The organism is Streptomyces sp. NPDC003635 (assembly GCF_053587635.1).
In genome coordinates this window covers 1-113424 of sequence record NZ_JBSFOK010000019.1, presented here as the reverse complement: position 1 = coordinate 113424, position 113424 = coordinate 1, and the positions used below count along the sequence as shown (strand labels likewise).

At 71.2% G+C, this 113424-nt stretch carries 103 protein-coding genes and 1 tRNA gene (1 of these 104 only partly in view); 48 read left to right on the top strand and 56 right to left on the bottom strand.

Annotated elements, in window-relative coordinates; translation table 11 throughout:
• The 3 genes in view from zwf to pgl are tightly spaced (each overlapping or abutting the next) and all read left to right on the top strand, a layout consistent with a single transcriptional unit that may run on beyond the window.
• A protein-coding gene (gene zwf, locus ACWDRW_RS19820) for a glucose-6-phosphate dehydrogenase (RefSeq protein ID WP_451724837.1) crosses the window boundary here: on the top strand, positions 1-589 show its 3' portion. It extends 935 nt beyond the left edge of the window; 589 of the gene's 1524 nt are visible here — the last part of the coding sequence; the start codon falls outside the window, past its left edge; its stop codon occupies positions 587-589.
• Positions 586-1635, top strand: a complete 1050-nt coding sequence (gene opcA / locus ACWDRW_RS19815) for a glucose-6-phosphate dehydrogenase assembly protein OpcA (protein ID WP_451724836.1) — start codon at positions 586-588, stop codon at positions 1633-1635. The genes zwf and opcA overlap by 4 nt, the downstream gene beginning before the upstream one ends.
• On the top strand, positions 1632-2414 hold the full coding sequence (gene pgl, locus ACWDRW_RS19810) for a 6-phosphogluconolactonase (protein ID WP_451724834.1): 783 nt from the start codon (positions 1632-1634) through the stop codon (positions 2412-2414). Before opcA ends, pgl begins: the two co-directional genes overlap by 4 nt.
• Positions 2415-2475: 61 nt before the next feature.
• Here pgl and ACWDRW_RS19805 read toward each other — a convergent pair whose 3' ends face one another.
• The 5 genes from ACWDRW_RS19805 to ACWDRW_RS19785 all read right to left on the bottom strand — a co-directional run bounded on the left by ACWDRW_RS19805 (position 2476) and on the right by ACWDRW_RS19785 (position 9029).
• Complete coding sequence (locus ACWDRW_RS19805) at positions 2476-3315, bottom strand: carbohydrate ABC transporter permease (protein WP_451724832.1); 840 nt, start codon at positions 3313-3315, stop codon at positions 2476-2478.
• Entirely contained in the window at positions 3312-4673 is a 1362-nt protein-coding gene (locus tag ACWDRW_RS19800) for a carbohydrate ABC transporter permease (protein ID WP_451724831.1), read from the bottom strand. Before ACWDRW_RS19800 ends, ACWDRW_RS19805 begins: the two co-directional genes overlap by 4 nt.
• A gap of 6 nt (positions 4674-4679) precedes the next feature.
• Entirely contained in the window at positions 4680-6005 is a 1326-nt protein-coding gene (locus ACWDRW_RS19795) for an ABC transporter substrate-binding protein (protein ID WP_451724828.1), read from the bottom strand.
• A 38-nt stretch (positions 6006-6043) separates the two neighbouring features.
• Positions 6044-7645 carry a glycoside hydrolase family 13 protein gene (locus tag ACWDRW_RS19790; protein ID WP_451724827.1) on the bottom strand — a complete coding sequence of 534 codons (1602 nt, stop codon included), beginning with the start codon at positions 7643-7645 and terminating at the stop codon, positions 6044-6046.
• Between the two features lie 118 nt (positions 7646-7763).
• Entirely contained in the window at positions 7764-9029 is a 1266-nt protein-coding gene (locus ACWDRW_RS19785) for an ABC transporter substrate-binding protein (protein ID WP_451724825.1), read from the bottom strand.
• Positions 9030-9167: 138 nt separating this feature from the next.
• Between ACWDRW_RS19785 and ACWDRW_RS19780 the strand changes: the two genes are divergently transcribed.
• The 3 genes from ACWDRW_RS19780 (at position 9168) to ACWDRW_RS19770 (ending at position 12808) form a co-directional block, all read left to right on the top strand.
• Positions 9168-9683, top strand: coding sequence for a PadR family transcriptional regulator (locus ACWDRW_RS19780; protein ID WP_451724824.1), 516 nt, complete (start codon positions 9168-9170; stop codon positions 9681-9683).
• Entirely contained in the window at positions 9680-10432 is a 753-nt protein-coding gene (locus ACWDRW_RS19775; RefSeq protein WP_451724822.1) for an ABC transporter ATP-binding protein, read from the top strand. Before ACWDRW_RS19780 ends, ACWDRW_RS19775 begins: the two co-directional genes overlap by 4 nt.
• Positions 10433-10507: 75 nt before the next feature.
• The gene (locus tag ACWDRW_RS19770) at positions 10508-12808 is read left to right on the top strand and encodes an FtsX-like permease family protein (RefSeq protein ID WP_451724820.1); all 2301 of its coding nucleotides are present in this window, start codon (positions 10508-10510) and stop codon (positions 12806-12808) included.
• A gap of 7 nt (positions 12809-12815) precedes the next feature.
• Here the strand turns inward: ACWDRW_RS19770 and ACWDRW_RS19765 are convergent, their stop codons facing one another.
• The 13 genes from ACWDRW_RS19765 to uvrC form a co-directional block, all read right to left on the bottom strand.
• On the bottom strand, positions 12816-13628 hold the full coding sequence (locus tag ACWDRW_RS19765) for a hypothetical protein (protein ID WP_451724819.1): 813 nt from the start codon (positions 13626-13628) through the stop codon (positions 12816-12818).
• Between the two features lie 70 nt (positions 13629-13698).
• Positions 13699-15351 (bottom strand): glucose-6-phosphate isomerase, encoded by a 1653-nt coding sequence (gene pgi, locus ACWDRW_RS19760; RefSeq protein ID WP_451724817.1) that lies wholly within the window; start codon positions 15349-15351, stop codon positions 13699-13701.
• A gap of 53 nt (positions 15352-15404) precedes the next feature.
• Positions 15405-16673, bottom strand: a complete 1269-nt coding sequence (locus ACWDRW_RS19755; RefSeq protein ID WP_451724815.1) for an MFS transporter — start codon at positions 16671-16673, stop codon at positions 15405-15407.
• Positions 16674-16833: 160 nt separating this feature from the next.
• Positions 16834-17169 (bottom strand): RNA polymerase-binding protein RbpA, encoded by a 336-nt coding sequence (locus ACWDRW_RS19750; RefSeq protein ID WP_003957010.1) that lies wholly within the window; start codon positions 17167-17169, stop codon positions 16834-16836.
• A gap of 199 nt (positions 17170-17368) precedes the next feature.
• Positions 17369-17599, bottom strand: coding sequence for a preprotein translocase subunit SecG (gene secG / locus ACWDRW_RS19745; protein WP_015661252.1), 231 nt, complete (start codon positions 17597-17599; stop codon positions 17369-17371).
• Positions 17600-17702: 103 nt separating this feature from the next.
• Positions 17703-18479, bottom strand: a complete 777-nt coding sequence (tpiA, locus tag ACWDRW_RS19740; protein ID WP_451724813.1) for a triose-phosphate isomerase — start codon at positions 18477-18479, stop codon at positions 17703-17705.
• Between the two features lie 6 nt (positions 18480-18485).
• Positions 18486-19697: a phosphoglycerate kinase gene (locus tag ACWDRW_RS19735; RefSeq protein WP_451724812.1), complete on the bottom strand. Its 1212-nt coding sequence runs from the start codon at positions 19695-19697 to the stop codon at positions 18486-18488.
• 134 nt (positions 19698-19831) lie between these two features.
• Positions 19832-20839 carry a type I glyceraldehyde-3-phosphate dehydrogenase gene (gene gap, locus ACWDRW_RS19730; protein ID WP_451724810.1) on the bottom strand — a complete coding sequence of 336 codons (1008 nt, stop codon included), beginning with the start codon at positions 20837-20839 and terminating at the stop codon, positions 19832-19834.
• A gap of 217 nt (positions 20840-21056) precedes the next feature.
• The gene (locus tag ACWDRW_RS19725) at positions 21057-24011 is read right to left on the bottom strand and encodes a M14 family zinc carboxypeptidase (protein WP_451724807.1); all 2955 of its coding nucleotides are present in this window, start codon (positions 24009-24011) and stop codon (positions 21057-21059) included.
• A 146-nt stretch (positions 24012-24157) separates the two neighbouring features.
• Complete coding sequence (whiA, locus tag ACWDRW_RS19720; protein ID WP_451724806.1) at positions 24158-25147, bottom strand: DNA-binding protein WhiA; 990 nt, start codon at positions 25145-25147, stop codon at positions 24158-24160.
• Positions 25138-26205, bottom strand: coding sequence for a gluconeogenesis factor YvcK family protein (locus ACWDRW_RS19715; protein ID WP_451724805.1), 1068 nt, complete (start codon positions 26203-26205; stop codon positions 25138-25140). The genes whiA and ACWDRW_RS19715 overlap by 10 nt, the downstream gene beginning before the upstream one ends.
• Positions 26202-27206: an RNase adapter RapZ gene (rapZ, locus tag ACWDRW_RS19710; protein WP_451724803.1), complete on the bottom strand. Its 1005-nt coding sequence runs from the start codon at positions 27204-27206 to the stop codon at positions 26202-26204. The genes ACWDRW_RS19715 and rapZ overlap by 4 nt, the downstream gene beginning before the upstream one ends.
• Positions 27203-29362, bottom strand: a complete 2160-nt coding sequence (uvrC, locus tag ACWDRW_RS19705; protein WP_451724801.1) for an excinuclease ABC subunit UvrC — start codon at positions 29360-29362, stop codon at positions 27203-27205. Before uvrC ends, rapZ begins: the two co-directional genes overlap by 4 nt.
• A 246-nt stretch (positions 29363-29608) precedes the next feature.
• Here uvrC and ACWDRW_RS19700 point away from each other — a divergent pair, with 246 nt between their 5' ends.
• The gene (locus tag ACWDRW_RS19700) at positions 29609-30676 is read left to right on the top strand and encodes a hypothetical protein (RefSeq protein WP_451724799.1); all 1068 of its coding nucleotides are present in this window, start codon (positions 29609-29611) and stop codon (positions 30674-30676) included.
• A 22-nt stretch (positions 30677-30698) separates the two neighbouring features.
• Here ACWDRW_RS19700 and ACWDRW_RS19695 read toward each other — a convergent pair whose 3' ends face one another.
• On the bottom strand, positions 30699-31127 hold the full coding sequence (locus ACWDRW_RS19695; protein WP_451724797.1) for a Rieske (2Fe-2S) protein: 429 nt from the start codon (positions 31125-31127) through the stop codon (positions 30699-30701).
• A 209-nt stretch (positions 31128-31336) separates the two neighbouring features.
• Between ACWDRW_RS19695 and ACWDRW_RS19690 the strand changes: the two genes are divergently transcribed.
• Both ACWDRW_RS19690 and ACWDRW_RS19685 read left to right on the top strand, forming a co-directional pair.
• Positions 31337-32380 (top strand): LacI family DNA-binding transcriptional regulator, encoded by a 1044-nt coding sequence (locus ACWDRW_RS19690; RefSeq protein WP_451724794.1) that lies wholly within the window; start codon positions 31337-31339, stop codon positions 32378-32380.
• On the top strand, positions 32377-33300 hold the full coding sequence (locus ACWDRW_RS19685) for a carbohydrate kinase family protein (protein WP_451724792.1): 924 nt from the start codon (positions 32377-32379) through the stop codon (positions 33298-33300). The genes ACWDRW_RS19690 and ACWDRW_RS19685 overlap by 4 nt, the downstream gene beginning before the upstream one ends.
• On the opposite strand, the gene ACWDRW_RS19680 is transcribed toward ACWDRW_RS19685, so the two are convergent.
• Positions 33290-34144 (bottom strand): helix-turn-helix domain-containing protein, encoded by an 855-nt coding sequence (locus ACWDRW_RS19680; protein WP_451724790.1) that lies wholly within the window; start codon positions 34142-34144, stop codon positions 33290-33292. The two genes, ACWDRW_RS19685 and ACWDRW_RS19680, sit on opposite strands and share 11 nt — an antisense overlap.
• A 101-nt stretch (positions 34145-34245) precedes the next feature.
• Here ACWDRW_RS19680 and ACWDRW_RS19675 point away from each other — a divergent pair, with 101 nt between their 5' ends.
• Positions 34246-34806, top strand: a complete 561-nt coding sequence (locus ACWDRW_RS19675) for a YceI family protein (protein ID WP_451724789.1) — start codon at positions 34246-34248, stop codon at positions 34804-34806.
• Between the two features lie 96 nt (positions 34807-34902).
• Here the strand turns inward: ACWDRW_RS19675 and uvrA are convergent, their stop codons facing one another.
• Entirely contained in the window at positions 34903-37968 is a 3066-nt protein-coding gene (uvrA, locus tag ACWDRW_RS19670) for an excinuclease ABC subunit UvrA (RefSeq protein ID WP_451724787.1), read from the bottom strand.
• Positions 37969-38191: 223 nt separating this feature from the next.
• Here uvrA and ACWDRW_RS19665 point away from each other — a divergent pair, with 223 nt between their 5' ends.
• Positions 38192-38878 carry a maleylpyruvate isomerase family mycothiol-dependent enzyme gene (locus ACWDRW_RS19665; RefSeq protein WP_451724785.1) on the top strand — a complete coding sequence of 229 codons (687 nt, stop codon included), beginning with the start codon at positions 38192-38194 and terminating at the stop codon, positions 38876-38878.
• A gap of 9 nt (positions 38879-38887) precedes the next feature.
• Entirely contained in the window at positions 38888-39544 is a 657-nt protein-coding gene (locus ACWDRW_RS19660) for an MBL fold metallo-hydrolase (RefSeq protein ID WP_451724783.1), read from the top strand.
• Between the two features lie 188 nt (positions 39545-39732).
• Here the strand turns inward: ACWDRW_RS19660 and aroQ are convergent, their stop codons facing one another.
• Positions 39733-40206, bottom strand: coding sequence for a type II 3-dehydroquinate dehydratase (gene aroQ / locus ACWDRW_RS19655; protein ID WP_451724782.1), 474 nt, complete (start codon positions 40204-40206; stop codon positions 39733-39735).
• Between the two features lie 103 nt (positions 40207-40309).
• Here aroQ and ACWDRW_RS19650 point away from each other — a divergent pair, with 103 nt between their 5' ends.
• Together ACWDRW_RS19650 and ACWDRW_RS19645 are read left to right on the top strand one after the other, a co-directional pair.
• Positions 40310-41356, top strand: coding sequence for a S66 family peptidase (locus tag ACWDRW_RS19650; protein WP_451724779.1), 1047 nt, complete (start codon positions 40310-40312; stop codon positions 41354-41356).
• Between the two features lie 85 nt (positions 41357-41441).
• Positions 41442-42722 (top strand): MFS transporter, encoded by a 1281-nt coding sequence (locus tag ACWDRW_RS19645; RefSeq protein ID WP_451724777.1) that lies wholly within the window; start codon positions 41442-41444, stop codon positions 42720-42722.
• On the opposite strand, the gene ACWDRW_RS19640 is transcribed toward ACWDRW_RS19645, so the two are convergent.
• The 7 genes from ACWDRW_RS19640 to ACWDRW_RS19610 all read right to left on the bottom strand — a co-directional run bounded on the left by ACWDRW_RS19640 (position 42712) and on the right by ACWDRW_RS19610 (position 51388).
• Positions 42712-43812, bottom strand: coding sequence for a calcium:proton antiporter (locus ACWDRW_RS19640; protein WP_451724775.1), 1101 nt, complete (start codon positions 43810-43812; stop codon positions 42712-42714). The two genes, ACWDRW_RS19645 and ACWDRW_RS19640, sit on opposite strands and share 11 nt — an antisense overlap.
• A gap of 69 nt (positions 43813-43881) precedes the next feature.
• Positions 43882-44184, bottom strand: coding sequence for a hypothetical protein (locus tag ACWDRW_RS19635; RefSeq protein WP_451724773.1), 303 nt, complete (start codon positions 44182-44184; stop codon positions 43882-43884).
• Between the two features lie 129 nt (positions 44185-44313).
• Positions 44314-45315, bottom strand: a complete 1002-nt coding sequence (locus ACWDRW_RS19630; protein ID WP_451724772.1) for a TerC/Alx family metal homeostasis membrane protein — start codon at positions 45313-45315, stop codon at positions 44314-44316.
• 256 nt (positions 45316-45571) lie between these two features.
• Positions 45572-47557 (bottom strand): TerD family protein, encoded by a 1986-nt coding sequence (locus tag ACWDRW_RS19625; RefSeq protein WP_451724770.1) that lies wholly within the window; start codon positions 47555-47557, stop codon positions 45572-45574.
• Between the two features lie 61 nt (positions 47558-47618).
• On the bottom strand, positions 47619-48197 hold the full coding sequence (locus ACWDRW_RS19620; RefSeq protein WP_451724768.1) for a TerD family protein: 579 nt from the start codon (positions 48195-48197) through the stop codon (positions 47619-47621).
• A 152-nt stretch (positions 48198-48349) separates the two neighbouring features.
• Entirely contained in the window at positions 48350-50482 is a 2133-nt protein-coding gene (gene uvrB, locus ACWDRW_RS19615) for an excinuclease ABC subunit UvrB (RefSeq protein ID WP_451724766.1), read from the bottom strand.
• 39 nt (positions 50483-50521) lie between these two features.
• Positions 50522-51388 (bottom strand): MHYT domain-containing protein, encoded by an 867-nt coding sequence (locus ACWDRW_RS19610; RefSeq protein ID WP_451724765.1) that lies wholly within the window; start codon positions 51386-51388, stop codon positions 50522-50524.
• 276 nt (positions 51389-51664) lie between these two features.
• Between ACWDRW_RS19610 and ACWDRW_RS19605 the strand changes: the two genes are divergently transcribed.
• Together ACWDRW_RS19605 and ACWDRW_RS19600 are read left to right on the top strand one after the other, a co-directional pair.
• Positions 51665-52537: a glycerophosphodiester phosphodiesterase gene (locus ACWDRW_RS19605; RefSeq protein WP_451724764.1), complete on the top strand. Its 873-nt coding sequence runs from the start codon at positions 51665-51667 to the stop codon at positions 52535-52537.
• Between the two features lie 50 nt (positions 52538-52587).
• Complete coding sequence (locus ACWDRW_RS19600) at positions 52588-53142, top strand: methylated-DNA--[protein]-cysteine S-methyltransferase (protein ID WP_451724762.1); 555 nt, start codon at positions 52588-52590, stop codon at positions 53140-53142.
• Positions 53143-53158: 16 nt separating this feature from the next.
• Here ACWDRW_RS19600 and ACWDRW_RS19595 read toward each other — a convergent pair whose 3' ends face one another.
• On the bottom strand, positions 53159-53587 hold the full coding sequence (locus tag ACWDRW_RS19595; protein WP_451724759.1) for a VOC family protein: 429 nt from the start codon (positions 53585-53587) through the stop codon (positions 53159-53161).
• Between the two features lie 100 nt (positions 53588-53687).
• Between ACWDRW_RS19595 and ACWDRW_RS19590 the strand changes: the two genes are divergently transcribed.
• Together ACWDRW_RS19590 and ACWDRW_RS19585 are read left to right on the top strand one after the other, a co-directional pair.
• Positions 53688-54596 carry a pseudouridine-5'-phosphate glycosidase gene (locus tag ACWDRW_RS19590; protein ID WP_451724757.1) on the top strand — a complete coding sequence of 303 codons (909 nt, stop codon included), beginning with the start codon at positions 53688-53690 and terminating at the stop codon, positions 54594-54596.
• On the top strand, positions 54581-55510 hold the full coding sequence (locus ACWDRW_RS19585; RefSeq protein WP_451724895.1) for a carbohydrate kinase family protein: 930 nt from the start codon (positions 54581-54583) through the stop codon (positions 55508-55510). Before ACWDRW_RS19590 ends, ACWDRW_RS19585 begins: the two co-directional genes overlap by 16 nt.
• A gap of 241 nt (positions 55511-55751) precedes the next feature.
• Here ACWDRW_RS19585 and ACWDRW_RS19580 read toward each other — a convergent pair whose 3' ends face one another.
• A complete protein-coding gene (locus tag ACWDRW_RS19580) occupies positions 55752-56549 on the bottom strand; it encodes a methyltransferase domain-containing protein (RefSeq protein WP_451724756.1) in 798 nt (265 codons plus the stop codon).
• A gap of 225 nt (positions 56550-56774) precedes the next feature.
• Between ACWDRW_RS19580 and ACWDRW_RS19575 the strand changes: the two genes are divergently transcribed.
• The gene (locus ACWDRW_RS19575; protein WP_451724755.1) at positions 56775-57902 is read left to right on the top strand and encodes a magnesium and cobalt transport protein CorA; all 1128 of its coding nucleotides are present in this window, start codon (positions 56775-56777) and stop codon (positions 57900-57902) included.
• A 96-nt stretch (positions 57903-57998) separates the two neighbouring features.
• On the opposite strand, the gene ACWDRW_RS19570 is transcribed toward ACWDRW_RS19575, so the two are convergent.
• The 3 genes from ACWDRW_RS19570 to ACWDRW_RS19560 form a co-directional block, all read right to left on the bottom strand.
• On the bottom strand, positions 57999-58427 hold the full coding sequence (locus ACWDRW_RS19570) for a CBS domain-containing protein (protein ID WP_451724753.1): 429 nt from the start codon (positions 58425-58427) through the stop codon (positions 57999-58001).
• Between the two features lie 150 nt (positions 58428-58577).
• On the bottom strand, positions 58578-59024 hold the full coding sequence (locus tag ACWDRW_RS19565; protein WP_451724751.1) for a PPOX class F420-dependent oxidoreductase: 447 nt from the start codon (positions 59022-59024) through the stop codon (positions 58578-58580).
• Between the two features lie 55 nt (positions 59025-59079).
• Complete coding sequence (locus ACWDRW_RS19560) at positions 59080-59721, bottom strand: uridine kinase (protein ID WP_451724749.1); 642 nt, start codon at positions 59719-59721, stop codon at positions 59080-59082.
• A gap of 148 nt (positions 59722-59869) precedes the next feature.
• On the opposite strand from ACWDRW_RS19560, the gene ACWDRW_RS19555 reads away from it, so the two are divergent.
• From ACWDRW_RS19555 to ACWDRW_RS19545, 3 genes are all read left to right on the top strand, one after another.
• Complete coding sequence (locus tag ACWDRW_RS19555) at positions 59870-60565, top strand: DUF2293 domain-containing protein (protein ID WP_451724748.1); 696 nt, start codon at positions 59870-59872, stop codon at positions 60563-60565.
• Positions 60566-61300: 735 nt separating this feature from the next.
• Complete coding sequence (locus ACWDRW_RS19550) at positions 61301-61780, top strand: anthrone oxygenase family protein (protein WP_451724746.1); 480 nt, start codon at positions 61301-61303, stop codon at positions 61778-61780.
• Positions 61781-61872: 92 nt separating this feature from the next.
• Entirely contained in the window at positions 61873-63360 is a 1488-nt protein-coding gene (locus ACWDRW_RS19545) for a glutamate synthase subunit beta (RefSeq protein WP_451724744.1), read from the top strand.
• A gap of 110 nt (positions 63361-63470) precedes the next feature.
• Here the strand turns inward: ACWDRW_RS19545 and ACWDRW_RS19540 are convergent, their stop codons facing one another.
• A complete protein-coding gene (locus tag ACWDRW_RS19540) occupies positions 63471-63947 on the bottom strand; it encodes a carboxymuconolactone decarboxylase family protein (protein WP_451724743.1) in 477 nt (158 codons plus the stop codon).
• 47 nt (positions 63948-63994) lie between these two features.
• Here ACWDRW_RS19540 and pdxR point away from each other — a divergent pair, with 47 nt between their 5' ends.
• The 4 genes from pdxR to ACWDRW_RS19520 all read left to right on the top strand — a co-directional run bounded on the left by pdxR (position 63995) and on the right by ACWDRW_RS19520 (position 69724).
• Positions 63995-65416, top strand: coding sequence for a MocR-like pyridoxine biosynthesis transcription factor PdxR (gene pdxR, locus ACWDRW_RS19535; protein WP_451724742.1), 1422 nt, complete (start codon positions 63995-63997; stop codon positions 65414-65416).
• 198 nt (positions 65417-65614) lie between these two features.
• A complete protein-coding gene (locus ACWDRW_RS19530) occupies positions 65615-67921 on the top strand; it encodes a PEP/pyruvate-binding domain-containing protein (protein ID WP_451724741.1) in 2307 nt (768 codons plus the stop codon).
• On the top strand, positions 67918-68835 hold the full coding sequence (locus ACWDRW_RS19525) for a hypothetical protein (RefSeq protein ID WP_451724740.1): 918 nt from the start codon (positions 67918-67920) through the stop codon (positions 68833-68835). Before ACWDRW_RS19530 ends, ACWDRW_RS19525 begins: the two co-directional genes overlap by 4 nt.
• A gap of 184 nt (positions 68836-69019) precedes the next feature.
• Entirely contained in the window at positions 69020-69724 is a 705-nt protein-coding gene (locus ACWDRW_RS19520) for a fused DSP-PTPase phosphatase/NAD kinase-like protein (protein WP_451724739.1), read from the top strand.
• 50 nt (positions 69725-69774) lie between these two features.
• Here ACWDRW_RS19520 and ACWDRW_RS19515 read toward each other — a convergent pair whose 3' ends face one another.
• Both ACWDRW_RS19515 and ACWDRW_RS19510 read right to left on the bottom strand, forming a co-directional pair.
• Entirely contained in the window at positions 69775-70029 is a 255-nt protein-coding gene (locus ACWDRW_RS19515) for a DUF397 domain-containing protein (RefSeq protein WP_451724737.1), read from the bottom strand.
• Positions 70030-70890, bottom strand: coding sequence for a helix-turn-helix domain-containing protein (locus ACWDRW_RS19510; RefSeq protein WP_451724735.1), 861 nt, complete (start codon positions 70888-70890; stop codon positions 70030-70032). It lies immediately after the preceding gene.
• 202 nt (positions 70891-71092) lie between these two features.
• Between ACWDRW_RS19510 and ACWDRW_RS19505 the strand changes: the two genes are divergently transcribed.
• The 3 genes from ACWDRW_RS19505 (at position 71093) to ACWDRW_RS19495 (ending at position 74234) form a co-directional block, all read left to right on the top strand.
• Positions 71093-71686: an ATP-binding protein gene (locus tag ACWDRW_RS19505; protein WP_451724733.1), complete on the top strand. Its 594-nt coding sequence runs from the start codon at positions 71093-71095 to the stop codon at positions 71684-71686.
• Between the two features lie 32 nt (positions 71687-71718).
• Positions 71719-72111 (top strand): hypothetical protein, encoded by a 393-nt coding sequence (locus ACWDRW_RS19500; RefSeq protein WP_451724730.1) that lies wholly within the window; start codon positions 71719-71721, stop codon positions 72109-72111.
• Between the two features lie 182 nt (positions 72112-72293).
• Positions 72294-74234 carry an ABC transporter ATP-binding protein gene (locus ACWDRW_RS19495; protein ID WP_451724729.1) on the top strand — a complete coding sequence of 647 codons (1941 nt, stop codon included), beginning with the start codon at positions 72294-72296 and terminating at the stop codon, positions 74232-74234.
• 18 nt (positions 74235-74252) lie between these two features.
• On the opposite strand, the gene ACWDRW_RS19490 is transcribed toward ACWDRW_RS19495, so the two are convergent.
• The 5 genes from ACWDRW_RS19490 to ACWDRW_RS19470 form a co-directional block, all read right to left on the bottom strand.
• Complete coding sequence (locus ACWDRW_RS19490; protein WP_451724728.1) at positions 74253-74435, bottom strand: hypothetical protein; 183 nt, start codon at positions 74433-74435, stop codon at positions 74253-74255.
• Positions 74436-74579: 144 nt separating this feature from the next.
• Positions 74580-75269, bottom strand: coding sequence for a DUF899 domain-containing protein (locus tag ACWDRW_RS19485; RefSeq protein WP_451724726.1), 690 nt, complete (start codon positions 75267-75269; stop codon positions 74580-74582).
• A 108-nt stretch (positions 75270-75377) separates the two neighbouring features.
• On the bottom strand, positions 75378-76730 hold the full coding sequence (locus ACWDRW_RS19480; RefSeq protein ID WP_451724723.1) for an amidohydrolase: 1353 nt from the start codon (positions 76728-76730) through the stop codon (positions 75378-75380).
• Positions 76731-76889: 159 nt separating this feature from the next.
• A complete protein-coding gene (locus ACWDRW_RS19475) occupies positions 76890-77660 on the bottom strand; it encodes a nucleotidyltransferase domain-containing protein (protein WP_451724722.1) in 771 nt (256 codons plus the stop codon).
• 4 nt (positions 77661-77664) lie between these two features.
• Positions 77665-78048 (bottom strand): hypothetical protein, encoded by a 384-nt coding sequence (locus ACWDRW_RS19470; protein ID WP_451724720.1) that lies wholly within the window; start codon positions 78046-78048, stop codon positions 77665-77667.
• Between the two features lie 198 nt (positions 78049-78246).
• On the opposite strand from ACWDRW_RS19470, the gene ACWDRW_RS19465 reads away from it, so the two are divergent.
• From ACWDRW_RS19465 to ACWDRW_RS19455, 3 genes are all read left to right on the top strand, one after another.
• Positions 78247-78789: a GNAT family N-acetyltransferase gene (locus ACWDRW_RS19465; protein WP_451724719.1), complete on the top strand. Its 543-nt coding sequence runs from the start codon at positions 78247-78249 to the stop codon at positions 78787-78789.
• A 90-nt stretch (positions 78790-78879) separates the two neighbouring features.
• A complete protein-coding gene (locus ACWDRW_RS19460) occupies positions 78880-79290 on the top strand; it encodes a RidA family protein (RefSeq protein ID WP_451724718.1) in 411 nt (136 codons plus the stop codon).
• Positions 79287-79787 (top strand): N-acetyltransferase family protein, encoded by a 501-nt coding sequence (locus ACWDRW_RS19455; protein ID WP_451724716.1) that lies wholly within the window; start codon positions 79287-79289, stop codon positions 79785-79787. The genes ACWDRW_RS19460 and ACWDRW_RS19455 overlap by 4 nt, the downstream gene beginning before the upstream one ends.
• Here ACWDRW_RS19455 and ACWDRW_RS19450 read toward each other — a convergent pair.
• Positions 79726-80412 carry a uracil-DNA glycosylase gene (locus ACWDRW_RS19450; protein WP_451724713.1) on the bottom strand — a complete coding sequence of 229 codons (687 nt, stop codon included), beginning with the start codon at positions 80410-80412 and terminating at the stop codon, positions 79726-79728. The genes ACWDRW_RS19455 and ACWDRW_RS19450 overlap by 62 nt on opposite strands.
• 73 nt (positions 80413-80485) lie before the next feature.
• On the opposite strand from ACWDRW_RS19450, the gene ACWDRW_RS19445 reads away from it, so the two are divergent.
• Positions 80486-80956, top strand: coding sequence for an RNA-binding S4 domain-containing protein (locus ACWDRW_RS19445; protein ID WP_451724711.1), 471 nt, complete (start codon positions 80486-80488; stop codon positions 80954-80956).
• Positions 80957-81039: 83 nt separating this feature from the next.
• On the opposite strand, the gene ACWDRW_RS19440 is transcribed toward ACWDRW_RS19445, so the two are convergent.
• Both ACWDRW_RS19440 and ACWDRW_RS19435 read right to left on the bottom strand, forming a co-directional pair.
• The gene (locus ACWDRW_RS19440) at positions 81040-81489 is read right to left on the bottom strand and encodes a DoxX family protein (RefSeq protein WP_451724709.1); all 450 of its coding nucleotides are present in this window, start codon (positions 81487-81489) and stop codon (positions 81040-81042) included.
• 159 nt (positions 81490-81648) lie between these two features.
• Positions 81649-82548 (bottom strand): acyltransferase domain-containing protein, encoded by a 900-nt coding sequence (locus tag ACWDRW_RS19435; RefSeq protein WP_451724707.1) that lies wholly within the window; start codon positions 82546-82548, stop codon positions 81649-81651.
• 67 nt (positions 82549-82615) lie between these two features.
• Between ACWDRW_RS19435 and ACWDRW_RS19430 the strand changes: the two genes are divergently transcribed.
• Positions 82616-82876 (top strand): DUF6343 family protein, encoded by a 261-nt coding sequence (locus ACWDRW_RS19430; protein WP_451724706.1) that lies wholly within the window; start codon positions 82616-82618, stop codon positions 82874-82876.
• On the opposite strand, the gene ACWDRW_RS19425 is transcribed toward ACWDRW_RS19430, so the two are convergent.
• The 4 genes from ACWDRW_RS19425 to rpsA all read right to left on the bottom strand — a co-directional run bounded on the left by ACWDRW_RS19425 (position 82873) and on the right by rpsA (position 86603).
• Positions 82873-83253 (bottom strand): tetratricopeptide repeat protein, encoded by a 381-nt coding sequence (locus ACWDRW_RS19425; protein ID WP_451724705.1) that lies wholly within the window; start codon positions 83251-83253, stop codon positions 82873-82875. The genes ACWDRW_RS19430 and ACWDRW_RS19425 overlap by 4 nt on opposite strands.
• 50 nt (positions 83254-83303) lie before the next feature.
• Positions 83304-83912 carry a dephospho-CoA kinase gene (gene coaE, locus ACWDRW_RS19420; RefSeq protein WP_451724704.1) on the bottom strand — a complete coding sequence of 203 codons (609 nt, stop codon included), beginning with the start codon at positions 83910-83912 and terminating at the stop codon, positions 83304-83306.
• Between the two features lie 30 nt (positions 83913-83942).
• Positions 83943-84881, bottom strand: coding sequence for a PAC2 family protein (locus ACWDRW_RS19415; protein WP_451724701.1), 939 nt, complete (start codon positions 84879-84881; stop codon positions 83943-83945).
• Between the two features lie 222 nt (positions 84882-85103).
• On the bottom strand, positions 85104-86603 hold the full coding sequence (gene rpsA, locus ACWDRW_RS19410; protein WP_451724699.1) for a 30S ribosomal protein S1: 1500 nt from the start codon (positions 86601-86603) through the stop codon (positions 85104-85106).
• 368 nt (positions 86604-86971) lie between these two features.
• On the opposite strand from rpsA, the gene ACWDRW_RS19405 reads away from it, so the two are divergent.
• Entirely contained in the window at positions 86972-87796 is an 825-nt protein-coding gene (locus ACWDRW_RS19405) for a class I SAM-dependent methyltransferase (protein WP_451724893.1), read from the top strand.
• A 49-nt stretch (positions 87797-87845) separates the two neighbouring features.
• Positions 87846-90449: an ATP-dependent helicase HrpB gene (gene hrpB, locus ACWDRW_RS19400; RefSeq protein ID WP_451724698.1), complete on the top strand. Its 2604-nt coding sequence runs from the start codon at positions 87846-87848 to the stop codon at positions 90447-90449.
• Positions 90450-90462: 13 nt separating this feature from the next.
• Here the strand turns inward: hrpB and ACWDRW_RS19395 are convergent, their stop codons facing one another.
• The 3 genes from ACWDRW_RS19395 to ACWDRW_RS19385 all read right to left on the bottom strand — a co-directional run bounded on the left by ACWDRW_RS19395 (position 90463) and on the right by ACWDRW_RS19385 (position 93463).
• A complete protein-coding gene (locus ACWDRW_RS19395) occupies positions 90463-91455 on the bottom strand; it encodes a DUF3068 domain-containing protein (protein ID WP_451724696.1) in 993 nt (330 codons plus the stop codon).
• Between the two features lie 21 nt (positions 91456-91476).
• Entirely contained in the window at positions 91477-91611 is a 135-nt protein-coding gene (locus tag ACWDRW_RS19390; protein WP_451724694.1) for an SPW_0924 family protein, read from the bottom strand.
• A 142-nt stretch (positions 91612-91753) separates the two neighbouring features.
• On the bottom strand, positions 91754-93463 hold the full coding sequence (locus ACWDRW_RS19385; RefSeq protein WP_451724693.1) for a lytic transglycosylase domain-containing protein: 1710 nt from the start codon (positions 93461-93463) through the stop codon (positions 91754-91756).
• Positions 93464-93785: 322 nt separating this feature from the next.
• Here ACWDRW_RS19385 and ACWDRW_RS19380 point away from each other — a divergent pair, with 322 nt between their 5' ends.
• On the top strand, positions 93786-94610 hold the full coding sequence (locus ACWDRW_RS19380; protein ID WP_451724691.1) for a DUF4184 family protein: 825 nt from the start codon (positions 93786-93788) through the stop codon (positions 94608-94610).
• Positions 94611-94863: 253 nt separating this feature from the next.
• Here the strand turns inward: ACWDRW_RS19380 and polA are convergent, their stop codons facing one another.
• Entirely contained in the window at positions 94864-97590 is a 2727-nt protein-coding gene (gene polA / locus ACWDRW_RS19375; RefSeq protein ID WP_451724689.1) for a DNA polymerase I, read from the bottom strand.
• Between the two features lie 178 nt (positions 97591-97768).
• Here polA and ACWDRW_RS19370 point away from each other — a divergent pair, with 178 nt between their 5' ends.
• The 8 genes from ACWDRW_RS19370 to ACWDRW_RS19335 all read left to right on the top strand — a co-directional run bounded on the left by ACWDRW_RS19370 (position 97769) and on the right by ACWDRW_RS19335 (position 107266).
• On the top strand, positions 97769-100048 hold the full coding sequence (locus tag ACWDRW_RS19370) for an FdhF/YdeP family oxidoreductase (RefSeq protein ID WP_451724688.1): 2280 nt from the start codon (positions 97769-97771) through the stop codon (positions 100046-100048).
• A 66-nt stretch (positions 100049-100114) separates the two neighbouring features.
• Complete coding sequence (locus ACWDRW_RS19365) at positions 100115-100597, top strand: hotdog fold thioesterase (RefSeq protein ID WP_451724686.1); 483 nt, start codon at positions 100115-100117, stop codon at positions 100595-100597.
• Positions 100598-100680: 83 nt separating this feature from the next.
• Positions 100681-101334 (top strand): hypothetical protein, encoded by a 654-nt coding sequence (locus ACWDRW_RS19360; RefSeq protein WP_451724685.1) that lies wholly within the window; start codon positions 100681-100683, stop codon positions 101332-101334.
• 227 nt (positions 101335-101561) lie between these two features.
• Entirely contained in the window at positions 101562-102794 is a 1233-nt protein-coding gene (locus ACWDRW_RS19355; protein ID WP_451724684.1) for a branched-chain amino acid ABC transporter substrate-binding protein, read from the top strand.
• Between the two features lie 149 nt (positions 102795-102943).
• On the top strand, positions 102944-103873 hold the full coding sequence (locus ACWDRW_RS19350; RefSeq protein ID WP_451724683.1) for a branched-chain amino acid ABC transporter permease: 930 nt from the start codon (positions 102944-102946) through the stop codon (positions 103871-103873).
• A gap of 4 nt (positions 103874-103877) precedes the next feature.
• On the top strand, positions 103878-105686 hold the full coding sequence (locus tag ACWDRW_RS19345; RefSeq protein WP_451724682.1) for a branched-chain amino acid ABC transporter permease: 1809 nt from the start codon (positions 103878-103880) through the stop codon (positions 105684-105686).
• Between the two features lie 6 nt (positions 105687-105692).
• Complete coding sequence (locus tag ACWDRW_RS19340) at positions 105693-106553, top strand: ABC transporter ATP-binding protein (protein WP_451724680.1); 861 nt, start codon at positions 105693-105695, stop codon at positions 106551-106553.
• Positions 106550-107266, top strand: a complete 717-nt coding sequence (locus ACWDRW_RS19335) for an ABC transporter ATP-binding protein (RefSeq protein ID WP_451724679.1) — start codon at positions 106550-106552, stop codon at positions 107264-107266. The genes ACWDRW_RS19340 and ACWDRW_RS19335 overlap by 4 nt, the downstream gene beginning before the upstream one ends.
• Before the next feature lie 66 nt (positions 107267-107332).
• On the opposite strand, the gene ACWDRW_RS19330 is transcribed toward ACWDRW_RS19335, so the two are convergent.
• Positions 107333-107989: an ANTAR domain-containing response regulator gene (locus ACWDRW_RS19330; protein WP_451724677.1), complete on the bottom strand. Its 657-nt coding sequence runs from the start codon at positions 107987-107989 to the stop codon at positions 107333-107335.
• A gap of 101 nt (positions 107990-108090) precedes the next feature.
• Between ACWDRW_RS19330 and ACWDRW_RS19325 the strand changes: the two genes are divergently transcribed.
• Positions 108091-108165: transfer RNA gene (locus ACWDRW_RS19325), tRNA-Leu, on the top strand.
• Between the two features lie 106 nt (positions 108166-108271).
• Complete coding sequence (locus tag ACWDRW_RS19320; RefSeq protein WP_451724675.1) at positions 108272-109018, top strand: helix-turn-helix domain-containing protein; 747 nt, start codon at positions 108272-108274, stop codon at positions 109016-109018.
• Between the two features lie 9 nt (positions 109019-109027).
• On the opposite strand, the gene pyk is transcribed toward ACWDRW_RS19320, so the two are convergent.
• Both pyk and ACWDRW_RS19310 read right to left on the bottom strand, forming a co-directional pair.
• Positions 109028-110464, bottom strand: coding sequence for a pyruvate kinase (pyk, locus tag ACWDRW_RS19315; protein ID WP_451724674.1), 1437 nt, complete (start codon positions 110462-110464; stop codon positions 109028-109030).
• Positions 110465-110624: 160 nt separating this feature from the next.
• The gene (locus ACWDRW_RS19310; RefSeq protein WP_451724671.1) at positions 110625-111329 is read right to left on the bottom strand and encodes an SIMPL domain-containing protein; all 705 of its coding nucleotides are present in this window, start codon (positions 111327-111329) and stop codon (positions 110625-110627) included.
• Between the two features lie 181 nt (positions 111330-111510).
• Here ACWDRW_RS19310 and ACWDRW_RS19305 point away from each other — a divergent pair, with 181 nt between their 5' ends.
• Entirely contained in the window at positions 111511-113316 is a 1806-nt protein-coding gene (locus ACWDRW_RS19305; RefSeq protein ID WP_451724670.1) for a bifunctional metallophosphatase/5'-nucleotidase, read from the top strand.
• Positions 113317-113424 lie beyond the last annotated feature (108 nt).

Sequence of the window (113424 nt, the reverse complement as noted above, 5' to 3'; positions counted from 1 at the left end):
GCAGGGCGGCGAGAAGGCGGTCGGCTACCTCCAGGAGGAGGGCATCGACCCCAAGTCGAAGACCGACACCTACGCCGCGATCAAGCTGTCGGTGGACAACCGCCGCTGGGCGGGCGTCCCCTTCTACCTGCGTACCGGAAAGCGCCTCGGCCGCCGGGTCACCGAGATCGCGGTGGTCCTGCAGCGGGCGCCGCACTCCCCCTTCGACCACACGGCGACGGAGGAGCTCGGCAAGAACGCGATCGTGATCCGCGTCCAGCCCGACGAGGGCGTCACGGTCCGCTTCGGCTCCAAGGTGCCCGGCACCTCCATGGAGATCCGGGACGTGTCCATGGACTTCGCCTACGGCGAGTCCTTCACGGAGTCCAGCCCGGAGGCGTACGAGCGCCTCATCCTGGACGTCCTGCTCGGCGACTCGAACCTCTTCCCGCGCACCGAGGAGGTCGAGCTGTCCTGGAAGATCCTCGACCCGATCGAGGAGTACTGGGACAAGCACGGCACACCGGCGCAGTACCCGGCCGGTACCTGGGGTCCCGTCGAGGCGGACGACATGCTCGAGCGAGACGGACGGAGCTGGCGCCGGCCATGAAGACAGACCTCACGGACACCACGGCCAGCAAGATAAACAAGGCCCTCGTCCAGGGGCGCCGGGCGATCGGCACCCCTGCCGTGGGCATGGTGCTCACGCTGGTCATCGTGACGGACGAGGAGAACGCGTACGACGCGCTCAAGGCCGCGAACGACGCCTCGCGCGAGCACCCCTCGCGCACCCTCGTGGTCATCAAGCGCGTCTCGCGCTCGCCCCGCGACCGCACGAAGTCCCGCCTCGACGCCGAGGTGCGGGTGGGCGCGGACGCGGGGACGGGCGAGACGATCGTGCTGCGGCTGTACGGCGATGTCGTCGACCACGCCCAGTCGGTCGTCCTCCCGCTGCTGCTGCCGGACGCCCCGGTCGTGGTCTGGTGGCCGGTGAACGCGCCGCTGGACCCGGCGAGCGACCCGCTGGGCGCCCTCGCCCAGCGCCGGGTGACGGACACCTACGCCGCCGAGCAGCCGGTACGGGAGCTGTCGGCCCGCGCCGACACCTACACCCCCGGCGACACGGACCTGTCCTGGACCCGGATCACGCCGTGGCGCTCGATGCTGGCGGCCGCTCTGGACCAGGTGGTCTGCGAGGTGCGGGACGTCGAGGTGGAGGGCGAGGAGTTCAATCCGAGTTGTGAGCTGCTGGCGATGTGGCTCGCGGACCGGCTGGACGTCCCCGTGAAGCGGTCGCTGTCGTCGGGCCCCGGCCTGACGGCGGTCCGTATGTCCACCGACTGCGGCCCGATCGTCCTGGACCGGGCGGACGGCTCGCTGGCGACCCTGTCCATCGAGGGCCAGCCCGACCGCGCGGTGGCGCTCAAGCGCCGCGAGACGGCCGAGCTGATCGCGGAGGAACTGCGCCGCCTCGACCCGGACGACACCTACGCCTCCGCGCTGCGGTTCGGCGTGGAGCGGCTGAACCCGGTCGTCGCGGAGGCGGCGGTCGAAGAGGAGGCCGTCGCCGTGGAGACGCCGGTCGAGGAGGCCGCCAAGGCTCCCGCGAAGAAGGCGGCAAAGAAGGCCCCGGCGAAGAAGGCGGCGGCCAAGTGAGCACTCCGCAGCTGGTCGTGCACCGCGACAAGGAGCTGATGGCGCAGGCGGCGGCGGCCCGGCTGATCACGAAGATCGTGGACGCGCAGGCCTCCCGGGGCGCCGCGTCCGTGGTCCTCACCGGCGGCCGCAACGGCAACGGCCTGCTGGCCGCGCTGGCCGCCGCACCGGCCCGGGACGCCGTCGACTGGGGGCGCCTGGACCTGTGGTGGGGCGACGAGCGGTTCCTGCCCGAGGGTGACCCGGAGCGCAATGTCACGCAGGCCCGCGAGGCCCTGCTGGACGCGGTGCCTCTGGACCCCAAGCGGGTGCACGCCATGCCCGCGTCGGACGGCCCGCTCGGCACCGACGCGGACGCGGCCGCGGCGGCCTACGCCGAGGAGCTGGCCCTCGCGGCCGGCCCCGAGAACCACGGCGCGGTGCCGACGTTCGACGTGCTGATGCTGGGCGTCGGCCCGGACACCCATGTGGCGTCCCTGTTCCCGGAGTTGCCCGCGGTCCGCGAGACGGAACGGACGGTGGTGGGCGTCCACGGCGCCCCCAAGCCCCCGCCCACCCGGATCACCCTGACCCTCCCGGCGATCCGGGCGGCCAGGGAGGTCTGGCTCCTGGCCGCCGGCGAGGACAAGGCCCAGGCGGCGGCCATCGCCCTGTCGGGCGCGGGCGAGATCCAGGCCCCGGCGGCGGGCGCCCGGGGCAGGCAGCGCACCCTGTGGCTCCTGGACACGGCGGCGGCCTCCCAGCTGCCGCGCTCGCTGTACCCGCCGGCGTCGGCGTAACGCCTTCGGGGCTTCACTGGATCCCCCGTGGACCCAGTGAAGCCCCGCGCTCGTTCCGTCCCTACTTGACCGACCCCGCCATCACCCCCTGCACGAAGTGCCGCTGGAAGGCGAAGAAGACGGCCACCGGCACGATGAGGGAGACGAAGGCGCCGGGGGCCAGGACGTCGATGTTGCTGCCGAACTGCCGTATTTGGGACTGGAGTTCCACGGTCAGGGGCTGGGACGCGCTGTCCGCGAAGAGGAGGGCGACCAGCATGTCGTTCCAGACCCAGAGGAACTGGAAGATGGCCAGCGACGCGATCGCGGGACGGCCCACCGGCAGGATGAGCCGGGTGAAGATCCGCCACTCCCCGCCGCCGTCCATGCGCGCCGCCTCCAGCATCTCCTTCGGCAGCTCGGCGAAGTAGTTCCGCAGCAGGAACACCGCGAACGGCAGTCCGTACGCGACATGGAACAGCACCACACCCGGGATGGTGCCGAACAGCCCCAGCTGGCCGAAGAGTTTGGCCACCGGGAGCAGGCCGACCTGGATCGGGACCACCAGCAGCGCCACCACGACCAGGAAGATCGCGTCCCGGCCGGGGAACTCCAGCCAGGCGAAGGCATATCCGGCCAGCGCCGCGAGGACCACGACCAGCACGGTCGTCGGCACCGAGATCAGCACCGTGTTCCAGAACGCCTGGGTGATCCCCGCGTTCTCCAGCAGCGCCGAGTAGTTGTCGAATGACAGCTGGCCGGGGCTGGTGAACACCGTCCACCAGCCGCCCCGCGCGGTGTCCTCGGCCGACCGCAGGGAGGACATCAGCAGTCCGGCCAGCGGCGTCACCCACACCAGGCCGACGACGACGAGGAACGCCTGCACGAACCCGTTGCCCAGATGGCGCCTCACGGCCTTCATCGCTGACTCCTCTTGAAACGCCGGACGTTGAAGACCATCGCCGGGATGACCAGCAGCAGGAGCAGGACCCCGAGCGCGCTGCCGAGCCCCTGGTTGTTGCCGCCGCCGAACGACACGAGCCACATCTGGGTCGCGAGCACGGTGGCGTCCTCCTGCACCGGGCCCGGCGCGATGATGTAGACGAGGTCGAACACCTTCATCACATTGATCACGAGCGTCACGAACACCACCGTCAGCACCGGCGCCAGCAGCGGCACCGTGATCTTCCGGAAGATCTGCCACTCGTTCGCGCCGTCCATCCGCGCCGCCTCCAGCGCGTCCCGCGGCAGGGTGGCGAGCCCGGCGCCGATCAGCACCATCGCGAACCCGGTCCAGATCCACAGGTACGCCCCGATGATCGCCGGCGTCACCAGCACCGGCCCGAGCCACGAGATCCCCTCGTAGGGCGCGGCGAAGTTCGACGCGGGCAGCCGTAGGCCGTAGGCGCCTTCGTCCAGGTCCCGGAAGCTGAAGGAGCCGTCGGCGGCCGTGGTCGTGGTGGCCGCCGTACGCCCGTCGCGCACCGCCTCCACCGTGATCTCCGGCAGCCCGCTCTCGCGCCGGTCGACCCGGCCCTGTTCCCCTCCCCCACCGGGTGTGAAGTCCAGGTAGACCACTCCGCGCAGTTCACCGGGGGCGGCCTCGCGGGCGGCGGCCGGGTAGGCCGGTCCGGCCTCCGCGGGCAGTTCCCTGGGCGGGACGCCGACCAGGCCGAGGGCCAGGGAGTCACCCGGCGAGGCGCTGGCGCTGGTCCGGTACGAGCCGTCCGGCTCCTTGCTGAGCCCCTGGCCGTCGCGGGCCCGGGCCGTGGGGTAGGCCGAGGTGCCCTGCACGGCGTCGTGCACCGCGACCGCGGCCGCGTTCAGGACGCCCTTGTCGGGGTCCTCGTCGTAGGCGAGCCGGAAGATGATGCCCGCGGCGAGGAAGGACACCGCCATCGGCATGAACAGCAGCAGCTTGAACGCGGTGGCCCAGCGGACCTTCTCCACCAGCACGGCCAGGATCAGGCCGAGCCCGGTCAGCAGGGCCGGGGCGACCACCACCCAGATCGCGGTGTTGCGGACGGCCTTGAGGGTGGCCGGGTCGCGGAACATCTCGGAGTAGTTCTCGCCGCCGACGAACCGGGTGCCGGACGCGTCGAAGAAGCTGCGGCCGACGGAGAACAGCACCGGGTAGACGACGAGCGCGCCGAGCAGCAGCAGCGCGGGGAGGACGAAGAGGAGGGCGACGAGCCGCCCGCGCCGCCGCAGGCGCCGGGCCCGCTGGGGCAGCGGCACGGGCGGCGGGGGGCTCGTCTCCTGCACGAGGGTCGCGGTCATGGCGCGTCAGCCCTTGTACGCCTTGGCCGCGGCGGCCTCCAGCTTCGCCGCGGTCGCCTTCGGGTCGGCGGGGTCGCGCAGGAAGTCCTGGAGGATCTTCCACTCGCCGGTGCCCTTGGTGCCGCCGAAGGCCGCGGGCGCCTGGTCGGACATGTCGAAGCGGACCGAGTCCCCGGCGGCGATCAGGGACTTGGCGGTCGCGCGGGTGACGCCGTCGCTGTAGGCGGCGGGGTCGACCTTCTTGTTCGGCGACAGGAACCCGCCCGCCTCGGCCCACACCGCGGCGGCCTCCGGGGTCGCCAGGAACTCCACGAGCGCCTGCGCGGCCTTCTGGTTCTTCCCGTCCTTCAGTACGACGGCGGCGTCACCGCCGCTGACGACGGGCGCGGTGCCGCCGTCGACCGCCGGGAAGGGGAAGAAGTTGGCGTCGTCGCCGATCGACCGGCCGAACTGGTCCTTGGCGACCCCGGCCACGAAGTCCCCCTCGTAGACCATGCCGGCCTCCGCCTCGGGCCCGAAGACCTTCTCCACCGAGCCGGGGAAGTCGGTGTTCAGGGCGCCGTCCCGGCCGCCCGCTATGAGCTGCTCGTCCTTGAAGAGCGTGCCGAGCGTGGTGAGCGCCTCGACGACGCTGGCGTCGGTCCACTTCAGCTCGTGCGCGGCGAGGGCGTCGTACTTCTCGGGTCCGGCCTGGGAGAGATAGACGTTCTCGAACCAGTCGGTGAGCGTCCAGCCGTCCTGTCCGGCCACCGAGAAGGCGGCGAGCCCGGAGTCGGAGACCGTGCGCCCGGCCTTCAGCATCGCGTCGAAGGTGCGCGGCGGCTCCACCCCGGCCTGGTCGAGGGCCTCGGGGCTGTACCAGACGGTCGACTTGTGGGCGGCCTTGAAGTAGAGGCCGTAGAAGGTGCCGTCGACGCTGCCGTACGACTTCCAGACCTCGGCGAAGTTGGCGTCGACGGACTCCTCGGTGGTCTTGGACAGCGGCTTGAGCCAGCCCTGTTCGGCGAACTGCTTGAGCACGCCGACCTGCGGGACCATGACGACGTCGGGGGCGTTGCCGCCCTCGATCTTGCTGCCGACGACGGTGGAGACGTTGTCGCCGGTGGAGACGAACTGGGTCTTGGCGCCGGTCTTCTCGGTGAAGGCGTCCAGGACCTTCTGGAAGTTCTTCTGTTCGCTGCCGGACCAGACTCCGGCCACGGTGACCGTCTGGCCGCCGAGCGCCTGGTCGCCGCCGCCGGCCGAGACCGGTCCGCCGCCGCAGGCGGTGGCGCCGAGCGCCAGGGCGAGGGCGGTGCAGCTCATGAGCAGGGTGGAGCGTCGTCGCATCATCGTTGATGTCCCTTCAGGGGTGGGGAATTGACGGAGGTTCAGAGCCACCAGGCGGCCGTGGAGCCGGGCAGTACCCCGGTCGGGCAGGGGCCGCTGGAGAGGAGCGGGGCACCGGCGACCGGCGCGGGCGCCGGTGCCGTACCGAAGTTGACGGCGCAGACGAGGCCGTCGCCGCGGGTGAAGGCGAGGACGTCCGGCGCGCTGTCCAGCCAGCGCAGCTCACCCTCGCCCAACTGGGGCAGTGAGGCGCGCAGTTGGAGGCCGTCGCGGTACAGGTGCCAGAAGGAGCGGGTGTCGGCGAGGGCTCGGTCGGTGGCGTACTCGGCGAAGTAGTCCGGCTGCGGCAGCCACGGCTTGGCGCCCTCGACCCCGGAGGTGAAGCCGAACGGCGAGGCCTGCCCCGACCAGGGCAGCGGCACCCGGCAGCCGTCCCGGATCCGGGCCCGGCTGCCGGTGCGCCGGAAGATCGGGTCGGTGAGCACGTCGTCGGGAAGGTCCACGACCTCGGGCAGACCCAGCTCCTCGCCCTGGTAGATGTACGCGGCCCCGGGCAGCGCCAGCATCAGCAGCGCGGCGGCGCGGGCGCGGGCGGCGCCGAGCCCGCTGCCCTCGGTGGCGGGTTCGCCGTAGCGGGTGACCGTGCGGACCTGGTCGTGGTTGTTGAGGACCCAGGTGACCGTCGAACCCGTGCCGGCTATGTCCTGTATGGCCTCGGAGATGACCTTGCGGAAGGCGTCGGCGGCCCAGGGGGCGCCGAGCAGGTCGAAGAAGAAGGCCTGGTGGAGTTCGTCGGGGCGGACGTAGAGGGCGTGCTCGCGGGCGGTCGGCACGGAGACCTCGCCGACGAGGAGCCGTTCGCGGCCGTCGCGGGCCGTGTACTCCTCGCATGTCGCGCGCCACGCGCGCCACACCTCGTGCACCTCGGGCTGGTTCCAGGCGAGCGGGTTGACCGAGTCGCGGGTGCGGGCGTCGGCCTCCGGGTCCTCGGAGTCGGGCAGCTCCGGGTGCTTGTAGAGACCGGCGGCGACGTCGATGCGGAAGCCGTCGACGCCCCGGTCGAGCCAGAAGCGGAGCGTGCGGTCGAAGTCGGCGCCGACCGACGGGTTCCGCCAGTTCCAGTCGGGCTGTTCGGGCGTGAACATGTGCAGGTACCACTGGCCGTCCTCGACCCGGGTCCAGGCCGGGCCGCCGAACATGGCGTGCCAGTTGTTGGGCGGCTCGGCCCCCTCGGGACCCCGGCCGTCGGCGAAGTGGAAGCGGGCGCGGGCGGCGCTGCCGGGCGCCGCGGCGAGCGCCTCGCGGAACGCCGGGTGCTCGCTGGAGCAGTGGTTCGGGACGATGTCCAGCACCACCTTGACGCCGAGCCGCCGGGCGGCGGCCATCAGCAGGTCGAACTCGGCGAGGTCGCCGAAGAGGGGGTCGACGTCGCGATAGTCGGCGACGTCGTACCCGTGATCGTGCTGCGGCGAGGGATAGAAGGGGCTCAGCCAGATCCCGTCCACGCCCAGCTTCTTCAGATACGGCAGCCCGGCCCGGACGCCTGCGAGGTCGCCCACGCCGTCCCCGGTGCTGTCCAGGAAGCTGCGGACGTACACCTGATAGATCACCGCGTCACGCCACCAGCGGTACTTACTCAACATGTATGCATGTTAGGTAGGCGGGACACACGGGTGTCAATGAAAAGTAGCCTCACCGAAGCCGAATGAGATGTCGCCGTTACCTAACAAGTAACTAGCAAGAGGTAGTGATCAGGGCGAGCTAGCGCCCGGAGACGGCGGCGAGCTCGCGCGCCAGTCGCCGTACGGCCGCCGCGGGCGTCGTGCGCCCGGTCATCGCGTCGCGGACCACCGCCTGCACCACCAGGCTGACCTGGTCGTAGCGCGGGCTCTTGGGGCGCGGGGCGGCCGTCAGCACGCTCTCGCGCAGGGTCGGGAGGTAGGGGAACCGCCTGACGAGCCCGGGATCCTCGTAGAGATCCGCCCGCACCGGCGGTAGCGCGCCCCGCGTGAGGACCTGGCGCTGGACGCGCTCACTGGTCAGGTACGCCATCAGTCGCGCGGCGGAGTCGGGATGCCGGGCGTGCGTGGAGACGGCCAGGTTGGAGCCACCGAGCACGCTGGTCCCCGGCCCGTCCGGCCCCGGCAGCGGCACCGCGCCTATCCGCCCGGCGACCGGCGACCCCTCGGCGGACGCGCCGACATAGGCGTAGGGCCAGTTGCGGAGGAACAGCAGGCGGCCCTCCTGGAAGGCCTGCTTGGACTCCTCCTCCTTGTAGGCCAGCGCCCGCTCGGGGATCCAGCCCTCGCGCACCCCGCGCGCCAGGAACCCGATGCCCTCGCGCGCGGCGGCCGAGTCGACGGTGACGCGCTCGCCCTCGCCGCCGAGGATGGAACCGCCCGCCGAGTACACGGCCTCGGCCGCGTTGACGGTCAGCCCCTCGTACGGCAGGAACTGGCCCGCGTATCCGTCGAGCCCGTGCTTGGGCGCGACGGTCTTCGCCAGGTGCTCCAACTCGGCCCAGGTGCGCGGTGGTTCGACGCCTTCCTCGGCGAGGACGTCCTTGCGGTAGAGGAGCAGACCGGCGTTGGTGACGTACGGGACGGCGTACAGCCGACCGTCGTAGGTCGCCGTGTCGACGACCGGGCGCAGGAAGGAGTCCAGCGGGAAGCGGTCGCGCGGCAGCGGCCGGATCCAGCCGGCGGCCGCGAACTCCGAGGTCCAGTTGACATCGATGTTGAGGATGTCGAACCTGCCGCGGTCGTCGCCCCGCAGGTCCGTCGCCATCTGGGCGTGCGTCTCGTCCGCGGAGTCCGGCAGTTCGACGAGGGTGACCCGCTCGCCGGGATGCGTACGGTTCCAGCCCTCCAGCAGGGGGCCGAGATAGCCGGTGAGGTCACCGGCGGTGGCGAGGGTGAGCGGACCGCGGTCCGGCTCCCGTCCTTCCCCCACCCCCGAGGCCGCGTATCCGGTCAGGACGATCAACAGAACGAGGAGTCCCCTACCGGCGGTGTGTATCCACCGCATAGGTTCCTCCCTGTACACCGGCACGGGCGTCGTCGCCCGGGTCAGAGGCCATGTATACCTGTTAGGTATGCGCGATACTAGGGTCTGTCGCACATTACGCCACCCGCACCTGGCGAGGACCCGAGGAGGACAGCACGAGTGCGCCTGCCCCTCCTGGCACTCCTCGCGCGCGGCCCCGCCCACGGCTACGAGCTCAAGCAGGACCTTGAGCAACTGCTGGGCTCGGCGTACCCTCAGCCGAACGTCGGCCAGATCTATGTCACCCTCGGCCGCCTCGAGAAGACGGGACTGATCGAGGGCGAGGACGTCGAACAGTCGAGCCGGCCCAACAAGAAGGTCTACCACCTCACCGAGGCCGGGCGAGAGGCGCTGAGCGTCTGGTTCGAGGACACCGAGGACGAGCCCCGGGTGCGGGACGAGTTCTTCATGAAGCTCGCCCTGGCTCCCCGGACCGGGCTCGCCGACCAGATCACCCTCATCAACAAACAGCGGCGCCAGTACCTCACCACCATGCGCAACCTCTCGAAGCTGGCCGCCGCCGAAGACCGCGACAACCGCATCGCCCATCTGCTGATCGAGGGCGCGATGCTGCATCTCCAGGCCGACCTCGACTGGCTGGAGCGCTGCCAGGAAGAGCTGGAGGAGCTGGAATGAGCGACGGTCCCGCTCCCGCGCTGCACGCCGAGGGCCTGGTCAAGACGCATTACGGCGAGGGCGCCCCGGCGCATGCCGTGCGCGGGGTCGAGCTGTCCGTCCAGGGTGGGGAGTTCGTCGCGATCACCGGGCCGTCCGGTGCCGGGAAGTCGACGCTGCTGCATCTGCTGGGCGGACTGCAGCGGCCCGACGGCGGCAGCATCCGGCTGGACGGCGTGCCCACGGAGGCGTGGAGCGAGGCCCGCTGGGCCGTGGAGCGCAGGAAGCGGATCGGCATCGTCTTCCAGTTCTTCAACCTGGTGTCGAACCTGTCCGTCGCCGACAACGTCGAACTGCCCGCCCTTCTCGCCGGGACCCCGCCGAAGAAGGCCCGCGCCGAGCGCGAGGAACTGCTCGCTGAGCTGGGACTCGCGGGCAAGGAGCGCAGCATGCCGGGCGAGCTGTCCGGCGGTGAGCAGCAGCGCGTCGCGCTGGCCCGGGCCCTGGTCAACCATCCGCCGCTGCTGCTCGCCGACGAGCCCGCGGGCAGCCTCGACAGCAAGGGCACCCGCGAGGTGATGCGGCTGCTGTCCCGCTTCCACCAGCGCGGCCAGACGATCCTGCTGGTCACCCATGACGCCCGCCTGGCCTCCGCCGCGGACCGAGTGATCAGCTTCTTCGACGGCCGCATAGCCGACGACGCCACCCTGACCGACACCGCGCCGCCGCGCCGCTCGGGCATATCGGGTGTGCTGGAGCTCAGGGACTGAGATGGCGGGTCACGGGAGCCGGAGCCAAAGGACCGGTCTGCGGATGTACGACGACGTCCGGGAGGCCTGAGCCGTATGCGAGCGACCCTGCGCTGGGCGCACTCCGATCTGCGCGCGCACCGCGGCGAGGCGCTGTTCCTCGTCCTCGCCACCGCGGGCGTCGTCGTCTCCCTGCTGCTGGCCACGGCCCTGTTCGGCTACGCCACCAACCCCTGGCAGCGCGTCTTCACCCAGTCCCGCGGCGCCCACGTGTGGCTGCACACGGCCGAGAGCACCGACGCCGGGAAACTGACCTCGCTGGAGGGCGTCACCTCCGTCGCCGGGCCCTACCCCACCGCCTCCACCACCCTGGCCTCCCGTGGCGCCCGCGCCGCCGTCGAACTGCGCGGCACCCCCGAGCGGCCCGCCGTCGGCCGCCCCCTGCTCACCTCCGGACACTGGCTGGACCCGGCGACCCCCGACGGCGTCGTCCTGGAATCCCGCCTCGCCCACACCCTGCTGGCCGCCCCCGGAGACACCCTCACCCTCCCCGGCACGGCCCGCACCCTGACCGTCCTCGGCGTCGCCGACAGCGCCGAGCCCCGCTACCGTCCCGGCGGACGCCCCGGACTCGTCTGGGCCCTGCCGTCCGCCGTACGCGACCCGTCCGGCCAGGTCACCGGGCTGCGCCTGACCGACCCCGAGGACACCGACTACGCCGTCCAGCGCGCGGTCACCGTGCTCGGCGCCGGCGCGGTCAGCGAGGTCACCACCTGGCAGCAGGCCCGCGCCGAGGAACAGGGCGACAACCGGCTGCTGGGCCAGGTGCTCGGCCTGTTCGGCCTGGGCGCCCTGGTCGCCGCCGGACTCGCGGTGCACGGGGCGATCGGCACCCGGATCCGCGGCCACCTGCGGGACATCTCGATCCTCAAGGCCATCGGCTTCACCCCGGGCCAGGTCGTCCGCGTCTATCTGCTCCAGCATCTGGCCTACGCCCTCCTGGGCGCCGTCTCCGCCGCCGCGCTCACCGAGGCCCTCGGCAACCGGCTCCCGGGGCGCCTCGGCGACGCGGTCGGTGTGTGGCAGGGGCTGCCCGGGCACGCGGTGGCGCTGTTCGCCGTCCCGGCCTGCGTGGTGCTGTTCATCGCCGCGACCACCGGCCTCGCGGCCTGGCGGGCGGGGCGCGTGCCGCCGGTGCCGGTGCCCCGGCCCGCGGCCACGGCGGGCGGCGGCCTGTCGGGCCCGGTCCGGCGGATGCTGGGGGTGCGGCGGATCGTGGGCGTACGGCTGTCCCCCGCGCTGGTGCTGGGCTGGCACACCGCGTTCGCCCGCCGCCCGCGCACCCTGGCCACCGTCGCCCGGCTCGCCCTGCCGCTGCTGCTCATCGTCGTCGCGCTCAGCGCCTGGACCACCATCGACCGCTTCCAGAGCAGACCCGAGCAGATCGGCCTGCCCACCGCGCTCACCGTCCACACGGACGCTGGCATCGGCGCCCGGGACGCCCGCGCGCTGCTGGAGGACGACCCGCGGGTCGCCGCCGTCTACCCGGGCGTCGAGGTCGCCGCGCTCGTCCCGGGCCAGACCGCCACGATCGCGCTGCGCGGTCTGGGCACCCGCGAGGACCCCTACCCGTACGCCCTGGCCGAGGGCCGCGCGGCGAACGGCCGGGACGAGGCGGTCGCCGGACAGGGCCTGCTGAACCTGCTGGACGTACAGGTCGGCGACTGGGTCCGGATGACCGTGGGCGACCAGCCGCAGATCCTCCACATCGTCGGCCGCAGCATCGAACCGGAGAACGCCGGACGCACGATCTCCACGACCCTGGACACCCTCCGCGAGAACGACCCCGCCCTCACCCCGAGCCGCTACGAACTCCGCCTCGCCCCGGGCGCGAACCCCTCCGAGGTCGCGGCCCGGCTGACCGAGGCAGGCCACGGGCACCTGGACGTCCACACGGTGCCCAACCCGGCCGACGGCCTCTCCCCCCTGCGCGGGGTGGTGGTCGGCCTGATCACCGTGCTGGCCCTGATCGGCCTGATCGAACTGCTGACGGCGATCGGCGGCCTGGTCCGCGAGGGCGAACGGGACCTGCTGGCCCTGAAGGCGATCGGCCTCTCCCCCCGCCAGATCACCGGCATCACGGTCATGGCGACGGCCTGCACGACGGTGGCGGCGGTGGCTGCGGGCACGGCCCTGGGCGCGCCGCTGGGCCGCTGGCTCATCGACGCCCAGGGCGAATCGAGCGGCATCGGTGCGGGAATAGCGAACGGCCCGTCGGCCGCCCTCTTGCTGGTCTTCGGTGCGTCGGCCGTGGTCGGCGCGGCAGCCGTCGCCGCGGTTCCGGCAGCGAGGGCGGCCAGGCGAAGACTGACGGACACTCTCAGCGCCGTCGCGTGAGGCGCCCCTAGGGGCGCGGGCCCATGTACGGATTGCCCTGAGGCGGGACGTACGGCGGATGAGCGGGAGGCATCGGCGGAGCCATCGCCGCCGGATGCGCGTCCAGCCGTATCCCGTAGTACCGCTTCAACCGCCCCATCTCCAGCAACGCGATGCCCGTGACCGTCACCGGCGCCCCCAGGATGAAGACGACCCCCATCGTCAGACTCATCCCGTGCAGATCCCCGGTGACGAGATCGGGAATGGCCATCAGCCACGTCGTCACCGTGGCGAGCAGCGGCGGCAGACACCGATGCACCGCCGCCGTCCCGAAGAAGTTCCCGGAGACCCTGAACGCGCCCGCCCCGACGAACCCGGTCATCCACAGCGCCGCCAGACCGAGGGGCAGGATCGCGAGCCCTCCGAGCGACGACGACAGCCGGAACAGCAACACCGTCGCCACCACCGAGCCGATGAACAGCAGCAGCAGCTTCAGCGAGTTCATCAGCGGCCGCCGCACCAGCCGCCAGCTCCCCGCACGCCGCCAGCGGAAGAGCATCACCCCGACCGTGAGCGGCGTGAGCACCAACAGCACCGCCGACGCGGTGAGCGCGTTCTCCAGGATCTCCTCGAAGGCGAACCCACCCTCGACGAAGGTGTAGACGCCCACCGCCGCTACCGCCCCGGCGATGATCCTGACGCGCTTGAGGGTCTCCACGGACGTGTCGAGCGAGGCCGGTATCCACTGCGGATGGAACATCACCCGCGCCACGCGGTGCGGCTTCAGAAAGTCCCGCGCGCTCAGCGCGCCGCCGGTCCAACTCCCGTGCGGATTCGTCAACTTCCACTCCCCCGAGTGATCGTCTTCTTGATCGCCGGGGGAGTCTACGGGAAGGGGGGACCCCCCTGCGTCACCGCCCGCGCAGCTCGCGGTACCTGGCCACCAGCGCCTCGGTGGAGGCATCCAGTCCGGGGACGTCGGCGCCCTCGGTCAGGGCCGGCTCGACGCGCTTGGCGAGGACCTTGCCGAGCTCCACGCCCCACTGGTCGAAGGAGTCGATGTTCCACACGGCGCCCTGCACGAAGACCTTGTGCTCGTACAGCGCGATGAGCTGGCCGAGCACCGACGGGGTCAGCTCACGAGCGAGGATCGTGGTCGTCGGGTGGTTCCCCTTGAACGTCTTGTGGGCGACCAGCTCCTCGGCCACGCCCTCCGCCCGCACCTCCTCCGGCGTCTTGCCGAAGGCCAGCGCCTGCGTCTGGGCGAAGAAGTTCGCCATCAGCAGGTCGTGCTGGGCCTTGAGTTCCTCGCTGAGCTCGGCGACCGGCTCGGCGAAGCCGATGAAGTCCGCCGGGATCAGCTTGGTGCCCTGGTGGATCAACTGGTAGTAGGCGTGCTGCCCGTTGGTCCCCGGCGTGCCCCAGACGACGGGCCCCGTCTGCCACTCCACCGGCAGCCCGTCCCGGCCGACGTACTTGCCGTTGGACTCCATGTCCAGCTGCTGGAGGTACGCCGTGAACTTGGACAGGTAGTGGCTGTACGGCAGCACCGCGTGCGACTGGGCGTCGTGGAAGTTGCCGTACCAGATGCCCAGCAGGCCCAGCAGCAGCGGCACATTGGACTCGGCGGGGGCGCTCTTGAAGTGCTCGTCGACGAGCCGGAAGCCGTCGAGCAGCTCCCGGAAGCGGTCGGGGCCGATGGCGATCATCAGGGAGAGGCCGATCGCCGAGTCGAAGGAGTAACGCCCTCCGACCCAGTCCCAGAACCCGAACATGTTGGCCGTGTCGATGCCGAACTCCGCCACCTTCTCGGTGTTCGTCGACAGCGCCACGAAGTGCTGGGCGACGGCCTCCTGACCGGCGCTCAGCTCACCGAGCAGCCAGTTGCGCGCCGAGGTGGCGTTGGTGATCGTCTCGATGGTGGTGAAGGTCTTGGAGGCGATGATGAACAGCGTCTCCGCCGCGTCCAGGTCGCGGGTGGCCTCGTGCAGGTCGGCGCCGTCGACGTTGGACACGAAGCGGACCGTCAGATCGCGGTCGGTAAAGGCGCGCAGCACCTCGTAGGCCATGGCCGGGCCGAGGTCGGAGCCGCCGATGCCGACGTTGACGACGTTTCTGATCCGCTTGCCGGTGTGGCCGGTCCAGGCCCCGGAGCGGACGCGGTCGGCGAAGTCGCTCATCTTGTCGAGGACGGCGTGCACACCCGGTACGACATTCTCGCCGTCGACCTCGACGACGGCGTCGCGCGGGGCGCGCAGCGCGGTGTGCAGCACCGCGCGGTCCTCGGTGGTGTTGATCTTCTCGCCGCGGAACATGGCGTCGCGCAGGCCGAACACGTCGGTGGCGGCGGCCAGCTCGCGCAGCAGGCGCAGCGTCTCGTCGGTGACGAGGTGCTTGGAGTAGTCGACGTACAGGTCGCCGACCTGGAGCGTGTATCCGGCGCCGCGGCCCGGCTCCGCGGCGAACAGCTCGCGCAGCTCGAGCGTGCCGAGCTCCTCGCGGTGCTTGGCCAGTGCGGTCCACTCGGGCGTCTGGTTGAGCCTGGTACGGCCGTCTTGGTTCATCTCGGACTTCAGCCTTCTTTCGTACCTGTCCCCGCTGTGCCCAACCTAGTTGATCAGCGGGTGACGTGAGCCGTCGTGCTGTCGTCGTGCGGGTCAACAACAAGTACGTCCACCTTGAGCACAGGTATCAGCGCGGTGACGGACAGGACGAAGAACGCGGCCGCGAGCAGCGCCGGGCTGTTCAGCCCCCAGGCGGTGGCGGCGGCCCCGCCGAGCAGCGCGCCCAGCGGCGCCCCGGCGACCCCGAGGGTCCGGAAGGCCGAGCTGACCCGGCCCAGCAACTCGGCGGGAGTGCGCTGCTGCATCAGGGTCGTGGTGTTGACGTTCCACACCATCCCCATGAACCCGAACAGTGCCAGGGCGAGGTCCAGTGCCGCGAGATGTCGCACCGAGCCCATCACCACCAGCGCGGCGATCTGCACGCTCCCGGCGAGCAGCACCGCCCGCACCCGCCCGACCCGGGCGACCAGCGCCCCGCCGGCCAGTCCCCCGGCGAGACTGCCGACCGTGTACGCGGTCATGGCCACCGCGTATCCCGTGGTGCCCGCGTCCAGCCAGCCCGTCACCAGGAGGACGAGAGTGGCGATGAGGGCGCCCATGCCGATGTTGCACAGCGCGGTCGCGGCGCACAGGCCGCGCAGGGCCCGGTCCCGCCACAGGGCGCGCAGGCCTTCGGCGATCTCCCGGCGCAGGCTGCTGCCCGCCGGTCTGGGCGCCCGCTCCGCCGGCGCGGTCCGCAGCGAGGCGACCAGCGCGGCGGCCACCAGGAAGGTGACCGCGTCGGCCGCGAAGGGTGCCGACGCGCCGACTGTGAGCAGCAGCGGCACGGCCGGAGCGCCCAGCAGGCCACCCGCGACGCGCTGCCCCGTCATCAGGCGGGCGTTGGCGCTGCCCAGCTCGGCGCGGCCGACCAGCGAGGGCAGCAGGGCCGTGGAGGCGTTGTCGAAGAGGGTCTGCAGCGTGGTCAGGACGAAGGCCAGCGCGATCAGCAGGGCTATCGACGCCTGGCCGAGCGCGACGGCCACCGCGAAGCCCGCGAGGAGCAGTCCTCGCACGGCGTCCACCATCCACATCGCGCGCCGCTGGTCCACGCGGTCGGCGACGGCTCCGCCCAGCAGTCCGAAGACGAGCCAGGGCAGATAGCCGCAGGCGGTCACCGCGGCGATGAGCAGCGGCTCCTGGGTCAGCGTCGCGGCGAGCAGCGGCAGCGCGGCCGTACGCAGGGCGTCGCCGAAGCTGGAGAGCACGGCGGCGCTCCACAACCGCCCGAACCCGCCGCGCCACGCGGGCGCGGGCACCCGCGCCGCCTCCACCGTCGTCACAGCTCCCCCTCGCGGTCCACCGGTGCACCGTGAGCGATGCACGAAGATCGATGCACAAACCGTAGAGGTCACCACTGACAATCGGCCCGGGCGCGAGGACCGGTGGGCCGTGAAACAGCTCCGGCCAGGCACCGATGGGCGCCTGGCCGGTCCTCAACTTCTAGATCTCGCCCCGCAGTTTGGCGAGCGCCTCGGCGAGGATCGCCTCGCCGTCCGCGTCACTGCGCCGCTCCCGTACGTACGCCAGGTGCGTCTTGTAGGGCTCGGTGCGCGGCGGGTCCGGCGGGTTGTCCCGGTCCTGTCCGGCGGGGAAGCCGCAGCGCGGGCAGTCCCAGGTGTCGGGGACCTGCGCGTCGCTGGCGAAGCTGGGCTGGGTCTCGTGCCCGTTGGAGCACCAGAAGGAGATGCGCAGCCGGGGCGCGGACTCACCGCGCTCGGCCTCACCCATCGGCCCCGCCCCGACCCGGCTTCCTCGGATCGCGTTGCCACTTGCCACGGTCGTAACTCCCTGCGTGATGGTGCCGCGAAGCGAGTCGGCGTGTCGCTTCGTTGCGAGCGCCTCAGTCTACGTAAGGCCCAACGCGCGTCCAGTGATTGGAGTTACAGCCCCCACATCTAGACGCAAGCCCCATGATAGGCCGCGCTCAGCTGCGCGTACCGAACATGGGGCCTTACGTACGGATTGTGCGTGCCGGTCAGTTGTTCACCTTCATCAGAAGGCCGAGCACGACAATGCACGCGAACCAGAGCAGACCGACCACGACGGTGATCCGGTCGAGGTTGCGCTCGGCGACCGAGGAGCCGCCGACGGAGGACTGCATACCGCCACCGAACATGTCGGAGAGGCCGCCGCCCTTGCCCTTGTGCATCAGCACCAGCAGCATCAGCAGCCCGCTGAAGACGATCAGGGCGATCGAGAACCCCATAACCACGGCTGGACCAACTTCCTCGGATCTGGATGGACGACAGGGGCACAGTCTCGAGGACTGTGCCCCCGCAAGGGTACGACGGATCCCGCCTACCAGGAACTCACTGGTCGCGGAAGCGCACGATCTTGACGAACTCGTCGGCGTCGAGCGACGCGCCGCCCACGAGGGCCCCGTCGATGTCCGCCTGCGCCATGATCTCGGCGACGTTGCCCGACTTCACGGAGCCGCCGTACTGGATGCGGACCTTGTCGGCCAGCTCCTGCGAGTACAGCTCGGCGATCTTGCCACGGATCGCGGCGCAGACCTCCTGGGCGTCCTCGGCGCCGCAGACCTTGCCGGTGCCGATGGCCCAGACGGGCTCGTAGGCGATCACGACGGACTCGGCCTGCTCGGCCGGCAGGTCCTTCAGACCGCCCTCGACCTGGGCGAGGGTGTGGGAGACGTGGTTGCCCGCCTCGCGGACCTCCAGCTCCTCGCCCACGCACAGGATCGGGGTCAGGCCGTGCTTGTAGGCGGCCTTGACCTTGGCGTTGACGAGCTCGTCGGTCTCGTTGTGGTACTGGCGGCGCTCGGAGTGGCCGATCGCCACGTACGTGCACTTCAGCTTGGCCAGCATCGGACCGGAGATCTCGCCGGTGTAGGCGCCGGAGTCCTGCGCCGAGATGTCCTGGGCGCCGTACTTGATCTTCAGCTTGTCGCCGTCGACCAGGGTCTGCACGGAGCGCAGGTCGGTGAAGGGCGGCAGGACGGCGACCTCGACGGCCTCGTAGTCCTTGTCCGCGAGGGCGAAGGCGAGCTTCTGGACGTGGGCGATGGCCTCGAGGTGGTTGAGGTTCATCTTCCAGTTGCCCGCCATCAGCGGCGTACGGGTGGTCATTGAGGGTCAGTCCTCCAGTGCGGCGAGGCCGGGGAGCGTCTTGCCCTCGAGGTATTCGAGGGAGGCGCCGCCGCCGGTCGAGATGTGGCCGAATGCGGTCTCGTCGAAGCCCAGGATGCGCACGGCGGCCGCGGAGTCGCCGCCGCCGACGACCGTGAAGGCCGGGGAGTCGAGGAGTGCCTGGGCGACCGCCTTGGTGCCCTCGGCGTAGTCGGGGTGCTCGAAGACGCCCATGGGGCCGTTCCAGAAGACGGTGGCCGCGTCGGCGAGCTTCGAGGCGTACAGCTTGCGGGTCTCCGGACCGATGTCCAGGCCCTCCTGGTCGGCCGGGATGGCGTCCGCGGCGACGGTCGTGGGGTTGGTCGGGGCCTTGGCCTTCAGGTCCGGGAACTCCGTCGAGACCAGGACGTCGACGGGGAGGACCAGCTCGACGCCGTTCTTCTCCGCGCGCTCCAGGTACTCGGTGACGGCCGGGACCTGGTCCTCCTGGAGGAGGGAGATGCCGACCTCGTGGCCCTTGGCCTTGAGGAAGGTGTAGGCCATGCCGCCGCCGATGAGGATGCGGTCGGCCTTGCCGAGCAGTTGGTCGATGACGGCGAGCTTGTCGGAGACCTTGGCGCCGCCGAGGGCGACGACGTAGGGGCGCTTGACGTCCTCGGTGAGCTTCTTCAGGACGCCGACCTCGGTGGCGATGAGGTAGCCGGCGTAGTGCGGCAGCCTGGCCGGGAGGTCGTACACGGACGCGTGCTTGCGGTGCACGGCGCCGAAGCCGTCGCCGACGTAGACGTCCGCGAGGCCGGCGAGCCGGTCGGCGAAGGCGGCGCGCTCGGCGTCGTCCTTGGCCGTCTCGCCCGCGTTGAAGCGCAGGTTCTCGACGACCGCGACCTGGCCGTCGGCGAGGGCGGAGACCACGGCCTCGGCGGACTCGCCGACCGTGTCGGTCGCGAAGGCCACGTCGGCGCCGAGGAGTTCACCGAGCCGGGCGGCGGCGGGCGCCAGCGAGAAGGCGGGGTCCGGGGCGCCCTTGGGGCGGCCCAGGTGGGAGGCCACGACCACGCGGGCGCCCGCCTCGGCGAGGGCCTTGACGGTGGGCAGGACGGCGCGGATCCGGCCGTCGTCGGTGATCGTGGTGCCGTCCAGCGGCACGTTGAGGTCGGCGCGGACGAAGACCCGCTTGCCGGTGACACCTTGGGCGAGGAGTTCGTCGATCGTCTTCATTGAGAGGGCTCCCGAGAAGTATGCGTGATGCTCGTGATCCTAAAAGGGCCGGTCCGTACGTGAGTCAGGGCCCGGGCGGCGCGTCCCTGCGCCGCCCGAGCCCTGCTCTCACATCGAGTGACTGCTCCGAAGGATCAGAGCTGGTTGCCGACGAAGACCGTCAGGTCGACGAGGCGGTTGGAGTAGCCCCACTCGTTGTCGTACCAGCCGAGGATCTTCACCGAGGTGCCCTCCTGGACCATGGTCAGGGAGGCGTCGAAGGTGCAGGACGACGGGTCGCTGACGATGTCCGAGGAGACGATCTCGTCCTCGGTGTAGGTCAGGTAGCCCTGGAGCTCGCCCTCGGCGGCCTTCTTGAACGCGGCGTTGACCTCGTCCTTGGTGACCTCGCGCGAGAGCTCCACGACCAGGTCGGTGGCCGAGCCGGTCGGGACCGGGACGCGCATGGCCATGCCGTCCAGCTTGCCCTTGAGCTGCGGCAGCACCAGGGCGGTGGCCTTGGCGGCACCGGTGGTGGTGGGGATGATGTTCTCGGCGGCGGCACGGGCGCGGCGCAGGTCCTTGTGCGGGAAGTCCAGGATGCGCTGGTCGTTCGTGTACGCGTGCACCGTCGTCATCAGGCCCTTGACGATGCCGAAGTTCTCGTCGAGAACCTTGGCCATCGGCGCCACACAGTTGGTGGTGCAGGAGGCGTTGGAGATGACGTGGTGGTTCGCGGGGTCGTACTTGTCCTGGTTGACGCCCATCACGATGGTGATGTCCTCGTCCTTGGCCGGAGCCGAGATGAGGACCTTCTTGGCGCCGCCGGCGATGTGCTTCTCGGCGTCGGCCTTCTTCGTGAAGATGCCCGTCGACTCGATGACGATGTCGACGCCCAGCTCGCCCCACGGGATGTCGGCGGGGTTGCGCTCGGACAGGACCTTGATGGTGTGACCGTCGACCGTGATCGTGTCGGCGGTGTGGGTGACCTCCTGCTTGAGGCGACCCAGAATCGTGTCGTACTTCAGCAGGTGAGCGGTGGTCGCGGTGTCACCCAGGTCGTTGACAGCCACGATCTCGATGTCAGCACCCTGCTCCAGCAGCGCGCGGAAGTAGTTGCGACCGATACGACCGAAGCCGTTGATGCCTACGCGGATCGTCACGAACCGATCTCCTCGTTGGTACGCCGGCCATGCGGTGCCGGCGAGCTGTATTTGGGATGTCCCCGACCGCCTACGACCCTACCTCCCTGAGGCCCCCGCGGTGACATCGAGATGCCCCATACACGGGCAGGCGGTCCGTACCCGTCAGTAGGGGTACGGACCGCCCCTTTGTCCTATCTCCCTGTCATCCTTCGATCACCCGGAGTCCTCCGGCGTCTCAGTCGGAGTCGAGAGAGGTCAGGGCCTTGCCGACGATGGCCGCACGGTCGGCCGGGGCGACGACGTGCTCCAGGCCGAAGCCCAGCAGCACGGTGTCGTCGGTGGTGATCGCGCCGTAGGTCTGGAAGAGCTGACCCGTGCGCGACCAGTCCTTGACCACGGCGGGGCTGCCCGCGGGCGGGCCGGGGGTGGTCCAGGCGCCGAGCGACGCCTCGAAGCCCTCGGTCTCCGCCGCGCTGCCGCCGATCACGACGGAGGCGTTGTCGACCAGGACGCCGCGGCCGCCGGAGCCGGGGTCGGTGATGTAGCCGAGCGAGACCTCGACGGTCCGGCCCGCGTAGGCGGACAGGTCGAACGAGACCTCCTGCCAGCCGGCCGACGCCCCGGTGAAGCTGTTCCAGGCCCCGCTGGTGCCGGTCGCGGTGCAGGCACCGCCGTCTAGCGTCAGATACCGCTTCAGCGCGGGGTGGGCCGCGACGAAGTACCCGGCCGAGCACTCCTCGGGCACCGCGGTGCTGGTCGCGCCGCCCTTCTCGGGCAGCGTGGTCCAGTCGTCACCGCCCGCCGTCCGGGCCTCCAGCACCGCGTGGTCGTAGCCCGGCTCGGTGCTCCACAGCATCCGGGTGCGCAGCGTGGGCGCCTGCGCGGCGGTCACCGAGGTGAGGTCGATGGTGCGGGTCAGGCGGTTCCAGGCGTAGTCGCTGTGTGTCACGGCCGCCATGTAGCCGCCCTCGTACGGCCCGTACGGGTTGACGGTGCCCGGGTAGCGGCCCGCTCCGGCGCCGGCGAACTGCGGGAACTTGTCCGCGGGCAGCGTCTCGGAGGTCACGCTGTAGGACCCGGCCGCGTTCAGCGGGTTGCCCGGCGCCCCGGCCAGCGCGCCCTTGGCGCCCGCGAGATCGCCGGCGCCCTCGAAGGCGGTCGCCCCGGGTAGTGACGTACGGGTGTAGGCGCCGAGGTAGTACTGGCTGAAGTCGTTGGAGAGGGTGCCGCCGCCCAGGTCGACGCTGCCGCCCGCCTGCTCGCCCGCCTCGATCAGCCGGCCGCCCTCGTTGAGGTAGGCGCGCAGCTGGAGCTGGGTGGCGTTGCCGGGAACGCCGGCGCCCGTGTAGTGGACGACGGTGTCGAAGTGGCCCAGCACACCGAGCGCGTGGGGCGCGCCCTGCGTGGCGACGTCCCAGACGGCCGCGCGATGCCCGTTGGCCTTGAGCGCGTCGACGTAGGTCTGCGCCTGGGTCGCCGCCGCGCCCTCCTCGGCGACGACGAGGACGTCCGCGCGCGGGCGTTCGGCCACGGTGTAGGTGAAGTGCTCGCTGGAGACGGCCTTTCCGCTCCTGGTCTCGCCGGTGAACCACACCTCGACCTGGTCACCGACATCGCCGTCGGCGACCTTGGCGCGGTACTCGTCGAAGTAGAGGTTGTCCTCACCGCCGTAGGTCTCGCCGCCCTTCCAGGGGCGTAGCGCCATGTCGTGCGTACGGCCGCCGTTGACGCGGTACTTGAGCTCCTTGTCGCGTACGGCCTTGCGGGCGACGACGGAGACCTCCTGGTCGGCGCCGCGGGAGTACGAGGTGGTGAAGGGCGCCGGCGTGAAGTCGGCCGCCTTCAGGCCGACCGCGGACTTCGGCTGGTCCGGACGGGCGGCGGACTCGGCGACGGAGAGCGCGAAGGGGACGTTCTTGACGAACTCCTGCTGGATCAGCTTCTCGTCGTCCGGGAAGTTGAAGATCGACTGGCAGTCGCCGGGGAGCCAGGCGTCGTTCGGGTCGACGTTCGAGGCGGTCTGGCAGGTCGACATCTCGGGAGTGAACATCGCCAGGCCGTTGACGTTGGAGGCGTGGCCGTCCGCCTCGCCGTTGGTGGTGTACAGCTCCGAGGAGACCTGCGGGTGGTAGCCCGGGATCGCGGAGTTGTCCGGGGTGCCGGCGAGCGCCTCGTACATGACGTCGTCCGGGGTGTCGGTGGCCACCTGCCAGCCGACGCCGTAGAGGAGGAGTTCGGCGGCGGAGTGGTAGTTGATGCCGAGGTCGAAGCCGATGCGCTTCTGGAAGGCGTCGATCGCCTTGGTCTCCGGCTCCGAGCCGGGGGCGTCACCGCGGTAGGTCTGGCTGGTGGGGTTGGGGGACGAACCCTCGTCGTCGTAGCCCCACTTGTAGGAGAAGTTGCGGTTGAGGTCGACGCCGTCGCCGGTGCTGATGACACCGTCGCCGTTGACGTCCTTCAGGTTCTTGCGCCACAGCCGCTCGTCGGTGCCCTGGAAGCTGTAGTCGTAGCCGTCGGGGTTGGCCGAGATCACGAACCACAGCTCGGTGGTGTCGACGATCTTCTTGATCCGCCGGTCCGTCCGGTAGTTGTCCAGGTAGTGGTGCATCAGCCGGCGGGTCATCTCCGGGGTGATCCACTCACGCGCGTGCTGGTTGGACATGTACAGCACGGAGGGCTTGGTGCCGTCCTTGGACTTGTCGGCGTTCTTGGTGAGCTTCAGCGCCAGGATGTCCTGGCCGTTCACGGTCTTGCCGATGGAGACGACCTTGGTGAGGCCGGGGTTCTCCTGGCCGGTCCGCAGGATCTCCTCCTTCAGGCCACCGCTGCCGCTGTACGGCCGGTAGACGCCGTCCGCGGCCGCCTCGACCCGCTGTTCGGCCTTGGCCGACAGGGTGTGCTCGGTGAGCTCGACGCCCTGCTTCTCCAGCTTGTCCGCCTGCTTGTCGGTGAGGTAGACCTCGATCGTGGCGGTGCCCTTCTCGGGCGCCTGCTCACTGAGTTCGTGGCCGTCCTGGCCGGCGGCCAGCAGCAGGGGAATCTGCTTCTTGGTCACTTCGGCCCGGAAGACCTTGACCTCGTCGGAGTCCGTCTCGGAACTGCCGTTCTGTGCCTGGGCGATGGGTGCGATGCTCGCTCCGCCGATCAGGAGCGCGCCGACAGCGAGGATCGATCTCGCTCTGTGTCTCATGAACCCCCCTAGCGTGGGTTCGCCACGTCAGCGAACAGATGCCAGGCTCATGACACTTCATGATCGAGTCAAGGGTGCCTCGAGGACACGAAAACGCCGGCGACCGTCGCCCAAGTGGACGCGGTCACCGGCGTTCTGAGTCGGCGTCAGCCGACCAGGTTGTCGGCCATCTCCTCGGTGAGGCTGGACTCGGTGCCCGGGATGCCGAGGTCCTGGGCGCGCTTGTCGGCCATGGCCAGCAGTCGGCGGATACGGCCGGCGACGGCGTCCTTGGTCAGCGGCGGGTCGGCGAGCGCGCCCAGCTCCTCCAGGGAGGCCTGCTTGTGCTCCATGCGCAGCCGTCCGGCGGCGGCGAGGTGCTCGGGGACCTCCTCGCCGAGGATCTCCAGGGCGCGCTGGACGCGGGCACCGGCGGCGACGGCCGCGCGCGCGGAGCGGCGGAGGTTGGCGTCGTCGAAGTTGGCGAGCCGGTTGGCCGTGGCGCGGACCTCGCGGCGCATCCGCCGCTCCTCCCAGGCCAGCACGGACTCATGGGCACCGAGACGGGTGAGCAGCGCGCCGATCGCGTCACCGTCGCGGACCACCACGCGGTCCACTCCGCGCACCTCACGGGCCTTGGCGGCGATGGAGAGCCGGCGGGCGGCGCCGACGAGCGCGAGCGCGGCCTCGGGGCCCGGGCAGGTCACCTCCAGGGAGGAGGACCGGCCGGGCTCGGTGAGCGAGCCGTGCGCCAGGAAGGCACCGCGCCAGGCGGCCTCGGCGTCACAGGTGGCGCCGGAGACGACCTGTGGGGGCAGGCCGCGGATCGGCCGGCCCCGCCCGTCCACCAGGCCGGTCTGCCGGGCCAGCTGGTCACCGCCGGCGACGACCCGGACGACGTAGCGCGAGCCGCGGCGCAGCCCGCCCGGCGCCATCACGATCAGCTCGGAGCTGTGGCCGAAGATCTCCAGGATGTCCCGCTTGAGCCGGCGGGCCGCCATCGCGGTGTCCAGCTCCGCCTCGATCACGATGCGCCCGCTGACCAGGTGGAGGCCGCCGGCGAACCGCAGAATGGCGGAGACCTCCGCCTTCCTGCAGCAGGTCCGGGTGACGGGGAGCCGGGAGATCTCGTCCTTCACCGCTGCCGTCATCGCCATGGGCCGATCCTTCCATGCATCCGAAAAATACGGTCGTACGCGGCGGCCAGCAGCTCCGGGTCGTGCCGCGGAGATCCGTCCCGCGCGGCGACCGGAGCCAGCTCGACCGCGGCCCCGAGCCGTTTGGCGGCCTCGGTGAGCACCTCGCGGTCGGGCACGGCAGCCTCGTCGGCCAGCACCACGTCCAGGGCGAGTTTAGGGGCGTGTCGTCCCAAAACCTCCAAATGACGCTGCGGGGAGAAGCCTTCGGTTTCTCCGGGCTGCGGCGCGAGGTTCAGCGAGAGTACCCGGCGCGCCTTCGTCTCGGTCAGCGCGTCCAGCAGCTCGGGCACGAGCAGGTGCGGAATGACCGAGGAGAACCAGGAGCCCGGGCCCAGCACCACCCAGTCGGCGTCCATGACCGCGGCGACCGCCTCCGGCACGGCGGGCGGGTCGTGCGGCACGAGGTGCACGGACTGCACCTCGCCGGGGGTGAGCGCCACGGTGGCCTGCCCGCGCACGGTGTCGACCTCCTCGGGCCGCTCCGGATCGTGCCCCTTGACCAGCGCCTGCAGCTCCAGGGGTACGGCGGACATGGGCAGCACGCGCCCGTGCGCGCCGAGCAGCTTGCCGACCAGGTCCAGGGCCTGCACATGGTCGCCGAGCTGTTCCCACAGGGCGACGATCAGCAGGTTGCCGACCGCGTGGTCGTGCAGGTCGCCCTGGGAGGTGAAGCGGTGCTGGATCACCCGGGACCAGGTCTGGCCCCAGTCGTCGTCGCCGCACAGCGCCGCCAGCGCCTTGCGCAGATCGCCGGGCGGCAGGACGCCCAGCTCGTCGCGCAGGCGCCCGCTGGAGCCGCCGTCGTCGGCCACCGTCACGACGGCGGTGAGATCACCGGTGATCCGGCGCAGCGCGGCGAGCGAGGCGGACAGACCCATGCCGCCGCCGAGCGCGACGACCTTGGGCTGGGTGCCCCTGCGGCGCGGCCGGCCGCCGCGTGCCTCGACCGGGCGGCCGATCCGGCTTTCCGGCACGACCCGGCCGACCCTGATCAGCCGCGGTGTACGTCCTGTCATTCGCGTCCCATGTCCCGGTGTACGACCACCGTCTCCACACCCTGCGCGGCGAGCCGTGCGGCGAGCTTCTCCGAGGTGGCCACCGAGCGGTGCTTGCCGCCGGTGCAGCCGACCGCGATGGTCACATAGCGCTTGCCCTCACGACGGTAGCCCGCGGCAATCAGTTGCAGCAGCTCGGTGTACCGGTCGAGGAACTCCTTGGCGCCGGGCTGGTTGAAGACGTACGCCGCCACCTCCTCGTTCAGGCCGGTGTAGGGGCGCAGCTCCGGAACCCAGTGCGGGTTGGGCAGGAAGCGCATGTCGACGACCAGGTCGGCGTCGACGGGGAGGCCGTACTTGAAGCCGAAGGACATCACGGTGGCCCGCAGCTCGGGCTCCTCCTCGCCCGCGAACTGGGCGTCCATCTTGGCGCGCAGCTCGTGCACGTTGAGGCTGGAGGTGTCGATCACCAGGTCGGCGTCGCCGCGCAGCTCGCGCAGCAGCTCCCGCTCGGCGGCGATGCCGTCGACGATACGGCCGTCGCCCTGGAGGGGGTGCGGCCGGCGCACCGACTCGAACCGGCGCACCAGGGCCTCGTCGGAGGACTCCAGGAAGACGATGCGCCGGGTCACGCCCCGGGTGTCGAGGTCGGCGAGCGACTCGCGCAGGTTGTCGAAGAAACGGCGGCCGCGGACGTCCACGACGACCGCGATCCGGGCCACGTTGCCCTGGGAACGGGCGCCGAGCTCCACCATGGTGGGGATCAGCGCGGGCGGCAGGTTGTCGACGACGAACCAGCCGAGGTCCTCCAGACACTTCGCGGCCGTCGAGCGCCCGGCTCCGGACATGCCGGAGATGATCACCAGTTCGGGGATGGTGGCCTCGGGGGCCCCGTTCGGCTCGCCGGCCGTACTCACCTGTGCTCCGTGTTCCTCGGGCGGTTGCTGTCGGCTCTGATCATCGCCCATGTCCTGGTGGGCCTGATCTCGCTCGGCTGTGGGCTGCTTTTCCTGCTCGGTCATGTCTCCTGCCCCCGTCGTTCGTCCGGGGTACCCGCGGTCACGGGCTCCCCCGGGGTGCCCGCCGTCGTCCCGGGCGCCCCGTCCTCCATGTCTTCCATGATCTCTCCCGTCGCCGTGTTCACGGCGGGCGCGGCCGGGGCCGCCCGGGCGAAGGCCGCGGCAATGGTCTCGGCCGTTTTACGGCCTATGCCGGGAACCTCACAGATCTGGTCGATTGTCGCCGATCGAAGCTTCTTCACCGAACCGAAGTGCTTGATCAACGCCTGCTTGCGGGTGTCGCCGAGGCCCGGCACGTCGTCCAGGGGGCTCGACCGGAAGCGCTTGGCGCGCTTGGCGCGCTGGTAGGTGATGGCGAAGCGGTGGGCCTCGTCGCGGACCCTCTGGAGCAGATACAGGCCCTCGCTGGAGCGGGGCAGGACGACCGGGTCGTCCTCGCCGGGCACCCAGACCTCCTCCAGGCGCTTGGCGAGCCCGCACACGGCGATGTCGTCGATGCCCAGCTCGTCCAGGGCCTTCTTCGCGGCGGCGACCTGGGGCCGCCCGCCGTCGACGACGACGAGCTGGGGCGGGTAGGCGAACTTCCGGGGCCGGCCGTCGTCGTCCTTGAGGCCGTTGCCGGAGGCACCGTCGGCGCCGGTCCCGGCGGCGCCGTCGAGGGGGGTCTCAGCGGGGCCGTCGAGGCCGGTCGCGGTGGCGGCGCCGAGGCCGGGCCCGGTGGCCTCCCGCGGATCCTCGTCCACCCACTCGCCGGTCTTCTCCTTCTCGGCGATGTACCGCTTGAAGCGGCGGGAGATCACCTCGTGCATGGACCGGACGTCGTCCTGCCCCGCGAAGCCCTTGATCTGGAAACGGCGGTACTCGCCCTTGCGCTGGAGGCCGTCCTCGAAGACGACCATGGAGGCCACGACGTCGTCGCCCTGGAGGTGGGAGATGTCGTAGCACTCGATCCGCAGCGGCGCGCTGTCCAGGTCGAGGGCCTCGGCGATCTCCTCCAGGGCCCGCGAACGGGTGGTCAGGTCGGAGGCGCGCTTGGTCTTGTGCAGGCCGAGGGCCTGCAGGGCGTTGCGCTGGACGGTCTCCATCAGCGCCTTCTTGTCCCCGCGCTGCGGGATGCGCAGCGACACGTTCGAGCCGCGGCGCCCGGTGAGCCACTCCTGGACCGGCTCGACCGGGTCCGGCAGGGCCGGGACCAGGACCTCCTTGGGGACGGAGTCCCCGCTCTCCTCGCCGTAGAGCTGCTGCAGGGCGTGCTCGACGAGGGCGCCGGTGGTGATCTCCTCGACCTTGTCGGTGACCCAGCCGCGCTGGCCGCGCACCCGCCCGCCGCGCACGTGGAAGATCTGGACGGCCGCCTCCAGCTCGTCCTCGGCGACCGCGATCAGGTCGGCGTCGGTCGCGTCGGCGAGCACGACCGCGTTCTTCTCCATGGCCTTCTTCAGGGCCCCGATGTCGTCGCGCAGCCGCGCGGCACGCTCGTACTCCATCTCGTCGGCCGCCGCCATCATCTGCTTCTCCAGGCGGCGCAGATAGGTGCCGGTGCGGCCGGCCATGAAGTCGCTGAACTCCTCGGCGAGTTCGCGGTGCTCCTCGGGCGTGACGCGGCCCACACAGGGCGCGGAGCACTTGCCGATGTAGCCGAGCAGACAGGGACGGTCGGTGCGGGCGGCGTTCTTGAACACGCCGGCCGAGCAGGTGCGGACCGGGAAGACGCGCAGCAGGAGGTCGACGGTGTCGCGGATCGCCCACGCGTGGGCGTACGGCCCGAAGTAGCGCACGCCCTTCTTCTTGTGACCGCGCATCACCTGGACGCGCGGGAACTCTTCGTTCATGGTCACCGCGAGGTACGGGTAGCTCTTGTCGTCGCGGTACTTGACGTTGAACCGGGGGTCGTACTCCTTGATCCAGGAGTACTCCAGCTGGAGCGCCTCGACCTCCGTGGACACCACCGTCCACTCCACGGACGCCGCCGTGGTGACCATGGTGCGGGTGCGGGGGTGCAGGCCCGCCAGGTCCTGGAAGTAGTTCGCCAGGCGCTGGCGCAGGCTCTTCGCCTTTCCGACGTAGATCACCCGGCGGTGCTCGTCGCGGAACCTGTACACCCCCGGGGAGTCCGGGATCTGCCCCGGAGAGGGGCGGTAGCTGGAGGGGTCGGCCATGTTTCACACCCTACTGGCGAGGGGTGACAGCGCGGCGCGCCCGTGGACAACGGCGGCGGACCGGGGCGCTACCCCCGGTAACACGTGAGTGGATCCAGGGCGGGGAACGTATGTGCGGCTGTTGGGTTCCAGGTGTTGTCGGGGCTTGGTCAACACGCTTCAATGCGGAGGAACCCGGGCCCGGCCCTCCCGCCGCCCGCGCGAACGGTCCGACCAGCCGTGAACGCCTCACAGAAAGGCCCCTGCATGCCGCACGCCCCTCAGCACGCGGATGTCGCCGTCGCCACCGCGGAGCCGGAGCCGTACGCGCAGGAGCCGAAACCGTACGCGCAGGAGCCTGACCGGTACGCACAGGAGCCGGAGCCGTACGCGGACCGGGACGGCGGGGACCCGCGGCCGGGCCGGGACCTGGACGCGCTGCTCAGCGGCGGTCCCTTCCACGTCGCCCTGCGCGCCGCCATCGCCGCGCGCGGGCTGCCCCTCCAGCGCGTGCAGCACCACCTGTCGCGATACGGCGTCAAAGTCGGCGTCACGAGCCTGAGTTACTGGCAGCAGGGCGCCCGCAGGCCGCAGCGGCCCGAGTCGCTGCGCGCGGTACGCGCGCTGGAGGAGATCCTCCAGCTGCCGGACGAGTCGCTGATCCGGCTGCTCGCCGACGGCGACGAACAGTCGGCGCAGCGGCGGCCCGCGGGCCGCTCCTACCGTGCCCTCGTCGAGGCCGACGGCGTCCTGGAAGAGCTGCTCGCCGAGCTGGAGGCCCCGGTCGACGGCGGCCTGCACACCCTGGGGCTGCACGAGCGGGTACGGATCGGCGGCCGGGGCGAACTGGCCGGGCGCGAGTCGCACCACATCGTGCGCGCCCACCGGGACGGCGTCGACCGCTTCGTGGCCGTCTACCACGGCGACCCGGGCTGCACGCCCGAGTTCATGCGGGTCCAGGCTCTGGAGAACTGCCGCACCGGGCGCGTACGGCTGCACCACGACACCGGCGTCCTCGTCGCCGAGCTGCTCTTCGACACCCGCCTGCGCTCCGGCGACACCTTCCTCTTCCGGTACGGCGTCGAGGACGGCACCGCCGGTGTGTCCCGGGAGTACGCGCGCGGGTTCGGCCTGCCGGGCGGCCAGTACGCCCTCCAGGTCCACTTCGCGGAGCACCGGCTGCCGGTGCGCTGCCACCGGTTCGCCCAGCACTCGGCGGCGGCCCCGCGCAGCGCCCGTCAGGAACTGCCCGTCAGCCCACAGCACCGCTCGGTCCACCTCGTGGAGCCGCGGCTTCGCGCGGGGATCCTGGGGATCGGGTGGGACTGGGAGTGAGCCCGGCCGGCCGGGCGAACGGTCAGGCGGTGGCCGCCGGCCCCGCCACGATCCGGCCGTTCTTGGCCTCCACCGGCAGCTCCTTCAGCGGCGCGGTCGCCGGCGCCCGCAGCACCTCACCGCTCGTCGCGTCGAACTCGCTGCCGTGACAGGGACAGCTGAGCTTCGTCCCCTCCAGCTTGTTGATGGGGCACAACGCGTGCGTGCAGATCGTGCTGTACGCCTTCAACGCGCCGTCCGCGTCCCGGCTGACGACCACGTTGTGATCGCGGTACAGCTTCGCGCTTCCCTTGGCGACCTCGCTCTCCGCACCGAGGTCGACGGGCGCGCTCGGCTCGTCGTCCGTCGTCCCCCCGCCCGGTGAGCACGCGGCGAGGCCGAGCCCGGCCACGGGGGTGAGGGCCGCTCCGCGCAGGACGGTACGGCGGGACGGGGTCGGGCGGCCGGACATGCGGGTCTCCACTGGTCAGAGGCGGCGGGCAGGGTCGAGCACGGCGACGATACCGGCCGGGTGGGGTGGCAGCGGTGTGAGGGCAGGCTGACGTAAACGCTTGCGCAAGCGTTTACGTCAGCCGTCGAATGGGATACCTTCCGGGCCAGAAGCACCAGAAGAACAGCCCGCGGACACACCGGGGACACGCCCGAGGAGGGGGAGCCGCGATGCCGACCATGGCCGACGTGGCCCGGGACGCGGGCGTCTCCGTGGCGACCGTCTCGCACGTCCTCAACGACACCCGCCCGGTGCTTCCCCACACGCGGCAGGCCGTCCTGGACGCCATCGACCGGCTCGGCTACACCCCGAACTCGCTGGCCCGCTCCCTGGTGACCGCGCGCACCCGGTCCATCGGCCTCGCGGTGTCCGCGATCAGCAATCCCTACTTCACGGAGATCCTCCAGGGCGTCGAGGCCGGCGCCCTGGAGCACGGCTACAGCCTGCTCATCGCCGATCCGCACGACGACCCCGAGCACGAGCGCAAGGTCGTCCAGCTGTTGCACGAGCGGCGCGTGGACGGCATGATCGTGGCGCCCTCGGCGAACCCGGCCGGCCTCCTCGCCTACCTGCGCCGGCACGCCGTGCCGACGGTGTTCCTGGACCGGCTGGTGGACGAGGCGGCCGCGCCGCACTTCGACCAGGTGTGCGCGGCGAGCGCCGAGCCGACGGCCCGGCTGGTCACCCATCTCGCGGAGCTCGGCCACCGGCGGATCGGCCTGGTCGCCGGGCGGCCCGGGCTCAGCACCACCAGCGAGCGGATCACCGGCTACCGGCACGGGCTCGCGCACGCCGGTCTCCCGCACGACGAACGCCTGGTCGCGCACGGCGACTCCGAGTCGGCCGGCGCCGAACACGCCACCGCGCGGCTGCTCTCCCTCGCCGCGCCGCCCACGGCCCTGGTGACCGCCAACAACGCGATGACCATCGGCGCCCTGCGCTCCTTGCGCGCCCACGGCCTGTCCGTGCCCGACGACATCGCCCTGTGCTGCTTCGACGACTTCGCCTGGGCCGACCTGTTCGCGCCGAGGCTCACCGCCATCGCCCAGCCCAGCAAGGAGATCGGCGCCCAGGCCGTCCGCGTGCTCCTGGACCGGCTCGCCGACCCGGACCGGCCCGCCCGGACCGTGCGCCTGGACTGCGCCTTCGTGCACCGCACCTCCTGCGGCTGCCCCGAACCGCTCCCCGCCCCAGCGAAAGGAACCGTCTCGTGATCGTCGTCGCCGGTGAGGCCCTGATCGACCTCGTGCCGCAGGGCACGGGCGCCCTCGCGAGCCTGCGCCCCGCGCTCGGCGGCGGCCCCTTCAACACGGCCGTGGCGCTGGGCCGCCTCGGCTCCCCCACCGCGTTCTGCTCCCGCCTCTCCTCGGACGCCTTCGGCGAGGCCCTGCTGGACGGGCTGCGGCGGGACGGGGTGGACGTCTCCGGCGTGCGACGCGGGAGCGAGCCGACCACCCTCGCGGTCGCCACCGTCGACGAGGGCGGCTCGGCCGCGTACTCCTTCTACGTCGACGGCACCGCCGACCGCCTGTTCACGGCGCCCGCGGCCCTGCCGGACGGCACGCGCGCGGTGTCCTTCGGAACCTGTTCGCTCGTCCTGGAGCCGGGTGCGACCGCCTACGAGGAGCTGATGCGCGGCGCGGCCGCGCAGGGCGTGTTCACGGCCCTCGACCCGAACATCCGCCCCGGCCTCATCGCCGACCCCGACGCCTACCGGGCCCGGTTCCGCTCCTGGCTGCCGTCGGTGTCGCTGCTCAAGCTGTCCGCGGAGGACGCCGAGTGGCTCGGCGGCACCCCGCGCGCGTGGCTGGCCGAGGGGCCCGGCGCCGTGGTGGTCACCCATGGCGGCGACGGCCTCACGGTCCTCACCCGCGACGGCGCCGAGCACTCCGTACCCGGCGAGAAGGTCGACGTCGTGGACACGATCGGCGCCGGGGACACCGTGAACGCGGCCTTGCTGCACGGGTTGTCGGTCCGGGACGCGCTGTCCCCGCGGGCGCTCGCCCGGCTCGGCGAGGAGGACTGGACGGCCCTGCTCGGGTTCGCGGCCCGAGCGGCCGCGATCACCTGCTCGCGCGCGGGCGCGGAACCGCCGTACGCCGCCGAGCTGGCCGACGTACCGCTCACCCGCTGACCGCGCGCAGGGCTCCCGGTGTACGGCCGTTGAGGCGGTCGAGGGCGGTGGCGGTGGCCTCGTCGGCGGGCAGATGGACGACCATGCGCTGGCCGTCGTCGGGGAGCGCGAGCGTCTCGTGGGTCAGCCGCAGCGTGCCCGCCTCGGGGTGGACGACGACATCGGCTCCGGCATGCCGCGGCGCCGCGGGGAGGGCGGAGAGCCGGTCGCTGAAGGCGGCGCCCGCGGTGATCGTCAGCTCGTCGGCGAGCGCGGCCACGTACGGGTCCTGCGGCACGGCCTCGTGCCTGAGGTGGGCGACCTGTTCGTCGGCGAGGCGGTCCCAGCCGGGGAACGCGGTGCGGGCGCGCTCATCGGTGAAGACGTAGCGGAGCAGGTTGGGCCGTTCCTCGTCGAGCAGGCCGAGCGGGCGGGCGAGCCGGTCGTAGCCCATCGTCCAGGCGAGGATGTCGCCGATCCAGTTGAGCAGGACGGCGGGGGTGGGTTCCAGGCGGTCGAGCATGGCGCGCGGTCCGGCCCGGACCGTCCGGGTGGGCGGCACGGCCTGCATGCACGACGCCCTGCCGCCGGCGGCCTCCTTGGCGAGGCGGCGCAGCAGGACGCGGTCCGGCACGGTGAGCCGGAGGGCGTCGCTCAGGGCGCCGAGGACTTGGGACGAAGGGTTGCGGTCGCGGCCCTGTTCGAGGCGCGTGACGTACTCGACGCTGACGCCCGCGAGGGTGGCCAGCTCGGCGCGGCGCAGACCGGGGGTGCGGCGGCGCGGTCCGGTGGGCAGTCCGGCCTCGGCGGGCTCCACGGCCTCGCGGCGGCTGCGCAGGAAGGCTCCCAGCTCGTTCTCGCTCACCCTCGCAACGTACCGCGCGAACGCCCGTCGGATCGTGGCCCTCGTGCTACCACCCTCGACACGGCCTCCCTCCCGTCCGTCGGCCGCCGCAGGGTGGAGGCATGACTCAGGACAACGCCTCGACCACCGCCGTGACCCTGCCGCTCGCCCCCGGCGAGTGGCCCTTCGACCCGCTGCACTCGGCCGTCAACTTCACCATCCGCCACCTCGGCATCGCCAAGGTGCGCGGCCGCTTCCGCGAGGTGAGCGCCGAGTTGTACGTCGGTGAGCGGGCCGACGAGATCCGGGTGAGCGCCGAGATCGCGCTGGCCTCCATCGACACCGGGAATCCCGATCGGGACGCGCACACCCGCGCCGCCGATCTGCTGGACGTGGAGAAACGGCCGACGATGACGTTCCGCTCGACCCGGGTGTCCGGGGCCGGCGACGACTGGTCGATGGAGGGCGAGCTGACCATCGGGGACGTGACCCGTCCGGTGACGCTGGCCGTGGAGTTCGGCGGGCTCGGCGACTTCAACGGCAGGCGGCACGCCGGGTTCGAGGCGACGGGCGAGATCCGGCGCAGCGATTTCGGGCTCGACTTCGGCAGCGGACTGCTCAGCGACGTGGTGAAGATCCAGCTGGACATGGAGTTCATGGAGCCCGCGACACGTGAGTCCTGACGGATTCGGCGGATCCGTGCGGCCCGAGGGCCCGTGCGTGCCGAGCGCCCCCGCGGAAGGTCTCCGCGGGGGCGCTCGTCGTAGGGCAGGACGGGCTCAGGCCTTGCGGGCCCGGGTCGTCTTCTTCGCCGGGGCCGCCTTCTTGGTGGCTCCGGCGGCCTTCTTGGTGGCGGTGTTGTTGGCGGCCTTCGTCGTCCGCGCGGTGGCGGTCTTCTTCGCCGTGGCCTTGGCCGCGACGGTCTTCTTCGCCGTCGACTTGGCCGCGACCGCCTTCTTCGCCGCCGCCTTGCGCGGGGCGCGCACGGAGGCCGCGTCGCTGATCCGGTCGCCGAGGATCTCCCGCAGGAACTTGCCGGTGTGGCTGGCCGGGACCGCGGCGACCTCCTCGGGGGTGCCCTCGGCGACGACCAGGCCGCCGCCCGCGCCGCCCTCGGGGCCCATGTCGACGACCCAGTCGGCGGTCTTGATCACGTCGAGGTTGTGCTCGATGACGATGACCGTGTTGCCCTTGTCGACCAGGCCCGCCAGGACCTTCAGCAGCTTGCTGATGTCCTCGAAGTGCAGACCGGTGGTCGGCTCGTCCAGGACGTAGACCGTGCGTCCGGTGGAGCGCTTCTGCAGCTCGCTGGCGAGCTTCACGCGCTGGGCCTCACCGCCGGACAGGGTGGTGGCGGACTGGCCGAGCCGGACGTAGCCGAGGCCGACGTCGTTCAGCGTCCTCAGGTGGCGGTTGATCGCCGGGACGGCCTCGAAGAAGTCCATCGCTTCCTCGATCGGCATGTTCAGGACCTCGGCGATGGACTTGCCCTTGTAGTGGACCTCCAGGGTCTCCCGGTTGTACCGGGCGCCGTGGCACACCTCGCACGGGACGTAGACGTCCGGGAGGAAGTTCATCTCGATCTTGATCGTGCCGTCGCCCGCGCAGTTCTCGCAGCGGCCGCCCTTGACGTTGAAGGAGAAGCGGCCGGGCAGATAGCCGCGGACCTTCGCCTCGGTGGTCTCCGCGAACAGCTTGCGGATGTGGTCGAAGACGCCGGTGTACGTCGCCGGGTTGGACCGCGGGGTGCGGCCGATGGGCGACTGGTCGACGTGGACGACCTTGTCGACGAGGTCGTCGCCGTCCACGCGCGTGTGCCGCCCCGGGACGCTCCGGGCGCCGTTCAGCTCGCGGGCCAGGTGCGTGTACAGGATGTCGTTGACCAGCGTCGACTTGCCGGAGCCGGAGACGCCGGTGACCGCCGTGAACAGGCCGAGCGGGAACGAGACGTCGATGTCCTGGAGGTTGTTCTCCCGGGCGCCGTGCACCGTGAGCTGCCGGGTCGGGTCCTGCGGGCGCCGGATGTCGGGCAGCGGGATGGACTTCTTGCCGGAGAGGTACTGCCCGGTCTGCGACTCGGCGTTGGCGAGCAGCTCCTTCAGGGAACCACTGTGCACGACCTTGCCGCCGTGCTCACCGGCGCCGGGGCCGATGTCGACGATCCAGTCGGCGACCTTGATGGTGTCCTCGTCGTGCTCGACGACGATGAGCGTGTTGCCCATGTCGCGCAGCCGGACCAGGGTCTCGATCAGCCGGTGGTTGTCCCGCTGGTGCAGGCCGATGGACGGCTCGTCGAGGACGTACAGCACGCCCACGAGGCCGGAGCCGATCTGGGTGGCGAGGCGGATGCGCTGGGCCTCGCCGCCGGAGAGGGTGCCGGCCGCGCGGTTGAGCGAGAGGTAGTCCAGGCCGACGTCGACCAGGAACCGCAGTCGTTCGTTGACCTCCTTCAGCACGCGCTCGGCGATCTTCTTGTCGCGGGCGCTCAGCCTCAGCTCGCCCAGGAAGTCCGCGCAGTCGCTGATCGACATCGCGGAGACCTCGGCGATCGACTTCTCCATGATCGTGACCGCGAGGACGATCGGCTTCAGGCGCGTGCCCTCACAGGTGGGACAGGGCACCTCGCGCATGTAGCCCTCGAAGCGCTCACGGCTGGCGTCGGACTCGGCCTCGCTGTGCCGGCGCTTGACGAAGGGCACGGCGCCCTCGAACGGCGTGGTGTACACCCGCTCGCGGCCGTACCGGTTGCGGTAGCGGACCTCGATCTGCGTCTTGTGGCCGTACAGCAGGGCCTTCTTGGCGCGCTGCGGCAGGCCCGCGAAGGGGATGTCGGTCCGGAAGCCCAGCGCGTCCGCGAGGGCGCCGATGAGCCGGCCGAAGTAGTCCTTGGTGTGGCCGTGCGACCAGGGGTGGATGGCGCCCTCGTCGAGGCTCTTGTCCTCGTCCGGGACGATCAGCTCGGGGTCCACCTCCATGCGCGTGCCGATACCCGTGCACTCGGGGCAGGCGCCGAAGGGCGAGTTGAAGGAGAAGGAGCGCGGCTCCAGCTCCTCGAAGGAGAGGTCGTCGTACGGGCAGTACAGGTGCTCCGAGTACATGCGCTCGCGCTCGGGGTCGTCCTCGGGGAGGTCGACGAAGTCCAGTACGACCATGCCGCCGGACAGGCCGAGGGCGGTCTCGACGGAGTCGGTCAGGCGGCGCTTGGCGGAGTCCTTCACGGTGAGGCGGTCGATGACCACCTCGATGGTGTGCTTCTCCTGCTTCTTGAGCGTGGGCGGGTTGGAGAGCTGGACGGTCTCGCCGTCCACCCGCGCGCGGGAGTAGCCCTTGGTCTGGAGGTCGGCGAAGAGGTCGACGAACTCGCCCTTGCGCTCGCGCACCAGCGGCGACAGCACCTGGAAGCGGCTGCCCTCGGGCAGCTCCAGCACCTTGTCGACGATGGCCTGGGGCGACTGGCGCGAGATCGGGCGGCCGCACTCGGGACAGTGCGGCTTGCCGATGCGCGCGAAGAGCAGGCGCAGGTAGTCGTAGACCTCGGTGATGGTGCCGACCGTCGACCGGGGGTTGCGGGAGGTCGACTTCTGGTCGATGGAGACCGCGGGCGAGAGGCCCTCGATGAAGTCCACGTCCGGCTTGTCCATCTGGCCGAGGAACTGGCGGGCGTACGAGGACAGCGACTCCACGTAGCGCCGCTGGCCCTCCGCGAAGATGGTGTCGAAGGCCAGCGAGGACTTGCCCGACCCCGACAGGCCCGTGAAGACGATGAGCGAGTCGCGCGGCAGGTCGAGCGAGACATTCTTGAGGTTGTGCTCGCGCGCGCCACGGACGATGAGACGGTCGGCCACGCCGGTCCGCACCTTTCTTGAGAGAAGTGACAGGGGCGGGGCCCCCGTCGTTCTTCAGACTAGGGGGAGCCACTGACAACGCCGGTCGGATCCCCGGAGGCGTAACAATCCCCAACCATCCAGCATGCCCGACGCCACGTCCGACCATATAGCACGTGCATTCGATTTACGGCACCGCTTCACCACCTTCACCCGAAGGTGTGGCGGGACTAAGGTCAGCAGCATGATTGATCACGCTCATGACCTGGCGTCTGTACGTGACGCGACCGAACGGCTGCTCACCGCAGCCGCCAAACTGGACAACGCCTCGGTCGCCGAGCCGTCACGGCTGCCCGGCTGGACCCGCGGCCATGTCCTCGCCCACCTCGCCCGCAACGCGGACGCCCTCGTGAACGTGCTCGAAGGGCGCCCCATGTACGTCTCCGGCGAGGCCCGGGACGCCGACATCGAGCGGGACGCCCCGCGCGGCCTCGACGTCCAGCTCGCCGACGTGCGCGAGAGCGCGAACCGCTTCGCGCGGGCCGGGGAGGCGCCCGGGGACTGGTCGCGCACCGTGGAGCTGCGCAACGGCGTGACCGACTCCGCCTCCCGGGTGCCGTTCCGGCGCTGGGTCGAGGTGGAGCTGCACCACGTGGACCTCGGCATCGGGTACGAGCTGGAGGATCTTCCGGAGGAGTTCGTCCAGCGGGAGATCAACTTTCTCGCGGCGCGCTTCCGGGGCAACCCGGGCGTGCCCGCCGTGGTGATCGCGCAGGACGACGGCCGCCGTGTCCCCACCGGAGGGGGCGAGGGAGAACCGGTCACGGTCAGCGGCCGCCAGGCCGATCTGCTCGGCTGGCTGTGCGGCCGGCGCGACGGCTCGGCGCTGACCGCCTCCGGAGGGCCGCTGCCGACGCTGCCGCCGCTATAGGCTGCCGCCATGACGTACAGCGGAGAGGTGACGGTCGGCGGCCCGGCGGACGTGCACGAGCTGAAGGACCTGATGATCACCAAGATCGCGGTCGGTCCGATGGACAACAACTGCTATCTGCTGCGCTGCCGGGCCACGGACGAGCAGCTGCTGATCGACGCGGCCAACGACGCGGCCACGCTGCTCGGGATGATCGGTGACGACGGCATCGCGTCCGTCGTCACCACCCATCAGCACGGCGATCACTGGCAGGCGCTCGCCCGGGTCGTCGAGGCCACCGGCGCGCGCACGTACGCGGGGCGCGCCGACGCCGAGGGCATCCCCGTGCCGACCGACGTCCCGGTCGACGACGGGGACGTCATCCGCGTGGGGCGCGTGGAACTCACCGCGCGCCACCTGGTCGGGCACACGCCGGGCTCCATCGCCCTGGTCTACGACGACCCGCACGGGCACCCCCATGTGTTCACCGGGGACTGCCTGTTCCCGGGCGGTGTGGGCAACACCCGCAAGGACCCGGAGGCGTTCGCCAGCCTGATCCACGACGTCGAGACGAAGCTGTTCGCCGTGCTGCCGGACGAGACCTGGGTCTACCCGGGCCACGGCAACGACACCTCGCTCGGCGCGGAGCGCCCGCACCTGCCGGCGTGGCACGCGCGGGGGTGGTGAACGAAGGAGTGGTGAACGACGGGGTGCACGCGCCCCGTGTGAACGCTTCGCACGCACCCGCGCCCCGCGCGCGCTCCCCCAAACGTCCCGTCGCGCGGTCGACTTGAGGCAACCCGCACAGGATGACGGCTCCTGCGCGGAACGGGCCGCCGGTCTCATTCCCCGCCCTCGACCGGCGGCCCGGAGTGTCAGGCCTGCGCGCGCGCCGCTCCCGCCAGCGCCGCCACCCGCTCCACGCCGAAGACGTACCCCTGCACACCGCACCCCGCGATGACCCCGTCGGCGCGCAGCGAGACGTAGGAGTGGTGGCGGAAGGACTCGCGCTGGTGGATGTTGGAGATGTGGACCTCCAACACCGGCAGGCCGTCACAGGTGTTGAGGGCGTCCAGGATCGCGACGGACGTGTGGGAGTAGGCGCCCGGGTTGATCACGATCCCGCAGTGGTTCAGCCGCGCCTCGTGGATCCAGTCGACCAACTCGCCCTCGTGGTTGGACTGACGGAAGTCCACCGTCCCGCCGTGCGCGGCCGCCGCCTTGGCGCACATCGCCTCGACGTCCGCGAGGGTGTCGGAGCCGTAGATCTCGGGCTGACGCTGGCCGAGCAGGTTCAGATTGGGTCCGTTGAGGATCATGATCGGTGCGTTGGCCAGGGTGCGGGGCACGGTTCCTCCGGTCCGTTCGACGTGCGCGGCCCCTGGGAGGACCGCTGCTCAGACCCGGTTTATCACGGTGCGCCGAGGTGGGGAGGGGCCATACCCTCCCCGAATGACGACGATCTCGTACCCTCCCAAGCCGTCACCCGGCGACCGCATTGCCGTGATCTCGCCCGGCGCCGGACTGCCGGGGCTCTTCCCACACCCCTTCGACCTGGGCCTGGAGCGACTGCGCAAGGAATACGGCCTCGTGCCGGTCGAGTACCCGACGACCCGCAGGATGGGCGCGACCCCGCAGGAGCGGGCCGCCGACGTCAACGCCGCCTTCGCCGACCCGGAGATCAAGGTGATCATGGCCTCGATCGGCGGCGACGATCAGATCACCGTGCTGCCCTTCCTGGACCGGGAGTTGATCCGGGCGAACCCGAAGCCGTTCTTCGGGATGAGCGACAACACGAACCTGCTCGCGTTTCTGTACCGCACCGGAATCGTCGGCTATCACGGCGCGACCGTGATGACCGCGCTCGGGCGTCCGGTGGCCATGGATCCGCTGACCGCCGACTCCCTGCGGGCCGCCCTGTTCACCTCCGGTGCGCACGAACTCACGCCCGCCGAGCGCTGGAACGACGTCGACCGGGACTGGCAGGATCCCGCGACCTTCGAGACCGAACCTCCCACCCGGCCGGGCGCGGGGTGGACCTGGGTGAACGCCGACCGGGTGGTGGAGGGCCGCAGTTGGGGCGGCTGTCTGGAGATCCTCGGCTGGCTGCTCATGGCCGACCGCGAGATCCCGCGCGATCTGTCCCAGTTCGACGGCGGGGTGCTGCTCCTGGAGACCTCGGAGGAGATGCCGAGCGCCGAGGAGGTCTTCCGCACGCTGCGGAACATGGGCGAGCGCGGGATCCTCCAGCGCTTCTCCGCCCTGTTGATGGGCCGGGCCAAGACCTGGTCCTTCGAACACCCGAACAGCCCGGAGGAGGCGGATCGTTACGCCGACGGCCAGCGCCAGGCCGTGCTGCGCGCGATGCGCATGTATGCCCCCGACACCACGATCGTCTTCGACGTGGACTTCGGCCACACCAGCCCCCAACTGGTCATCCCCTACGGCGGACTCGTCCGGGTCGACGGCCCCGCCCGGCGCATCACCGTCACCTACTAGTCACGCCAACGCGCCCCCGTAACCCACGATCACTGTGGGTAGTTGACGCGGCATGCACGACGTACGCACCGTAAGGGCGCCCTCCATGCTCCGCCTCGCGGCCGCCTCGCTCGCCGGGACGGCCATCGAGTTCTACGACTTCTTCGTCTACGGGACAGCGGCGGCGCTGGTCCTGGGGCCGCTGTTCTTCCCCACGTTCTCGCCGGTGGCGGGGACCCTGGCCGCGTTCGGGACCTTCGGCGTGGGGTTCGTGGCCCGGCCGCTCGGCTCGGTGCTCTTCGGGCACATCGGCGACCGGCACGGGCGGCGGCCGGTCCTGGTGGCCTCCTTGCTGCTGACCGGCGCCTCGACGGTCGCGGTCGGCTGTGTACCGACGTACGACACGATCGGGGTGGCCGCTCCGGTGCTGCTGCTCGTCCTGCGCTTTCTGCAGGGTCTCGGGCTCGGCGGGGAGTGGGGCGGGGCCGTCCTGCTGACCGCGGAGCACGCGCCCGCCGATCGGCGGGGGCTGTGGTCGAGTTTTCCGCAGATCGGTCCCGCGGTCGGCTTTCTGCTCGCGAACGGCGTGACGCTGGCGCTCGCGGCCTCGCTGTCCGAGGCGCAGTTCGCGCAGTGGGGCTGGCGGGTGCCGTTCTGGGCGGCGGGGGTGCTGGCCGTGGCGGGGCTGTGGCTGAGGTCCTCGCTCGCGGAGAGCCCGCAGTTCCTGGAGATCGACGACCACGCGCGCGTGCCGCTCGCCGAGGTCGTGCGCGACCACTGGCGGCTCGTCCTGCTGACGGCCGGCGCGCTGGCGATCGGGTACGCCATCTTCTACGCGGTGACCACCTGGTCCCTGGCCTATGGGACGGAACGGCTCGGGGTGAGCCGTACGGTCATGCTGGTCTGCATCATGGGCGCCGTCCTGGTCAAGGGTTCGCTCACCCCGCTGGTGGCGCTGCTCGGGGACCGGTACGGGCGCCGGCCGATGTGCCTGGCCGGGTGCGCGGCGGCCGCGGTGTGGATGTTCCCGATGGTGGCGCTGCTCGCCACCGGATCGCCGCTGCTGATGTTCTTCGGGTTCCTGGGGGCGATGCTCGCCTTCATCACGATGTTCGCCGTCATCGCCGCCTATCTGCCGGAGCTGTACGAGCCGCGGGTGCGCTGCACGGGCGCCGCCGTCGGCTACAACCTCGGCGGGGTCCTCGGCGGCGCGCTCACGCCCCTCGCGGCGACCGCGCTGGCCGAGCAGCAGGGAGGCCGGGTGCCGTGGGGCGTGGGGGCGTATCTGACCGGAATCGCCCTGCTCAGCCTGTGCTGCTTCGCATTGCTGCCGGAGACCCGTCCGGCGCGGGCCGGGGCACCGGCGCGGACGCCGGTCATGGATTGATCGCGAGTTCCAGGTAGGCGGCGAAGATCACCAGGTGCACCCCTCCCTGGAGGGGTGTGGCCCGGCCCGGCACCACCGTCAGGGAGGCGACGACGACGGTGAGGGCGAGCAGCAGCATGTGCGTGGCGCCGAGGCCGAGGACCAGCGGGCCGGAGAGCCAGATCGTCGCCAGGGCGACCGCGGGGATGGTCAGCCCGATGCTCGCCATCGCCGAGCCGAGCGCGAGGTTCAGACTGGTCTGCACCCGGTCGCGGCGGGCGGAGCGCAGCGCCGCGATCGTCTCGGGCAGCAGCACCAGCAGGGCGATGATCACGCCGACGACGGCATGGGGCAGCCCGGCCGACTCCACGCCCGACTCGATGGTCGGCGACACCGCCTTGGCGAGCCCCACCACGCCGACCAGCGCAAGGCCCAGCAGTCCGAGGCTGATCAGGGCGGTCCGGGCGCTCGGGGCGTGGGCGTGGTCGTCGATGGTGATCACCTCGCCCTGCCGGGTGATGGGCAGGAAGTAGTCGCGGTGCCGCACGGTCTGGGTCGCCACGAACAGGCCGTACAGGACGAGCGAGGAGATCGCGGCGAAGGTGAGCTGCAGGGTGGAGAACTCCGGTCCCGGCTCGGTGGTCGTGAACGTCGGCAGGACCAGGCTGAGCGTGGCGAGGGTGGCGACGGTGGCGAGCGCGGCGCCGGTGCCCTCGGGGTTGAAGACCGCGGTGCCGTGGCGCAGGGAGGCGACCAGCAGGCACAGGCCGACGATGCCGTTGCAGGTGATCATCACGGCCGCGAAGACGGTGTCCCGGGCGAGCGTCGCGCTCTTGGAGCCGCCGTCCGCCATGAGGGTGACGATGAGGGCGACCTCGATCACGGTGACCGCGATGGCGAGGACCAGGGAGCCGAAGGGCTCCCCCACCCGGTGGGCGACGACCTCGGCATGGTGGACGGCGGCCAGGACGGCTCCGGCGAGCACCAGCGTGACCACGGCGACGACGACGCCCGGCAGATCCCGGCCCCATGTGAAGGCCAGCAGGACGACCGCGAGCACCGGCGCGAGGGACGTCCACTGAAGGGCGAGCGACCTCAGCCGAGTGATCATGCAGTGATCGTCGCAAAGGCGGACGGGCCCCGCATGTCGGTCGGTCGGGGCCCGTCGCCCTGCGTCGGGTCAGGTGAGGTCCTCCGCGTCCAGCAGATCGCAGTTGAGGTAGCGGGCCTCCCGGGTGCACAGGGCGACCATCTGTTCGGCCATCTTGGTCGTCTCCGGGTTCTCGCTGTTGCGCATGGCTTCCTCGTACGAGTCGAACTCGATGACCGCGAAGTAGCGCCCGGGCGTGTCACGGTCCTGGAGGAGCATCCGCCGGGTGGGGCCGCCCTCCTGGCCTGCCATGCGCTGCCTGGCGTCGTCCATCAGCTGGTTCATTTCGTCGAGCCGCTCGGTCTCGAAGTCGATGATCTGCACGAACTTCACGGATTACCTCCGCAGGGCACTGCGCTCCCGGGGCGGGAAACGCGCTCGGGACAACGCAATCACCGGGAGCGGTCCGCGGCAATCGCCACGCGCCTCTCCCGGTGATGGTTGTTCCTACGCCCGAAGCCGTCAGGCCTCGATGCTGTCCTTCGGAGCGCCTTCGCTCTCCTTCTGCGCCGCCTCGGCCGCCGCCTGCTTCTTGGAAGCGCGCAGGCTGGTGATCGTGGTGACGACCAGGACCGAGCAGATCACGCCGAGGGAGACCGGAATGCTGATCTCCGGGACGTGCACCCCGGACTCGTGCAGCGCGTGCAGCACGAGCTTCACGCCGATGAAGCCGAGGATGATCGACAGGCCGTAGCTGAGGTGGACCAGCTTCTTCAGCAGGCCACCGATGAGGAAGTACAGCTGCCGCAGACCCATCAGCGCGAACGCGTTGGCGGTGAAGACGATGTACGGGTCCTGCGTCAGGCCGAAGATCGCGGGGATGGAGTCCAGGGCGAACAGGACGTCCGTCGAGCCGATCGCGAGCATCACGACGAGCATCGGGGTCATGACCCGCTTGCCGTTCTGCTGGATCCACAGCTTGGTGCCGTGGTAGCGGTCGGCGACACCGAACCTGCGCTCGGCGGCCTTGAGCAGCTTGTTCTCCTCGAACTCCTCGTCCTCCTCCTCGGCCCGGGCCTCCTGGATGAGCTTCCAGGCGGTCCAGATGAGGAAGGCGCCGAAGATGTAGAACACCCAGGCGAAGCTGGCGATGATCGCGGCACCGGCGGCGATGAAGATCGCGCGCAGCACGAGGGCTATCAGCACACCGACCAGCAGCACCCGCTGCTGGTACTGCGAGGGCACGGCGAACTTCGCCATGATCAGGACGAAGACGAAGAGGTTGTCGACGCTCAGCGACTTCTCGGTGATGAAGCCGGCGAAGAACTCACCGGCGGGCTGTCCGCCGCCGAAGAAGAGCAGGCCGAGGCCGAAGAGTCCGGCCAGGACGATCCAGACGACGGTCCAGATCCCGGCTTCCTTGATGGACACGTCGTGCGGCTTGCGGCCGATGAAGAAGTCGACCGCGATCAGGGCGGCGAGGCCCACGATCGTGAGGACCCACAGGGTCAGGGAAACATCCACTGCGCCTCCGGCAGTACGTAACGGCAAATGTCAGCGTCGTCGCTGCCGGAGGTCTCTTCCACCCGAGGAACGGGCCGACGCCCCGGGATCTGGCCTGATCCGTATTGACGGGTACGCCGCAGTAGACAGGGAGTACTCCCCTCCGCACGAATGAGAGTACCCAATGACCAAGGAAAGGTAAAGAGCTAAGTAAAAGGAGAGCCAAAACCGCAGGTCAGAATGACTTTACGGTTGCTTTGTAAAGACCAGATCAGGGTTACCGGTTCCAGTTGCGGCGGGCCGCGGCGACCTGGGCGAGCACCTGCTGGAGCACCTCGCTGCCGGGCGGCGCGAGCGGGGGCTCGTACGTCCAGGCGTGTCCCACCCAGGGGTCGGCGAGGTGGTCCTCGGGCACCGGGGTCAGTCGCAGCAGCGAACGCCACAGCGGGTCCAGCAACGGGCCGTAGGCGCTGGCCTCCTCCCGGTCGGCCACCATCATCAGGTGGACGCCGACGGACGGGCCCTCGTCCGCGAGATAGCGCAGCTGGTTCACCGCCCGGTCGTCGAAGCCGTGCGGGAAGTCGTTGACGATCAGCAGCTGCTCGGAGGTGTCGAAGCCGGGCGGCAGCGACTCGGACGCACCGCCGCGCACCGCCATCTGCACCAGGTCGACGCGCTGGGTGAGCCTGCCGAGCACCTCCGTCACCCCGGCCGCCCCGACGGCCGGCGGGGAGGCGAGCACGCCGGTCTGCACCAGCGGCGCGAGCGCCTGGGCGCCGGAGCCGGCCGGGTCGACGACGTGGACGGTGAAGTCGCCCGCCGGATAGACGGCGAGCAGCCGGGCCGCGTGCGCCACGGCCGCCTCCAGGGCGAGCCGGCGCAGGTCGTGCGAGTCGTGGAAGGCGCCGTCGATCGATCCGGGCGCTCCGCTGTCGATCCACAGCCCGCGCTCCAGCGGCAGCCGGACCAGCATCGGTATGCGCAGCGGCTCGCTCTCGGGCAGGTGCAGATCGCCCAGCCGCAGGGCCATGGGCGTCTCCATCGGCACCCGGTAGGCGTGCCAGACGGGGTTGTCCCAGCGGGCGTACGCGGGCGGCAGCGCGGGCTCGACGACCTCGCACTCGGCGGTGAGCTGGGCGAGGTCCCGGTCGAGGGTGGCCCGCGCCTGGTCCACGAGCTGGGCGTGCTTGGCCTGGGCCGCCTCGCGTGCGGCGTCGCCCTGACCGCCGATCCGGCTGCGCGGATCGGACAGGACCTGGTCGAGCTCCTTCTCCATGCGCGAGTCGGCGAAGTCGACGGCGCTGCGGTAGGCGGCCGTGGACCGGGCCAGGTCCTCGAACATGCCCCAGACCTGGTTGTAGAGCCGCTCGTCCATGGACCAGCCGGTGGCGTCGCCGGCGACGGGCTGCCCGGGCTGACCCGGCTGGGCGGGGGCCGCGGGCGGGGCGGGCGGCGGCGGAGCGGTGTTACGCCGGCGCGGATGGCTGTAGTCGATACCACCGGAGGTGGGCGGATCGGCGGGCGCCGCCGGGTAGGCGGGGGTCTGCGGCGGCTGTCCCCCGTAGGGCGGCGTGGCGGGCGGCGGCGGTACGGCGGCGGAGGCGCCCTGGGTGCCGTACGGCGCGGTGGGCGCGGAACCGCCCTGGTCGGGGCCGGGGGCGGCGGGCTGCCGGGAGCGGTCGCTCTGGGGTGGCGCCGGGACCGACCGGGCGACGCCCTGGGCCACCGCGTCGTTGATGCCGCTCGCCAGCAGGCCGGCCTCGGGCAGGTTCTGGTCGGCGAGGAGTTCGGCGAGTCCGCCCGCGTACCCCTGGCCGATGGCGCGCACCTTCCAGGCGCCCTGGCGGCGGTAGAGCTCCAGGGCGACGACGGCCGACTCGGCGTCGAGTCCGGTGATGGTGTAGCTGGCCACCTCGGTGCCGTCGAGGCCGGTGACCGCGACGAAGGGGGCGGCGACCGCGCCGAAGCGGACCGGGCCCCCCACGCCGGTGGGTAGGGCGAGCAGCACACTGACCCGGTGCACGGCCTCCGGCACGGCGTCCAGATCCACCGCGAGGCGATGGTCGGCGGCCGCCTGCCGGGAGACCTCAAGACCCGGCAGGGTGGGCGCGCCCGGATGGGCCACCCACTCCGCGCCGTGGACCTTGCCGTTCTCGTCGCTGAGCGTGGCACCCGCCACGATCGGCGCGCCGGCCGAGACCCGGATCTCGAGACGGGCCTGGGAGAGCGGGTGGTTCTGCCCCCGCACCAGCTCGGCCGTCATCGCCTTCGTCCCCCTGTGTCGCTGTGTGTCGTGTCGGGAAGTGTGCTGCTCGCCGGTGGACCTACAGGTGCGGCAGGATCGCCGGCATCAGGTCCTGGAAGGTACGGCCGTTGGCGGGCGTGCCGATGGCCGTCATCGTCCAGCCCGGGCCGGTGCGGTGCACCTTGGCCATGATCTGGGCGGTGTAGGCGCCGCCGCCCGCGAGCGTGTAACGGGCGAGCTCCTGGCCGTTGGTCTCGTCGACCAGCCGGCAGAAGGCGTTCTGCACTTCCTGGAAGGTCTGGCCCGTGAAGGAGTTCACGGTGAAGACGATCTGGTCGATGTGCACCGGAATGCGCTGCAGGTCGACGAGGATCGCCTCGTCGTCGCCGCCCTGGCCGACACCGCCGACCAGGTTGTCACCGGTGTGCCGGACCGAGCCGTCGTCGCTCACCAGGTGGCGGAAGAAGACGACGTCGACCGGCTGCTTGTCGGCGAACAGGACGGCGGAGGCGTCCAGGTCGACCTCCCGGGTGCGCGAGCCGAACAGGCCACGCCGGGGGGCCGCCTGCCAGCCGAGACCCATGCGCACCGCGGTCAGGCTGCCGCCGTCGTTCTTCTGCAGACTGATGGCCTGACCCTTGGTCATGTTGACGGTCACGCGCTGATTCCCCTCTCGAACTGTCCCCTGTTGCCGCGGAGTCCGCGGATGACGAGAACCCTACGCAGGGGCACTGACAGTGCCTAACCCAGGTCCGCACTTTGTGTCGGTCTTGCAACACTGCGGGCCTCCGCGCGGTCACCCCCGTCCCGTCAGGCCAGGCCCGCCTCCTTCATCTGGCGCAGCTCCTTCTTCATCTCGGAGACCTCGTCACGCAGCCGGGCCGCGATCTCGAACTGCAGATCGGCCGCGGCGGCGCGCATCCGCGCGGTCATCTCCTCGATCTGCTCGGTGAGATCGGCCGCCGGACGGTCGCTGGGCACCGTCTCCTTGGCCTTGCCCTTGGTCTTGGTCTTGGCTGCCTTGCCGCCGAGCGAGGGCACGGGGGCCTTGGCGCCCTTGCCGTCCTTGGACTTGCGGTAGCCGGAGCCGAGCAGCTGCTCGGTGTCGACGTCCTCGCGGGCGATCTGCGCGACGATGTCGTTGATCTTCTTGCGCAGCGGCTGCGGGTCGATGCCGTGGGCCTTGTTGTACGCGATCTGCTTGTCCCGGCGGCGGTTGGTCTCGTCGATGGCCTTCTCCATCGCCGGGGTGATCTTGTCGGCGTACATGTGGACCTGTCCGGAGACGTTCCGCGCCGCGCGGCCGATGGTCTGGATCAGCGAGGTGCCGGAGCGCAGGAAGCCCTCCTTGTCCGCGTCGAGGATGGCCACCAGGGACACCTCGGGCAGGTCGAGGCCCTCCCGCAGGAGGTTGATGCCGACCAGGACGTCGTACTCGCCCGCGCGCAGCTCGCGCAGCAGCTCCACGCGGCGCAGGGTGTCGACGTCGCTGTGCAGATAGCGGACCTGGATGCCGAGTTCCAGGAAGTAGTCGGTGAGGTCCTCGGCCATCTTCTTGGTGAGCGTGGTGACCAGGACCCGCTCGTCCTTCTCGGTGCGCTCGCGGATCTCGTGCACCAGGTCGTCGATCTGACCCTCGGTCGGCTTGACGACGACCTCGGGGTCGACCAGCCCGGTGGGGCGGATGATCTGCTCGACGGCGCCGTCGGAACGCGAGAGCTCGTACTGGCCCGGGGTGGCCGAGAGGTAGACGGTCTGACCGATGCGCTCCTGGAACTCCTCCCACTTCAGCGGGCGGTTGTCCAGGGCGGAGGGCAGCCGGAAGCCGTGGTCCACCAGGGTGCGCTTGCGGGAGGCGTCGCCCTCGTACATGGCGCCGATCTGCGGCACGGTCACATGCGACTCGTCGATGACGAGCAGGAAGTCGTCCGGGAAGTAGTCGAGCAGGGTGTTCGGCGGGGAGCCGGGCAGGCGGCCGTCGAAGTGCATCGAGTAGTTCTCCACGCCCGAGCAGGTGCCGATCTGGCGGAGCATCTCGATGTCGTACGTGGTGCGCATGCGCAGACGCTGGGCCTCCAGCAGCTTGCCCTGCTTCTCCAGCTCCGCCAGGCGCTCGCCCAGCTCCTTCTCGATGTCGTTGACGGCCCGCTCCATGCGCTCGGGGCCCGCGACGTAGTGGGAGGCCGGGAAGACGTACAGCTGCTCGTCGTCGCTGATGATCTCGCCGGTAAGGGGGTGCAGGGTGGACAGCGCCTCGATCTCGTCGCCGAACATCTCGATGCGGACGGCCAGCTCCTCGTAGACCGGGAAGATCTCGATGGTGTCGCCGCGCACCCGGAAGGTGCCGCGGGTGAAGGCCGTGTCGTTGCGCGTGTACTGGATGTCCACGAAGCGGCGCAGCAGCTGGTCGCGGTCGATCTCCTCGCCGACCTTGAGGGGGACCATCCGGTCCACGTACTCCTGCGGGGTACCGAGGCCGTAGATGCAGGACACGGAGGCCACCACGACGACGTCACGCCGGGTGAGCAGTGAGTTGGTGGCGGAGTGGCGCAGCCGCTCGACCTCCTCGTTGATCGAGGAGTCCTTCTCGATGTAGGTGTCCGACTGCGGGACGTAGGCCTCGGGCTGGTAGTAGTCGTAGTACGAGACGAAGTACTCGACGGCGTTGTTCGGCAGGAGTTCCCGGAACTCGTTCGCCAGCTGGGCGGCCAGGGTCTTGTTCGGCGCCATGACCAGGGTGGGGCGCTGGAGCTGCTCGATCATCCACGCGGTGGTGGCGGACTTGCCGGTGCCGGTCGCGCCGAGCAGGACGACGTCCTTCTCGCCTGCCGTGATGCGCCGGGCGAGATCGGCGATGGCCTGCGGCTGGTCGCCGCTGGGCTGGTAGGGGCTGACGACCTCGAAGGGCGCCACCGTGCGTTCGATGCTGGAAACGGGCCGCATGGATCCACCGTACGACCCACCACTGACAACGCGGTCCGGTCAGCGGTTCTGGGGGGCGCGGGAGCGGCGTTCGCCGAGGGTGCGGCGGGGGCGGAGCTGCGGCCTGCGGGCGGTGTGGGCGACGGCGCCGTGGGCCGGGATTCCGGGTTTGTCGTCGACGGGCGCTAGGTCGGGCTTGCCCATGACCATCAGCGGGTCGATCATCACGACGACTCCCGCCAGCAACAGGAAGACGAGCGGGCCGATCATCATGGGCGCGAGGAGGGCCGCGGGCGAGTCGCCGGTGGTGATGTCCTGAGAGTGGTGCAGGTGGACGCTGAGGGCGGCCATGCCGGTGTAGTGCATCCCGCTGACGGCGAGCCCCATCACGAGGCTCGCGCCCACGCTCCACAGAAAGCCCCTGACCTGCCCGGCTGCCCACAGGGCGGCGGTGGCCGCGGCCATGGCTATGGCGACGGAGGCGGCGACGGTGAGGGTGTTGTACTCCAGCTTGCCGTTGAGCTGCAGGCCGGCCATGCCCAGGTAGTGCATGGAGGCGATGCCGAGACCGGTGATGGTGCCGCCGGTGAACAGGGCGGTGCCGCGCGCGCCCCTGTAGCCGACGATGAAGATCCCGACGCCGACCATCACGATGGCGACCGCGAGGCTCGCGAACGTCATCGGCTTGTCGTACTGGATCGGGGTCTCCTTGACGCTGAACCCCATCATCGCGACGAAGTGCATGGTCCATATGCCGGACCCGATGGCCGCCGAGCCGAGGGCCAGCCAGCCGGGGCGCCAGGAGCGCGTGACGAGCATCGCCCTGGTGGTGCAGCGCAGGCCGAGGGCGCCGCCGAGGCAGGCCATGAGGTAGGCCACCAGCGGTGTGACGAGGCCGTAGCTGAATCCGTCGACCGTGCCCTGCATGCGCGGCTGTCCTTCCGCCCTCTTGCGTCCTGGAATGTGCTGATGTGCGCCCCCTCCCAGGACCGCCCGGGCGGTCAGGGTTGAGGCAGAGAGTATGACTCCCACCGGAATGGTCGAACGATTTTCCGGCAAAGAAACACGGCCCTGCCCCAGTTGTGCGGCAGTGGTGAACGGACTTGGGCACCCCATTCAATCCATGGCCATTCTGCAATCCGCTGCCGTTGACGCTCTGCTGTCACAGTGGTGCTGTCCGTGACCCCGACAGAAGGAGTACGCATGCACGCGCGCGCAGTTGCCGCCACGACCACCGCGCTCCTGGGCACCGCCGCCTTCCTGCTGCCGACCGCCGACGCCCCGGCGGGCGCCGCGGTGCCGCCGCCGACGGTCCTCGCCCACCGAGGCGCCTCGGCCCACGCGCCGGAGAACACACTGGCGGCCGTCGACAGGGCGGCCGAGCTGGGCATCCGCTGGGTCGAGAACGACGTGCAGCGCACCAAGGACGGCGAGCTGGTCGTGGTCCACGACGACAACCTGAGGCGGACCACCGACGTCGAGGAGGTCTTCCCGGGCCGGGCGCCCTGGAAGGTGAAGGACTTCACGGCGGCGGAGATCGCCCGCCTGGACGCCGGGAGCTGGTTCGGCCCCGCTTACGCGGGCGCGCGCGTGCCGACCCTGGAGCAGTACATGCACCGCGTCGAGCTGCACCACCAGAAGCTGCTCCTCGAGATCAAGAACCCCGCCCTGTACCCGGGCATCGAGCGGCAGACCCTGAAGGTGCTCGGCAACGAGGGCTGGCTCGACCGGGCCCACCTCGGCCGGCTGATCGTGCAGAGCTTCAGCGCGGACAGCGTGCGAACCGTCCATGACCTGAAGCCGGCCGTCAAAACCGGGCTCCTCGGCACCCCGCCCGTCGCCGACCTGCCCGGGTACGCCGAGTTCACCGATCAGATCAACCCCTCGTACGGCTCGGTCTCCACGGGCTACGTGGCCGCCGTGCACGCCTTCACCGGACCGCACGGCAAGCCGCTGGAGGTCTTCACCTGGACCGTCGACGACGCGACCGCCGCCCGCCGGGCCGCCGGGTACGGGGTCGACGGCATCATCACCAACAAGCCGGACGTGGTGCGGGACGCCGTCGGCGGGAGCTGACGGAAGGCGGGAGCCCGGCGTTGTCAGTGCCTCGCCGTACGGTGGGACGCATGGACAGCCATGGGCAGTACGAGCAGCGGGTCGTGTGGACCGTCGTCGGCACCGACATCGGTCCGCTGCTGCTGGCCGCGACCCGCGAGGGCCTGGTCAACGTCGTGTTCCACGCCACCGACGCGGTGCGCGAGAAGGCACTGGACCGGCTCGCCTCGCGCCTCGGCGGCGAGGTCGTCGAGGCACCCGACTCCCCCGTCCTCGCCGAGGCGATACGCCAGCTGAAGGCCTACTTTGCGGGTGAGCGACACGACTTCGAGCTGCCCCTGGACTGGACGCTGATCTCGGGCTTCAACCGGCAGGTCCTGCGCGAGCTGGCCGCCGGCGTGCCGTACGGCTCGGTGGTCGGCTACGGCGATCTCGCCGGGCGGGTCGGTCAGCCGGGCGCCGCCCAGGCGGTGGGCATGGCGATGGGCGCCAATCCGCTGCCCGTGGTCGTGCCCTGCCACCGGGTCGTGGAGCGCGACGGCGGCATCGGCGGCTTCGGGGGCGGCCTGGAGACGAAGCGGAAGCTGCTCGCTCTGGAAGGCGTGCTGCCCGAGCCGCTGTTCTGAGGATCGCCAACCCCCGTCAGTCGTAGTGCCGGGCCTCGAGGACGTTGCCGTCCGGGTCGCGGAAGTAGAAGGTGCGCTTGGCGAGGCCGCGGGCGCCGAAGGAGTCGTGGCCGATCTCCGAGACGGGCACCCCACTCTCCTCCAGGCGGGTGCGGAGCGCGTCGAAGGCGTGGGCGGGCAGGGCGACACAGACGTGGTTGACCGGGTGCCCGGCGCTCTCCACGGCGCCCGGGAGCATCTTCATGCGCTCGGCCATGGTCCGCGGCATCAGATCGAGGATGGTCTCGTCGTTGAGGCGGACGGACGGGAAGGGCACCTGCCCGGCGGCGAAGTCGGTGAGCCGCACGGGCTCCAGGCCCAACGCCTTCTCGTAGAACTCGGCCGAGGCGATCGGGTCGCGCACCCAGAGGACGACGTGGTCGAGACGTGCGGTGTGCTCGGTCATGCGTCCCAGGCTGGTGTCGTCTCCCACAGCCCGCAAGTGGTTTGGCCGGGCACCGCGCCCGCCAGAGATGAGGGAGTACCGACGGACAGGAGGCAGGCGCGTGGTGATGGTGGTGTCGGAAGAGGTGCGGGAGGCGATTGACGCGCGCCGACCCGTGGTGGCCCTGGAGTCCACGATCATCGCGCACGGGCTGCCGCGCCCGCGCAACCTCCAGGTGGCCCTGGAGCTGGAGGACGTCGTGCGGCGGGAGGGCGCCGTGCCCGCCACCATCGCCGTACTCGACGGAAAGCCCCATGTCGGCCTGGACAAGGAGCAGGTGGAGCGGATCGCGAACGAGGAAGGGATCCGCAAGCTCGGCCACCGCGATCTGCCGCCGGCCGTGGCGGCCGGGGCGAGCGGGGCGACCACGGTGTCGGCGACGGCCCTGCTGGCGGCCCTGGCGGGCGTACGGGTGTTCGCGACGGGCGGGCTCGGCGGGGTGCACCGGGAGTGGACGGTGACCCAGGACGAGTCGGCGGACCTGGGGCTGCTGGCGCGCACCCGGATCACCGTGGTCTGCGCGGGCGTGAAGTCGATCCTGGACGTGCCGGCCACGCTCCAGCGGCTGGAGACGCTCGGTGTCACGGTGGCCGGCTACGACACGGACCGCTTTCCCGGCTTCTATCTGTCGGACTCCGGCCATCCCGTGGACTGGACGCTTCACTCCCCGGAGGAGGTGGCGGAGGTGATGCGGGCTCAGGACGGCGTCGGCGGACCCGAGTCGGCGCTGATCGTCGCCAATCCCGTACCGGAATCCGAGCAGTTGGATCCGGATCTGCACGCGCGCGTACTCGCGGGCGCGCTGCGCGCGTGCGAGGAGGAAGGCGTCACCGGGCAGGCGGTCACCCCGTTCCTGCTCGACTACCTGGTACGGCACACCGACGGTGCCTCACTGACCGCCAATCTGGCGGCGGTGCGCGGCAACGTACGGCTGGCGGCACGGATCGCGGCGGCCTGGGCCCGGGCGTGACGGCGGAGCTGGACGGCGGAGCCCTGCTGGTCGTCGGCGATGTCGTCACGGACGTCATCGCCCGGCACCGGGGTCCACTCGCCTCAGGCACGGACACGGCCGCCGTGATCCGTACGGTGCCGGGCGGGGCGGGCGCCAATGTGGCCTGCTGGGCGGCGTACGGCGCGGGGGCGGAGGTACGGCTGCTCGGCCGGGTGGGCGCGGAGGCGGCGGCGTGGCACGAGCGGGAGCTGTCCGCCTGCGGGGTGCGACCCCTTCTGGTCATCGATCCGCAGGCTCCCACCGGCACGGTGATCTGCCTGGTCGACACCGGGGCGGCGGCCGAGCGCACCTTCCTGACCGACAGCGGCGCCTCACTGCGGCTTGACCCCGGCGACTGGTCGGACGCGCTGCTCGACGGCGTCGCCCGACTGCATCTGTCGGGCTATCTGCTGTTCTCCGAGCCGAGCCGCGCGCTGGTGGCCGCGGCGCTCACGTCGGCACGCGCGCGTGGCGTGCCGGTAAGCCTGGACCCCGCCTCGGCGGGGTTCCTGGTCGAGTTGGGCGTGGACCGTTTCCTGAGGCTCGTCGAGGGCGTGGACGTGCTGCTGCCCAGCCGTGACGAGGCGTGTCTGCTGACGGGAGCGTCCGACGCGGAGGACGCGGCGGCCGAGCTGAGCCGCCGGATCCCGCTGGTGGTGGTCAAGCAGGGGGCGGCCGGCGCCTTGGTGGCGCGGGAGGGAATGGTGCACTCCCGGGTGCCGGCGGAACCCACGGACCCGACCGACACCACGGGGGCGGGAGACGCCTTCACGGGCGCGTTCCTCGCCGCGCTGCTCAAGGGCGCGGAACCGGAGGAGGCGGCCCGGGAGGGGTGCCGGGCAGGGGCGGTCGCGGTGGAACGACTGGGCGGGCGGCCGCCGGGGGCGGACTGACGGAGAGGCCGTTGGCCGGGCCCGGCTGTTCAGTACGGCAGTACGACAGCCAACGCCCTCGGTACGGCCGTAGGACCGCCGACGCCCTCGGGACGGCCGTAGGACCGCCGACGCCCTCGGGACGGCCGTGCGGACCTGTCGACGTCCTCGGGAGAGCCGTACGACTCGCCGACGCCAACGGGACGGCCGCGCGGACCTGTCGACGTCCTAGGGAGGGTCGTACCCGGTCCGCCGGCGCTCCTCAGCTCCCCTTGCGGCCCCACGCCGAGATCATCGGGGCCGTGGCCAGGTCCATGCGGCCCGAGGCGACGTTGGCCAGGTGCTGGTCGATGTCGTGGTCGGTGGCGAGACCCGCGGAGACGAGGTGCTCGCGGACCTGGCGGATCGTTGCCGACTCCAGAGCGGCGCAGGCGGGCGAGCTGACCGGGAAGTACCCGTCGGCCTGGACTCGCTGCAACCCCGCTTCCCGCAGCAGCCGCGGGAGCCTGCGGCCGTAGGAGAGGTCGGCGCCGCGGTCGGCGAGCAGCTTGCGGAAGCCCTGGCGCAGTCGGTTGGCCAACTGCTCCTCGGGGCCGTACTCGTCGGGGCAGACCAGGGGCTGCAGGGCGGGGTCGGCGTCCTCGACCAGGATCCGGCCGCCGGGCCGCAGGGCGCCGATCATCGACCGCAACGCCCGCTCCCGGTCGGGGACATGGACGAGGACCAGCCGGGCGTGCACCAGGTCGAAGCCCTCCCCCGGCGCCCCCTCGGTCCCCACGTCGTGGACCCGTACCTCGACCGGCGGCCGGGCGGCCGCGGCGACCCGCGAGGTGTCGATGTCGGTCGCCACCACCCGTCCCGTCGGGCCGACCTTCTTGGCCAGCCATGACACCACCGAGGTGCCGCCCGCGCCGACCTCCCAGCAGCGCCAGCCGGAGCCGATGCCGAAGGCCTCGAAGTGCCGGAAGGTCGTGGGATCGAAGAGGGTGGCGAAGGCGTCGAAACGTTCGCCGGCTTCGCTCTGCCGGTTGTCCAGGAGATACCCGTCGGATCGCGTCATGCCGCGATCATCCCAGGTGTCCGTGTTGTCCGGAGTGGGCGACGCGCACCCGCTCCCCGTTCGCGAGACGAGTGAAAGGGACCCGGCGGGAAAGGCTTGTCCACAGCCGGGAACCAAGCGGAACGCCCTGTTCCCACAGGCTTACCCGGCTCTCACGCCGAACTGGCAGACTGGCGCGACCAGCGCGGGAGAACGGCGCGAGGAGATCCACGCGAGGAGATCCAGATGTCCATGGCGGTAAATCTGCGGAAGGTCACGAGCCTCGGCAGGGTCGGCGGGCTGCGCAAGGTCGCGCGACTGGCGCGGCGGCGCCGGCGCGTCGACCTGAGCCACCCGGCCCGCTCCCCGCTGGGCTCCTCCGTGGTGAACTGCGTGAGCTATCGCGAGGGGGTACGGATCCCCGCGAGCGGCGATCTGGTCGAGACCGTGGAGCGGATACGCAAGTACGGCGACGGTTTCGTCTGGCTCGGTCTGCACGAGCCGACGGACCAGGAGTTCGCGGGCATCGCGGAGCTGTTCGAACTGCATCCGCTGGCCGTCGAGGACGCGATCGAGGCCCATCAGCGTCCGAAGCTGGAGCGCTACGACGAGACGCTGTTCGCGGTGTTCAAGACGGTCTGCTACGTCGAGCACGAGGAACTGACGGCCACCAGCGAGGTGGTGGACACCGGCGAGATCATGGTCTTCACCGGCGAGGACTTCGTGATCACCGTGCGGCACGGCCGGCACGGCTCGCTCGGGCCGCTGCGCGAGGAGCTGGAGGCCACGCCCGAGCAGCTCGCCAAGGGCCCGGCGGCGGTGCTGCACGCCATCGCGGACCATGTGGTGGACGAGTATCTGGGCGTCGCCGACTCGGTGCAGGCGGACATCGACCAGGTGGAGACGGATGTGTTCGCGGAGTCCGGCGCCCGGGTCGACCCGGGCCGGATCTACCAGCTCAAGCGCGAACTGCTGGAGCTGAAGCGGGCGGTGGTGCCGCTGGCCCGCCCGCTGGACGAGCTCGCCACCCGGCCGATACGGGTGGTCGCCCCGGAGATACAGGCGTACTTCCGCGACGTATCCGACCATCTGCTGCGGGTCAGGGAGCAGATCGCGTCCTTCGACGAACTGACCAACTCGATCCTCCAGGCGCACCTCGCGCAGGTCACGGTGGCGCAGAACGAGGACATGCGGAAAATCACGGCGTGGGCGGCGCTGGTCGCCGTGCCGACGATGGTCTGCGGGGTCTACGGCATGAACTTCGAGCACATGCCGGAGCTGCACTGGAAGTTCGGGTATCCGCTGGTCATAGGGGTGATAGCCGTGGCCTGTCTGACGCTGCACCGCGGCTTCCGGCGCAACGGCTGGCTGTGAGGGCGGGCCCCCGCCTCGGGAGGGCGGGGGGCCCGGACCGGGCGGTCGGTCGGTCGGTCGGTCGGGCCGAAACGGCTCGGGACGAAAACCGTCGGGTCAGCGTCCCGAGGTCCGCGCGTAGACGCTCTCGGCCCAGGAGGCGATCTGATCCTCCGTCAGGTGCTGGGCCAGGTCGGCTTCGCTGATCATGCCGACCAGGCGCTTGTTCTCGATGACGGGGAGCCGGCGGATCTGGTGGTCCTGCATCTCGCGCAGCACATCGCCGATGTCGGCGTCGGAGGCGATCCAGCGGGGTGTGCCCTGGGCCATCTCGCCGGCGGTGACCTTGGCCGGGTCATGTCCCATGGCCACGCAGCCGACGACGATGTCGCGGTCGGTGAGGATGCCGCAGAGCCGGTCGTTCGAGTCGCCGATGGGCAGGGCGCCGACGCCGAGGTCGCGCATCAGCTGGGCCGCGCGGTCCAGGGTCTCGTGTGCCGGGATCCACTGGGCACCGCGGTGCATGATGTCTCCGGCAGTGGTCATGGAGTACCTCCCGTTGCCGGACGGCCGGCGCGGCGCAGGGCGCACCGCTAGTCCCGGCGCCCTACATTCTCGCCGCGCCGGGAGACGAGCGCACCTCAGGGTCGGGGCCGCCCGCTCGCCGGGCGAGGCTCAGGAGGCCCGGGGCGGGGTTCAGGCCGAGAAGCGGACGACCTTGTGCGGGACGACCCGGACGATCACCCGGACCTCGTCGTCCTTCTCGGCCGGCGGGTCGATGCCGAGGTACTTGTGCGAGAGCTCGTGCGGGAGCCGTTTGCCCTCGTCGGGGAGGATCTCGGCGGTGCCGCGGATCTCGACGGAGGAGTAGGGGTTGGCGAGGTCGAAGACCGAGAGGCTGATACGGGGGTCGCGGCGGAGGTTGCGGACCTTCTGACGGTTGTCGAGGGAGGAGAAGAGCACGGTGTCGCCCTCACGTCTGAACCAGACCACCGAGTTCTGCGGCGCGCCGTGGGGGCCGAGGGTGGCGACGGAAGCGAAGTTCTTGCCGTCGAGGAGGGCGCGGGTGGAGTCGTCGAAGGAGAGAGGGGCGGACTGGGGGGAAACGGGAGAGCCGAGGGAATCACCGCGTGAGGTCGTCATGACGTCCACCCTAGTTACATGCATGCGCATATAAAAGAGGTTTCCTGAGTCTCGGTCAGCCGTTCCAGGCGGGGTGGCGGGGGTCGTCGGCGCGGACCAGGACATCGGCGGTGGCGGCCGGGTCGGTCTCCTCCTCGTAGCGCTCGAAGGCGGGGAGGGTCCAGTGGTCGTCCTCGGGGGTACGGCGGCGCAGGGCGCCCGGGGAGAGACGGACGTGGACGGTCAGGTCGAAGGGGAACCAGTGCCGCAGGAGAAGGGGGCCGTGCAGCAACAGCACTCCCCCGGGCGGGAGTTGAACGTAGGGGCTGCGGGTGGCGCGATCGGTGACGGGGTCCCACAGATCGGGCAGGACGCGGCCGTCGCCGTCGGGGTCGAGGGGGCCGAAGACCTCGCGCCACAGGGCGCCGGTGTCCAACCAGCCGTCGTAAAAGGCCTCCACGTCCCGGCGGCCGTGTTCCAGTCGGAGCGAGGCGGGACGCAGGAAGCCCTCGGCGCCGACGACCAACGAAGGCCGACCGCGGGCACGCAGGGCTTCGCCGACACGTTCCGCCAGATCTCCGGGGCGGGCCGCGGGGGCACCGTCGAGGGCGACGCGCGGCCAGGAGCCGCCGCCGTCCGGCTTCAGCTCGAGCAGCCGCTCGGCAAGGAGGTCACCGAGCCGCTCCCAGGTGATCGCTTCGAGTCGCACAGGGCCCATGATGCGCCAGGGCGGGCAGGCGGTGACGGGCGGGCCTGCCTCGGAGGTGGGGCGCGGGGGCGCTGGGCGGGCGAGGGAGTGTCCCGGCGGGCGTCAAGGGACGGAATGAGGGGGTGGTGGTCGTCTCCTCGGGGGGAATGAACCGGATATGGCGCAGCCTGTAACTCCCCCGCACGGCAGCGGACCTCTCGTCTTTCAGCCGATACGGCGGCGGCACTGCGCCGAGTGCCGGGGCGGGCCGCTGTCGCTGCTCGTACTGGAGGACGGGGCGCCGCGATGTCTGGACTGCGCGGACCTCGGGCACCTGGTGTTCCTGCCGCGCGGCGACACCGCGCTGACCCGCCGGTCCCGGGAGGAGAGCACGCTGTCGGCCGTGGTCGTGCGGTTCAACCGGCGCCAGGGGCGTTACGAGCGGCAGGGCCTGCTTGTCGAGGAGCCGGCGCTGTCCCGGGCCGAGGCGCGCTGTCTCGCGGACGCCGAGGCCAGACGGCGCCGACGACTGCGGGACGCGCGGCGCAGGGCAGCCGAGGACGCACGGTTCACCGAGGCGTTCGCGGCGGAGATCCGGCGGCTGTTCCCGGGGTGCGCGCCGGACCGCGCGGCCGGAATAGCCGCGCACGCCTCGGTGCGCGGCAGCGGCCGGGTGGGGCGCAGCGCGGCCGGACGGGCCCTGTCCGAGACCGCGGTGACCTCGGCGGTCGTCGCGTCCGTACGGCATCTGGACACGCCGTACGACCAGTTGCTGATGAGCGGGGTGGCCCGGCACGAGGCCCGACGGAGGATCGCGGCCGCCGTGGAGACGGTCCTTGGGGGATGGCGGGAGCGCGCGGCGAAGGCGGGCTGACCAGGCACCCGCAGCGGTTGAGCCACGCTGACTGGTGCCCGGGGCGGACGCGAAGCCAGGCTGACCGGTGCCCGGCGCGGACGCGAAGCCAGGCTGACCGGCCAGCCGAAGCTGCCAGCCGACGCGGGCTGACCGGCCAGCCGAAGCGGCGGGCCACGCAGGCTGACCCGTCAGCGGACGCGGCGGACCCATACGCAGGCTGACCAGCCAGCCCGAGCGGGCGGCCAAGGCAGCTGCCGCCAGGCCGTCCGCCAGGCCGACCGGAGGGGACGGCCAGCGCAGGCTGACCAGCCAGCGGAAGCAGGAACCTGCGCAGGCAGCCGTGTCCCGCCGATCCGGCCCCCACCGCAGGCCCAGCCGTGCCGGGCCGTGCCAATGCGGCCCCCGCCGCAGGCCCAGCCGTGGCCTCCAAGCGCCCCGCCGCGACAAGGCGCCCCGGGCTACGCCCTCCAGCGCCCGCCACCACAAAGGCCCCCGAGCCACACCCTCCCGCGCCCCGCCACCAGGCCACGAGCCACGTCGCCGAACGCCCCGCCACCACAAAGGCCGCGAGCCATACCCGCAAGCGCCCCGCCCCGACAGAACCCCAGGTCACCCGTTCACCCACCCCCGCCTGGACGCTCGCTTATGCCCGCGCGGGTGTTGGCCATGGGATGGCGTCGCTCAGGGGATTTCACTTGTGGTGACGGGTGGTGCCGAGGATGATCTCGGCGGAATCGGGGAGTTGAGGACGACATGATCGATGGGCCGTACTTCGTGCTGACCGTGCTGGGGGTGCTGGGGACCGGTCTGGTCGCCGGGGTGTTCTGCGCGTTCTCCACCTTCGTGATGAAGGGGCTCGCCGCCCTGCCGCCCGCCCAGGGCGTCGCGGCGATGCAGGCGATCAACGTGGCCGCGGTGACCCCCGCCTTCATGATCGTGTTCATCGGCTCGGCGGTGCTGTGCGCCGTGCTCGCCGTGGTGACGTTCGTGCTGTGGCCGGACGAGGGAACCGTGGAACTGCTGCTGGGCAGCGCTCTGTACCTGTGCGGCTCGTTCGGCGTGACCATGGTCGCCAACGTGCCCCGCAACGACGCGCTGATGAAGCTGGAGCCCGGCACCGCCGAGGCCGCCGCGTACTGGACCACGTACGTACGCGAGTGGACGGCCTGGAACCACGTCCGCATGGTCGCCTCGGCCGCCGCGGCCGTCTGCTACGTGCTGGCCCTCACCTGAGGGAAAGCGCAAGGGGGTGATGAGACGTATCGTGGCCGGAAGAGTGCCGCCCGATGACGCACGGCCCCGCTGCGCACGCAAGGGAGACGGCCATGGCCGATCCCAAGGGATTCATGACCACTCCCCGCCAGGACTGGCCGCGCCGGCCGATCGAGGAGCGGGTCCGGGACTGGGACGAGGTGTACGTCCCCGGGGCGCTGCTGCCCATCATCAGCAAGCAGGCCGACCGGTGCATGGACTGCGGTGTCCCCTTCTGTCACGACGCCTGTCCGCTCGGCAATCTGATCCCGGAGTGGAACGACCTGGTGAGCCGGGAGGACTGGCGGGCGGCCGCCGACCGGCTGCACGCCACCAACAACTTCCCCGAGTTCACGGGGCGGTTGTGCCCGGCGCCGTGCGAGGCGGGGTGCGTGCTGGCCATCAACCAGCCCGCGGTCACCATCAAGAACGTCGAGTGCGCCGTCGCCGACCGGGCCTGGGAGCTGGGCTTCACCCCGCCCCGGCCGCCGGACCGGCTGTCGGGACGCACGGTCGCGGTGATCGGCTCCGGGCCCACGGGGCTCGCGGCGGCCCAGCAGCTCACCCGGGCCGGGCACACGGTCGCCGTGTACGAGAAGGACGACCGGATCGGCGGGCTGATGCGCTACGGCATCCCCGCGTTCAAGATGGAGAAGCGGCACCTGGAGCGGCGCATCGAGCAGATGCGGGGCGAGGGGACCAAGTTCCGTACCTCCACGGCGGTCGGGCGGGACATCGACGCCGCTCAGCTGCGGGCGCGCTACGACGCGGTCGTGATCGCCACGGGGGCCACGGCGTGGCGGGAACTGAACGTACCGGGCCGGGAGTTGGCCGGGATTCATCAGGCGATGGAGTACCTGCCCCTCGCCAACCGGGTATGCGAGGGCGACATCGAGACATCGCCGATGTCCGCCGCCGGGAAGCACGTCGTCATCGTCGGCGGCGGTGACACGGGCGCCGACTGCCTCGGCACGGCCGTCCGGGAGGGTGCCGCGTCCGTGACCCAGCTCGACATCTACGCCCAGCCGGGCGCCGAGCGCGACGAGGACTCCGAGCCCTGGCCGACGTACCCGAAGATCTACCGGCTCTCCGCGGCGCACGAGGAGGCGGGCGAGCTGCGCACCGCGCCGGCGGCGGACGCCGACGCGCGGCTGTTCGCCGCGTCGACGCTCCGCTTCACGGGTGACGCGGAGGGGCGGGTACGGTCCCTGCACCTGGTCGAGGTCGACTCGAGCCGTCGGCCGCTGCCGGGTACGGGGCGTGCGATTCCGGTCGATCTCGTTCTGCTGGCCCTCGGGTTCTCCGGGCCCGACCCGGAGGACGGGCTGATCGGGCAGCTCGGCCTCGGTCTGGAGCCCCGCGGCACGCTCACGCGGGACGCCGGCTTCGCCACGAACGTCCCCGGGGTGTTCGCCGCCGGCGACGCCGCCCGGGGGCAGTCGCTCATCGTGTGGGCGATCGCCGAGGGGCGGGCGGTCGCGGCGGCGGTCGACCGCCATCTGATGGGCGGCTCGCGGCTGCCGACGCCGATCTCACCGTACGACCGCCCCATGACCGTCTAGCCGGGGCGACCAGGAGCGCCACCCGCCACAGCGCGTCCGGCACCGCTCAACCGGCACCGCTCATCCGTCTCTCCTCCCCCCTCACCGCTCGTCCGTCCCCCCCTCGCCCCTCACCGCTCGTCCGTCCCCGCCACCTTGCCCGTCGACAGGGCCACCCGGTTCCAGGTGTTGATCGTGAGGATCAGGGCCAGCACCTGGGCCAGCTCCTGCTCGTCGAAGTGGGCCGCGGCCTCGGCGTAGACGGCGTCCGGGACGCCGCCGGCGGAGACCAGGGTGACCGCCTCGGTCAGGGCGAGGGCCGCCTGCTCCCTCTCCGTGAAGAAGTGCCGGGCCTCGCGCCAGACCGCCACCATGTGCAGGCGGTCCTCGGTCTCACCGGCCTTGCGGGCGTCGTTGGTGTGCATGTGCAGGCAGTACGCGCAGTTGTTGAGGAGCGAGGCACGGATCTGGACGAGCTCGACCAGCGTGGGGTCCAGACCCTCGCGGGCGGCGGCGTCGAAGCCGATCAGGGCGCGGAAGACCTTCGGGGCGGTCTTCGCGAAGTTCAGGCGGGTCTGGGTCGGCGTCGAGATCGTGTTCGTCGTCATGAGTCATAACCTACGGGCCCGAAAGACCCACGGTAGGGTGCATTTCCGTGTCCGAATCATGGGTCAATTCCGCCGAGCGCGTCGGCGCCGATCTGCATCTGGAGCTGTCCGGTCCGGGCGGTCGGCGGGCCGCCCTGATCCGGGCCCTGCGCGACGCCGTGCGCGGTGGCCGGCTCGCCCCGGGCACCCGGCTGCCGCCGTACCGTTCGCTCGCCGCCGACCTGGGGGTCGCCCGGAACACCGTGGCCGACGCGTACGCGGAGCTGGTCGCCGAGGGCTGGCTCACGGCCCGCCAGGGCTCGGGCACGCGCGTGGCCGCCCGCACGGAACCCCCGCGCCACGCCGGGCAAGCGCCCGTAAGCACCCCTCCCCGCGCGCGTGGCCCGCGGCACGATCTGCGCCAGGGCACCCCGGACGTGTCGGGCTTCCCGCGCGGGGAGTGGCTCGCCTCCTACCGGCGGGCCGTCCAGCAGGCGCCCAACGAGGTGTTCGGGCCCGGTGACCCCGCCGGGCGGGCGGAACTGCGCGAGGCGCTTGCGGAGTACCTGGCACGCGCGCGTGGTGTGCGCTGCACCCCGGACCGGATCGTGGTCTGCTCCGGCTTCGCCCACGCGCTGCGGCTGCTCTTCGAGGGCCGGGTGCTGCGCGGTCCGCTGGCCGTGGAGGCGTACGGCCTGCCCTTCCACCGCGACCTGCTCACCCGCGCGGGAGTACGGACCGTGCCGCTGCCGCTCGACGAGGACGGCGCCCTGGTCGACCGGCTGGGCCGGGAACGCGGTGCCCTGCTCACACCCGCGCACCAGTTCCCAACCGGCGGGCCGCTGCACGCCACGCGCCGCGCCGCGGTGATCGACTGGGCACGCGCGCGTGACGCGGTGATCGTGGAGGACGACTACGACGGGGAGTTCCGCTACGACCGCAAGCCCGTCGGAGCCGTGCAGAGCCTCGATCCCGAGCGGGTGATCTTCGTCGGCTCGGTGAGCAAGAGCCTGTCCCCGGCGGTGCGGCTGGGCTGGATGGTCCTGCCGGAGCGGTACGTCGAGGGCGTGCTCGCGGCCAAGGGCGAGCGGGAGGCCTGGGCGAGCGTGCTGGACCAGCTGTGCCTGGCCGACTTCCTCACGCGTGGGTCGTACGACCGTCACGTACGGCGCATGCGGCAGCGGTACCGCGCCCGTCGGGACCGGCTCGTCGGCGCGCTCGCCGAGCGGGCGCCGCACATCGAGGTCACCGGGGTGGCGGCCGGGCTGCACGCGGTGCTGCGGCTGCCCCCGGGGACCGAGGAGGCCACCGTCGCGCGGGCGGGAGAGCTCGGGCTGGCGTTGGACGGGCTCGCCGGGTTCCGGCATCCGCAGGCCGCGCAAGCCGCCGTACCGGTGCGGGACGGGCTGGTCGTCGGCTATGCGACCCCCTCGGAGCACGCCTACGCGGCGGCTCTGGACGCCCTTTGCGCAACGTTTCCGGATCCGTAAATCTTCTGCGGAGTGTCCGAAAAGTGGCTTCCGGGCTACATGGATCGGAACAGCAGTGGGATCATCGAAACAGGAGGCGAACCGCTGTCGCGTCCCCTCGGGTCCGGCGATGGTCCGTCCCATCCTTCGTTCCGCCGTCAGGCGCAGGGTCCACCCCGCGCGTCCCCCCTGTTGGCGGCCGGTCCTGGAGGGTGCTCGATGACGACGCTCGACGAACGTCACGGAGAAGGCGCGCGCGACGGGGAAGAGCCCCGGGGCGAGGTGGCCCTCGGCCTGGTGGAGACCTACGGCCCGGCCGCCGTCCCGCTGAGGCAACCCCTTGCCGCCGTGCCCGCCCGCGCCGGGTCCAAGGCCGCCCATCTCGCCCGCGCGGCCGGCGCCGGACTACCGGTGCTCCCGGGCTTCGTGATCCCGTACCAGGCTGAGGGTGACCCGCGCTCCCTGCGCCGGGCCTGGCAGGAGCTGTCCGACGGCGGCAGCCGACCGCTGGTCGTGCGGTCCTCCTCGCCGCAGGAGGACACCGAGGACTCCTCGTTGGCGGGCCAGTTCGCCTCGGTGCTCGACGTCCGCGGCTGGCGGGACTTCCGAACGGCCGTACGCACCGTGCTGGAGTCGGCGCGCAGGCCGGACGGTTCCACGGCGCCCATGGCGGTGCTGGTGCAGCCGATGCTCACCGCGCGGGTCGGCGGGGTGCTGTTCGGGGCCGATCCCGTGGCGGGACGGTCCGACCGGATGCTGGTCAGCGCCGTGCGCGGCGGCCCGGACAGCCTGGTCAGCGGCGCGCAGGCGGGCACCAACTACCGGCTGAGCGGACGCGGGCTCCTGCTGCGGGCCGAGCCCGCCGGGGCGGACGGGCCGCTCACGCGCAGCGAGCTGTTCCGGCTCGCCCGGCTCGCGCGGCGGGCCCGGCGGGTGTTCGGCGGGCCCCAGGACATCGAGTTCGGGTTCGACGCGGACGGCCGGCTGTGGCTGTTCCAGAGCCGTCCGATCACGGCGATGGCGGCCCGGCCCGCCCGCGGGGCGCGGCTGTTCGGTCCCGGGCCGGTCGCGGAGACCCTGCCGGACCAGCTCCAGCCGCTGGAGGAGGACCTGTGGGTCGCGCCGATGGCCCACGGTCTCGCCGCCGCGCTCGACATCGGCGGCACCGCGCCGCGCCGGCTGTTGCGGGCGGCGCCCGTGGTCACCACCGTCGGCGGACGCGCGGCCGGTGATCTGCGGCTGCTCGGCGCGGTGCCGCCGAGGCACCGGTGGCTGGCGCTGCTCAACCCGGCCCCGGGGGCGCGCCGACTCACGGCGGCCTGGCGGGTGGGCCGCCTCGGCGCCGCGCTGCCGGGTCTGGCGACGGATCTGGTGGCGGACATCGACCGCAGGCTGGCCGAGGTGCCGACGGCGATCGGCCTCTCCGCCACGGAGCTGACCGCCGAGCTGCGCTGGACCCGCAGGACACTGGTCTCCCTGCACGCCCAGGAGGCCCTCGCGGGCGCGCTGCTGCCCGAGTCGCCGACCGGACGGACGGCAGCGGGCACGGCACTGGCCGCGTTGGCGGCGGCCCGCGCGCGTGGGGTGCCCGACGAACGGATCGTCGCGACGGATCCCGTGGTACTGGCCCTGACGGGACCGAGCCTGCGAGGCCGGATACGCCTGCCCAAGCCCGCCCAGGACGGCCGGATTCCGTCGCCGATTCCCGGCCAGGGCGCCCAGGACGCCGACACGAACCGGCTCACCTCCCCGCCGGACACGGCACCGGCACCGGAGGCGACCGCCGCCGGGCTGACGCCGGGTGGCCTCGGCACGCCCCAGGAGCGGACCGGCACCGCGCACAGCCCCGACGCCGCCGCACCCCACAGCCAGACGGGCACCACACACACGCCCACCCACCTCACCGCACCCCCCGACCTCCGCTCCCCCACCCAACCCTCCCCCTCCGCACTCCCGCCCCGCGAAGCCCTGCGGCTGCGTATTCGCTGGGTGCAGGAGCTTCAGGTCCGGCTCGTTCGGGAGGTCGGTCGGCGGGCAGGGCTGGAGCCGGACCGGATCGGGCTGCTGCGCTGGGCGGAGCTGGTCGCCGCCCTGCGCGGGGACGGTCTCCCCGCCGACCTCGACCTGCGCTCCCCCGCGCCCGCCTCGCCCCCGCTCCCCGACACCTTCCGACTGGCGGACGGCGGAGTCGTCGTCGCCGAGCGGACCCGCGGCGCGGGCAACGCCATGCGTGGGGTGTCCGGCGGCCGGGCGGTCGGTACGGCCTGGGACGGCCTGGGGCAGCGCCCGCCTGACGCGGTGCTCGTCGTGCGCACCCTCGACCCCGCCCTCGCCCCGCTGCTGCCCGGCCTGACCGGACTGGTCGCCCAGACCGGCAGCCCGCTCTCCCATCTGGCCGTGCTGGCGCGGGAGTTCCGCCTCCCCGCGGTCGTCGGAGCCGCGGACGCGGTCCGCCGGTTCCGGGCCGGCGCCCGCCTGACGGTCGACGGGACGGCGGGTGACGTACTGCTGGGGGACGAGTCATGAGGAAGATCGCGTACGTCTTCGGAGGGCTCGCCGCCGCCGGGGCGGGCACCTACCTCGTGATCTACCTGTACCGGTGGCAGTGGCAGCGGGCCATGATCTGCGGCGTGCTGCTCCTGGTGGTCGAGGTGATGCTGTTCGGTCTGGTGCTCCTGGGACGCATGGCGCGCATCGAGGAGCGGCTGCGGGACAGCGACCGCCGACAGCGCGAGCTGGCGGCCCGGCAGGACGACGCGCTCGCCCGGCTGCGCTCGCCGTCCGAGCCGGAGCGCACCGCCGACGGCCGGTTCCGCTGGCTGGACGAGCCGGCCGAGCGGACGTACGTCTTCGTCCCGGTGCTGATGGTCGCCGGTGTCGCCCTGTCCGGGATCGCCTGGGTCGTCCAACGGGTCGCCTCCGCCACCGCGAGACCAGCCGAGCGACGGCTCGCCGGCCGGCTGGCGGTGCTCACCGCGCCCGATCCGGTCGCCCCCGGCGATCTGGAGGACCTGCCACCGGTCGGCGCCCCGCCCTCCCGGGGCCGTACCGCGCGAGCCGTCGCCTCCGGCGTCGTCGGCGCCGCGCTGCTGGCGGCGCTGATCGTGGCGCTGGCCGAGCTGACCCAGACCAGGGAGGAGCGGGCGGACAACAGCGCGGCGACCTCGGTGCTCGTCCAGGTCGATCTCCGGGGCGCCGACATGACCGAGGCCCGCCGGACCCTGGCCGCGCAGCAGGTCTGGGAGCGCTGCCGGGACTCCACGTCGGTCCCGCTGAACCACGCGACCCTCGGCGAACTCGGGGACGGCCTGTACGCGGGAGTCGTGGAACCCGCCCTCACCGAACACGACCGGATGCGGCTGCGCGGCTGCCTGGAGGACGCGACGCTGGAGCGCGCGAGCCTGACTGTCGTGGGCATCGGAGATGCGGAGAGGGAGTGAGGGCAGACCCTAAGCACCTGTTCGGAAGGGCACGCCGCCGCTCTGTACGGTCGCGGTGCCCGGTCGCGGTGCCCGGTCGCGAAAAATGAGATATAGCGCACAAAACGGACGTAAAGCGTGAACGATCATCATACCGGGGTACTCTGCCTAGGCGCCCACGTCCCCTAGTCCCCCCGGGTCGCTCATGGCTGTTCTCACCGCAACTCTGCCCCGCCCCGCCCTCCAGAAGCGCCCGCTGTCACAGCGTGCCCTCCGGGCGATCGCCGGCTTCGTCATCGCCTACCTCGCGATGTGGGCCATCGGCGCGGGAGGCATTCTCGGCCTCTCGTTCTGGGCCAAGGCAGAGACTCCGGCGCCCGCCGGAACCCGCACCGTCCAGGGAGTCCACAACTTCCAGCCCGTCAGCTCCGACGGCAAGCTCTGGCGCGGTGCCGCCCCGTCGCCCGCCGGCTATCGCGAGCTCGCGACCATGGGCTTCGCCACGGTCGTGGACCTGCGCGCCGAGGACCTGAGCGCGAAGCAGCTCGCCGGACCCGAGAAGGCCGGTCTCGACGTCGTACGGGTGCCCATCCGGGACGGCCAGACGCCGACGTCCAAGCAGGTCAACCAGCTGCTGGACGTGGTGAAGAACGCGTCGGGCCCGGTGTTCGTGCACTGCGGCGCCGGAGTCGGCCGTACCGGCACGATGGCCGCGGCCTATCTCGTGAAGACCGGTGAGGAGTCGTCCGCCGGAGCCGTCCGACGCAACCTCGCGGTCGGACCGCCCTCGATCGAGCAGATCTACTACGGCCTGAACCTCAGCCCGAGCAAGGCCGAGCAGCCTCCGCTGCCGGTGGTAGTGGTCAGCCGACTGGTGGACGCCCCGCGGCGGATCATGTCCTGGTTCTGATCGTTCATCAGCTCTGTGTCGCAATAGGGCAATTACCAATGAGCACAAGCCTAGGAGAGCAGGAAGTCCGCCTCCCCCGCCTTGGCGCCCTCGATGAACGCCGTCATCTCGGCGGTGGTGTAGATCAGGGCCGGCCCGTCCGGGTCGGTCGACTGACGGACGGCGATCCGCCCGTCGGCAAGCTTCATCGCCTCCAGGCAGTTCCCGCCGTTGCCGCCGCTCCACGGCTTGTGCCAACCCTCGCTGCCCAACTCCCGCGCGGGCATGCCGTTGTAGACGTGTATGCGCGGCTTGATGCGATCCATTCACAGCTCCTTGCGGAGATCCCGGAGGATCTCCTTCGTGCGATGTGCCGTAGCGGCCTGCGCCGCCATGCGGTCCATGACCTCGAGGTAGGTCGCCACCTCGGAGCGCCCGTCCAGGTAGACGGCGCCGGTCAGGTACTCGCTGTAGACCATGTCCGGCAGTTCTGACATGGCGAATCGGAACAGCACGAAGGGCCCGTACGTGCCGGGGTGCGGTCCGCTCTCGAACGGGGCGACCTGCAGCGTCACGTTGGGCAGCTTCGTCACCTCGAGCAGCCGGTCGATCTGGGCACGCATCACCTCCGGACCGCCGACCTGGCGGAGCAGCACGGTCTCGTCCATGACGACCCACAGGCGGGGAGCCTCGGGGCGGGTGAGCAGATCCTGTCGTTGCATGCGCAGCGCCACATGGCGCTCGATGTCGTCGGGCTTGGTCTGGCCGATGGCACCCGACCGCAGCACCCCGCGCGCGTAGTCCTCGGTCTGGAGCAGACCGGGCACGAAGTGGGGCTCGTAGGACCGGATGAGGCTCGCGGCCCCCTCCAGGCTGACGTACATCGAGAACCAGCCCGGCAGGATGTCGTGGAACCGCTGCCACCAGCCGGGTCTGTTGGCCTCCTCGGCCAGCTGCACGAAGGCGTCGGCCTCCTCGTCGCCGACGCCGTAGGCCTTCAGCAGCAGCTGGAGGTACGGGATCTTGAGCGAGACCTCGGCCATTTCCATACGGCGGACGGTGGCGGGGGCGACGCGCAGGACGCGGGCGGCCTCCTCGCGCTTGAGCCCGGCGCGTTCCCGCAGGTCCAGCAGGCGCCGGCCGAGGACGACCTGGCCGACCGTCGGCGCGGACCGCGGCTCGCTCACGCTCCCACCTCCACCCAATGAATGCTGACAGCCCTGCGGCGCCATTCGAAGACCTATTCGAAGATCTGAGCAGATCTCCGCGATCCCAATTGGCGCCGCTCCACACGCTGTTGCGAGCAGTGTGCCACGGCCGTCCACCGCGTCACACAGCACTCTGCAATTTTCAGAGTGACACTTGCCAAGTGTTCACGGCGGGGCGATAGTGGCAAGCGTGATTCCGTCCGCGCCCTTAGGAACAGACGCCGCCGCAGGCCCGCTCGGCCTCGGTGCCGCTACGGCAGTGGGCCCCCAGAGGGGTCCCGCCGAGCGCCGGTTCCGCTTCGAGCTGGCCGCACACCCGGGTTCCCCCGCACAGGCCAGACGCCTGACGAGGGCCCGGCTGACCGGCTGGTCGGTCTGCGAGGACACCTGTGACACGGCGGCCCTGGTGGTCTCCGAACTCGTCACCAACGCCATCGTGCACACCGCGAGCAGGCACGTCGTCTGCGAGCTGCACGACGGTGACGAACGGGTGCGGATAGCCGTGCGCGATCAGGGTTGCGCACCGAGTGAGCCCCACCCCGCCGCGCAGCGGGCCGACGAGGAGCGCGGGAGGGGACTGCTCCTAGTCGACGCCCTCTGCGAGGCATGGGGCGCCCATGAGCACGGCCCCGGACTGCTGGTCTGGGCGGAACTGCCCCGCACGACCCGGGAGGACACCGGGCCCCGGAACGACCTGGGCTGGGGGGCCCGGCCGAAGCCCGGTGGACCGGCCGGGGGATCCGACGGTGACGACGAGGACGGGGGACCTGCGTGAGCGTGACGTCCGGCGGCGGTCAGGTACTGAGCATGGACACACTGGTCCGACTGCACCGCGGACTCGCTCCGCAGGGTTCGCCGGTCCGGCTGGCGATGCCGGACGGCATGACCGCGCCGCTCGGGTGCGACGCGGTGGCCGTGCCCGCCCGGCTCGGCCCGCTGATCCTGCCCCGCCTGCCTCATGCGGGGTGTGTGTACGCCGATGAGGCCTACTGGTGGTGGATCGTTCCGGCTGATTCCGACTACGCGCTGCCGTGGCCCGAGCCGACCCGGTACGTGACCGGGGCGCTCGTCTCGGACGCGGTCCGGCTGATCCACCGGCCCGAGGGATCGGTTCCGTACACCCCGCCGATCCCCCTGTACCTGGCTCTCTGCCGGTTCACCGGCGTGACGCCCTCCTGGTCCCGGCAGGTCAGCGCGTAGTCCGGTCGCCCTGGTCACGGCAGGGCCGTGCGTACCCGATCGCCCCGGTCGCGGCAGGGCCGTGCGTGCTCGGTCACCCTCGTCCCGGCAGGGCCGTGCGTAGTCGACTGCGCCCTGTATGCGCCCTAGCCGCCGGGCCCTCGCGCCGCGATAGTGGCTCTCCTGGCTTCGGGGGAGGCGACGTGGGAAAGCGGGACGCGGCCGAGGTGTCCGAGTCCGAACGGCTGCTCTTCGGCGGGCCCCTGCGCTACGACATGGGCTGGAACCAACACCGGGACGCGTTCCTGGAGTTGAACTTCCGCTCCATGCTCACCCGCCTGCCCGGTCTGCTGGCCTCCAGTTTCCGGCTCGCCTGGCAGGCGGACCGGAAGGCCGCGCGGATCGTGCTGGCGGCCGAGGTCGGCCGGGGTCTCGCGCAGGCCGTGAGCCTGCTCGCCGTGAACAGCGTGCTGGGGCGGCTGCTCGGCGAGGGGGCGATCGAGGACCGGCTGCGGGCGGCCGTACCGGCGCTCGTCACGGTGGCCGCCGTCATGCTGCTCGGGGCGTTGCTGCGCGCGGCGTCGACGTACTCCACCGGACGCCTGGAGCCGAAGGTGGAGCGGGTGGCCACCGAGCGGTATCTGGAGCGGGCGGCCGCCGTGGAGCTGGCCGCGATCGAGGACCACGCCTTCCACAAGCTGCTGGACACCGCGCAGTACGGCGCCTCCTCCGCCCGGCGCATGATCTCGTACAGCGCGCGCGTGGTGAACGCGATGATCTCGCTGATCGCGGCGGCCGGCGTGCTCACCGTGCTGCACCCGGCCCTCCTCCCGCTGCTCGCCACGATGACGCTGCCCAGCGCCTGGAGCGCGCTGACCAACGCCCGCCGCCGCTACGAGTCCTTCCACACCTGGGTCCAGCACGCCCGCGCCGGCCACCTGATCAGCGGACTGCTCACCGAACCGGCCGCCGCCCCGGAGATCCGGGTGCACGGCGTCGGCCCCTTCCTGCTCCGGCACTACCGGGCCATGTCGGAGACGGCCGAGGCGGAGCAGGCGAGGCTGGCCCGGCTCGCGGCCCGCACCGGGCTGATCGCGGCGGGCTGGACCGGACTCGCCACGGCGGCCACGTACGCGACACTCGGCGGGCTGCTGCTGACCGGGGCGATGGCGCTGGCCGTGGCCGGGACCGCGGTGATCGCCATCCGGACCGGCTCCGCCAGCCTGGACAGCCTGGTGCTGGAGATCAACCAGTTGCACGAGGAGGCCCTGTTCGTGGGCGATCTGCAACGGCTCTACGTCGAGGCGGCCGAGCGGACGATCCCGGCCGGCGGTGAGCCGCTGCCGGAGGAGCCGCGGGAGATCCGCTTCGAGAACGTCACCTTCGGCTACCCCGGCGAGTCCGCCCGCCCCGCCCTCGACGACGTGACCCTCACCCTGCCGCTCGGCCGCATCGTGGCGCTGGTCGGCGAGAACGGCTCCGGCAAGACCACCCTGGTCAAGCTGCTCGCGGGCCTGTACACGCCGGACCGGGGCCGGATCCTGTGGGACGACGTCGACGCGGCCGGCGCCGACCGGCACCAGCTCGCCGAGCGCATCGCGATGGTGGCCCAGGACTTCAAGCGCTGGCCATTTACCGCGCGCGTCAATGTCGCCGTAGGACGTTCGTCGGCTCCGCTGACCGAGGAGCGGCTGGCCGAGGCGGTGGCCGCGGCCGGGGCGGAGGAAGTGGTGGCCGATCTGCCCCGCGGCCTGGACACCCTGTTGGCCAGGCAGTTCAACGGCGGGCACGAGCTGTCCGGCGGCCAGTGGCAGCGGCTGGGCATCGCCCGCGCCGCCTACCGGCGCGGCCGGATCCTGATCGTGGACGAGCCGACGGCCGCTCTGGACGCCCGGGCCGAGCTGGAGGTCTTCGACAAGATCCGCGCCCTGGCCTCGGCCGGGCAGACCGTCGTGCTGATCACCCACCGGCTGGCGTCCGTCCGCCACGCCGATCTGGTGCACGTGCTCGACCAGGGCCGTCTGGTGGAGTCCGGCACCCCCGACGAGCTGCTGGCGGGCGGCGGGCTCTACGCGGAGCTGTACGCGCTCCAGGCCGACCAGTTCACGACCCGCGTGCCCACGCGGCAGGCGAAGGCGGGCTGAAGCCCCCGCGCCGGGGCCTCAGGCAGCCGCGTCCACGGCAGCGTCACCGCGCACGATCACCAGGAAGGTGTCCGACGCCAGGTCCATCACGACCTCGGCGTTCAGGCCCTCCCGACGCCTCGCCTGTGCGAACTCCTCCGCCGGCCACGAGCCTCGCGGACCACCGGCGGGAAATCGCTCGATCACCGTTCGCCCGTTCACCTTGCACCTCCATCTAGCGCTGTACTCGAAGAGTTAAACGCCGACGACGGGGTGAACGCCTCGCGAAGTGACGGTACTGAGACATTGTTGACACGTGGCCACCGCAGAATGTGAGGCGGATCTCGGCTTCGGTTACCTTTCGCGTCAATCCTCGTACTCGTCGTGATAACGGATGCGTTCACTGCCCGCGGGCGCGCCCAGGGACGACGCGCGCCCCTTGGGCTCCTCCCACTCCTCCTGCCGGCCGAGCGCGGTCAGATCGAGGAAACCGGTGGTCGAGCCGAGTCCGTCCAGTCCGCGCTCAAACGTCGAGTAGGTGTGGAAGACCCGGTCGCGTTCCCTGAGGAAGCAGCTCACGCCGGGCCTCTCTACTGGTTCCCCGTCGTGCTCCGATGTCACGTCGAAGTCGAGGTTGAACTCGTTCCCGTACGACGAGAACCAGGGCACCGTCCAGCCCATCCGCGCCTTGAACGGCAGGATCTTGGTGTACGGCGCCCTGGAGACCGCCACGAACGAGGTGCCGCGGGCGTGCAGATGGGCGAGATGTCCGACCTGGTCCAGGATGGCCGAGCAGCTGCGGCAGCCGGCGTCCCACTCGGGCGCGAACATGAAGTGGTAGACGACGAGTTGCTGACGTCCCTCGAAGAGGTCGAGCAGGGTGGCCTTGCCGTCGCCCCCCTCGAAGACGTACTCGGTGTCGATCTCGACCATGGGCAGCCGGCGGCGCTCGGCGTTCAGCGCGTCACGCGCGCGGGTGGCGGCCTTCTCCCTGACCAGTAACTCCTCGCGCGCCGCGCGCCACTGGGCACGCGAGACGATCTCCGGAAGCGACATGGGCCCCTCCTGTACGACGGTCCTTCCGGGTGGTGACCGTCGGCAGGAGCGGAACTCATCGCTCGGTCCCAAGATTTTTCGCTACGCCGATCAGGACCCGGTCGGCTCTCAGGTGTCGTACTCCTGGATCCGCCTGCCGTGGCTCCGGTCGAGGAGGCCGGGCAGGCGCTCCCCCAACTCCCGTACGACAGCCGGCACATCCAGCGTCAGCAGCTCGCGGTCCCGCATCAGGACGCGGCCGTCGACGATCGTGGTGCGTACGTCGGAGGAACGGGCGCTGTGCACCAGGGTCGCGGCGAGGTCGTGGACGGGCTGGGTGTGCGGCCCGGTGAGGTCGACGAGGACGATGTCCGCGCGGCGGCCGGGCGCGAGGGTGCCCAACCGGTCCCCGAGTCCGACGGCTCGGGCGCTCTGGAGCGTGGCGTGATGCAGGGCTTGCCGGGCGGTCAGCCAGCGGGGGTCACCGGTGGCCGACTTCTGGATCAGCGCGGTGAGCGCCATCGACTCCCAGACGTCGAGGGAGTTGTTGGAGGCGGCGCCGTCCGTGGCGAGTCCGACCGGGATGCCGATCTCGCGCAGGGCGCGCACCGGAGTGGTGGTGGGCCAGGCGAACTTGAGGTAGCCGCGGGGCGCGGTCGCCACGGAGACCCGGCCGGCCGCCTCCTGGAGGAGGGGCAGATCACTGTCGAGGATCCCGGTGCCGTGCGCGATGAGCACGTCGGTGTCGAGGATCCCGGTGCGCTGGAGCACGCCGATGGGGGTGACGCCGTGCCGTTCGAGACTGTGCTCCGCCTGGGCGCGGTTCTCGGCGGCGTGGAGATGGACGGGCAGTCCGTGCTCACGGGCGAGGTCGGCGGTGGCGGCGAGGTCGGCGTCGGTGACGGTGTAGGGGGCGTGCGGGGCGAGCGCGGTGGTGATACGGCCGCCCGCGCCCCCTCGGTGCCGGAGCGCGAACTCCAGTGAGCGCTCCCGCCCTTGAGGCCCCTGGGAGGAGAAATAGGCCTCGCCGAGGTGGGCCCGCAGCCCGCACTCCTCGACGACGGCGGCGACGGCGTCCATGGCGAAGTAGTGGTCGGCGAAGCACGTGACCCCGGCCCGGATCATCTCGGCGCACGCGAGCCGCGCGCCCAACTCCACGTCCCGCTCGCTGAGGTTGGACTCGATCGGCCAGACGACGTCGTTGAACCACTCCTCGGTCGGCAGGTCCTCGGCGACCCCGCGCAGCGCGACCATCGGCGCGTGGGTGTGGCAGTTGACGAGGCCCGGCAGGGCGACCTGCCCGCGGGCGTCGATCCGTTCGCGGGCGGACACCCCGTGGGCTGCACCGGCGCCGATGACGGCCTCAACCACCCCCTCCCGGACGACGATCGCGGCGTCCTCCAGGAACCGGATCCGCTCACTGTCGTCGTGCGTCAGAGCGGTGCACCCGGTGATGACGAGATCGGCGACGGTCGGCGTCATGCGGCCACCGTACGACGGTGTACGGGCAGGGTGTGAGCCGAACCGCGCATGTCATCCCCGCTCCGTCACGACCCCCGCCGTTCGAGCACCCTGGCCTTCGGCACCCCGGGCTCCGGGCTCGGACCACGCCCCGGTGTGGGCACGACTCGGCTGACCCCCTCACGGACCCGCCGAGACCGCGCTCTCCATCGCCCGCTCGAACAACCGCCCCGCGTCGGCGGCCGCTCGGCGCAAGGAGCCGAGCTCCACTCCGAGAGCCCCGACGATCTCGTCGACGCCTCGCAGCCCGGCGCGCTCGAGCAACCGCTTCTCGTTCGTCACCCATTCCCCGCGGGCGGCCAGCACACCGTGCCCCGTCTGCGCCGCGGCGACGGCGAGGGCACCGGCGAACTCGGTACGCCGACCCTCCTCGACATGGTTGGCCTCGGCGTAGGCGAGTGTGGCCCGGGCCGTGCCGTACCAGCGCTCCGGTGCCGTGCGGCGCAGCGTTTCCGGGTAGCCCGCCGGCCGGGGCAGCTCACCGCGGAGCACTTGGTTGACCGCCAGTTCCGCCACCAGCAGGTACGTGGGGATCCCGGCCAGGTGGAAGAGGAGGGGTTCCACTCGGTAGCGGCCCTGTTCGGACTCTGTCAGTTCGTGTTCCACCACGTCGAGGTCGCGGTAGTGGACGTCCACGCGGTGGCCGTCGATGGTCAGCCAGGCGCCGCCGTTGAAGACTCCGCCGCCCCAGCCGCCCACCTCGGAAACCTCGCCCTCCCAGCCCAGGGCGCGGAGGTCGGCGGGGTTGAAGGGGCCTCGGTAGTAGATCGCCAAGTCCCAGTCGCTGTCGGGGCGTTCGGTGCCCTGGGCGCGGGAGCCGCCCAGGGCGACCGCTCGGACCGTCGGGAGTGCGGCCAGGCGGTCGGCGGTGGTGTCGAGGAAGTCGGGCACCGGGTCAGGCCTCCCAGGGATCGCGGTGGCGGTGTCGGGTGGGCGGGTGGTCCAGGGTCTCGGCCGCCGTGTGGAGAGAGCCCGGCGAAGAGGCCCGCAGGTGGTGGAGGGCCTTGACGCGGAAGGCCTGGAGGGCCGCCCTCGCCCTCCTCTCGTACGGGCTCGTCCACCGTTCGCCCAGGCCGCGGGGGTAGGTGTACGCGGCGAACGCCCGGACCACGCGCTCGGGGCCGGGGCGGCGGCCCTCTCGCCTCGCCCGCGACAACTCCGCGTGGGAAAAGCGGAGTTCGGCCAGCGCATGTGCCGTGCACGGGCCCGCCGTACCGAGCGGCCAGTGGGCCGGCGCCGTACGGTGGCGGTTCGGGGTGTGATGGACGGTCCGTGACATGGCTGTCGTCGAGGGTGGCGGATGGTGAGGTGGCTGTCGAGCGCTTATCGGGGCGACCCACCCCTTCGGACTCAGACTCTCCGGACCCAGACTCCCCGGGTCCGGACTCCCCGGGTCCGGACTCCCCGGGTCCGGACTCCCCGGGTCCGGAGTTCAAATCGTTTGCCGCGGGCCCGACCGGTCGGTTAGGAAGCTCGCATGCTCAGGGGCGAGAAAGTCGGGCTGCGGGCCCGGCACGAGGAGGACATACCGGTCCTGCGGACCGAGCTCTACGACGACGTGGCCAACGCCGCGCGGGCGGAGAGCGGGCCATGGCGGCCGATCACGCCCGGCGCGAAGGATCCCCGGCTCGTGGTGGACGACGAGGAGGAGGGGCACGTCCAGTTCTCCGCGGTGGAGCTGGAGGGCGGCACGCTGATCGGCGCCGCGACGCTCTGGGGCATCGACAACCACAACCGGTCCGCGCACATCGGCCTCGGTCTGCTGCCGTCCTGCCGTGGCAAGGGCTACGGCACCGACGTGGTCGCGGTGCTGTGCCACTACGGCTTCGATGTGCGCGGCCTGCAGCGGATACAGATCGAGACGCTGTCGGACAACCACGCGATGCTGCGCTCCGCCGAGCGCAACGGCTTCGTCCGCGAAGGCGTCCTGCGCTCCTCGGCCTGGGTGATGGGCGAGTTCCTGGACGAGGTGGTGCTCGGACTGCTCGCCCAGGACTGGAAGACCGGCTCGAAGCGGTAGGCCGCAACGCCGGGCGGGAAAATCGGATGCGGTGTCGATCACCGCGCCACGAAGATCAGTGGGTTGTCCGCCGTCACTCCGGGAGCCGCCGTGATCCAGCGTGTCACCACCCCCGCCCTCTTCCCTCCCCCCACCTACTCGCACGCCTCCGTCGTCGAGGCCGGTACCAAGCTCGCCTTCCTCGCCGGAGCCGTACCGCTCGACGCCGAGGGGAAGATCGTCGGTGAAGGGGATCCCGTACGGCAGGCCGAGCAGGTGATCGCCAACCTCACCGAGCAACTGGCTGCTGTGGGAAGCGACTTGGCGCATGTCCTCGCCACCGACGTCTACGTCGTCAGCAACGAGCCCGCCGTACTGTCCACCGTGTGGGAGGTCGTCGAGGCGTCCGGGCTGAGCATCGGGCCGCATTCGTCCACGCTCCTCGGGGTCGCCTGCCTGGGATACACCGGTCAGTTGGTGGAGATCACGGCCACCGCGGTCGTCCCCGAGGAGACCCGGTGACGATCCTGCGCAGGGCCACGGCCGAAGACGCCTCCGCCGCCGCGGACGTCTGGCTGCGGTCCTTCTCCGCCGCCCTCCCGACCGTCGTGCGGCCCCACTCCGACGACGAGGTCCGTGACTACTTCCGGGAAGTCGTCGTCCCGCGCCGGGAGACCTGGGTCGCCGAGGCGGACGGCACGCTGGTCGGCGTCATGGTCCTGCACGGCGAGCTGCTCTCCCAGCTCTACCTCGCACCGCAGTGGCGCGGACGCGGCCTCGGCGACCGGTTCGTGCGGCTCGCCAAGGAGCGCAGCCCGCAGGGGCTGAACCTATGGACCTTCCAGGTCAACAAGCCCGCCCACCGCTTCTACGAACGTCATGGCTTCGTCGCCGTGGAGCGCACCGACGGCAGCGGCAACGAGGAGCGGGAACCGGACGTACGGTACGTCTGGACCCCTAGGGCAGCCCCGCCTCCCGGGCCGCACTCCGCAGCACCTCCCGGAGCATCTCTGGGGTGAGCCGGCCGGTGAAGGTGTTGCGCTGGCTGACGTGGAAGCAGCCGTAGAGGCCGAGGCCGTCGAGCGGCACCCGGGCTCCGTGCGCGAAGACCGGCCGGGGCCGCGGGATCGTCCAGCCCGCCTCCGCCAGCGCGGGCAGCGCCGCCTGCCAGCCGAAGGCGCCGAGCACCACGACCGCCCGCAGCCCGGGCCGCAGCAGCCGCAGCTCCCGCACCAGCCAGGGCCGGCAGGTGTCGCGCTCCCCTGGCGTGGGCTTGTTGGCGGGCGGAGCGCAGTGCACGGGCGAGGTGACGCGCACGCCGTACAGCTCCAGACCGTCGTCCACGGCGACCGCGGTGGGCTGCGAGGCGAGCCCGACGTCGTACAGCGCCTGGTACAGCACGTCCCCGGAGCGGTCCCCGGTGAACATCCGTCCGGTGCGGTTCCCGCCGTGCGCGGCCGGGGCGAGCCCGACGATCAGCAGCCGGGCGTCGGAGGGCCCGAACCCCGGCACCGGGCGCCCCCAATAGGTCTCGTCGGCGAAGGCCGCCCGCTTGGTACGGGCCACCTCCTCCCGCCACTCGACCAACCGGGGACAGGCCCGGCAGCCCGCGATCCGGCGGTCCAGCGCGAGGAGGGGATCCATGCCTCCACCGTAAGGCGCGGCCTCGCCGAAAAGCCCGGGCCGCCTTCCGGGCTCAAGAGCTAAGGTCGGGAACATGGCTTCCGAGGGTGACGAAGAGCAGGGCGGCGACCAGGCCGCCGCGGCCGCCGCCGAGGCTGCCGCGCCGCAGGCCGGGGAGAGCGTCCGCATCGACAGCTGGATCTGGGCGGTTCGGCTGATCAAGACCCGTTCGCTGGGTTCCGCCGCCTGCAAGGGCGGCCATGTCCGGGTGAACGGCGAGCGCGTCAAGCCCGCCTACTCCGTGCGCGTGGGCGACGAGGTGCGGCTGCGGCACGAGGGCCGGGAGCGGATCGTCGTGGTCAAGCGGCTGATCCGCAAGCGCGTCGGCGCCCCGGTCGCCGTCCAGTGCTACGCCGACAACTCCCCGCCGCCCCCGCCCCGCGAGGCCGTCGCCCCGATCGCCATCCGTGACCGCGGCACCGGCCGCCCGACCAAGCGGGACCGCCGCGAGCTGGAGCGCCTGCGCGCCATGGAGAAGGGCAGCGGTGGGCCCACGGTGCGCTGACCGAGCCGGACGTACGGCAGCGGCCGCGCCCGACGCCGGGCCCTGAGGCCGCCGGACGCCGCCGTCGCCGTACGTACGTCGTGTCATGCCTGTCGCCGCACCAGCCGCAGCAGCTCCGCGTTGTGGCCGCGCCGCGCCCAGGCGATGAGGGCGAGCGGGACGATGAGAAGGAGCGGCGTGGCCGCGTTCTGCCCGTCGAAGACGGAGAGCTGGACGACGAACGCCCCGACCATCAGCGCGCTCAGCGCGACCCCCGCCACCGACTGCAGCGCCGGGATCAACAGGGCGACGGCTCCGGCGAGTTCGAGGGCGCCGATGGTGTATATGCCCGCGCTGCCCCAGCCCATGTCGTCGAAGATGTCGACGGCCGAGGAGTGCGCGATCAGCTTCGGCAGCGCGCTGGCCACCGCGAAGAACACCGCGAGCAGGATCTGGAGCCCGCGCAGCGCGATCCGGGCACGCCGCCCACGAGCGGTCGCGGACTCGGCGATGACGGGGACGGAGGCGGGAGCGGAAGCGGTGGTCTCGGACATGGGGTTCTCCTGTGTACGGCGTCGGTGTCGCTGTCGGTCACGGTCAAACGGATAGACCGTGGACCCTCGCGAAACTCATCGCCGCACGAGGGAAGTTGGCCCGCGGAAATTGCGGAAGGCAGCACAGCTCGTGATCACTGAAACCGGAACCGCCCGTGATCACTGCAGCGGGAACCACCCGTGCCCGATGTACCAGTGCCCGCCCGCCCGCAGATGGTCCCCCACCGCCCGCTCCACCGCCGTACGCCGGGGCAGGCCCTCCACCGGCAGGTCCGGGTCGCCGAACACGAACTGCACCGGCTCGGTGTCGGCCTCCTCGCTGTCCTCCCACGCCGGCCGAAACCGCTCCTGGAAGCGGACGATGTTGGAATCGGCCGGCAGATACTGCCTGAGCTGCGGATCGAGCAGCCAGGAGTGGCACAGCACGGCCGCGGGACGCTCCTCGGGGAAGTGCCGCGCGAAGAACTCCCGGGCCAGCGCCAGGGACCGGTCGCAGGCGGCCGGGGTCAGGGGCCCGTGGAAGTCGGGGATGTGGAGATCAAGGCTCGCGGCCCCCGGGTCGAGGCCGGCCTCGGCGAGCGCCCGCCCGGAGCGCGTCCCCGGCCTGCTGCGCTCGAACTGCAGCCGTCCCAGCTGGTACAGCTCCCCGCGGAAGTGGTGGTACAGCCAGCCCGGGGACTGCACCCCCGCACAGCCGTACCGCCGGCGGTGGACGGCGATGTGCCGGCCGAGGTCGGCGAGGGTGCGCCGGGACACCTCGGCGGAGATGCCCCGATCGCGGTGGTACGCGCGCGTGTACGGCAGGACCGCGAGCAGGACGTACACCGGGAAGCAGCGCCGCATGGGCCCGGCGGGCCAGTCCAGCTCGGGCACCTCGACCCGCGTGCCCACCTGCCCCATGTCCCGGACCAGCTCCTCGACGGAGGCCTCCAGGGCCTGTCGTAGCTCCGGATCGTCGAGGACCCGGCGACGCATGCGTACGAGCGGCCCGATGTCCTCGTGGGGCACGGCGAGGTCGATCAGGATCTCCGGCAGATCGTCGTCATCCGGCAACGGCACGGCACACACCCCCACTTTGTGAACGCACGGTCGAAGAGTACGTTCCGAAGGAGGAGTGGTGATCCGAATGCGTACGGGCAGTGAACCCACGACCGCGCGCAGTGCTCTGCGCACGCGGTTCTGGCTGAGTGTGTGGGGGCTGGTCTGGGCGGTCCTCGGCACGGCGGCGTTCGCGCTGGCCGGCCGCACGGGCTGGGCCGTGGCCTGCGGGGTCCTGGCGGTCGTCGTCGCCGTGGACATGTTCTTCATCGTCCGGCACATCCGCCAGGGCCCGCACTACCAGCCGGGCCCCGACGTGCCGCCGTACCGGCCCCCGGACGGTCCCTAGGAGTCGAACCGCGCGGCCTTCATGTACTGCGGGTTGGGGTCCAGGGCCGCCGCCAGCCGGAAGTGGCGGACCGCCTGTTCGTCGCGTCCCTGCCGCTCGTAGGTGCGGGCGAGCGCGAAGTGCGCGAAGGCGTTGTCCGGCTCCCGCTCCAGGACGATGGTGAACTCCAGCTCGGCGGGGCGCAGTTGCGCTGCCGCGAAGAAGGCACGCGCGCGCAGCAGCCGGGCGGCGGTGTTCTCGGGGTGGGCGGCGATGACACCGTCGAGCAACTTCACCGCGCCCCGCGGGTCCCGTGCGGCGAGCAGATGCTCGGCGGCACGGAAGTCGATGACATGCGTCTCCGGAGTACGTCCGGTCGAACCGCTGGTCTCGGGCACGGCAGAGTCCTTCCCTCACTGAAGGGCTTCAACGCCCGGACGCGGGGCCGCTATTCCTGGGACGGGTGGGCCCTGCGCCGCAGTTCGTCCCACACGTCCCGCACCCGCCGTCGCAGCTCTTCGAGCGGTACGTCGTTGTCGATGACGATGTCGGCGATCTCCCGGCGCTTCTCGCGCGTCACCTGGGCGGCCATCCGCGCGCGGGCGTCCTCCTCGCTCATGCCGCGCAGCCGCACCAGCCGGTCGAGCTGGGTCTCGGTGCTCGCGTCGACGACGACCACGACGTCGTACAGCGGCGCCAGTCCGTTCTCCGTCAGCAGCGGAACGTCGTGCACCACCACGGCGTCCTCGGCGGCGGCCTGCTCCAACTCCCTGGAGCGGGCGCCGACCAGGGGATGCACGATCGAGTTGAGCACGGCGAGCCGGTCCGGGTCGGCGAAGACGATGGAGCCGAGCTTGGGCCGGTCCAGGCTCCCGTCCGCCGCGAGGACGTCGGCGCCGAAGGCGTCGACGACCGCGGCGAGTCCGGGCGTGCCCGGGGCCACGACCTCCCGTGCGATGCGGTCCGCGTCGATCAGGACGGCCCCGCACGCCACGAGCAGCCGCGACACCTCACTCTTACCGGCGCCGATGCCGCCGGTCAGGCCTACTTTCAGCATGCGCCGAGGATAGAGCTTGCCGTGCCCGCGTCAGTTGTCGCCTTCCCGCTCCGCCAGGAACCGCTCGAACTCGAGCCCGATCTCTTCCGCGGACGGGATGTCGACCGGCTCGGCCAGCATGTTGCCGCGCGTCTCCGCTCCCGCCGCGGCGTCGTACTGGTGCTCCAGACCCTGGACCAGGGCCACCAGGTCCTCGTCGCCCTCCTGGATCTGGCGGTCGATCTCGGTCTGGGTGCGGTGGGCGTCGGTGCGCAGGGCGTGGGCGATGCCCGGCAGGACCAGGCCGGTGGCGGCCGTGATGGCCTCCAGGACGGTCAGGGCGGCGTCCGGGTAGGGCGAGCGGGCGATGTAGTGCGGGACGTGCGCGGCGACGCCGAGGACCTCGTGCCCGGCCTCCATCAGGCGGTACTCCAGCAGCGACTCGGCGCTGCCCGGCACCTGGGCCTCGTCGAACGGGCTGCGGTGGCCCGGGACGAGGTCGGTGCGGTTGCCGTGCGGGGTGAGGCCGACGGGCCGGGTGTGCGGGACGCCCATGGGGATGCCGTGGAAGTTCACGGACAGCCGGACGCCGAGCCGCTCCACGATCTGCTGGACGGCGGCGGCGAAGCGCTCCCACTCCACGTCCGGCTCCGGGCCGGAGAGCAGCAGGAAGGGGGCGCCGGTGGCGTCCTGGACGAGCCGTACCTCGATGGCCGGCACCTCGTAGTCGGCCCAGCGGTCCCGCTTGAAGGTCAGCAGCGGGCGGCGCGCGCGGTAGTCCACGAGCCGGTCGTGGTCGAAGCGGGCCACGAGCTGGTGGGGCAGCGAGTCGAGCAGCCGGTCGACGATCTGGTCGCCGGTCTCGCCCGCGTCGATGTATCCGTCGAAGTGGTAGAGCATGACAAGGCCGGCCGACTCCTGGGCGAGCGCCATGTCGACGACTGCCAGGCCCTTCGGCTCCCATGCGTACAAACCCTGCGGATCAAGCACAGTGACCGCTCCTCCTCGTGTTCCTACGTGACAACGCGGAGGGGGGCGGGGCCATTCCCGCGATCATGGCGGAGAGTGAGGCTTGATGAAACAGGGGTACGGCAACTCCCCCGGCCGACGGACATGCCGGCCGACGGACATGCCGACCGACGGACATGCCAAAGGGCCGTACCCCGAAAGGTACGGCCCTCTGTTATGAGCTACTGCTCAGTGAGCGTCGGCTCAGCTCTGGCCGCCGGCCAGCTTCTCGCGAAGCGCGGCAAGCGCCTCGTCCGAAGCGAGCGCACCGCTGTTGTCGGCACCCTCGGAGGAGTACGAGCCACCACCGGAGGCGGCCGGAGCCGCACCCGCGGCGTCGCCGCCCTCGGCAGCGGCAGCGGCGTCGGCCTCGCGGCTCTTGATGACCTGCTGCTGGTGCTGCTCGAAGCGCTGCTGCGCCTCGGCGTACTGGGTCTCCCACGCCTCGCGCTGGGTCTCGTAGCCCTCGAGCCAGTCGTTGGTCTCGGGGTCGAAGCCCTCGGGGTAGATGTAGTTGCCCTGGTCGTCGTAGGACGCGGCCATGCCGTACAGGGTCGGGTCGAACTCGACCGAGGCCGGGTCGGCACCGAAGGACTCGTTGGCCTGCTTCAGCGAGAGGCTGATGCGGCGGCGCTCGAGGTCGATGTCGATGACCTTGACGAAGATCTCGTCGTTGACCTGGACGACCTGCTCCGGGATCTCCACGTGGCGCTCGGCCAGCTCGGAGATGTGGACCAGACCCTCGATGCCCTCGTCCACGCGGACGAACGCACCGAACGGAACCAGCTTGGTGACCTTACCCGGGACGACCTGACCGATCTGGTGGGTCCGGGCGAACTGCTGCCACGGGTCTTCCTGGGTCGCCTTCAGCGACAGGGAGACACGCTCGCGGTCCATGTCGACGTCGAGGACCTCGACGGTGACTTCCTGGCCGACCTCGACAACCTCGGACGGGTGGTCGATGTGCTTCCAGGACAGCTCGGAGACGTGGACCAGACCGTCGACGCCACCCAGGTCCACGAAGGCACCGAAGTTGACGATCGAGGAGACGACGCCGGATCGGACCTGACCCTTCTGGAGGGTGGTGAGGAACGTCTGGCGGACCTCGGACTGGGTCTGCTCCAGCCAGGCACGGCGGGACAGGACCACGTTGTTGCGGTTCTTGTCCAGCTCGATGATCTTCGCCTCGAGCTCCTTGCCCACGTAGGGCTGGAGGTCGCGGACACGGCGCATCTCGACCAGGGAGGCCGGGAGGAAGCCGCGGAGGCCGATGTCGAGGATGAGACCACCCTTGACGACCTCGATGACGGTACCGGTGACGATGCCGTCCTCTTCCTTGATCTTCTCGATGGTGCCCCAGGCACGCTCGTACTGGGCGCGCTTCTTCGAGAGGATCAGGCGGCCTTCCTTGTCCTCCTTCTGGAGGACCAGGGCCTCGATCTCGTCACCGACGGCGACGACCTCGTTGGGGTCGACGTCGTGCTTGATCGAGAGCTCGCGGCTCGGGATGACACCTTCGGTCTTGTAACCGATGTCGAGCAGGACCTCGTCCCGGTCGACCTTCACGATGACGCCGTCGACGATGTCGCCGTCGTTGAAGTACTTGATCGTCTCGTCGATCGCGGCGAGGAAGGCTTCCTCGTTACCGATGTCGTTGACCGCAACCTGCGGGGTGGTGGCGGTGGTCTCGGTGCTGCTCGTCATGTGGGAAAGGGCTCCGGTACGGACATTGAAGTCGTAGGTACTGCTACGCCGGGAGCCCGTATCGCTCTGAAGAAGCCGGACAGCCAAGGAAGCGCCCCACCAGTGAACTGGTGATGACGCCTCGACAACCGAGGGGACATACAACAGATGCGAGCGCAGCCTGCTACGTCTGAGGTGCGCAGGCCCGCAGCGCAACTTGTAGCATACGGGGGCAGCCGGGCAGGGTCAATGCGCGAAGGCGCACACCCGGGGCGGATCGCCGCATACCCGGCACAAAACCTGTCTCACGAGGCCACGCGCGCGTGATGGCGCCCCATTCGTGACGGCCGCCGCGACGGGTTGCACGGAAGAGTACGACGAGGGAGCCGATCATCCAAGAGCCCGGATCACAGCAGTCCGCCACAGAACCCGAGGCCACACGGCGTGCCGCGGACGTCACGGAGAGTTCCCGGGCCAACCGGGGCTGGTGGGACCGCAACGCGGACGAATACCAGATCGAGCACGGCACCTTCCTCGGCGACGACCGCTTCGTCTGGGGCCCCGAGGGCCTGGACGAGGTGGAGGCGGAGCTGCTCGGCCCGCCGGAGGAGCTGAAGGGCAGGGACGTCCTGGAGATCGGCGCCGGCGCGGCCCAGTGCTCGCGCTGGCTGGCGGCGCAGGGCGCCCGCCCGGTCGCCCTGGACCTCTCCCACCGCCAGCTCCAGCACGCGCTGCGGATCGGCGGCGCCTTCCCCCTGGTCTGCGCCGACGCGGGCGCCCTCCCCTTCGCCGACGCCTCCTTCGACCTGGCCTGCTCGGCGTACGGGGCGCTGCCCTTCGTCGCCGACCCGGTCCTGGTGCTGCGCGAGGTGCGCCGGGTCCTGCGCCCGGGCGGCCGGTTCGTCTTCTCCGTCACCCACCCCATCCGCTGGGCGTTCCCCGACGAGCCCGGCCCCGAGGGCCTGTCCGTGTCCGCTTCCTACTTCGACCGCACGCCGTACGTCGAGCAGGACGAGCAGGGCGCGGCGGTCTACGTCGAACACCACCGCACGATCGGGGACCGGGTCCGTGACGTGGTCGCCGGCGGCTTCCGCCTGGTCGACCTGGTGGAGCCGGAGTGGCCGGCCTGGAACACGGCGGAGTGGGGCGGCTGGTCCCCGCTGCGCGGCAACCTGATCCCGGGGACGGCGATCTTCGTCTGCGAGCGGGACTGAGGGCACGCGCGCGTAGGGGGCGATTCCGCCGTCGTACGACACTGGTGGCGTGATCCGTTACGACGCCCTGGACGCCCTTCCCGTACGCAGTGCCCTGCCCAGCCTGACCGAGGCCCTGGACGCTGACGGCACCGCTGTCCTGGTGGCGCCGCCGGGCACCGGCAAGACAACCCTCGTACCGCTGGCGTTGGCGGGCCTCCTGGGCGACGGCTCCGCGGCCGGGCGGGTCGTCGTCGCCGAGCCCCGCCGGATCGCCGCCCGCGCCGCCGCCCGGCGGATGGCGTGGCTGCTGGGCGAGAAGGTCGGCGAGAGCGTCGGCTACACCGTGCGCGGTGAGCGCGTGGTCGGACGGCACGCGCGCGTGGAGGTCGTCACGACGGGTGTGCTGCTGCAGCGACTGCAGCGCGACCAGGAGCTGGCGGGCGTGGACGCCGTCGTCCTGGACGAGTGCCACGAACGCCATCTGGACGCGGACACGGCGGCGGCCTTCCTGTGGGACGTACGGCAGGCGCTGCGCCCGGAGCTGCGGCTGCTGGCCGCGTCGGCGACGACGGACGCGGCGGGCTGGGCCCGGCTGCTGGGCGGCGCGCCGGTGGTCGAGGCGGAGGGCGTCTCGTATCCGGTGGAGACCGTCTGGGCACCGCCCGCACGACCGGTGCGGCCGCCGCACGGGATGCGGGTGGACCCGGCGCTGCTGACGCATGTGGCGGCCGTGGTGCGCAGGGCACTGACCGAGCGGGACGGGGACGTGCTCTGCTTCCTGCCGGGCGTGGGCGAGATCGCGCGGGTGGCGGGACAGCTGGGCGACCTGGGCGAGGTCGAGGTGCTCCAGGTGCACGGCAGGGCCCCGGCGGCGGTGCAGGACGCGGTGCTGTCTCCTTCCGCGGGCCGCCGCGTGGTCCTGGCGACCTCCGTGGCGGAGTCCTCCCTGACGGTCCCCGGAGTCCGGGTGGTCGTCGACTCGGGCCTCGCGCGCGAGCCACGCGTCGACCACGCGCGCGGGCTGAGCGCGCTGACGACGGTACGGGCGTCACAGGCGGCGGGACGCCAGCGGGCGGGCCGGGCCGGACGTGAGGCGCCGGGGACGGTGTACCGCTGCTGGACGGAGGCGGAGGACACCCGACTGCCGCGTTTCCCCTCCCCCGAGATCAAGGTGGCCGACCTGACGGCGTTCGCGCTCCAGGTGGCGTGCTGGGGCGACCCGTCGGCGGCCGGCCTGGCACTGCTGGACGCGCCACCGGCGGGGGCGATGGCGGCGGCGCGTGCCGCCTTGGCGGCGGTGGGGGCCGTGGACGCCCGGGGGCGGGCCACGGAGCGAGGGCTGCGGCTGGCCCGGCTCGGGGTGCACCCGCGGCTGGGAAGGGCGCTGCTGGACACGTCCGGGGCGGGTGCCGAGGTGGTCGCACTGCTGTCGGAGGAGGCGCCGCGGGAGTACGGCGACGACCTGGCGACGGCCTTGCGGGCGGCCCGGCACGGGGGTGACGCCTACGCGGGCCGGTGGCGCAGTGAGGTCCGGCGGCTGCGCGCCGCTGCCGACGATGCCCTCGGCCGAACTCCGCAGGACCGGCAACCGCGAACCGCCGCCGGGGAGGCTTCCCGCGCGTTCGGTCAGGCGGTGGGCGCCGGGGCCGGACCCGGCGCTCCCGCCCAGGAGGCGGCCCTGTCCGTCGACCGGCTCGCCGGAGTCGTCGCCGCGCTCGCCTTCCCCGAGCGCGTCGCCAGGCTCGACGGCGGCTCCTACCTCATGGCCTCCGGGACCCGGGCGGAACTGCGGGAGGGCTCACCCCTGCGCGGGACGCCCTGGCTGGCGGTCGCCGTGGCGGACCGTCCGGTCGGCAAGGGGCACGCGCGCGTGCAGCTCGCCGCGGTGGTGGACGAGGAGACGGCCCGGACGGCGGCGGCCCCCCTGTATCGCGAGGGCGAGGAGGTCCACTGGGCCGACGGCGACGTGGTCGCACGCCGGGTGGAGCGCCTCGGGGCGATCGAGCTGACGGCGCGCCCGCTGAAGAACCCCGGCGCCTCCCTCGTACGCGACGCACTGCTGGAAGGCCTGCGGCAGGAGGGGCTCGGTCTGCTGCGATGGTCGCCGGAGGCGGTCGTGCTGCGGCAGCGGCTGGCGTTTCTGCGACAGCGGGTCGGTGAGCCGTGGCCCGACGTGTCCGACTCCGCCCTGCACGCGCGCGTGGAGGAGTGGCTGGAGCCGGAGCTGAGCCGTTCCCGGCGGCGTGCCGACCTGGCCCGGATCGACGCGGGGTCGGGGCTCGGCCGCCTGCTGCCCTGGGCGTCGGGCGAGGCGGCGCGCCTGGACGAGCTGGCACCCGAACGGCTGCCCGTCCCGAGTGGGTCCAGGATCCGAATCGACTACACGAACCCCGACCAGCCGGTCCTGGCCGTGAAACTGCAGGAGATGTTCGGCCTGCACGAGTCCCCCACGGTGGCGGGGGTCCCGGTACTGGTCCACCTGCTGTCCCCCGCGGGCCGCCCCGCCGCCGTCACAGCCGACCTCGCCTCCTTCTGGAAGGACGGCTACAAGGGTGTGCGGGCCGAGCTGCGGGGGCGCTATCCCAAGCACCCGTGGCCGGAGGACCCGGCGAGCGCCGAGCCGACCCGGCACACGGCGGCTCGGGCCCGGCGCGAGGCCGGCGGCGCCTGAGGGAACCGCGGGGTCAGGCGTTCACCGGCTCCGCCGTCACGTCCTCGGCCGGGTCCGGGTCCGCCGGGTGGCGGCTTCTGGCCTCCAGGTAGAGGGCCAGGGACAGGAGCAGGATGCCGAGGCCCAGGAAGCTCCAGGGCAGGTACGACGTCAGCAGCGCGACCAGGGTGCGGTTGGACTTGACCAGGTCGACCGTGTGGTCGATGTAGTCCTCGCGCATCTTCACGTGGCCGGAGAAGGCCGTGACCTTGTCGCGGTCACCGAGCAGGGTGCCGCCTCGGAGTTCCTCCTTGTGGATCTCCTCGCCGTAGACGGGTGCGCCGGTCAGCGGCTCGACCCAGAACTTGCGGACCGTGGTGTACCAGCGGGTGGTGCCGGTCCGGTCGAGGGACTCCGCGGTCACGCCGCCCACGGGCAGCTTCTTGGGGTACGGCACCTTCGTCCACGGGATGGTCTGCTCGAAGTAGTAGACCTCGACACCGCGGAAGTCCTCGGTGCCCTTGTAGTGGATGGGCGCGGAGGTGCGGGTCTGGGCGTCGAAGTACTCGTAGGACCGTTTCTCCGTCAGGAAGGGCCACTTGAACTCGATGCCCTCGCGGCGCACGGGGTCGCCGTCGACCATCTCGCCGGTGGCGTGGACCGGTTCCTGGGTGTGGGCGTCGAAGATGTAGCGCTCGGGGATCTGGGAGACCATCTCGCCGTCGGGGCCCTGGACATAGGAGAGGCCGTCCCAGACGACCACGTCGCGGCCCGCCGTCTCCTCGATCTTCTCCGAGGCCTCCACGTTGCCCTTGAGGGTCTGCACGATGGTGACCTTGGAGACCTTCCGCGCCTTCATCGTGCCGTAGTCGAGGAGCGTGGCGTCCTTCGCCTCCAGGACCATGTCCTGGTACTGGTTCGCCGGGATCTTGGCCAGGCGCGGGAAGGCGTACCAGCGCAGCATCGGGGACAGCGTGGCGAAGAAGACGGCCAGGGCGAGCAGGATCAGACTGGCCTTGCGGCGCATCTCGGCCTCCCTCCCGGGCGGTTACGGGTGTGCGGGCACCGTCGTCAGCAGCGGCTTCGGGGAGGTCTCGCCCGTCGGCGAGCCCAGCGCGGTGATCGTGAACACCAGGGCCAGCGCGACCGCGAGACCGGTCGCGGCGGCGATCAGGGCGCGCATACGGCCTCCCGGGAGCCGGAGCTGAGACCTGATGCATCGTCAGGTCGTCGGCACCGTAGCAACGCGCGGGCGAGATGAGAACACGTCGCACACGACGACGGCGCCCCTCCGTCGGGAGGAGCGCCGCCTGGGTCGTGCGGGGTTACGCGCTGGGGCTCGTGGAGGGAGTCGGCGACGGCGACTCGGCCGCCGCCACCGTCAACTCGACCGTCAGCGTGGCTCCGCCCGCGGTGGTGACGCGGAGCAGGAACGTGCCGGTGGTGTCGTCGGCGTACAGCTTCGGCAGCTTCAACAGGCCGTCGGCGTCCGTCTTCAGTCCGGTCAGGGTGCGCACGGTCCTGCCGTCGGCGTCCTTGAAGTAGGGGCCCTTGTCGTTCTCGGCCGGGTCCTCGGCCGACTTGACGAGGGTGGCGGTGGCCGCGACGCCGTCGGCGACGGCGCCCTTGTAGGTGGCCTTCAGCTCCACCTGGCCGGCGAACTCGCCGCCAGGAGTGCAGGTCAGCGCCTGCTCACCGGTGCGGGCAAGGGCGTCGGCGGCGCGTTCGGTGACCGTTGCCGTGTAGTCGAGGCCGGTGATCGAGCGGCCCACGACGGTGGTACGGACGATGAAGTCGCCGGTCGCCTCGCCCGCCTGGAGCGCGGGGGCGACGGCGGTGCCGCTGCTGTTCGTGAGCGCGGTGGCGTACTTCTCGCCGCCGGTGAAGGTGGCGTCGGTGTCGCCGACGATGGTGAAGCGGATCCGCACCTTGCCGACGCCCTTGCCGGCCGAGGTCTCGGCCCGGGTGCTCACCTTCGCGTCGAACGCGTCGCCCGCCATCGCGGAGAGCTTCGCGGTACCCGCGTCCTCCAGGTGGTGCACCGTGTCGGTGGGCGTCTGAGGCGTCGGCGGCGGGGTCGTGGTGGGCGGCGGGGTCGTGGGCGGCTGCGAAGGCGGCGGCGTGGTGCCGCCGTTGCCCGGCGGACGGGTGCTCGGCGGTGGCGTCTGCTCGGGCCGCGGCGACGGCGAGACGCTCGCCCCGCCGTTGTCGCTGCGGTCGTCGGGGATGGTGCCGGTGCCGTCGGGGATCTCGTCGACGCCCTTGCGGTAGTGCTCCAGCCACGCCAGGACGGTGTTCAGGTAGTCCGTGGAGTTGTTGTAGCTCAGGATCGCGCTGCGCAGGTCGTCCGGGTCGGACATGTCCCAGTCGAAGCGGCACAGGTAGTGGCCCGCGGCGAGAGCGGCGTCGTAGACGTTGTTGGGGTCCTTCTCGCCGTCGTCGTTGCCGTCGCGGCCCGCCCACTTCCAGGTGGAGGGGATGAACTGCATGGGCCCCACGGCCCGGTCGTAGGAGCTGTCCCCGTCGTACGCGCCGCCGTCGGTGTCGCTGATGTTCGCGAAGCCGACGCCGTTGAGCTGCGGGCCGAGGATCGGGGAGGTCGTCGTGCCGTCGGCGTTCACCCGGCCACCGCGGGCGTGCCCGGACTCCACGTGGCCGATGGCCGCGAGCAGTTCCCAGGGCAGGTTGCAGCCGGGCTTGGCGTCCTGCAGTGACGCGGCGGCCTGCTGGTAGGCGTCCAGGACGGTCGCGGGGATGCCGGATTCGGAGTCGGTGCCGCCCGTCCCGCCGCCCGCGCTCGGCGAGGGCTTGGGGCTGTCGAGGGGCGGCAGGTCCGTGTAGTACGGCGAGTTGCCGGTCGCGCTCTCGGACGCGGCGGCGTCGGGTGAGGGCGTCGCGTCGGAGGTGGTCCGTCTGCCCTGGTCGTCGACCGTCACTCCGGGAGCCTGGGAGCCGGACAGCGCCGCGACCGCCAGTGCGGCCACGGCGGCGGTGGCCGCACCCTTGTACAGCCTCCTGCCGAATTGCGCCGACATAGAGTGAACCCCTCCCGTGGACGCCCCGAGCGCCCGTCTCTGACTGTCCCGTCGCCCTGTTGTGACGAACGACCCGCCGCGGGGGTTGCGCTCATGCGGCGTTCGGATGATCCGGCCGCGAGCCCGTCCGTATTTGTCCGCACGGTCGTCCTGTTTGTCCGTACGGCTTTCCCGGTCTGTCCGCCGGCCACGCTCCCCGCGCGCCGACCCAAGTGACCCTACGACAACTTCCGCGCCTCGGGCACCCGTTCACGTCCCATATTCACCAGTTGGCCATACGTGATACTGGGCGCGTCGATCAACTCCCCAGCGAGGAGCCGCGGTGCCGTTCACCCTGAGCCATGCGGCGGCGGTGCTGCCCGCCGTCCGCACCGACGGAACGGGCCGCGGCCCCCTGGTGCCGGCGGTCCTCGTGGCCGGGTCCTTCGCTCCCGATCTCACCTACTACGCGGCCAGTGCCGTCTCCGGCGCGATGGAGTTCGGCGACGTCACGCACTCCTTCGCGGGCGTGTTCACGGTGGACGTGCTCCTCGCCTGGGCGCTGGTGGGGCTGTGGCTGCTGGTGCGCGAGCCGTTGGTGGCGCTGCTGCCGCCGTCCCGGCAGCCCCGGCCGGCCGCGCTGCTGCGCTGCGGTGCGCCCCGCGCGCGGGTGCGCCCGGAGCTGCTCGCGCGGTGGTACGTCTCCGCCGTGCTCGGCTCGCTGACCCATGTCGTGTGGGACGCGTTCACGCATCTGGACCGGTGGGGGATGCGGCTGTTCCCCGTCCTCGGGGCGGAGATCGCCGGGTCGCCGCTGTACTGGTACCTCCAGTACGGCGGTTCCGCGGTGGCCGCGGCCGTCATCGCGGTGTTCGTGACGGCGGCGCTGCGGCGGGCGCCGGGCGACGTGCGGCCGGTCGCGGTCCCGGTGCTCTCGGTACGGGACCGGTGGGTGGCCGCGGTGGCGCTGCTCGGCTGCGCGGGGGTGTTCGCGCTGCTGCGGGCGGTGCGGTGGTGGTCCTACTGGGGGTCGCGTGCCAAGCCCTGGGAGCTGATCCCGACCCTGTGCTTCGGGGCGGGGGCCGGCCTCCTGGTGGGGGTGCTGGTGTACGCCCTCGGGGTCAGGGTGTGGCGTCCGGCTGCGGTGTCCGTCGGGGTCGGCGGATGAGCTCCGTCCACAGCAGGAGGGTGGCCAGGGTCGTCCTGACGTCGGTGGGGATGCGCGGGGTGCTCGCGGCGGGTGCCGTCCGGCGGTGGCGCAGGGGTTTGCGTATGCCCATGTCCGCATACTGGCGGCGCCCGGGGCCGGGGGGCGTCTTTACGGCGGCTAGGTGAGTGACGGACCCAGCCGCCTGCGGGTTGGTGGTGGGGCGCGGGGCGCGGGTTCCCCGCGCCCCTGGGACGTCGCCCCACCGGCCGCTCTAATGGGCCGCCGATTCCCAGTCCTGGCCCGAGCCCACCGAGACGCCCAGCGGGACGTCCAGAGTGACCGCGTTGGACATCTGCTCGCGGACGAGGGCCTCCGCCCGGTCGCGCTCGCCCGGGGCGATCTCCAGGACGACTTCGTCGTGGACCTGGAGGAGCATGCGGGACTTCAGGTCCGCCTCGCGGAGCGCCTCGTCGACCTTGAGCATGGCGATCTTGACGATGTCCGCCGCCGTGCCCTGGATCGGGGCGTTCAGCGCCATGCGCTCGGCCGCCTCGCGGCGCTGGCGGTTGTCGCTGTTGAGGTCGGGGAGGTAGCGGCGGCGGCCGAAGAGAGTCGCCGTGTAACCGGTCGCCCGCGCCTCGTCGACCGCGCGGCGCAGATAGTCCCGCACGCCGCCGAAGCGCTCGAAGTAGGCGTCCATCAGGGCACGGGCCTCACCCGCCTCGATGTTCAGCTGCTGGGAGAGGCCGAAGGCGGAGAGGCCGTACGCCAGGCCGTAGGACATGGCCTTGATCTTGCGGCGCATCTCCGCGTCCACCGCGCCGGGCTCGACGGCGAAGACCTGGGAGGCGGCCGTGGTGTGCAGGTCCTCCCCCGAGGTGAAGGCCTCGATCAGGCCTTCGTCGGCGGAGAGGTGGGCCATCACGCGCAGCTCGATCTGGCTGTAGTCGGCCGTCATGAGCGACTCGAAGCCCTCGCCGACCACGAACCCGCGGCGGATCGCCCGGCCCTCGTCGGTGCGGACCGGGATGTTCTGGAGGTTCGGGTCGGTCGAGGAGAGACGGCCCGTGGCGGCGACCGTCTGGTTGAAGGTGGTGTGGATCCGGCCGTCCGCCGCGATCGTCTTGATCAGGCCCTCGACCGTGACCCGCAGCTTCGCCTGCTCACGGTGGCGGAGCATGATCACCGGGAGTTCGTTCTCCGTCTGACCCGCGAGCCAGGCCAGGGCGTCGGCGTCGGTGGTGTAGCCGGTCTTGGTCTTCTTGGTCTTTGGCAGGCCCAGCTCACCGAAGAGGACCTCCTGGAGCTGCTTGGGCGAGCCGAGGTTGAACTCGTGCCCGGCCGCCGCGTGCGCCTCCTTCACGGCCTGCTGCACAGCGCCCGCGAACATCTGTTCCATGGCTTCCAGGTGCGCCCGGTCGGCGGCGATGCCGTGCCGCTCCATCCGGGCCAGCAGGGCGGAGGTGGGCAGCTCCATGTCGCGCAGCAGATCGGCGGCGCCGACCTCCTCCAGCCGGCCCTCGAAGGCCTCGCCCAGGTCGAGGACGGCGCGGGCCTGCACCATCAGCGCCTCGGCCTCGGCGCCGTCGTCCGCGCCGAAGGCGAGCTGGCCGTCGGCCGTGGCGGCGGGGGCCAGCTCGCGGTGGAGGTACTCCAGGGACAGCGCGTCCAGGTCGAAGGAGCGGCGGCCCGGCTTGACCAGGTAGGCGGCGAGGGCGGTGTCCATGGTGACGCCGTCCACGGTCCAGCCGTGCTCGGCGAAGACACGCATCGCGCCCTTGGCGTTGTGGAAGATCTTGGGGCGGCTCGGGTCGGCCAGCCAGCCGGCGAATGCCGTCTCGTCGGCCTCGTCCAGCTGGGACGGGTCGAACCAGGCCGCCGGGCCGCCCGCCGTGGCCAGCGCGACCTCGGCCACCGAGCCGGTGCCGAGCGCCCAGGTGTCGACGGTGGCGACCCCCAGGGGCGCGCCCTCGTGCTCGGCCAGCCACGGGGCCAGCTCGCCGGTGCCCAGCGCCTTGCCGTCCAGCGCCACGCCCTCGGCGACGACCGGGGTCTCCTCGGCCGCCTCGGCGCCCGGGTCCACGGCCAGCAGCCGCTCCCGCAGGGAGGGGTTACGGATCTCCAGGGTGTCCAGGACCATCGCGACGCCCTTGCGGTCGTACGGGGCCCGCTCCAGGTCGCTGACGGTCTTGGGCAGCTCGACGGTGCGCACCATCTCGGTCAGGCGGCGGTTGAGCTTGACCGCCTCCAGGTGGTCGCGGAGGTTCTGGCCCGCCTTGCCCTTGACCTCCTCGACGCGCTCCACCAGCTCCGCGAACGAGCCGAACTGGTTGATCCACTTCGCGGCGGTCTTCTCGCCCACGCCCGGGATGCCGGGCAGGTTGTCGGACGGGTCGCCGCGCAGGGCCGCGAAGTCGGGGTACTGCGCGGGCGTCAAGCCGTACTTCTCGAAGACCTTCTCCGGGGTGAACCGGGTCAGCTCCGAGACGCCCTTCGTCGGGTACAGCACGGTCGTGTGCTCGCTCACGAGCTGGAAGGAGTCCCGGTCGCCGGTGACGATCAGCACCTCGAAGCCCTCGGCCTCGGCCTGCGTGGCGAGGGTGGCGATCACGTCGTCGGCCTCGAAGCCGTCGATCGCGAAGCGGGAGACGTGCATCGCGTCCAGCAGTTCGCCGATCAGCTCGACCTGGCCCTTGAACTCGTCCGGGGTCTTGGAGCGGTTCGCCTTGTACTCCGTGAACTCCTCGGAGCGCCACGTCTTGCGGGACACGTCGAAGGCCACCGCGAAGTGCGTGGGCGACTCGTCGCGCAGGGTGTTGGCCAGCATCGACGCGAAGCCGTAGATCGCGTTCGTCGGCTGGCCCGTCGCGGTCGTGAAGTTCTCCGCGGGCAGCGCGAAGAACGCGCGGTAGGCCAGGGAATGCCCGTCCATGAGCATCAGCCGCGGACGGCCGCCGCCGGGGTTCGTTTCGGTCTTCTTCGATGCTGTCTCTGCCACGTCCCCGATCCTGCCACGCCGCACTGACAGTCGGGGCCCACCACCGTGGCGCGGGGGCCGGGCGGTACGCGCAAGCAATGCTCCCGGGCCGGGCCGAACCCCGGGCACGGGCGTTGTCACTGACACGTGCGAGGATCGGAGACGTACCTCACATACGCAGTCGTAAGGAGAGCGTGCGATGGCGACGAAGCCGCCCAAGGGCGATCCGGTTCAGGACGCGCCGCAGGTCGCCGAGCCGAAGCACGCGGCCGCCGGCCTGCCCGCCATCGGTCACACGCTGCGCGTCGCGCAAGCGCAGATGGGGGTCAAGCGGACCGCGCTGACACTGCTGCGCGTCAACCAGAAGGACGGCTTCGACTGCCCGGGCTGCGCCTGGCCGGAGCCGGAGCACCGGCACACCGCGGAGTTCTGTGAGAACGGCGCGAAGGCGGTCGCGGAGGAGGCCACCCTGCGCCGGGTGACCCCGGAGTTCTTCGCCGCGCACTCCGTCGCCGACCTGGCGACCCGCAGCGGGTACTGGCTGGGCCAGCAGGGGCGGCTGACCCACCCCATGTACCTCCCCGAGGGCGGCGACCACTACGAGCCCGTCACCTGGGAGCGCGCCTTCGACATCGTCGCCGAGGAGCTGGCGGCGCTCGCCTCCCCCGACGAGGCCCTCTTCTACACCTCCGGCCGCACCAGCAACGAGGCGGCGTTCCTCTATCAGCTGTTCGCCCGCGAGTTCGGCACCAACAACCTGCCGGACTGCTCGAACATGTGCCACGAGTCGTCGGGCTCCGCGCTGAGCGAGACCATCGGTATCGGCAAGGGCAGTGTCCTGCTGGAGGACCTCTACCGGGCCGACCTGATCATCGTCGCCGGCCAGAACCCGGGCACGAACCACCCGCGGATGCTGTCCGCGCTGGAGAAGGCCAAGGCCAACGGCGCCAAGGTGATCACCGTCAATCCGCTGCCCGAGGCCGGGATGGAGCGGTTCAAGAACCCGCAGACCCCGCAGGGCATGCTCAAGGGCGCCGCGCTCACCGATCTGTTCCTGCAGATCCGCATCGGCGGCGACCAGGCGCTGTTCCGGCTGCTGAACAAGCTGGTCCTCGAGACCGAGGGCGCGGTCGACGAGGAGTTCGTCCGCGAACACACCCACGGTTACGAGGAGTTCGCCGCCGCCGCGCGGGCCGCCGACTGGGACGAGACGCTCACCGCGACCGGGCTGACCCAGGAGGAGATCGAGCGGGCGCTCGGGATGATCCTCGCCTCCGAGCGCACGATCGTCTGCTGGGCGATGGGCCTCACCCAGCACAAGCACGCCGTGTCGACCATCCGCGAGGTGGTCAACTTCCTTCTCCTTCGCGGCAACATCGGGCGTCCGGGCGCGGGCGTGTGCCCGGTGCGCGGCCACTCCAATGTGCAGGGCGATCGCACCATGGGCATCTTCGAGCGGCCCGCGCCCGCCTTCCTCGACGCCCTGGAGAAGGAGTTCGGGTTCGCGCCGCCCCGGGAGCACGGCTACGACGTCGTACGGGCCATCCGCGCGATGCGGGACGACAAGGCGAAGGTGTTCTTCGCGATGGGCGGCAACTTCGTGTCCGCGTCGCCGGACACCGAGGTGACCGAGGCGGCGATGCGGCGGGCGCGGCTGACCGTGCACGTGTCGACCAAGCTGAACCGTTCACACGCGGTCACGGGCGCGCGGGCGCTGATCCTGCCGACGCTGGGACGCACCGAGCGTGACCTTCAGGGCAGCGGCGAGCAGTTCGTGACCGTCGAGGACTCCATGGGCATGGTGCACGCCTCGCGCGGGCGCCTCGAACCGGCGAGCGCGCACCTGCTGTCCGAGCCGGCGATCGTGTGCCGGCTGGCGCGGCGGGTGCTCGGTGAGGGCAGCCGGGTGCCGTGGGAGGAGTTCGAGAAGGACTACGCGACCGTCCGGGACCGTATCGCGCGGGTGATCCCCGGATTCGAGGACTTCAACGCGCGCGTGGCCCAGCCGGGCGGGTTCGCCCTGCCGCACGCTCCGCGCGACGAGCGGCGGTTCCCGACGGCGACCGGCAAGGCCAACTTCACGGCTGCGCCGGTGGAGTATCCGGAGCTGCCCGAGGGGCGGCTGCTGCTGCAGACGCTGCGCTCGCACGACCAGTACAACACCACGATCTACGGCCTCGACGACCGTTACCGGGGGATCAGGAACGGGCGGCGCGTGGTGCTGGTGAACCCCGAGGACGCGCGGGGTCTCGGGGTCGCGGACGGGTCGTACGTCGATCTGGTGAGCGAGTGGAGGGACGGGGTGGAGCGGCGGGCGCCCGGGTTCCGGGTCGTGGTCTACCCCACGGCCCGGGGGTGTGCGGCGGCGTACTACCCGGAGACCAACGTGCTGGTGCCGCTGGACTCCACCGCGGACACCAGCAACACCCCGGCCAGCAAGTCCGTCGTGGTGCGTCTGGAACAATCGGCGACCGACTGAGCGTTTGCTCAGGTGCCGGATCCCGCGGACGCTGGACCGGATCGTCGACGAACGGAGTCTGGCCCCATGGGCGAGCAGCAGCAGGTGAGGTTCCCGCAAGAGGTCATCGACGAGTACGCGGCGCTCGGGGTGGATCTGCCGGCGCTGTTCTCGGCCGGGCACCTGGGGACGCGGATGGGCGTGCAGATCCTGGAGGCGTCGGCGGAGCAGGTCGTCGGGACGATGCCGGTGGAGGGGAACACCCAGCCCTACGGGTTGCTGCACGGGGGCGCGTCCGCGGTGCTGGCGGAGACTCTGGGGTCCGTGGGGTCGATGTTGCACGGGGGGTCCTCCAAGATCGCCGTGGGCGTCGACCTGAACTGCACGCACCATCGTGGGGTCCGGTCGGGACTGGTCACGGGGGTCGCGACGCCCGTCCACCGGGGGCGCTCCACCGCGACGTACGAGATCGTGATCAGTGACGAGGAGGGGAAGCGGGTGTGCACCGCTCGGCTGACCTGCCTGCTGCGGGACGTGCGACCCGGGGACGGCGCACCCGTGGGTGCCTGACCCCGCGCCGACGCTGAGGGGTGGGACGCGCGGCCCCGCGCCGACGGGGTGCCGTCTCCCCCCTCCCGCAGTACCGTTCCCCCATGACCGGCACCGGTCCCGTCGAACCCGTCAACTCCCCCGATTCCGATGCGAGTTACGAGGTCATCGGGGTCGATCCACCGCGCCTCACCGCACGCGTCTCCCCCCGCGCCCGCGCCACCGCGCTCGTCGTCGCGCTCACCGCCCTCGCCACGGCCGGCGCCCTCCTCCTCACCCCCGACGATGCCGGCCGACCCGAGATCGTCGATCAAGCTCCCTGGCCCGCCAACGTCACCACATGGGACTATCTCGGAGCCGCGCGAAACCCCAACTACCCCACCACCAGCGGGAGTTTCCGCTTCGACGTCTCCGTCGCCCGAGGCTCCGACGTCACCGTGCGGGTCATCGGCGCCGCCTTCGCCGGGCTGCGCGCCCGCAGCACCCCCCGCCCCGAGTTCACCGTCCCGGACGGCACAACCAGGCGTATCTCCGTGGAAATTTCCGTATCCGACTGTTCGGAACTGCCCCTGAATGCGGACCTTCCCTTTCTCGACGTAACACTCCGTAACGCTCGCGCAATACAGCACCACAGCTTCATCTTCGGTGGCGCGTTCTCGCGGGACCTTTCCGATCTTCTTCGCGCGGCCTGCGACCCCATACCCGCCCGACCAGGCTCATGGCCAACCGGAAGTGCGGGTTCTCAAAATGCGGACTGAGTGGAAATTCCGCCAAACCGGCTGAGAGCGCCCCTCCCCCCGCCCCGCCCTCCACCACGTCATAACAAGAAAGTCACAAGGAAGCTCGGCCCGATGCCCATCCGCACATACCGGGCTTAGAGTCACGGCCAGTCACCGCTCCATCGGGAGTTCGGTACCAGCGCGGCACCTGCCGCCCCCAACAAGGGCGGGCGTGACTGCGGAAAGGACTGATTGTGCGACGTTCCTTGGTGATACTTACCTCCGTCCTTGCGACCGGAGCTCTGACGCTCACCGCCTGCGGCTCCCGAGACGACAGCGGTGACGGGGACAACAGTGGCGGCGGCGACACCACCACGCTGACCATCGGCGTGGACGCCCCGCTGTCCGGTGAGAACTCCACCACCGGTCTCGGCATCCAGTACGGCGCCCAGATCGCCGTCGACGACGCCAACAAGAACAAGCTCGTCCCGGGCGTGACCTTCAAGCTGAAGGCCTACGACGACAAGGCGCAGCCGGCCACCGGCCAGTCGAACGCCACCGCGATCACCGGCGACAAGACCGCCGTCGGCGCCGTCGGCCCGCTGAACTCCGGCGTCGCCCAGACGATGCAGCAGGTCTTCGCCTCGGCGAAGATGGTCCAGATCTCCCCGTCCAACACCAACCCCGAGCTCACCCAGGGCAAGGACTGGCAGGGCGAGAAGAAGCGGCCGTTCGACACCTACTTCCGCACGGCCACCACGGACGAGCTCCAGGGCAGCTTCGCCGCGGACTACGCCTACAACGGTCTCAAGAAGAAGAGCGTCTTCGTCGTCGACGACAAGCAGACCTACGGCGCCGGCCTGGCGAAGATCTTCAGCGAGCAGTTCAAGAAGCTCGGTGGCAAGGTCGTCGAGACGGACCACGTCAACACCGGTGACAAGGACTTCGGTTCCCTCGTCACCAAGATCAAGAACTCCAAGGCCGACATCCTCTACTACGGCGGCCAGTACGACGAGTCCGCGCTGCTCACCAAGCAGATGAAGGACGGCGGCGTCAACATCCCGCTGTTCGGCGGTGACGGCATGTTCGCCTCGACCTACATCGAGGCCGGCGGCAAGCCCACCGAGGGCGACCTGGCCACCGCGATCGGTGTCCCCGCCGACACCCTGCCCGCCGCCAAGACCTTCATCGAGACCTACAAGTCCAAGGGCTACAAGGGTGACTACGGCGCCTACGGCGCGTACTCCTACGACGCCACCACGGCGATCATCAAGGCCGTGAAGGCGGTCGTGGACGCCAACGACGGCAAGGTCCCGAGCGACATCAACGACCTGCGTGCCAAGGTCGTCGAAGAGGTCCAGAAGTCGGACTTCGAGGGCCTCACCGGCAAGGTCGCGTTCGACGAGTACGGCGACACCACCAACAAGCAGCTGACCGTCTACCAGGTCGAAAAGGGTGCGTGGAAGGCAGTCAAGACCGGCACCGCCGACCTCGGCTGACCCAGGCAGCCCATCAGCAACGCGGGCCGCGCGGGAGGGGACCCCGACCGCGCGGCCCGTTCTCACACCCAGACCCCGCACAGTTCAGTGCACCCACGACCTTGCACGCGACCAGTGCACACGACATCCAGCGACATGGAGGCCATGCGGTGAACACCCTGCCGCAGCAGCTGGCCAACGGGCTGCTTCTAGGCTCGATGTACGGGCTGATCGCCATCGGCTACACGATGGTGTACGGCATCGTCCAGCTCATCAACTTCGCGCACGGCGAGATCTTCATGACCGGGGCCTTCGGCGCCTTCACGGTCTACTTCTACATCCTTCCCGACGGCACCTCGATGGCCGTCGCCGTCCCGCTCATGCTGATAGGCGGCGGCCTGGTCGCCATCCTCATCGCCGTCGGGGCGGAACGGTTCGCCTACCGACCATTGCGCGGAGCACCACGACTGGCACCGCTCATCACCGCGATCGGCCTCTCCCTGGCCCTCCAGGAAGTCGTCCGCAACTTCTACCCCGGCGCCGACCGCGCCATCGCCTTCCCGGGTCTTGACGCCACCCACGAGATCGGCTCCATCACCATCAAGGACGCCGACATCTTCCTGATCCTCTCCGCGATCGTGTGCATGGCCGCGCTGGCGTACTTCGTCCGCAAGTCCCGCACCGGCCGCGCCATGCAGGCCACCGCGCAGGACCCGGACACCGCCCAGCTCATGGGCATCGACACCAACCGGATCATCGTGATCGCCTTCGCGATCGGCGGTTTCTTCGCCGCGGTCGCCGCCGTCGCCTACGGCCTGAAGTACGGCAACATCGACTACCGCATGGGCTTCCTGATGGGCCTGAAGGCCTTCACCGCGGCCGTCCTCGGCGGCATCGGCAACATCTACGGCGCCATGCTCGGCGGACTGGTCCTCGGCATCGCCGAGACCCTCGCCTCCGCCTACATCGACGAGATCCCCGGCATGCAGCAGCTGGGCGGCCAGAGCTGGGCCAACGTCTGGGCCTTCTGCCTCCTCATCCTCGTGCTCCTGGTCAGGCCACAGGGTCTGCTCGGCGAACGCGTCGCGGACAGGGCGTGATCACGTGACCGAGATCGACAAGACCACCCCGGACACCCCGGCGGCCACGAAGACCCCGGCCGCCCGCGGCCTGCTGTCCCTGCCGCTCTCCGCGGCCCGCGCCCTCCTCCTCGGCGGCGGCATCGCCACCGCGGCCTCCGCCTTCCTCGCCTGGACCTGGACCTCCGAGTTCCCCGGCGACCTCACGATCAACGGCTACCCCGGCGGCCTCCAGTGGCTGACCTTCATCGCCGGACTGCTCACCGCACTGTTCGCGCTGTCGTCCTACGGCATCCGCGGCCTCGGCTGGCTCCTGCCCGCGAAGAACAACGCCCCGCTGGTGCTCGTGGCACTCGGCGGGTTCGCCACCACCTGGTTCACCGTCATCTCCATCTGCGTGGAGCTGGGCGGCATCGTGAACCTGGAGCCCGGCGGCTACCTCGCGGCCATCGCCTCCCTGCTGCCCCTGCTCGGCGCCCTCGCCCTGCCCGAGCAGCTCGGCGACGACCTCAAGGAGAACCTGAAGGCCTACGTCGCCAAGCCCGACCGGATCCCCGCCGCCAAGAGCCTCGCCCCCTGGATCGAGCGGGCCATCATCACCGTCGTCACGGCGATCGGCCTGGCCGTCTTCACCTACGGCATCGACACCGAATACGGCGAGCTGTTCGTCGGCTACCTGATCCTGATCACCTTCTCGCTGTGGGCCCTGCACACCGCGGGACTGATGGACACCTTCTCCCGGATCGTCGCCCACAACCGCAGCTTCACGCTGGCCATGGGCTTCGTCGCGGCCATCGCGTTCCCCTTCACCCAGACCGATGACCACTACGCCAACATCGGCGTGAACATCCTGATCTTCGGTACGGTCGCCCTCGGCCTGAACATCGTCGTCGGCCTCGCCGGCCTCCTGGACCTCGGCTACGTCGCCTTCCTCGGCGTCGGCGCCTACACCGCGGCCCTCGTCTCCGGCTCCGAGTTCTCCCGCTTCTCCGGCGTCCAGTTCCCCTTCTGGGCCTCGGCCCTGACCGGCGCCGCCGCCTCACTGCTGTTCGGTGTCCTCATCGGCGCCCCGACCCTGCGACTGCGCGGCGACTACCTCGCCATCGTCACCCTCGGCTTCGGTGAGATCTTCCGCATCGCCGTCAACAACATGGACGGCGACTCCGGCCCCGACATCACCAACGGCCCCAACGGCATCCCGTCCATCCCGGACCTGAGCTTCTTCGGGTTCAACCTGGGCGAGTCGCACGACATCGGCGGCTTCACCCTCGGCCGGTTCGCCAACTACTACCTGCTGATGGTCCTGATCATGGCCATCGTGGTCCTCGTCTACACCCGCGCCGCGGACTCCCGCATCGGCCGCTCCTGGATCGCCATCCGGGAGGACGAGACCGCCGCCACCGCCATGGGCATCAACGGCTTCCGCGTCAAGCTCGTCGCCTTCGCCCTCGGCGCCGCCCTCGCGGGCCTCGCCGGCACCGTCAGCGCCCACGTCACCTACTCCGTGGTGCCGACGCCGTACCAGTTCGCCGGATCCACCCCGCCCAACTCGGCCTTCCTGCTGGCGGCCGTCGTCCTCGGCGGCATGGGCACCGTCGCCGGCCCGCTGCTCGGCGCCGCGCTGCTCTACCTGCTCCCGGAGAAGCTCAACTTCCTCCAGGACAAGTCCCTGCTGGCCTTCGGCATCGCGCTGGTCCTGCTGATGCGCTTCCGCCCGGAAGGCATCATCGCCAACCGCCGCCAGCAGCTCGAGTTCCACGAGACCGGGCAACTCGACGTACCACAACAAGCGACGCTGACCGACGAACCGGCCGTCACCAAGGCAGGGGCGTAACGAACCATGACGACACCTGTACTCGAAGCCCGCGGCGTCACCATGCGCTTCGGCGGCCTGACCGCCGTCCGCTCGGTGGACTTCACGGTCAACGCCGGCGAGATCGTCGGCCTGATCGGCCCCAACGGCGCCGGCAAGACCACCTTCTTCAACTGCCTCACGGGCCTGTACGTCCCCACCGAGGGCACGGTCTCGTACAAGGGCACGGTGCTGCCGCCCAAGCCGCACCTCGTGACGAAGGCCGGCATCGCCCGGACGTTCCAGAACATCCGGCTCTTCGCCAACATGACCGTCCTGGAGAACGTCCTCGTCGGCCGCCACACGCGGACCAAGGAGGGCCTGTGGTCGGCGCTGCTGCGCGGCCCCGGCTTCAAGAAGGCCGAAGCCGCCAGCGAGGAACGGGCCATGGAACTCCTGGAGTTCATCGGCCTCGCCCACAAGCGCGACCACCTCGCCCGTAACCTCCCCTACGGCGAGCAGCGCAAGCTGGAGATCGCCCGCGCCCTCGCCTCCGACCCCGGCCTGCTGCTGCTGGACGAGCCGACGGCCGGCATGAACCCGCAGGAGACGCGGGCCACGGAGGAACTCGTCTTCGCCATCCGCGACCAGGGCATCGCCGTCCTGCTCATCGAGCACGACATGCGCTTCGTGTTCAACCTGAGCGACCGCGTCGCCGTCCTGGTCCAGGGCGAGAAGCTCGTCGAGGGGACCTCCGAGGTCGTCCAGGCCGACGAGCGCGTCATCGCCGCCTACCTCGGCGAGCCCTTCGAGGGCGACCCGGGCGAGGCGGAGGCCGCCGAGGTCGAGGCCGCCGAGGCCGCGGTCGACGCGACCAGCACCACCAGCACCAAGGGAGACGCCCAGTGACCGCACTGCTCGAGGTCGAGGACCTCAGGGTCGCCTACGGCAAGATCGAGGCCGTCAAGGGCATCTCCTTCAGCGTCGAGGCCGGCCAGGTCGTGACCCTCATCGGCACCAACGGCGCCGGCAAGACCACGACCCTGCGCACCCTGTCCGGGCTCCTCAAGCCCACCTCCGGGAAGATCATCTTCGACGGCAAGCCGCTCACCGGCGTCGCCGCCCACAAGATCGTCGCGCTGGGCCTGGCCCACTCCCCCGAGGGCCGGCACATCTTCCCGCGCCTGACCATCTTCGAGAACCTCCAGCTCGGCGCCTTCCTCCGGAAGGACAAGGAGGGCATCGAGAAGGACATCCAGAAGGCGTACGACCTGTTCCCCATCCTCGGAGAGCGCCGCAACCAGGCGGCGGGCACCCTCTCCGGCGGTGAGCAGCAGATGCTGGCGATGGGCCGCGCCCTGATGTCCCAGCCGAAGCTGCTGATGCTCGACGAACCCTCGATGGGTCTGTCGCCGATCATGATGCAGAAGATCATGGCGACGATCTCCGAGCTGAAGTCGCAGGGCACCACTATCCTGCTGGTCGAGCAGAACGCCCAGGCGGCGCTCTCGCTCGCCGACCAGGGCCATGTGATGGAGGTCGGCAACATCGTCCTGTCCGGCACCGGCCAGGACCTGCTCCACGACGAGTCGGTCCGCAAGGCCTACCTCGGCGAGGACTGATCCCCTACGACGGAGGCCCGCGTCCCCAGCCGGGGACGCGGGCCTTCGCCGTACGCACGGCCAGGGCTAGGCCTTGCCGGCCTTCTTCTCCTCGGCGTCCTGGATGACGGCCTCGGCGACCTGCTGCATCGACATCCGCCGGTCCATCGAGGTCTTCTGGATCCACCGGAAGGCGGCCGGCTCGGTCAGCCCGTACTCGGTCTGCAGAACGGACTTCGCCCGGTCGACGAGCTTGCGCGTCTCGAGCCGCAGGGTGAGGTCGGCGACCTCCTTCTCCAGCTCCTTCAGCTCGGTGAACCGGGAGACGGCCATCTCGATGGCGGGCACGACGTCGCTCTTGCTGAACGGCTTGACCAAGTACGCCATCGCACCGGCGTCCCGGGCCCGCTCCACCAGATCCCGCTGCGAGAAGGCGGTGAGCATGAGCACCGGGGCGATGCTCTCCTCGGCAATCTTCTCGGCGGCGGAGATGCCGTCGAGCTTGGGCATCTTCACGTCGAGGATGACGAGGTCCGGCTTGTGCTCCCGGGCCAGCTCGATGGCCTGCTCGCCGTCACCGGCCTCCCCGACGACGGAATACCCCTCTTCTTCGAGCATCTCTTTGAGGTCGAGCCGAATCAACGCCTCGTCCTCGGCGATGACGACACGGGTCGTCAGCGGAGGCACGTGCGACTTGTCGTCGTCGGGCGCGTCTACGGGCTGGGGCGACTCGGGGGCGGTCACGGGGGCTCCTCGTTCAGGGGCAGGGGTGCTGCTCCCAAGAGCCTACCTAGCTACGGTATGGTGGACGCGCGGAGGGTCGGGGGAAACCTTTGATTCTTCGAGCCCCGGTAGCCCAATTGGCAGCAGGCAACGGATTCAAAACCCGTACAGTGTCGGTTCGAGTCCGACCCGGGGCACTTTTCCTGCGATTCCAAGGTCGAGCTTCAAATGCGGATGTCCACGTTCTCGTGAACATCCGCTTTTTGCTGCGTGTCGCCGCGATCACTCTCCCAGGGTGTTCACATGTACGACGTCAGCACACGCAAGCGGGCCCTCATGTTGGTCGCACAAGGACGCAGCCTGAATTCGGTCAGTCGAGTGACCGGCATCTCCCGAGCCGCAATCCGCTCCTGGCAACAGCGTCTTGAGCCCTTGCCTCGCATCGCGCCGCAAGACCCAGGACCCCCCGCCGACGAGAGCTCGTACTCCTACCTACTGGGCCTCTACCTCGGAGACGGTTGCATCAGTGCTCACCCTCGCGGCACCGGGTACTACCTCCGCATCGCGTGCGCCGACGCGTGGCCCGGCCTCATCCAGCAGTGCCGCGAGGCGATCACGAAAGTGCGCCCCGGTATCGGCGTGTACTTGATCCAGAAGGAGGGCTGCACGACGGTTACCAGCTACTCCCCATACTGGCCCCGCATCTTCCCTCAGCACGGCCCCGGCAAGAAGCACGAGCGCACCATCACCCTCGAACCCTGGCAGCAGGAGATCGTCGAGACCCACCCCTGGGAGTTCATCCGCGGTCTCGTCCACTCCGACGGCTGCCGCGTCACCAACTGGACGACACGTCTCGTCCGTGGTGAGTGGAAGCGCTACGAATACCCCCGGTACTTCTTCACCAACCTGTCGAGCGACATCATCGGGCTGTTCACCGAGGCACTGGATCGCGTCGGTGTCGAATGGCGCCGTGCGAACAGCCGCAACATCTCCGTCGCCCGCAAGGCCTCCGTAGCCCTCATGGACGCGCACGTGGGCCCCAAGTACTGAACCCCGCGTCTACTTCGGGCTGTCGTCCTCGCCGATGTGATGGACGCGGACCAGGTTCGTGGAGCCCGAGACGCCGGGCGGGGAGCCGGCGGTGATGATGACCGTGTCGCCCTTCTGGCAGCGGCCGTACTTCAGGAGCAGCTCGTCGACCTGGTTCACCATCGCGTCCGTCGACTCCACACGCGGTCCCAGGAACGTCTCCACACCCCACGTCAACGTCAGCTGCGAGCGCGTGGCCGGGTCCGGGGTGAAGGCCAGGAGTGGGATCGGGGAGCGGTAGCGGCTCAGGCGGCGGGCCGTGTCCCCGGACTGGGTGAAGGCGACCAGGTACTTGGCGCCCAGGAAGTCGCCCATCTCGGCGGCGGCGCGGGCGACCGCTCCGCCCTGGGTGCGGGGCTTGTTGCGGTCCGTCAGCGGTGGCAGGCCCTTCGACAGGAGGTCCTCCTCCGCCGCCGCCACGATCTTCGCCATCGTCCGTACCGTCTCGATGGCGTACTTGCCCACGCTCGTCTCGCCGGACAGCATCACGGCGTCGGTGCCGTCGATGACCGCGTTGGCCACGTCCGAGGCCTCCGCGCGGGTCGGCCGGGCGTTGTCGATCATCGAGTCGAGCATCTGGGTCGCCACGATGACCGGCTTGGCGTTGCGCTTGGCCAGTTTGATCGCGCGCTTCTGGACGATCGGGACCTGTTCCAGGGGCATCTCCACACCCAGGTCGCCCCGGGCCACCATGATGCCGTCGAAGGCCGCGACGATGTCGTCGATCGCCTCCACCGCCTGCGGCTTCTCCACCTTGGCGATGACCGGGAGCCGGCGGCCCTCCTCGTCCATGATGCGGTGGACGTCCTCGACGTCGCGGCCGGACCGGACGAAGGACAGCGCGATGACGTCGAAGCCGGTGCGCAGGGCCCAGCGGAGGTCCGCCTCGTCCTTCTCCGACAGGGCCGGGACCGAGACGGCGACGCCGGGCAGGTTCAGGCCCTTGTGGTCGGAGACCATGCCGCCTTCGACGACCGTCGTGCGGACGCGGGGGCCGTCGACCTCCGTCACCTCCAGGCAGACCCTGCCGTCGTCGACGAGGATGCGCTCGCCCGGGGTGACGTCGCCGGCGAGGCCGGAGTAGGTGGTGCCGCACTGGTCCCGGTTGCCCTCGGCGCCCCGCTCCACGGTGATGGTGAAGGCGTCGCCGCGTTCAAGGAGTACCGGTCCTTCGGTGAAGCGGCCGAGGCGGATCTTCGGGCCTTGAAGGTCGGCGAGCAGGCCGACGCTGCGGCCGATCTCGTCGGAGGCCTTGCGTACGCGCTGGTAGCGCTCCTCGTGTTCGGCGTGTCCGCCGTGGCTGAGGTTGAATCGGGCCACGTCCATTCCGGCCTCGACCAGTTCCTTGATCTGGTCGTACGAGTCGGTGGCGGGGCCCAGGGTGCAGACGATTTTCGCTCGGCGCATGTTTCGAGCCTATGGCTTACCGACGGGTAGTGAATTGGCCCCGCATGACCAACCAACAACCTTTGCGTGAAGGGCTATTGACAAGTGTTGAATTGTGCGGGTGGCCGCTCTGATGAGCGAATTCGATTCTCCTGACGCGTCCTCGATGCGGAGAAATGAACTACAGCCTCGGCGGCCGCATGGTGAATCGCGCGATGACCTCCGCATAGACGTGCTGGCGCTGCGGTTCGAGGTCGAGCGCGGCTACCGTGTCCTCGGCGGCCTCCGCGTAGGCGATGGACCGCATCCGCGCCCCCGCGGCCATCGGTCGCGGTCCGCCGTCCTCGGCGCCGATGTCGGCGAGTTCCACCAGTGCCGCGAGTGTGGTGTCCAGCGCCTCGGCGTACTCGCGGGCCCGCTGGACCGCTTCCCGGACGGCCTGTTCGCGGGCCCGGCGATGGGCGGGTGAGTCGGGGCGCAGGTCCCACCAGGGGCCGTCGACGCGGGTGAGCTCCAAGTCGGCGAGGCGGGTGGCGAGTTCGCCGAGGGCGGTGAAGTCGGTGAGCTCGGCGGTGAGATGGACGGTGCCGTGGTAGGTGCGGACGCGTTCGCCGCGGCCGTGCTTGGTCAGTTCGGGTCGGACGGAGAAGGCGCCGGTCTCCACCCGCTCGACCGCGTCGCCGTAGGACTTGACCAGTTCCAGGGCGGTGGCGTTGCGCCGGGCGAGGTCGTCCAGGGCGGAGCGGCGGTCCTTGCCGCGGGCGGCGACGGTGATGCCGAGGCGGCCGATCTCGGGGTCGACTTCGAGGTGGGCCTCGCCGCGTACGGCGATCCGCGGGGCGTCGGGGGTGCCGTAGGGAAGCGAGGGTGCGGGAGGCGTGGTCATACGCCCCACTGTGTCACCGCTTGGCCGGGTGCGGACAGCCAACTCACAGGCCAGGTCACCAGATCGCAACCTCACGGATCTGTTCCCGGTCGCCGTGCACGGGTCAGAATCTACGCGCGTCGGTCCGCCTCCACGTACGGGATCTACGCGCGTCATGGACCATCCCGAGGAGAACCGCGACATGCCCCTGAACCGTCGGAAGTTCCTGAAGAAGTCGGCCGTCACCGGAGCGGGGGTCGCGCTGGCCGGTGCCGCCGCGGCGCCCGCGGCCGAGGCCGCCGAGGCGAAGAAGGGGCCGAAGCCCGTCAAGCGGTACTCCCTGACGGTCATGGGCACGACCGACCTGCACGGCAACATCTTCAACTGGGACTACTTCAAGGACGCGGAGTACACCGACGCCAAGGGCAACGCGAAGGGCCTGGCCCGGATCGCCACCCTGGTCGAGCAGGTCCGCGAGGAGAAGGGCCGCCACAACACGCTGCTGCTGGACGCGGGTGACACGATCCAGGGCACCCCGCTGACGTACTACTACGCCAAGGTCGAGCCGATCACCGCCGAGGGCGGCCCGGTGCACCCGATGGCGCAGGCGATGAACGCCATCGGCTACGACGCGGTGGCGCTCGGCAACCACGAGTTCAACTACGGCATCGAGACGCTGCGGAAGTTCGAGGAGCAGTGCGACTTCCCGCTGCTCGGTGCCAACGCGCTGGACGCGAAGACGATGAAGCCGGCCTTTCCGCCGTACTTCATCAAGAAGTTCCACGTGAAGGGCGCGCCGCCGGTCAAGGTCGCGGTGCTCGGGCTCACCAACCCCGGTATCGCGATCTGGGACAAGGCCTACGTCCAGGGCAAGCTGACCTTCCCGGGTCTGGAGGAGCAGGCGGCGAAGTGGGTGCCGAAGCTGCGGTCGATGGGCGCGGACGTGGTGGTCGTCTCCGCCCACTCCGGCTCCTCGGGCACCTCGTCCTACGGCGACCAGCTGCCGTACATCGAGAACTCGGCCGCGCTGGTCGCGCAGCAGGTTCCGGGCATCGACGCGATCCTGGTCGGACACGCGCACACCGAGATCGTCGAGCTGAAGGTGACGAACGAGCAGACTGGCAAGACGGTCGTGCTCTCGGAGCCGCTCTGCTACGCGCAGCGCCTGTCGCTGTTCGACATCGAGCTGGTCTTCGCGAAGGGCCGCTGGACGGTGGAGTCGGTCTCGGCGAGCGTGCGCGACTCCAGGACGGTCGCCGACGACCCGGAGATCACCAGGCTGCTCGACGACGAGCACGACAAGGTCGTGGCGTACGTCAACCAGGTCGTCGGCACCGCGACCGAGACGCTGACGACGGTGGACGCCCGGTACAAGGACGCCCCGATCATCGACCTGATCACCAAGGTCCAGGAGGACGTGGTGAAGGCGGCGCTGGCGGGCACGGAGTACGCCTCGCTGCCGGTCATCGCGCAGGCCTCGCCGTTCTCGCGGACCTCGGAGATCCCGGCGGGCGAGGTGACCATCCGGGACCTGTCGAGCCTGTACGTGTACGACAACACGCTGGTCGCCAAATTGGTGACGGGCGCGCAGATCAAGGCGTACCTGGAGTACTCGGCGCAGTACTTCGTGCAGACGGCGGCCGGTGCGGCCGTGGACGTGGAGAAGCTGACGAACGCGGGCGGCCGCCCGGACTACAACTACGACTACGTGTCGGGTCTGTCGTACGACATCGACATCGCCCAGGCGGCGGGGTCGCGGATCAGGAACCTGACCTACGGCGGCGCCGCGCTGGACGACGCCCAGCAGTTCGTGTTCGCGGTGAACAACTACCGGGCCAACGGCGGCGGTGCCTTCCCGCATGTCGCCTCGGCGCAGGAGCTGTGGTCGGAGTCGACGGAGATCCGCACCCGGATCGCCGAGTGGGTCACCGCGAAGGGCGTGCTGGACCCGAAGGACTTCGCGTCCGTGGACTGGAGGCTCACGCGGGACGGCACGCCCGTGTTCTAGGACCGGCCTAGTACCGCGTCAGGCAACGTTTGCCCGTCAAGGAGCGGCGTCCGGTGCGTGCTCTCGGCGTGCCGGGTGCAAGCCCTCGTACTGGATGTACTTGGGCTT

Excerpts from the sequence above, each read along its gene's own strand:
- ACWDRW_RS19485 (WP_451724726.1), bottom strand. The coding sequence starts at position 75,269 with ATGTCGCTTCCGGAGATCGTCTCGCGTGCCCAGTGGCGCGCGGCGCGC.
- ACWDRW_RS19550 (WP_451724746.1), top strand. The coding sequence starts at position 61,301 with ATGATCGATGGGCCGTACTTCGTGCTGACCGTGCTGGGGGTGCTGGGG.
- ACWDRW_RS19580 (WP_451724756.1), bottom strand. The coding sequence starts at position 56,549 with ATGACGCGATCCGACGGGTATCTCCTGGACAACCGGCAGAGCGAAGCC.
- ACWDRW_RS19770 (WP_451724820.1), top strand. The coding sequence starts at position 10,508 with ATGCGAGCGACCCTGCGCTGGGCGCACTCCGATCTGCGCGCGCACCGC.
- ACWDRW_RS19675 (WP_451724789.1), top strand. The coding sequence starts at position 34,246 with ATGACTCAGGACAACGCCTCGACCACCGCCGTGACCCTGCCGCTCGCC.
- ACWDRW_RS19520 (WP_451724739.1), top strand. The coding sequence starts at position 69,020 with ATGGCTGTTCTCACCGCAACTCTGCCCCGCCCCGCCCTCCAGAAGCGC.
- secG (WP_015661252.1), bottom strand. The coding sequence starts at position 17,599 with ATGGGGTTCTCGATCGCCCTGATCGTCTTCAGCGGGCTGCTGATGCTG.
- ACWDRW_RS19695 (WP_451724797.1), bottom strand. The coding sequence starts at position 31,127 with ATGTCCGGCCGCCCGACCCCGTCCCGCCGTACCGTCCTGCGCGGAGCG.
- ACWDRW_RS19480 (WP_451724723.1), bottom strand. The coding sequence starts at position 76,730 with ATGACGCCGACCGTCGCCGATCTCGTCATCACCGGGTGCACCGCTCTG.
- ACWDRW_RS19540 (WP_451724743.1), bottom strand. The coding sequence starts at position 63,947 with ATGACGACGAACACGATCTCGACGCCGACCCAGACCCGCCTGAACTTC.
- opcA (WP_451724836.1), top strand. The coding sequence starts at position 586 with ATGAAGACAGACCTCACGGACACCACGGCCAGCAAGATAAACAAGGCC.
- ACWDRW_RS19645 (WP_451724777.1), top strand. The coding sequence starts at position 41,442 with ATGCTCCGCCTCGCGGCCGCCTCGCTCGCCGGGACGGCCATCGAGTTC.
- ACWDRW_RS19320 (WP_451724675.1), top strand. The coding sequence starts at position 108,272 with ATGTACGACGTCAGCACACGCAAGCGGGCCCTCATGTTGGTCGCACAA.
- ACWDRW_RS19565 (WP_451724751.1), bottom strand. The coding sequence starts at position 59,024 with ATGACGACCTCACGCGGTGATTCCCTCGGCTCTCCCGTTTCCCCCCAG.
- ACWDRW_RS19445 (WP_451724711.1), top strand. The coding sequence starts at position 80,486 with ATGGCTTCCGAGGGTGACGAAGAGCAGGGCGGCGACCAGGCCGCCGCG.
- ACWDRW_RS19310 (WP_451724671.1), bottom strand. The coding sequence starts at position 111,329 with ATGACCACGCCTCCCGCACCCTCGCTTCCCTACGGCACCCCCGACGCC.
- ACWDRW_RS19595 (WP_451724759.1), bottom strand. The coding sequence starts at position 53,587 with ATGACCGAGCACACCGCACGTCTCGACCACGTCGTCCTCTGGGTGCGC.
- ACWDRW_RS19305 (WP_451724670.1), top strand. The coding sequence starts at position 111,511 with ATGCCCCTGAACCGTCGGAAGTTCCTGAAGAAGTCGGCCGTCACCGGA.
- ACWDRW_RS19785 (WP_451724825.1), bottom strand. The coding sequence starts at position 9,029 with ATGCGGTGGATACACACCGCCGGTAGGGGACTCCTCGTTCTGTTGATC.
- ACWDRW_RS19545 (WP_451724744.1), top strand. The coding sequence starts at position 61,873 with ATGGCCGATCCCAAGGGATTCATGACCACTCCCCGCCAGGACTGGCCG.
- ACWDRW_RS19340 (WP_451724680.1), top strand. The coding sequence starts at position 105,693 with ATGACGACACCTGTACTCGAAGCCCGCGGCGTCACCATGCGCTTCGGC.
- ACWDRW_RS19795 (WP_451724828.1), bottom strand. The coding sequence starts at position 6,005 with ATGATGCGACGACGCTCCACCCTGCTCATGAGCTGCACCGCCCTCGCC.
- tpiA (WP_451724813.1), bottom strand. The coding sequence starts at position 18,479 with ATGACCACCCGTACGCCGCTGATGGCGGGCAACTGGAAGATGAACCTC.
- ACWDRW_RS19395 (WP_451724696.1), bottom strand. The coding sequence starts at position 91,455 with ATGCGCCGCAAGGCCAGTCTGATCCTGCTCGCCCTGGCCGTCTTCTTC.
- ACWDRW_RS19430 (WP_451724706.1), top strand. The coding sequence starts at position 82,616 with ATGCGTACGGGCAGTGAACCCACGACCGCGCGCAGTGCTCTGCGCACG.
- ACWDRW_RS19500 (WP_451724730.1), top strand. The coding sequence starts at position 71,719 with ATGGACACACTGGTCCGACTGCACCGCGGACTCGCTCCGCAGGGTTCG.
- pyk (WP_451724674.1), bottom strand. The coding sequence starts at position 110,464 with ATGCGCCGAGCGAAAATCGTCTGCACCCTGGGCCCCGCCACCGACTCG.
- ACWDRW_RS19605 (WP_451724764.1), top strand. The coding sequence starts at position 51,665 with ATGCACGCGCGCGCAGTTGCCGCCACGACCACCGCGCTCCTGGGCACC.
- ACWDRW_RS19625 (WP_451724770.1), bottom strand. The coding sequence starts at position 47,557 with ATGACGGCCGAGCTGGTGCGGGGGCAGAACCACCCGCTCTCCCAGGCC.
- ACWDRW_RS19735 (WP_451724812.1), bottom strand. The coding sequence starts at position 19,697 with ATGAAGACGATCGACGAACTCCTCGCCCAAGGTGTCACCGGCAAGCGG.
- ACWDRW_RS19365 (WP_451724686.1), top strand. The coding sequence starts at position 100,115 with ATGGGCGAGCAGCAGCAGGTGAGGTTCCCGCAAGAGGTCATCGACGAG.
- rapZ (WP_451724803.1), bottom strand. The coding sequence starts at position 27,206 with ATGACCGAGCAGGAAAAGCAGCCCACAGCCGAGCGAGATCAGGCCCAC.
- ACWDRW_RS19530 (WP_451724741.1), top strand. The coding sequence starts at position 65,615 with ATGACGACGCTCGACGAACGTCACGGAGAAGGCGCGCGCGACGGGGAA.
- ACWDRW_RS19690 (WP_451724794.1), top strand. The coding sequence starts at position 31,337 with ATGCCGACCATGGCCGACGTGGCCCGGGACGCGGGCGTCTCCGTGGCG.
- ACWDRW_RS19560 (WP_451724749.1), bottom strand. The coding sequence starts at position 59,721 with ATGGGCCCTGTGCGACTCGAAGCGATCACCTGGGAGCGGCTCGGTGAC.
- ACWDRW_RS19570 (WP_451724753.1), bottom strand. The coding sequence starts at position 58,427 with ATGACCACTGCCGGAGACATCATGCACCGCGGTGCCCAGTGGATCCCG.
- ACWDRW_RS19440 (WP_451724709.1), bottom strand. The coding sequence starts at position 81,489 with ATGTCCGAGACCACCGCTTCCGCTCCCGCCTCCGTCCCCGTCATCGCC.
- ACWDRW_RS19465 (WP_451724719.1), top strand. The coding sequence starts at position 78,247 with ATGCTCAGGGGCGAGAAAGTCGGGCTGCGGGCCCGGCACGAGGAGGAC.
- ACWDRW_RS19575 (WP_451724755.1), top strand. The coding sequence starts at position 56,775 with ATGTCCATGGCGGTAAATCTGCGGAAGGTCACGAGCCTCGGCAGGGTC.
- ACWDRW_RS19640 (WP_451724775.1), bottom strand. The coding sequence starts at position 43,812 with ATGATCACTCGGCTGAGGTCGCTCGCCCTTCAGTGGACGTCCCTCGCG.
- ACWDRW_RS19800 (WP_451724831.1), bottom strand. The coding sequence starts at position 4,673 with ATGACCGCGACCCTCGTGCAGGAGACGAGCCCCCCGCCGCCCGTGCCG.
- uvrB (WP_451724766.1), bottom strand. The coding sequence starts at position 50,482 with ATGCGGCCCGTTTCCAGCATCGAACGCACGGTGGCGCCCTTCGAGGTC.
- ACWDRW_RS19525 (WP_451724740.1), top strand. The coding sequence starts at position 67,918 with ATGAGGAAGATCGCGTACGTCTTCGGAGGGCTCGCCGCCGCCGGGGCG.
- ACWDRW_RS19600 (WP_451724762.1), top strand. The coding sequence starts at position 52,588 with ATGGACAGCCATGGGCAGTACGAGCAGCGGGTCGTGTGGACCGTCGTC.
- coaE (WP_451724704.1), bottom strand. The coding sequence starts at position 83,912 with ATGCTGAAAGTAGGCCTGACCGGCGGCATCGGCGCCGGTAAGAGTGAG.
- ACWDRW_RS19665 (WP_451724785.1), top strand. The coding sequence starts at position 38,192 with ATGATTGATCACGCTCATGACCTGGCGTCTGTACGTGACGCGACCGAA.
- pgi (WP_451724817.1), bottom strand. The coding sequence starts at position 15,351 with ATGAACCAAGACGGCCGTACCAGGCTCAACCAGACGCCCGAGTGGACC.
- ACWDRW_RS19715 (WP_451724805.1), bottom strand. The coding sequence starts at position 26,205 with ATGACAGGACGTACACCGCGGCTGATCAGGGTCGGCCGGGTCGTGCCG.
- ACWDRW_RS19660 (WP_451724783.1), top strand. The coding sequence starts at position 38,888 with ATGACGTACAGCGGAGAGGTGACGGTCGGCGGCCCGGCGGACGTGCAC.
- ACWDRW_RS19610 (WP_451724765.1), bottom strand. The coding sequence starts at position 51,388 with ATGCAGGGCACGGTCGACGGATTCAGCTACGGCCTCGTCACACCGCTG.
- ACWDRW_RS19700 (WP_451724799.1), top strand. The coding sequence starts at position 29,609 with ATGCCGCACGCCCCTCAGCACGCGGATGTCGCCGTCGCCACCGCGGAG.
- ACWDRW_RS19790 (WP_451724827.1), bottom strand. The coding sequence starts at position 7,645 with ATGTTGAGTAAGTACCGCTGGTGGCGTGACGCGGTGATCTATCAGGTG.
- ACWDRW_RS19360 (WP_451724685.1), top strand. The coding sequence starts at position 100,681 with ATGACCGGCACCGGTCCCGTCGAACCCGTCAACTCCCCCGATTCCGAT.
- ACWDRW_RS19515 (WP_451724737.1), bottom strand. The coding sequence starts at position 70,029 with ATGGATCGCATCAAGCCGCGCATACACGTCTACAACGGCATGCCCGCG.
- ACWDRW_RS19805 (WP_451724832.1), bottom strand. The coding sequence starts at position 3,315 with ATGAAGGCCGTGAGGCGCCATCTGGGCAACGGGTTCGTGCAGGCGTTC.
- ACWDRW_RS19725 (WP_451724807.1), bottom strand. The coding sequence starts at position 24,011 with ATGAGACACAGAGCGAGATCGATCCTCGCTGTCGGCGCGCTCCTGATC.
- ACWDRW_RS19470 (WP_451724720.1), bottom strand. The coding sequence starts at position 78,048 with ATGTCACGGACCGTCCATCACACCCCGAACCGCCACCGTACGGCGCCG.
- ACWDRW_RS19450 (WP_451724713.1), bottom strand. The coding sequence starts at position 80,412 with ATGGATCCCCTCCTCGCGCTGGACCGCCGGATCGCGGGCTGCCGGGCC.
- uvrC (WP_451724801.1), bottom strand. The coding sequence starts at position 29,362 with ATGGCCGACCCCTCCAGCTACCGCCCCTCTCCGGGGCAGATCCCGGAC.
- ACWDRW_RS19385 (WP_451724693.1), bottom strand. The coding sequence starts at position 93,463 with ATGTCGGCGCAATTCGGCAGGAGGCTGTACAAGGGTGCGGCCACCGCC.
- ACWDRW_RS19775 (WP_451724822.1), top strand. The coding sequence starts at position 9,680 with ATGAGCGACGGTCCCGCTCCCGCGCTGCACGCCGAGGGCCTGGTCAAG.
- ACWDRW_RS19370 (WP_451724688.1), top strand. The coding sequence starts at position 97,769 with ATGGCGACGAAGCCGCCCAAGGGCGATCCGGTTCAGGACGCGCCGCAG.
- ACWDRW_RS19390 (WP_451724694.1), bottom strand. The coding sequence starts at position 91,611 with ATGCGCGCCCTGATCGCCGCCGCGACCGGTCTCGCGGTCGCGCTGGCC.
- rpsA (WP_451724699.1), bottom strand. The coding sequence starts at position 86,603 with ATGACGAGCAGCACCGAGACCACCGCCACCACCCCGCAGGTTGCGGTC.
- ACWDRW_RS19555 (WP_451724748.1), top strand. The coding sequence starts at position 59,870 with ATGGCGCAGCCTGTAACTCCCCCGCACGGCAGCGGACCTCTCGTCTTT.
- whiA (WP_451724806.1), bottom strand. The coding sequence starts at position 25,147 with ATGGCGATGACGGCAGCGGTGAAGGACGAGATCTCCCGGCTCCCCGTC.
- ACWDRW_RS19650 (WP_451724779.1), top strand. The coding sequence starts at position 40,310 with ATGACGACGATCTCGTACCCTCCCAAGCCGTCACCCGGCGACCGCATT.